Here is a 115,033-nt window from a genome sequence, read left to right on the forward strand (position 1 = left end):
TTGTAGTCGGCGATCCACAGCGGATACTCGGAGAACTCCGTCGTGTTCGCCATGTGGGACCGCCAGAACCATGCGCCCGTGTAGATCATCGGCTGACGCCCGGTCAGCGCCTGGACGGTGTCCAGGTACGAGTGCAGCCAACCGATGATGTGCTGTGCGGATTGACCGCGCGCGTCCTCCATATCGATCACCGGCGGGAGGTCGAGCGGGCCGTTCTGCCCCAGGACCACCGTCGAGTAGAAGACCGCCTGCGCGACGGGATCCGCGGTGACGTCCGCGTAGTGGTAGGTGCCGCGCGCCAGCCCGGCGGCGCGGATGCCCAGGGAATCCTGCACGAAGTACGGGTTGACGTAGGTGAGCCCCTCGGTGGCCTTGACCATCGCGAACTGCTGTCCGCTGCCGCGCACGGAGAACCAGTTGACGCCCTGGCCTCCCGGGTGCTGCCAGGACGAGACGTCGACGCCCTGTTCTGCGGCCGCGGTCCCGGGGGCGAGCGCCAGCAGCATCGCCGCTGCGGACAGCGGAACCATCGAGCGGCGCAACAGGTTCTTCAGCATGCCGATGATCGTAGATAACGAATCGGTCACTTGCCAAGGGAAGCGCGAAATCGACGGAGGAGTAAAGCGAGGACGATCCCGCACGCGATCCCCACCGCATCGGCGAGGACGTCGCGAAGGTCGCCGTTGCGGTGGATGGGCAGGACGTCCTGCAGCACCTCCGACACGGCAGCGTAGGCGAGGAGGGCGGCCGCAGCGGTCCGCCATCCTGCACCGGCGACGAGGGACGCGACCGCCAGCGCGGCGAAAAGGCCCGCATGCACCAGCTTGTCGGAGTTCGGCGGCCCACTCGGGACCGTCGAGCCGGGGGAGAAGAGCATGACGACACTGACGGGGATCAGAACCGCCAACGGTAGGAAGCGCATGCGGCCGCCCGTTCCGGACGACGGCGGTCTCATCGGTCGGCGGGGAGGCCGGGGTCGGGGTGCCCGGCGTCAGGGTGGCCCGCGTCGGGGTCCGCGGCCGCGATGCCGGGAGCCCGCCGGCGCAGCGTCCGGAATCGATAGCGCAGGCCCGACCGCTCGGACACGTGCCACTCGGAGGGTGCGGCGTCGAACCAGTCCGTACCGAGCACGGGCGCGAGGGTGTCGCCCGCGACGTCGACGTCGATCTCCGTCACTGCGCAGAGTTCCGCGTGGGGGAGCAGCGCCGAATAGATCTGGGCTCCGCCCGTGACCCAGACCTCGCGCGAGGGCGCCGGACTCGCTTCCGCCAGCGCGTCCGCCGTCGAGTGGACCGCGGTGGCGCCGTCGGCGTGCCAGCCACGATCGCGGGTGACCACGATGTTGCGGCGCCCGGGCAGAGGCCGGAAACGCGGCGGGAGCGAATCCCACGTGGCCCGCCCCATGATCACCGGATGCCCGGCGGTGACCGCCTTGAAGTGGGCCAGGTCTTCGGGCAGGTGCCACGGCATCGTGCCGCTCGCGCCGATCACGCCGCCGCGCGCCTGCGCCCAGATCATCCCCAGCATGGTCAGACCGCCACGGGGGCGGAGATCCGCGGATGGTGGCGGTAGTCGACCAGCTCGACGTCCTCGTAGGTGTATTCGGAGATCGTGGGGCGCTGCGTCAGGCGCAGGGTGGGGGACGGGTACGGCTCGCGCTCCAGCTGCGTGCGCACCTGCTCGACATGGTTGTCGTAGATGTGGCAGTCGCCGCCGGTCCAGATGAACTCCCCGGGCTCCAAGCCCGCCTGCTGCGCCACCATGTGGGTCAGCAGCGCGTAGCTGGCGATGTTGAAGGGGACGCCCAGGAACAGGTCCGCGCTGCGCTGGTACAACTGGCAGGAAAGACGGCCGTCGGCGGCATAGAACTGGAAGAACGCGTGGCACGGGGGCAAGGCCATCCGCGGGATCTCCCCGACGTTCCACGCGGAGACGAGCATGCGGCGCGAATCGGGGTCGGACCTGAGCGTCTCGATGACCTGCGCGATCTGATCCACGTGCTCCCCGGACGGTGTGGGCCAGGAACGCCACTGCACGCCGTAGATGGGGCCCAGCGAACCGTCCGGCCGGGCCCACTCGTCCCAGATCCGCACGCCGTGGTCGCGCAGATACTGCACGTTGGAGTCGCCCCGCAGGAACCACAGGAGCTCGTAGACGATGGACTTGAGATGCACGCGCTTGGTGGTGACCAGGGGGAACCCGGCCTGAAGGTCGAAACGCATCTGATGGCCGAACACCGAACGCGTGCCGGTGCCGGTGCGGTCGGACTTGGGGGTGCCGTGCTCGAGGACGTGCTGCAGCAGGTCCTCGTACGCCGTCGTGATCGCCACGCCGACGAGTCTAACCGTGCCCGGCCAGGCGCCGGCGCGGCCGCGTGCCCGCGCGCCGACGCGCCGTTCTGCCGCATCTGCTGCGCGGCGGCGGCCACGCAGGCACACTCGTGGCATGCCCGAACTTCCCGAGATCGAGGCGCTGGCGCATTTTCTGCGCGAGCACGCTGTGGGACGCACGGTGGAGCGGGTGGACGTCGCCGCCCTCAGCGTGGTCAAGACGTTCGAGCCGCCGATCTCCGCGCTGCAGGGGCGTGCGATCAGGCGGGTGGGGCGCGCGGGGAAATACCTGATGCTCGACTGCGACGGACTGTTCCTGGTCCTGCACTTCTCCCGAGCCGGGTGGCTGCGGTGGTCCGATGAGCTGTCGCCGCGGCCCGTGCGGCCGGGGCGTGGACCGCTGGCGCTGCGCGTGCACCTGGGCGCCGGGGAGGCGGACGATGGCGCTGCGGACGGTGGCGCCGAGGCGACGGCGGGCTTCGACGTCACCGAGGCCGGCACCCGCAAGTCGCTGGCGGCCTGGGTGGTAGCCGATCCGCTGGACGTCCCCGGGGTCGCGCGGCTCGGCCCCGATGCGGCGGCCGTCGGGCATGAGGAGCTGGCGGAGATCATCGGCGATGCCGGGGGCCGGCAGGTGCGCACCGTCCTCACGGACCAGCAGGCGCTGGCGGGCGTCGGCGGCGCCTACGCGGACGAGATCCTGCACCGGGCGCGCCTGTCGCCGTTCGCCCCTGCGGAGGGGCTGAGTACGCAGCAGGTGGCGGCGCTGCACGCGGCGATCGGAGACGTGCTGGGCGCGGCGCTGCGCGAGTGCGTCGACGCCGACGCTGCGCGCGTGAAATCGCACAAGCGCGCCGGGCTCGCGGTGCACGGGCGCGCCGGCGAGCAGTGCCCGGTGTGCGGGGATGTGATCCGGCAGGTGGTTTTCGAGGAACGCTCGTTCCAGTACTGCCCCGCCTGTCAGACGGGCGGCAGGGTCCTCGCCGACCGGCGGCTTTCGCGGTTGCTCAAGTAGCCGACGGCCTCGGGACCGACTCCGCGGACGCCCGCCGCGTTCCCTCAGCGTCCCCGCCCGGCGCGGTAGCGCCGGACCAGCGCGGTGGTGGACGAATCGCCGAGGTCGACGGGTGAGTCCGGGCCCGTCAGCGCCGGCATCAGTTCGATCGCCTGCTGCTTCCCCAGCTCGACGCCCCACTGGTCGAACGAGTCGATGCCCCAGATGACGCCCTGGACGAACACGGTGTGCTCGTACAACGCGATCAGCTGACCGAGCACCGACGGTGTGAGGCGGGGCGCGAGGATCGTGGTGGACGGCCTGTTGCCGGGCATCACCTTGTGGGGGACCAGCGCCTCGTCCGTGCCTTCCGCCCGGATCTCGTCGGCGGTCTTGCCGAAGGCGAGCACCTTGGACTGCGCGAACAGATTCGACATGAGGAGGTCGTGCATCTTCTCCGTGCCGTCGGCGGTCGGCAGGTCCTCGTTGGGCTCGACGAATCCGATGAAGTCTGCGGGGATGAGCCGGGTGCCCTGGTGCAGAAGCTGGTAGAAGGCGTGCTGGCCGTTGGTCCCCGGCTCGCCCCAGTAGATCTCTCCGGTGGACGAGCGAACCGGGGTGCCGTCGGCGCGCACCGACTTGCCGTTGGACTCCATGGTGAGTTGCTGCAGGTAGGCGGGAAACCGCTTCAGGTCGTTGGAGTAGGGCAGGACGGCCTTGGATTCGCTGCCGAAGAAGTTGGTGTACCAGACTCCCAGCAGCGCGGCGATCACCGGCGCGTTGCGGCGCAGCGGCGCCGTCGCGAAGTGTTCATCGACGGCGCGGAACCCTGCGAGGAATTGGTGGAAGCCTTCCGACCCGATCGCGAGCATGAGCGAAAGGCCCACCGCCGAGTCCACCGAGTAGCGACCGCCCACCCAATCCCAGAAGCCGAACATGTTGGCCGGGTCGATGCCGAAATCACGGACACGGTCTTCGTGGGTGGACACCGCGGCGAAGTGCTTGGACACCGCGGCCGCCGCCTCGTCGGTCAACTGCTCGGCGTCGGCGAACCCCAGGCCCTCCAGCAGCCACCGTCGCGCCGCGGTGGCGTTGGTGAGCGTCTCGATCGTCGAGAACGTCTTGGAGACGACGATGACCAGCGTGGTCTCGGGGTCCAGGCCGTGCAGGCGTGCGACCGCGTCAGCCGGGTCCGCGTTGGAGATGAATCGGACATCGACGGTGTCGGCATGGCTCCGCAGTGCCCGGTATGTCATCACGGGGCCCAGATCGGAGCCGCCGATACCGATGTTGACCACGGCTTCGATGCGTTTGCCGGTGTGGCCGCGCCGGTCGCCCGCGCGGACCTCCTCGGCGAACCGGCCCATCGATCGGAGGACTCGGTGCACCTCGGGAACGACATCGACGCCGTCGACGACGAGCGACGAACCCTCAGGCAGGCGCAGCGCGGTGTGCAGGACCGATCGGTCCTCGCTGGAGTTGATGCGGTCTCCGCGCAGCATGGCGTCGCGGTGCTGCGCGACGCCACGTTCCTCGGCCAAGGACGCCAGCAGATCGAGGGTCTCCTCGTCGACCCGGTGTTTGCTGTAGTCCAGGTGCAGGTCGGCCGCGTCCACCGTCAACCGTCCGCCGCGCTCCGGATCATCGGCGAACAGCGTCCGCAGGTGCACGTCCCGGATGACGTCGTAGTGGTTACGCAGGGCCGCCCAGGCCGGCGTTTCGTCGGTGACGTGCGGTTGTCCGTTGGTCATGGGCGACTGCCACTCCTCTGCCGGGTCCGGTGCTGCATCCGTGCCCACCCTAGCCGGGTGGTGACATGTCGCACGATTGAAATCCCGGCGGCCGCGGACGTGCGTCCGCGGCCGCCGGGAACTCGGCATTACCTTGCCGACCGGAGGCTCAGTTGCCCTGCTCGGGCGGCGCCTGCGGCGCGGGCGCCTGCTGCGCCGGGCCCTGATCGGCGGGCGCCTGCTCGGGCGGTGCGAGGGACGGGCAGACCTTCCACGCGTCGCCCTCCTTCTTGTATCCGAGGGTCAGCGTCTCCTGGTCGGGCTTGCCGTCGCCGGTCTTGGCCGACGCCGTCACCTTCGCGGTAGCGGTGGAGCCGTCGATGCTCACACCGTCGACGTTCTCCACGGTGATCGGGTTGCTGCTGCCCTGGCCGTCCTGGAGGCCGTCCAGCTGTCCGGCGTCGTCCGAGCAGATCGACCCCTTGAGATCGGCGACCTTCTGGGAGTTGAACGCGTTGACGTAGTCCGTGGTGGCGGCTTCGATGTCGGCGTCGTCCGAGGAGTTGAACGGCGCCGACCCTGTGCCGTAGAGCACGGCGAAGACCACTGCCACCACTACTGCGACGGCCGCGACGCCACCGCCGACGAAGAGCCCGGTGCGCTTGCGGGGCGCGTTCGCCGCCGCTTCGTCTGCGTCGGGGCCGCCGTATACGTCGGAGCCCGGTGCTGCGTCGAAACCCTGGCCCGAAGGCTCGGAGCCCGGGGCGCCGCGGGGGTCGTCGTCGGGCTCGGGGGTCTTGGGATCGTCGGGGGTGCTCATCGGTCGGCAACTCCTTGAAGTCGATGTGGTCGGTATGCGACCGCCCGGCATGGGTTCACGCGCCGGACGGCTGTTCGGTAGCGGCTACGGATACTCGATCGGGACCACGGGTCACTTCGGCGCTTGCGCGGTGCCCGCGGACTGGCAGACCTTCCAGGTGCCTGCTTCGTCCTTGTAGCCCAACTGGAAATCCTGCGTCTGCTTGTTTCCGCCTGCGCCCACGGATGCCGTCAGCGTCGCGGTCGCGGTGGCGCCGGAGACCACCACGTCGTGCACGGAGTCGACGCGCACAGGCTCCGAGACTGGGGGCTTGTCCTGCGTACTCGCGAACTTCGCCTGGTCGCCGGCGCACACGGATGCACGCATCTGTTCGACGTTCTGGGAGTTCATGGCCTCCACCCAGGTCTGCGTCGCCGCCGCGATGGCCCCGTCGGGTGCTTGCCCGGCGTCGTCGAACGGGGCGGTGCCGGTCTCGTAGAGCGCGCCGAACACGGCGGCGACGACGATTCCGGCCCCCGCGAACGCCCCGCCGAGCTTCAAGGCAAGGCGGTGTCGTCCCGTCTGCGCCCCGGGTGACGGCGCCGCGACGCCCGTTGCGGCCGCGCCGGAGTCGGGGTCGACGGACCGCCCGGAGGGGCGGTCCGTGCCGCGGTCGGGCTCTGTCATGCGGTCTCCTCGTCGATGGCGCAGCCGGACACGGTCGGTACGCAGTGCGGCGCGTCCGGCGTCAGGACTCTACCTGTACACGCCGGTAGGGTGTCGGAATCGCAGCTCAGTAGGTATTCCGGTTGTGACGGAGCGGGGCGGAACCGGTCACGGGACCTGGCAGAGCAGCCACCCGTCGATGTTCCGGTAATGGACGGTCTCCGTGTTGTCATCGGCGCCCTCGCGGCTCACCGTGACGGAGGCCGTGGCGGAGTCGCCGTCGACGGCGATATCGGTGATCGCAGTGGGGGTGACGGGGCTGTCGAGCGGCTCGCGGTCGGTGATCTTGCCGAATGCCTTGGCCATTTCCGGGCAGATCGTCGTCGTGAAGGTGGCCGCATCGCCGCTGTTGAGGGCGTCGAAGTAGCTGTGCGTGACCGCCGTGATGTCGGACTGCTGCTGCGCGTCGGCCGGGTGCGGCCCGTCGTCGTCGAACGGCGGCGCACCGGTGGCGGCGAGGATCGCGAAGACGATACCGACCACGGCGGCGACGGAGACGAGCACCGCCAGCGGCAACACCCACGCGGGGCGATCCCGGCCGACGGTGTTCTCTCCGGTGCGGGATCCGGGCATGCTCGGCGTTCCTTTCGTCGGGTCGCGTCGGTGCGATCGTGCGGGGGACTGTCAGTGGCCGAGGCGCCCGCGCCCCAGGCGCAGGAGGAGCATCGCGAGGGTGTGGCCCTCCTGGCCGAGCTCGCTGTAGCGCTCGATGACCGCCATTTCACGGTTGTGGACGAGGCGCGTGCCGCCCTCCGCCATGCGCGTGCGACCGATGATCTTCGAGACCTCGGCGCGGCGCTTGACGGCAGCGAGGATCTCGGCGTCCAGCCGGTCGATCTCCTTGCGGAGCTCGTCGATGCCGGTCCGGCCGCCCCCGGGGGACTCCTGGCCTTCGCCGCTGGACGATTCGCCGCCTGCCATCGTCGCCACCCGCCTTCTCGCCGCTGGGATTCGGTCGTCGCCGACACTTGTTCATCGTCGGCACCGTCATCGGTGCCCGGTCATACGTGCTCTGTCATACGTGCTCTGTCATACGTGCCCGGTCATACGCGCTCTGGCATACGCGCTCTGGCATCGGTGCCCGTTCGTCGTCCGCCGGGCGGAGTGTCGCGAGCACAGCACATATTGCCACGCCGGTCGCCCGCGCCGGATTCCGCGCCGCCGGACCGTCGCGACGGAGGTGATCGCGACTGCGGCACGGGCTCCGCGTCCGCGCCGGAGTAGTCGGTCCCGGCCGGTACGGTTGACATGCGATGAATACGATCTCCTCACCCCCAGATTCTCCGTCCGGACAGGCTGATTCTCCGTCCGGACAGGCTGCTTTCCCGTCCGGACAGGCTGCTTTCCCGTCCGGACAGGCTGCTTTCCCGTCCGGACAAGCTGATACTCCATCCGGGCGGGCCGTTCCCCGCTCCAGGAAGGCACCCGCCCACCACGACCCGGTCGAGCAACTCCTGGACGGCCTCAACCAGCCGCAACGCCAAGCCGTCGTGCATGAGGGCGGACCACTGCTCATCGTGGCCGGCGCGGGTTCGGGGAAGACCACCGTGCTCACGCGGCGTATCGCCTACCTCCTTGCGGAGCGCGGAGTGCTGCCGGGACAGGTGCTGGCGATCACCTTCACCAACAAGGCCGCCGCGGAGATGCGCGAACGCGTTGCGTCGCTGGTGGGTCCGCGCGCCGCCGCGATGTGGGTGGCCACCTTCCATTCGACGTGCGTGCGGATCCTGCGCAGCCAGGCGCAGTTGGTGGACGGGGTCAACACGAACTTCTCCATCTACGACGCCGACGACTCGCGCCGTCTCGTGACGATGATCGCCAAGGACCTCGACATCGACGTCAAGAAGCACTCTCCGCGGGCATTGACGGCGGCGATCTCCGCGTTGAAGAACGAGCTGGTGGGGCCCGAGCAGGCGGCGGCCGATGCCGAAACGTCGGGCGGGCCCGGACGGGCGGGCTTCGCGGGCCTCGTGGCCCAGGTCTACGCGGCCTACCAGCGGCGCCTCCGGGCGGCCAACGCGCTCGATTTCGATGATCTGATCGGTGAGACCGTTGCGATGTTCCGCAATCATCCGCAGGTCGCGGAGTACTACCGCCGACGGTTCCGCCACGTGCTCGTGGACGAGTACCAGGACACCAACCACGCCCAGTACGTGCTGGTGCGTGAGCTCGTCGGGACGCGGCCCGAAGGCGACGGCGACGCGGCGGACCCGGCCGCGCCGGCCCCGTCGGAACTGTGCGTCGTGGGCGATGCGGACCAGTCCATCTACGCGTTCCGCGGCGCCACCATCCGCAACATCGTCGAGTTCGAGCGGGACTATCCCGATGCGCGCACGATCCTGCTGGAGCAGAACTACCGCTCCACGCAGAACATCCTCTCGGCGGCCAACGCCCTGATCTCCCGCAACACCGGGCGTCGCGAGAAGAGCCTCTGGACGGACGAGGGCGACGGCGAGCGCATCGTCGGGTATGTGGCGGACAACGAACACGACGAGGCCTCCTTCATCGCCACCGAGATCGACAGCCTCGTCGACGCGGGCCAGGCCCGCTACAGCGACGTGGCGGTGTTCTACCGCACCAACAACGCGTCGAGGGCCATCGAAGAGGTGTTCATCCGCCTGGGGGTTCCGTATCGGGTGGTCGGCGGTGTGCGCTTCTACGAGCGCAAAGAGATCCGCGACATCGTGGCCTACCTGCGCGTGCTCGTCAACGGGGAGGACGCGGTGAGCCTGCGCCGCATCCTCAACACGCCGCGGCGGGGGATCGGCGACCGCGCGGAGGCCTGCGTGTCCGTGCACGCGGAATCGGCCGGGGTGGGCTTCGGCGGTGCCCTCCGCGACGCCGCGGCCGGCGAAGTCGCATTCCTCAACACCCGTGCCCGGAATGCGATCTCCGGCTTCGTCGACCTCCTCGACGGGCTGCGCGCCTTCGCGTCGGGCGCACAGGACGACGGCTCGGATGCGGAGCCTCCGACGGTGGGCGACATCGTCGAGGCGGTGCTGGACCGCACGGGATACCGGTCGGAACTCGAGTCGAGCAGCGATCCCCAGGACGGCGCGCGCCTGGACAACCTCAACGAGCTCGTCAGCGTCGCGCACGAGTTCAGCGTGGATGCGGCCAACGCGGCCGCCGCCGCCGACGAGCCCGCCTCCATCGGGTCCGGCACGGCGGTGGACGAGGACGACGGTCCTGAGCAGTCCGGAGGCGACGACGGTCTGCCCGCGCCCGGCTCGCTGGAGGCGTTCCTCGAGCGGGTGTCGCTGGTGGCCGATGCCGACCAGATTCCGGACTCGGACGACGGCATGGTCACGTTGATGACGCTGCACACCGCGAAGGGGCTCGAGTTTCCGGTCGCATTCCTGACCGGCTGGGAGGACGGGCAGTTCCCGCATATGCGGGCGCTGGGCGACCCCAAGGAACTCGCCGAGGAGCGGCGGCTCGCCTACGTGGGCATCACCCGTGCGCGTCGGCGGCTCTATTTGAGCCGGGCGGTGCTGCGTTCGGCATGGGGGCAGCCGATCACCAACCCGGAATCACGTTTCGTCCAGGAGATTCCTGTGGAGCTGCTCGAATGGCGCCGCGAAGATCCCGGAACGGGCGGGTCGGGCGGCTTCGGCTCCGGGACCGGTACGCGCGGGGGGTCGATGGGGGACAGGCTGCGCGGGGGGCGCGCCATCGGCGACGGTCGACGGACTGAAGGGTTCGGCAGTGCGCGCCCGCGCAACACCGACCTCGTGCTGGCGGTGGGGGACCGCGTCAATCACGACAAGTACGGCCTGGGGACGGTCATCGCCAGCGACGGGGTCGGCAATCGCGCCACCGCGACGATCGATTTCGGCAGCGCCGGCAAGGTGCGGTTGATGCTCATCGGCGGGGTTCCGATGACGAAGCTGTGAGAGAGCGCGGCGGGCGGCGGATTTCGGCACGGTGCTTTCCGTGCCGGGAACCTCTGCCCGTCGTGTGATCGTCCGCCCGATGCGGAACGTGAGCCGGGAAAGCGGTGCGGTCAGCCCGCCACCGAGATGCCGCGCTGCGCCAGCCACGGCTGCGGATCGATCCGCTGCGTGCCGTTCTCCCACACCTCGAAGTGCAGGTGGGGGCCGGTGGAGAAGCCGCGATTGCCCATCTTCGCGATCTCGTCGCCGGCCATCACGCGCTGGCCTTCGCTGACCTCGATGGTCTCGATGTGGCCGTAGACGGTGACGGTGCCGTCATCGGCCCGCACCCGGATCCACTGGCCGAACCCGCTGGCCGGGCCGGCGTCGATCACCTCGCCGTCAGTGGCGGCGAAGATGGGGGTGCCGATGGAATTGGCGATGTCGATCCCGCCGTGGATGGTGCCCCAGCGGGTGCCGTAATGGGAGGTCAGCTGCCCTGATGCCGGCTTGACGTACATGGGGCGGCGCGCCATCGCCTCCGCGGCGGCGCGCTCTGCGGCGTACCGCGCGCCGGCGGCCAGCTGGCGTGCGGTCTCCGCCGCCTGCTCGACCTGCTCGGGCATCGCGAGCACCTGTGCGCTGCCGCCGACGCTTCCGGGCCCGGCGCTCGCGGGTACTGCGGCGCCCTCCAGCGCGGTGGCCGCGTCATCGGCGGCCTGCGCGGCGCCCGTCGCGACATCCGAGAGGATCATGCTCGACCCGGAGGCGAGGGCGATCGCATCCGACGAATCGGCCGGTTGGGCGCCTGCCGCGCCATCGGTCATCGTCTGGCCGGCGGCGACCACTGCGCCGGCGGCCACGGCCACTACGGCTGCTCGGCCCTTGATGGCGTGCGGCGGCTGCGGGACCCGGTGCGCTCCGCCGCGCGGGGAACGGGAACCGGACAGGGTGCGTAGATCGCGGAATGCGGGGACTTCGGCTGCGTCTGCGGCGGGGAAGTCGCCTGCGGAGTTCTCGCGATTCACGGTCAAGAGTCAGGTCCTCGTATGTGGCGGATCGGTTCGATCGAGGGCTCGGTCTGCGGCGTTACACACCGTCACAACTCGTGACCTGATCGTGATATTTACCTGGCTGACCGTAACGAAACGGTCGCAGGCGGGCAAGCGCCTCGCCGGAATCGGTGACTGGACGATTGTTCCAGTACCTGCGTCACCTGGCGAGACGCCGGACACATGAGTGGATAATGTGTCCGTTGTCACACTGAAGCAGTGAAGTTCCAGCTTGTGGCAGGTGCGAGGCCCGCCTGCGATCGGCCAGGTCGGGCCGGAACGGCCGACGGTCGATCGCCGGAGGTAACACTAACGGCAGCGGGTCGATACGCGCGAAGCCCCCTCCAGGGCGCGTGTCCCCGGCCCCGTCGACGGCCGTTCGGTCCGGCGCGGCGGCTCCTGGTGGCGGGGATCTCAGTCCGCGTGGTGGTCACCGCACGCGAAGCCGCGCGGGCTCTCGCATAAGGTGGGTGGGCCCATGTTCGCGGCGTTGTGCGGCCTGTGATCGGCTGCACAAACCGTCAGGGCATGAGATCGACCACGCTGAATCGGCCGATATTGTCCCGAACACACCCGCTCGGACCCATGGGCGGGGCTCCAAACGTAGACGAGACGGTGAACACATGGATCTCTTCGAATACCAGGCGAAGGAACTCTTCGCCAAGCACGAAGTGCCGACGTCGCCCGGGCGTGTGACCGACACCCCCGCCGATGCGCGCACGATTGCCGAGGAAGTCGGCAAGCCGGTCATGGTCAAGGCGCAGGTGAAGGTCGGCGGCCGTGGCAAGGCGGGCGGCGTCAAGTACGCGGCCACGCCGGATGACGCGCAGAAGTACGCGCAGGACATCCTCGGAATGGACATCAAGGGCCACACCGTCAAGCGCCTGCTGGTCGCCGAGGCCAGCGATATCGCGGAGGAGTACTACATCTCCTTCCTGCTCGATCGCGCGAACCGCACCTACCTGGCCATGTGCTCGGTCGAGGGCGGCGTGGAGATCGAAGAGGTCGCCGCCACCAAGCCGGATCGGCTCGCCAAGGTGCCCGTCGACGCGGTGAAGGGCGTCGACGTCGCGTTCGCGCGCAGCATCGCCGAGCAGGGCCACCTGCCCGCCGAGGTGCTCGACGCCGCAGCCGTGACGATCCAGAAGCTGTGGGAGGTCTTCATCAACGAGGACGCCACGCTGGTCGAGGTCAACCCGCTGGTGCGCACCCCGGACGACCAGATCCTGGCGCTCGACGGCAAGGTCACGCTGGACGCCAACGCCGACTTCCGCCAGCCCGGCCACGCGGAGTTCGAGGACACCGCCGCAGCCGACCCGCTGGAGCTCAAGGCGAAGGAGAACGACCTCAACTACGTCAAGCTCGACGGCCAGGTCGGCGTCATCGGCAACGGCGCCGGGCTGGTCATGTCCACGCTGGACGTCGTCGCCTACGCGGGTGAGAAGCACGGCGGCGTCAAGCCGGCCAACTTCCTCGACATCGGCGGCGGCGCGTCCGCCACGATCATGGCCGCCGGGCTCGACGTCATCCTGGGCGACGACCAGGTCAAGAGCGTGTTCGTCAACGTCTTCGGCGGCATCACCTCGTGCGTCGCCGTCGCCGAGGGCATCATCGAGGCCCTCAAGACCCTGGGCGATGCGGCGAACAAGCCGCTGGTCGTCCGCCTCGACGGCAACAGCGTCGAGGACGGCCGTCGCATCCTGGCCGAGGCGAACCACCCGCTCGTCACGGTCGTCGGAACCATGGACGAGGCGGCCGACAAGGCCGCCGAGCTCGCCGCAAAGTAAGGGACGTATACATGTCAATCTTCCTGAACAAGGACTCCAAGGTCATCGTCCAGGGCATCACCGGCGGCGAGGGCACCAAGCACACCGCACTGATGCTCAAGGCGGGCACCAACATCGTCGGCGGTGTCAACGCCCGCAAGGCCGGCACCACGGTGGCCCACAAGGCCGCCGACGGTGCGGACGTCGAGCTTCCGGTGTTCGGTTCGGTCTCCGAGGCGATGGAGAAGACCGGCGCCGACGTGTCCGTCGTCTTCGTCCCGCCGAAGTTCGCCAAGGACGCGATCATCGAGGCGATCGACGCCGAGATCGGCCTGCTGGTCGTCATCACCGAGGGCATCCCCGTGCAGGACAGCGCATTCGCGTGGGCCTACAACGTGGAGAAGGGCGAGAAGACCCGCATCGTCGGGCCGAACTGCCCCGGCATCATCACCCCGGGCGAGGCGCTGGCGGGCATCACCCCGGCGAACATCACGGGCAAGGGGCCGATCGGCCTGGTCTCGAAGTCCGGGACGCTGACCTACCAGCTCATGAACGAGCTCAACGACCTGGGCTTCTCCACCGCCATCGGAATCGGCGGCGACCCGGTCATCGGCACCACCCACATCGACGCCATCAAGGCGTTCGAGGAGGATCCGGAGACCAAGCTCATCGTCATGATCGGCGAGATCGGCGGCGACGCCGAGGAGCGCGCCGCGGAGTACGTCAAGGCCAACGTCACCAAGCCGGTCGTCGGCTACGTGGCCGGGTTCACCGCGCCGGAGGGCAAGACGATGGGCCACGCCGGCGCCATCGTGTCCGGCTCGTCGGGCACCGCGCAGGCCAAGAAGGAGGCCCTCGAGGCCGCCGGGGTCAAGGTCGGCAAGACGCCGTCCGAGACCGCCGAGCTCGCTCGCGAGCTCTACAAGGCGCTCTGACCGAGCGCCCGCGGGCATCGCGCCCGTTCACGATCGGCCGTGCACGGCGACGATCGTTGCTCGACGCCCCGCCCCGGTACGCATGCGTGCCGGGGCGGGGCCGTTTCCGCATGCGGCCCGTATCGTGCAGTGTGAGGCAGCCTGCAAGCACAGCCGAGTGAGGGGAAGCGATGACGTATCCGCAGCAAGGAGGCTACGGCGCGCCGCAGCCGGGCCCGCAGGGGGCGCAGCCGGGCCCGCAGGATCGGCAGGCGGATCCGGCGCAGTCGGATCCGCGGAGCCGGCCTGGTGGTGCGCCGGACCGGCCGGGGCCGTTCGGCGGCGGGTTCGGGCCGCCGGGACAGGCCCCCTTCGGCGGTCGCGGTCAACGGGGCGGCGGCCGCGATGCGATTGCGCGTGCGGTCGCGGCCGCACCGGCGACGGTGGCCCTCCTGGGCGTCGCGGGCTTCTTCTTCGGCTTCGGCCCGTATCTGGGCACCGACGACGGATACGCGCCGAACTTCTTCGGTTCGATGTTCGGCAATCCGATGGTGGTGGCGCTGGTGCTCATCGCGGGGCTGATCTCCGCGCTGGGCATGCTGCCGAAGCAGAAGCCGAATCCGGGGCTCGCCGCGGTCGCAAGCGCCACCGCGGTCCTCGTTCTCCTATGCTCGCTGGGGTTCTCCGACATCAACAACTTCTTCGGCGGGATCAGCAGGAACATCGATCCCGGAGTGGGAGCCGGCTGGGCGTTCTGGGCGGTCCTCGGTATCGCGGTGGTGCAGACGGCGTTCTCCGCGATCGCGGTGCTCGTCGACGCGGGAATCCTGCACGCCGGTGCCGCTCGGCCGTCCGGGGCCTGGGGGCAGGGAGCGCCGGACTACCAGTACGGCGGGCCGGCGCCCTACGGGTACGGTCGGCCGCCGCAGGGGTACGCGGCGGCTCCCGGGCCGGATCCGCGCTACGCGCAGCAGCCGATGCAGCCGCAGTACGGGCCGCAGTTCGGGCAGGGCGGCCCTCCGGCGCAGCCGTACGGCCCGGGGTACGGCCAGGGGTACGGTCCGCAGCCGGGCTACGCCGGCCCCCCTCCGGGCGGAGCAGCCCCGGGTCCCCGGTACGGCTACCCCCAGAGCGGTCCCCAGGGCTACTCCCAGGGCGGCCCCGAGTGGGGGACCGGGCAGGCTTACGGCGGGCGACCGGACCCTGCGGGCCCCGTGCAATCGGGCGGCGCATACGTGCAGGGCGCCCCGCCACCGGAGGGGGACGAGGACCCGACCCACATGTTCCGTGCCGCTTCCGCGGGGGGCGCTCCGGCAGGCGATGCCCCGGACACGGACCGGACCGGCGGGGGCGTCGCCGGAAACGACACGCGCGACGACCCGACCGACTGACCGCGTCCACGGGACTATTCGCGGTCGCCCCGGTCACATCGCGGCGCGCCTGAGACCGCATCGCGCCGGCGGATGCGAGGCTGGCCGGTGATGAACACGTTGCTCAGGCGCCGCGTGCCCCGGCGGGACGACACCCGCCACGGCGGCGCGTTCCCCGATGACGGCGCGGAAGTCGGCCGCGCGCGTTCCCTCGTGCTCGTCGCGTTCGTTCCCGGGGGGCTGGCCGCGGTCGGCGCCCTCGCGGTGGCGCTGCTGGTCCTCCTCACCGCGGGCGGGGGACTGGGAGGGCTGCCCGGAGCGGTCGGCGCGATGTGGCTGGTGCTGCACCAGGCCCCGGTCTACATCGGCGACCTGCAGTTGGGGGCACTTCCCCTGCTGCCGACGGCGCTGATGGTCGTGGCCGTGGCCGTCTACGCGCGCCGCAGCATCACCGCCGAGGACCCGCCGCTGCGGCACCTCGCCATCATCGGCGCCGCGGCGGGCGGACCGGCGGTGATCACGGTCGTCGCGGTCCTGCTCATCGACGACGCCACCGCCGCGTTGCCCGTCACCACCATCGGCGCCGTGCCGTCCGTGCTCATCGTCGCCGCGGTGCATGCGGTCGCGGCCGCGGTGGGTGTGGGGCTGGGCGCCGCGCGCCGCTACGCCGACGAGTGGGCACTGCCGGCGCTGGTATGGCCCGTGCTGCGATCGGGGGCGGTGGCGCTGGGCGCACTGCTCGCGGCCGGTGCGGTGCTGGTGGTCCTCGGCCTCCTCCTCGGCTGGGGCCGGGTGCAGGACGGGTTCGCCGCGGAGCCGTCGGTCGTGGGCAAGCTCGGTCTACTGGTGCTGTCCGTCCTGTATCTCCCCAACCTCGCGATCGGCGGCGCCGCGGTGCTGGTGGGGACCGCGGCGCACGTGGGCGCGGCCGACTTCAGCCTGTTCGCCGTGGCGCCGGGGCCCGCGCCCGCGGTGCCGGTGCTCGGCGTGCTGCCCACCTCGCCGATCAGCCCGGTGTGGGCGGCGGCGCTGCTCGTGCCCGCCGTGATCGCCCTCGGGTGCGCGGCGGTGAACGGCGTCCGGGGGCGGACGCTCGCCGACCAGGCGCGGTACGTCGTGTCGGTCGCCGCCGTGGCGGCCGCGGGCGCCCTGCTGCTCGGTTACCTGGCCGGCGGGACGGTGGGGATATTCGATTCGATCGGTGTCGAAGCGCCCATGTTCGCGCTCGCGGTACTGGGGTGGAATGCGGCCGCGGGCGCGGTCGTGGTGCTCGTGGGGGACCGGATGCCGGTGCCGGCGTGGCCCGCCGCCCGCGCGCCCCGATGGCTGCGGCGGTCCGGTGACGACGGTGCGGAGCCGGCGGATCCGGACGGTGAGCGGGCGGCCGAAGACGGGGAGGGGGAGGACGATCTCCTGCCCTCCCTGACGGATGGCGACGGCAAGGGCTTATCCTGAACGCGGCCTGAAGCGCGCCGTCAATCCGTCGAGAGCACCCCCGGGAGTCGAGTCCTGAATACCTCCGCTGACCCGGTACGGATGCGCGCCCGCGTCGTGGTGCTGGCATCCGGTTCCGGCACTCTGCTCCAATCACTGCTCGACGCTGCCGCCGATCCGGCGTTTCCCGCGCGGGTTGCGGCGGTGGTCACGGACCGGGATTGTGCTGCGCTGGAGCGCGCCGCCCGGGGCGGCGTCCTTTCGGCGTCGGTGCCGCTGGGCGATTTCCCCGAGCGCGGTCTCTGGGATGCCGCCCTGAGGGATGCTGTCGCGGAGCATCGCCCCGATCTCGTCGTGTCGGCGGGCTTCATGAAGATCCTGGGGCCGGAGTTCATCGCCCGGTTCGACGGAAGGATCGTCAACACGCATCCGGCGTTGCTGCCGTCGTTCCCGGGGGCGCATGCGGTGCGCGATGCCCTGGCGTACGGCGTGAAGGTCACCGGTTCCACCGTCCACCTCGTCGACGCGGGCGTGGACACGGGTCCTGTCCTCGCCCAGGAGCCGGTGCCGGTCGAGGCCGACGACGACGAGGCCACCCTGCACGAGCGCATCAAGACCGTGGAGCGGCGGTTGCTGGTCGAGGTCGTCTCGGCCATCGCCGCACGCGGTGTCACCATCGACGGACGGAAGGCCGTGATCTTGTGAGTGAGGTTCCAGTGGGCGGGCGCAGCGACGCGGGCCGCCGGCCGATCAGGCGTGCGCTGGTCAGCGTCTACGACAAGACCGGACTGGAAGACCTCGCCCGGGTTCTGCAGGGGGCGGGCGTGGAGATCGTCTCCACCGGCTCGACCGCGCAGACGATCGCCGGCGCCGGAGTCCCGGTCACCAAGGTCGAGGAACTCACCGGCTTCCCCGAGGTGCTCGAGGGGCGGGTGAAGACCCTGCACCCCCGCGTGCACGCGGGCATCCTCGCCGACACCCGCAAGGACGACCACCTCGGCCAGATCGCGGACCTGGGGGTGGCGGCATTCGAACTGGTGGTGGTGAACCTCTACCCGTTCGCGGACACCGTGGCGTCCGGCGCCTCCGAGGCCGACTGCATCGAGAAGATCGACATCGGCGGGCCGTCGATGGTGCGCGCCGCCGCCAAGAACCATCCGTCGGTGGCCGTGGTGGTGGACCCCGGCCGCTACGGCGACGTCGGCGCCGCAGTGCGGGCGGGCGGGTTCACGCTGGCCGAGCGCACTGCGCTCGCGGCGGCGGCGTTCCGGCACACCGCCGACTACGACGTGGCCGTGGCGGAATGGATGACGGAACTGACCGAGCCGGAGAGCTCCGCGGGGCTCCCCTCCTGGCAGGGGGCGACCTGGCGTCGTGCCGCGTCGCTGCGTTACGGCGAGAACCCGCACCAGAAGGCCGCGCTGTACGTGGGCCAGGGAGGCCCGGTAGGGCTGGCGCAGGCGGAGCAGCTGCACGGCAAGGAGATGTCCTACAACAATTACACGGACTCCGACGCCGCCTGGCGGTCGGCGTTCGACCATGCGCAGCCGTGCGTGGCGGTGATCAAGCACGCCAACCCGTGCGGTATCGCCATCGCGACAGGGGACGGTCCGGGTGCCATCGCCGAAGCGCACCGCAAGGCGCACGCGTGCGACCCGGTCAGCGCGTTCGGCGGTGTGATCGCCGCCAACCGCGAGGTCACCGTGGAGATGGCGGAGCAGGTCGCGGAGATCTTCACCGAGGTCATCATCGCCCCCTCGTACGCGGACGGCGCCGTGGAGGTGCTCGCCCGGAAGAAGAACATCCGCGTGCTGGTGGCCCCGGCTCCGGCGGTGGCCGGGCTGGAGATGAAGCCGATCGGCGGGGGGCTGCTGGTGCAGGAGCGCGACGTGCTCACCGCCGCCGGCGACGATCCGTCCGGGTGGACGCTGGCCACCGGCGAGCCGGCGGATGACGCCACGCTCGTCGACCTCGCTTTCGCGTGGCGGACCTGCCGCGCGGTCAAGTCCAACGCGATCCTGCTGGCGCACGACGGCGCCACCGTCGGCGTCGGGATGGGGCAGGTGAATCGGGTGGACTCCTCGCGGCTCGCGGTGAGCAGGGCCGGCGAGCGCGCGCGGGGGGCTGTGGCCGCCTCGGATGCGTTCTTCCCGTTCCCGGACGGCCTCGAGGTGCTCACCGAGGCCGGCGTGCGCGCGGTCGTCCAGCCGGGCGGCTCGGTCCGCGATGAGCTGGTGGTCGAGGCCGCGAAGGCCGCCGGGGTGACCATGTACATGACCGGCGCCCGCCACTTCGCGCACTGACGAGGCCGGATCGGCGCGGGCGCTCCTGTTGTCCGGGCAGGGCCCCGATTCCGGCGCCGTAGCGGCCGTGCGGCACGGCACCGCGGGTTACGGTCGTGGGCGTGGAGCCCCGCGGTCCGGAACCGGCGCGTCGCCGCCGACGTGTGCTGCTGCCCGCGTTGGCCCTGCTCGTCTGGGTGGCGCTGGCGGGGGTCGGCGGCAGCACGATCGGGGCGCTGTCGGGCCTGCAACAGAACAACAGTGCGGCCTGGCTGCCGGAGGACGCGGAATCGGCGCATGTCCTGCGGGCCGTGGAGCAGATCCGGGGGTCGGACACCGCATCCGTGGCCGTGGTGGCCGAACGCGGCTCGGGCATCACGCCGCAGGACCGGGCTTTTCTCTCTCAGGTTCTGCGGTCGGCGGCGGGCACCGGCGGGTTCGGCGACGACGTGCTGGGCCCGCTGCGGTCGGCCGACGGCGCGGCGATCGTCGGCGGGCTGGGCGTGGTGCCGGACGACACGATGCCGAGCGAGGTGGCGCGTCTGCGCGTCGCGCTCGATTCCGGCGCGCCCCCCGGCCTCTCGGTCCACATCGGCGGCGAGGCGGGGGTGGTCGCGGATTTCACCAGCGCGATAGCCGGCATCGACGGGATGCTCCTGGTGGTGGCCGGGTGCGTGGTGATGGTGATCCTCGTGGTCGTCTACCGCAGCCCGCTGCTGCCCTTGGCGGTGCTGCTTTCCGCGGTGGGGGCCCTGGCGTCGTCGTCGCTCGTGGTCTACTGGCTCGCGGACAACGGGATCGTGACGATCGACGCGCAGAGCCAGGGGATCATGTTCATCCTGGTGTTCGGCGCCGCCACGGACTACGCCCTGCTGCTGGTGGCACGTTATCGCGAGGAGCTCGCGCTGACGCCGGACGGGTTCAGGGCCATGCGCCGGGCCTGGCGGGCCACCATCGCACCGGTCGCCGCTTCCGGGGGCACGGTGATCCTGGGCCTGCTGTGCATGCTGCTGTCCCAGCTCCAGTCCAACCGAAGCCTGGGCCCCATCGCGGCGATCGGGATAGTGGGGTCGCTTCTGGCCACGATGACGTTCCTACCCGCGATGCTGCTGCCGCTGGGCCGCCGCGTGTTCTGGCCGCGCGTGCCGCAGGTGCTGCCCGGGCCCGCGGCGCCGAGCGTGCCCGGCGCCGCGGGCGAGATCGTGGCGGCGGAGCATCCGCGCTGGTGGCGTTTGGCGCGGAGCGTGCGCGACCACCCGAGGCGCTATACCGCGGGGGCGCTGATCGTGCTGTTCGCGCTCGCCGCCTTCGCTCCCCAGTTCCGCGCGGGCGGGGTTCCGCAGTCGGAGGTGTTCCTGCGCGAAGTCGACTCGAAGGCCGCACAGCGGATCATCGGCGATCACTTCCCCGCGGGCGCGGCCGCCCCCGCGATCATCATCACCGATGACGACGAGGTGCCGGAGACGACGGCGGCGGCGCGGCGGGTCGACGGGGTGGCGGCGGTGCGGACCGTGGCGACCGCGGGCGGGCAGACCGAGATCGACGCGGTGCTCGCCGACCCGCCCGACTCCGATTCCGCGCTGGACACGGTGGGGCGGTTGCGCGATGCGGTGCACGCGGTCCCGGGGGCGGACGCCGCGGTGGGCGGAATGTCGGCGGTACAGGTGGATGTGCGGGCGACGTCGGTCCGGGACCGGACGGTGATCATCCCGGTGGTACTCGCCGTGGTGCTGCTGGTGCTCATACTGCTGCTGCGGTCGCTGGCGGCGCCGGTGATGCTGATCCTCACCGTGGTGCTGTCGTTCGCGTCGGCGCTGGGCGCGTCGGCGCTGGTGTTCAATCATCTGCTCGACTTCCCCGGGTCGGATCCGGCGATGCCGCTGTTCGGGTTCGTCTTCCTCGTGGCGCTCGGGATCGACTACAACATCTTCCTGATGACGCGCGTGCGCGAGGAATCGGCCCGCGACGGCACGGTGGCCGGGGTTCCGCGAGCTCTGGCGGTGACCGGCGGGGTGATCACCTCCGCCGGGGTGGTGCTGGCGGCCACGTTCGCCTCGCTGTCGGTGATCCCGCTGCTGTTCCTGGCGCAGATCTCGTTCATCGTGGCCTTCGGCGTGCTGCTGGACACCATCGTCGTGCGTTCGCTGCTCGTTCCCGCCCTGGCATTGCAGATCGGCGACCGGATCTGGTGGCCGGGAGCGCCGGGGCGGCGCCCGAAAGGCACGACGGTGGGCATTCGCGGCCCGGGCTCGTAGCCTGGGACACGTGACGGCGATCCCACCTCCTGCATCCACCGGTTCCACGCCCCCCGCACCCACCACCGTCGGACGGCTGCGCGCCTCAGGCCACCGCATGGAAAGCGTCACCGCGGAGATGCGGCGCAACCTGCTCGCCGCGCTGCGCGACGGGCGGGACCCCGCGCCCGGGCTGCTCGGGTTCACCGACACCGTGCTGCCGCAGCTCGAGCGGGCCCTGCTGGCCGGTCACGACATCGTCCTGCTGGGCGAGCGGGGCCAGGGCAAGTCGCGCCTGCTGCGGACCCTGCCGCTGCTGCTGGACGAGTGGACCCCGGTCATCGGCGGCGCGGAACTGGGCGAGCACCCGTACGCCCCCATCACCCCGGAATCGCGGCGCCGTGCCGCGGAGCTGGGCGACGAACTGCCCGTCGCGTGGCGTCACCGGGACGAACGGTACTTGGAGAAGCTCGCCACGCCCGATACGTCGGTGGGCGATCTCGTCGGCGACGTCGACCCGGTGAAGGTGGCCGAGGGGCGCAGCCTGGGCGACCCGGAGACCATCCACTTCGGCCTGGTGCCCCGCGCGCACCGCGGGATCATGGCGGTCAACGAGCTGCCGGACCTGGCGGAGCGCATTCAGGTGGCGCTGCTCAACGTCATGGAGGAGCGCGACATCCAGGTGCGCGGCCACTCGTTGCGGCTGCCGCTGGACGTGCTGCTGGTGGCCAGTTCCAACCCCGAGGACTACACCAACCGCGGCCGGATCATCACGCCGCTCAAGGATCGCTTCGGCGCCGAGATCCGCACGCACTATCCGCTCGAGCTGGACGACGAGGTCGCCGTGATCCGCCAGGAGTCGCAGCTGGTGGCGGAGGTGCCGGAGCACCTGCTGGAGGTGCTGGCCCGGTTCAGCCGGCTGCTGCGCGAGTCCACGTCGATCGACCAGAGTTCGGGAGTGTCCGCGCGCTTCTCGATCGCGGCGGCGGAGACCGTGGCCGCCGCGGCGCTGCGGCGTTCCGCCATCCTGCACGAGACAGGGGAGCGGTCATGGGACTCCGGCGGCACCGCCGGCGGGGACGACGCGGAGTTCGCCGAGCGGGGTGTGGCGCGGCCGGTGGATCTCGACGCGGTGATTCCGGTGCTGCGCGGCAAGCTCGAGTTCGAGTCCGGCGAGGAGGGCCGCGAGGACGCGGTCCTCGAGCACCTGCTCCGCCGGGCCACCGCCGACACGGTGCGCGGGCGGCTGGGCGGGATCGATCTCGGCCCGCTGGTGTCGATGATCGACCAGGGGACGCAGGTGGTCACCGGCGACGACGTGTCCGCGGCGGAGCTGCTGGGTTCGCTCGCCGACGCGGAGACCGTCGCCCCGGTGATCGAACGGCTCGGTGCGCGGTCCGCGGGCGAACGGGCATCGGCGGTGGAGCTGGCGCTGGAGGGGTTGTTCCTGGCGCGCCGGGTGGCGAAGGACACCGGCGACGACGGCGGCAGGACGGTGTACGGCTGATGACCGCGCCTGACCCGGGTCGTCGACGCAGGCGAGGGGACGGCCGCGAACACGGCGGTCCGCACGCAGACCTGCGCCACGCCCGCTACGGCCGGTACCGGGGCGGGCCGGATCCGCTCGCGCCGCCGGTGGACCTGCGCGAGGCGCTCGCCGATATCGGCGAGCAGGTCATGTCGGGCACGTCGCCGCGTCGCGCGATACGGGAGATGCTGCGCCGCGGCATGCGCGGCACTGCGGGGCTCGACGAGCTGCGCAGACGTGCGAGCCGACGCCGGCGCGAGCTGCTCGACCGGGGCAACCTTTCCGGGACCCTGGAAGAGGCCCGCAAGCTGCTGGACGAGGCCGTGCTGGAGGAACGTAAGGCGCTGGCGCATGCGCTCGACGACGACGCGCGATTCCAGGAGATGCAGCTGGCCGAGCTTCCGCCGTCCACCGCCAAAGCCGTCGAGGAGCTTGGCGGCTACCCGTGGCGGAGCGTCGAGGCGCGGGAGAAGTACGAGCAGATCAAGGACCTGTTGGGCCGAGAGCTGCTCGATCAGCGGTTCGCCGGGATGAAGCAGGCGCTCGAGAACGCCACCGACGAGGATCGCGCGCGCGTCGAGGACATGCTGCAGGCGCTTTCCGAGTTGCTGGACGCGCACAACCGGGGGGAGGACACGACCGGGCTGTTCGAGAAGTTCATGGCCGAGTTCGGCGACTTCTTCCCGGAGGGGCCTGCGAGCGTCGACGAGCTGATCGACTCGCTCGCGGCGCGCGCGGCGGCCGCCCAGCGGCTGCGCAATTCGCTGTCGGAAGACCAGCGCGCGGAGCTCGACGCGCTCGCCCGGCAGGCGTTCGGGAGCCCGGGCGTCGCCGAGCAGCTCGCCCGCCTCGACGAACAACTGCAGGCGGCGCGGCCGGGCGCCGGATGGACCGGCGACGAGGATTTCGGCGGGTCCGAGGGCATGGGCCTGGGAGAAGGGACCTCTGCGATCCAGGAGATCGGAGACCTCGACGCGCTGTCGGAAGCGCTGTCGCAGCAGTACGCGGGCGCGACGATGGACGACGTCGACCTCGACGAGCTGGCCCGGCTGCTGGGGGACGACGCCGCTGTGGACGCGCGCACTCTGACCGAGCTGGAGCGCGCGCTGCACGAGCAGGGACTGGTGGACAGGGGGCCCGACGGTGATCTGCGCCTGTCGCCCGCCGCGATGCGCAAGCTCGGCCAGGCGGCGCTGCGGGACGTCGCACGGAGCCTCTCGTCGCGGACCGGCGGCCGGGACACGCACCGCGCCGGTGCGGCGGGCGAACCGACGGGCGCCGCACGGCCCTGGCAGTTCGGCGACACGGAACCGTGGGACACCACGCGGACGGTCGTCAACGCGGTTCTGCGCACGGCGGGAACCGGCTCGGGCCCGCCGGTGCGATTGAGCGTGGACGACGTCGAAGTGGTCGAGACCGAGCAGCGCACCCGCGCGGCGGTGGCCCTGCTGGTGGACATCTCGTTCTCGATGGTGATGGACGGCCGGTGGGTGCCCATGAAGCGCACGGCGTTGGCGCTCGAACACCTCGTGCGTACGCGGTTCCGCGGGGACCACCTGCAGATCATCGCGTTCGGCCGGCACGCCCGCACCATGACCGTGCCGGAGCTCGCCGGTCTGGACGAGATCTTCGAACAGGGCACCAACCTGCACCACGGGCTGTTGCTGGCGGGGCGGCACGTGCGCCGGTACCCGGACGCACAGCCGGTGGTGCTGGTGGTGACCGACGGCGAACCCACGGCGCACCTGCAGCCGGGCGGTGACGCGTTCTTCGACTACCCGCCGCACCCCGTGACACTGGCGCACACCGTCGAGGAGCTCGATGCCCTGGGCAGGCTCGGCGCGCAGGTGACGTTCTTCCGGCTGGGCGAGGACCCCGGGCTCGGGCGGTTCGTCGACACGATGGCGCGGCGCGTGTCCGGCCGCGTCGTCGCCCCCGACGCCGACGGGCTGGGTGCCGCCGTGGTGGGCGACTACCTCAGGGCACGGCGACGCAGGCGGTGAGCCCCGGCTCGCGCCCTCAGGCCCACTTGTTGGCGGTGACGGCGAAGCTGGGCAGGTCCTCCAGCTTGACCACGTACTCGTAGGTGCGCTCGTACCCGGTGCGGGTGATGCGCCACCGGCCGTCCTCGCCGCGCGCGTAGTCGTCGTCGTACACGGCCGCGCCGCGCAGCATCACGCCCTGCGAGGGGATGAGGACGGTGTCGCTGAGATGCCAGTATCCGTGGGCGGTGTCGCCGTCGACGGTGACCTCGGGGTGCGCGGCGAAGTGCTCCGTCAGCATCTCCTTGCGGCCCATGTGCTTGCGCATGAACGCCACGAGCGCGTCGCGGTCGTCGAAGGTGTACTTGCCGTACTTGGCGGTGATCGCCGGCGCGAGGGTCTCGGAGAACGGCTCCCAGTCCTTGCCGTCGAGGCAGCGCAGATAGCGGTGCTTGAGTCGCTTGATCTCCTCGATGGCGACGAGGTTGGCCAGGGCCGGGTCGGCCGGGGCTGCGTTGGTCACGTGCTGCTCCTGTGGCGAGGTGTCGGTTCGGCGGTTCCACCGCACGGCCTGGCCCGCGCGGGGGGCCATGCGAGTAGCGGGACCCGGCCGGTGGGACGCGAAGAGCCGGGCAGGACGAACGCTACGTCCTGCCCGGCTCCCGCCGGAAAAGTGTTCCCGATCACCGGGCCGGACGACTCAGCGCGTCCGGCCGTCGGCGGTCAGTGCGTGGTGTACGGCAGCAGTGCCATCTCGCGTGCGTTCTTGACCGCGGTGGCGACCTGCCGCTGCTGCTGCGGGCTCAGCCCGGTGACGCGGCGCGAACGGATCTTGCCGCGGTCCGAGATGAACGTGCGCAGCAGGTTGACGTCCTTGTAGTCGACCGTGGCGATGCCCGCGGCGGTCAACGGGTTCTTCTTGGGCTTGCGGGGCGCGTCGTTGCGGTTCTTGCGCGACGACGACGACGACGAGTTCCTCTTGCCAGCCATCTTGTGCGGCCTCCTTGCGGCGTTTCGGTGCGGCGCGACGATGCGACGCCGTGGTTGGGTGTGACACAGCTGACGGGCAGCTCTACCCGTGGGGAGGCCCGGCGGGCACACCCGTGACCAGATAAACCTACGCGAGTGCCCGTCCCGCGGTCCACTCAGGGTGGCGCAGCCCCCGGCCGCGGAACGCGGCCGGGCATAATCTCCGTGGCCCGGGACTCGGGCCGTTCCCCGTCCACAGACTCCGCCGGTCCGGACAGCCCGCCCACAGGCGCCGCCCGTACGGACCGCCCGCCCACGACTCGATCGCGCCCGACGAAGGAGGCCGCCGCCGTGCTCACCACGCTCGACCTCATCGGCACGGCGGCGTTCGCGGCTTCGGGCGCGTCCATCGGCGTGTACAAGCGCCTGGACCTGTTCGGCGTCTGCGTCGTCGGCGTCACGACGGGCATCGGCGGCGGCATCACCAGGGACCTCCTGCTGGGTGTGCATCCGCCCACCGCGTTGGACCGGTGGCCGAACTTCGTCGTCGCACTGGCTTTCTCGCTGGCGGTGTTCTTGCTGCACCCGCTGATGGGGCACGTGCAGTCCGTGGTCCTGTGGCTCGACGCTCTGGGGATGGGGGTGTTCGCAACCACCGGCGCGGCCACGGCGCTGCACCACGACGCGGAATGGTGGGCCGCGATACTCATCGGCGCGATCACGGCGATCGGCGGGGGAGTGCTGCGCGACGTGCTGGTCAACGAGATGCCGCTGCTGCTGCACCGTGACCTGTACGCGACGCCGGCGCTGCTCGGGGCGCTGATCGTGGTGGCGTTCGAGCTGTGGTCGGTGCCGTATCCGTGGGGGCTGGTCGCGGGCACGGTCATCGCCACCGCGCTGCGTATGGCTGCGCTGACGCGCGGCTGGAACCTGCCGTCGCCGCCGCAGTGGGGGCGGACCTCGTAGGCTTTGCGTGTGGCGGTGAACATTCTGGTGGTCGACGACGACCGTGCGGTGCGCGATTCGCTGCGCCGGTCTCTGACGTTCAACGGGTACACGGTCGAGACCGCGCACGACGGCCTGGACGCGTTGGAGAAGATAGACGCGGCACGGCCGGACGCGGTGGTGCTGGACGTGATGATGCCGCGGGTCGACGGGCTCGAGGTGTGCCGGCGCCTGCGCGGCACGGGCGACGACCTGCCGGTGCTGATGCTCACGGCGCGCGATTCCGTTTCGGAACGCGTGGCGGGACTCGACGTCGGGGCGGACGATTACCTCCCGAAGCCGTTCGCCATGGAGGAGCTCCTGGCCCGGCTGCGCGCCCTGCTGCGCCGCGCCAATCCGGAGGAGGACGTGGACGGCGAGCCCGCGGAGGTGCTCGCGTTCGCCGATCTCACCCTGGACCAGGGCAGCCGCGAGATCATGCGCGGCGATCGCCCCATCAGCCTCACCCGCACGGAGTTCTCGCTGCTGGAGATGCTGTTGGCCAATCCCAAGCGGGTGCTCACGCGGGGCCGCATCCTCGAGGAGGTGTGGGGCTACGACTTCCCCACGTCGGGCAACGCGCTGGAGGTGTACATCGGGTACCTGCGCCGCAAGACCGAGGCCGGCGGTGAGGCCCGACTGATCCACACCGTCCGTGGCGTGGGCTACGTGCTGCGGGAAAGCCCCCCGTGACCCATCTGCGTCCGCACCCGCGCGCGTGGCTCGCGCACCTGCGCCGCGTCTCGTTGCGCGGGCGTGTCACGGCGCTGGCGACGACGGTCGCGGTGGTGCTGGTGGCGGCGATGGCGTTCTCGACCTACTTCGTGGTCCGCTCCGCCCTCTACACCTCGGTGGACACCCAGCTGCGCGCGCGTGCTGCGACGTTCGTGGACAGTTCGGCGCTGGCGCTGGACCCCAGTTTCGTCCTGACCCTCGCGCGGGCGTTCACCTCGGACATCAGCGTGGCGTTGATCTATCCGGACGGCTCCGTCTACGCGCCCGGGCCGCGCATCCCCATCGGCGGGCCGGAGGTCGACGTGGCGAGCGGGCAGGACCAGTCGTCCCTGCGCACCGCGGGCGGCCAGCGCATACTCGCGGAACGCTCCAAGTCCGGCGTCACCCTCGTGCTCTCGCAGCGGCTGGCGCCCACCCAGCGGGTCCTCGACAGATTGGCGCTGGTGCTCGGCATCGTCGGCGGCATCGGCGTCGTCGTCGCCGCGGCGGCCGGAACCGCCGTCGGCAGGACCGGTCTGCGTCCGGTCAGCCGGCTCACCGCGGCGGCCGAGCGCGTCGCCCGCACCGACGACCTCACCCCGATCCCCGTCACCGGCAATGACGAACTGGCGCGGCTCACCATGAGCTTCAACGCGATGCTCCGCGCCCTTGCGGACTCGCGTGAACGGCAGAGCCGGCTCGTCGCCGACGCCGGCCACGAGCTCAAGACGCCGCTCACGTCGCTGCGCACCAACGCCGAACTGCTGATCGCGGCCGGGCGCCCCGGTGCTCCGGCGCTGCCGCCAGGCGAGACCGAGGCGATACGCGACGACGTGCTGGCGCAGATCGAGGAGTTGTCGACGCTGGTGGCGGACCTGGTGGACCTGGCGCGGGAGGACAGCCCGGAGACCGTGCGGCAGCGCATCGACCTGCGCGACGTGCTCGACGGGGCGCTCGACCGCGTGCAGCGGCGCCGCTCGGACGTGCAGTTCGAGGTGTGGGCGGCGTCCTGGTTCGTCTACGGCGACGCGGGAGGCTTCGGGCGGGCCGTGCTGAACATCCTCGACAACGCGGCCAAGTGGAGCCCGCCGGGGGAGAAGGTGCACGTGGCACTGCGCCAGGTGGGGCCGAATGTCGCGGAGCTCACGGTCGCGGACGCCGGACCGGGGATCCCGGAACATGACAGGCAATTGGTGTTCGAGCGCTTCTACCGGTCCGACACCGCCCGTTCGATGCCCGGTTCCGGCCTGGGCCTGGCGATCGTGCGGCAGGTGGTGGTCAAGCACGGCGGCGTCATCACGGCGGACGTGTCCGAGCGCGGTGGCGCGCTGATCCGCATCGCACTCCCCGGCGAACCGGCGCCCGCACCGGACGGCGGACCGTTCGTGGAGGGCTGAACCGCCGGCGCGGGGACGGCGAATTCGTTCCACGGGTAATCACCAGTGTGTTCTCAGTGGGCTCTCAGCAACGTGCACCACGCTGAATATCAGAGGCCGCCGCCACGCATCGGCGTGGCGTGCGGCGAAGGGCGGCCCCGCCGGATTCGTTCTCCGGCGCCGAGGCCGGCCCGGAGAACGGGGCGGCGGGGCGCCGCCAGGGAGAGAGGCCGAGAATGGACGACAAGCGCAACCCCGACGACGGGCACGACGGCGCGGAGCAGGCTCCCGGGCCGCACGACCAAGGGGTGCAGGGCGGGCCGCCCCGGTACGATCCGCACGGAGGTGCACCGGGCGGCCCGCACTCCACCGAGGAGCTGCACGGGTTGGGGACGCCGCCGGCCGCGAACCCTCCGGGGCCCGGCCCCTACCAGGCGCCCGGCCGGTATCCGCCGCAGGGCGCCTATCAAGGCGCGTATCCGGGACCGGGACCCGCGCACTATCCGGGCCCACAGCACACCGGTCCCGCAGCCCCGCCGCAGCAGGCGGCCGCACCCCCGCGCAGAAGGCCGGGCGCCGCCGTGCTCGTCGCCGGCGCTCTGGCGTTCGCGCTCGTGGGCGGGGCCGTCGGCGGCGTGACCGGCGCCTACTTCGCGACCAACGATGATTCCGGCTCCTCGTCGGTCGTGCAGGCCCTCAACGACTCGACCGCCAAGGCGCAGCCCACCGCAGCCGCACCCAGCGGATCCGTGCAGCAGGTGGCGCAGAAGGTGCTTCCGAGCGTCGTCGAGATCAAGGTGGCCACGCGCGGCGGGGGCGGAGAAGGTTCCGGCATCATCCTGTCGCAGGACGGCATGATCCTGACCAATAACCACGTCGCCACCGCGGAGACCTCCGGGCCGGTGCAGATCCAGGTGACGTTCGCGGACGGGTCCACCAGCCCGGCGAAGATCGTCGCGTCCGACCCGGTCACCGATATCGCAGTGATCAAGGCCGACAAGACCGGCCTTACGCCGATCGAACTGGGCTCGTCGTCCAACCTTCAGGTGGGCCAGCAGGTGGTCGCTATCGGATCGCCACTGGGGCTGTCCGGCACCGTCACCTCGGGGATCATCAGCGCGCTCAACCGCCCGGTGTCCACCAGCGGCAACAGTGGCGACCAGGCCACGGTGATCGACGCGATCCAGACCGACGCCGCGATCAATCCGGGCAACTCCGGCGGCGCCCTGGTGAATATGAAGGGCCAGCTGGTCGGCATGAACACCGCCATCGCCTCGCTCGGCGAGGGGATGGGGCAGCAGTCCGGTTCGATCGGCCTGGGCTTCGCCATCCCGGTCGAGCAGGTCAAGCAGATCTCCCAGGATCTGATCACCACCGGACACGCCAAGCACGCGCAGATCGGGATCACCGTCCCGGTGCGCTCCAACGCTCCGGGCGCGCTGGTGATGTCGGTGCTGCCGGGCGGTCCGGCGGATCAGGCGGGCATCAAGAAGGGGCAGATCGTCACCAAGGTCGGCGATCGTGTTGTGAGCGGCGGCGACGGCCTGATCGCGGCGGTCCGCTCCCACGCTCCCGGCGACAAGGTCACCATCACGGTCACCGACCAGGACGGCGGTAACGCGCACACGGTCGACGTGACGTTGGGCGAGGCGCAGGACTGACCCGAAGGCCGCAGAACACCACACGCAACAGGAGGACGTCGCCTTGATCATGATCGACAACGACACCGAGACCAACGGTTTCCGCCTCACCGACGATGGAATCGCCGCGGCAGCGCTGCTGGGCACTACGGTGGACCGTATGGACAGACTGAACACACTCGCGGGACGGGCGTTGATCGTCGTCGTCGACGACCGCACGGCGCACGGCGACGTCGAGGACGAGTCCGGCCCGCTGGTGGGCGAGCTGCTGCAGGAAGACGGTTTCCTCGTCGACGGGACCGTGGTGGTCTCGTCCGACGAGGTGGAGATCCGCAAGGCGCTCAACACCGCCGTGATCGGCGGCGTGGACCTGGTCGTGTCCGTCGGCGGCACCGGAGTGTCGCCGCGGGACGTCACCCCCGAGGTCACCATCGAGATCCTCGACCGCGAGATCCCCGGGATCGCCGAGGCGCTGCGCTCCTCGGCGCTGGCCGCGGGCTCCATCGAGGGCGGCCTGTCGCGCGGGGTGGCGGGAATCTCCGGCAGCACGCTCGTGGTCAACCTGGCGGGCACCCGCGAGTCGGTCCGTGACGGCATGGCCACCCTGGCCCGTTTGGCCCGGCATGTGATCGGCGACCTGTCGCGTGTCGATGAGTGACGATCGTGTGCGCAGCACCCCGGACGTCCAGTCTCCGGACGCCCCGCCCCTGGACGACGGCCCGGCGGGGGAGGCGGAACGGGCGCGGAGGCGTGCGGCGCAGCGCGCCAGGATCGCCAGCATTTTCGGGGAGAACCTGCCCGATGCCGGCGGTGACGAGATCGCGAGGAACAGCGCGCGCGAACGGGGCCGCGGCGGCGGCGATGAATGGCTCCGCAGCAACGTGCCCCCGCACCACGGCTGAAGCGCACGCACGGCGTCGGTCCGTGCGCCGGGTGGCGTCTCAGTGCATGGTGACGGTCATCGCGCGGGTCATCGACGCGGACGCCACGCGCGCGGCCTCCGGCGCGGGAAGCGCCACCAGAAGGATCCGTCCGCGGCGCGAGCGTGATTCCGGCGCCGGCGGTACGAGCACGACCGGGGCTGCGGTCGCCATCGTCAACGGCGAACCGTCGGCCGGGGAGCCGTCGGGTCCGGGCGGCGCGATGCGGGCCGCGGAATCGGCCGCGTCCACCGGACCGGCGTCGGCGGCGCCAGCTGAATCGCCATCGTCGTAGTCCACGCCGGGGGCCCGGTCCACGCCGGGGGCCGTGGTCGGCGCGCGCTCCTGATCGTCCGCGGGAGCGGCGATGATGTCGACGAGGTCGCCGGCACGGACCACGTCGGCCAGGGCCGGATCGGCCAGACGGATCGTGACGAGACGCGCGTTGTGCACCCCCGCCGCGGCCTGCGCCAGCGGCTCGCCCAGCAACCGCACGTCGGTCAGCACCTCTCCGGCCCGCACAGGGGCGGCGATGGTGCGGCCCAACGCGGCCTCGGCGGCGGACAGCGCGCCGCGGGGCACCGACCGCGCCGCGCGCCGCACGACGGTCACACCCTCGGCGGTGACCTCGGAACCGGGCGGCAGGTCCTGCGCCGCGACGACGACGTCGACCTCGTCGGAGGCGGGATCACCGCGTAAAGCGAGCAGAACCGCCGTCACCGCCAGCACCGCGGCGGCGCAGCGGCGCAATGCGACGGTGCGCGGCCAGCCGGGCGCCCACGCCGCCCGAGCCCTCTGGAACGGCCCCGCACGCAGGTCCCGCGTCCTGTGCCCCGAATCCGATGATCCGCGGCCGAATCCCCCCGCCATGTGCAACCCCCGCCATGTGCAACCCCGTCGTCCCCCGCCGCGCGTCGGTACCCGGCGGAGACCACGCTACGGGCCCGCCGGCGGCAGGACGAACGAAAGCCGGCGCGGTTGTGGATAACCGCGCCGGCCACGTGCCGGGGAAAGCCGCCTGCCCGCGGCGGGTCAGCTCGCGGCGGATCCGGAGGCCGCGGGCGCCGGGCTGGACTTGGCATCCGAGCCGGACTTGGCGCCGTCGCCGGATTTCGCCGAACCCGACGAATCCGAGGACGATGAGCCTGAGGACGAGGATTCAGCGGACGACCCGGCGGGAACGGCGCCCGAACGGCTGTCGGTGCGGTAGAACCCGCTGCCCTTGAACACGATGCCCACCGAGTTGAACAATTTCCGCAGCCGGCCCCCGCAGTCCGAGCACACCGTGAGCGCATCGTCGCTGAACTTCTGGACGATGTCGAAGCTGTTGCCGCATTCGGTGCAGGCGTACGAATAGGTGGGCACGGGCGGACCTCCCGGGGTGGGCCGCGCGGAACGCGGCGGGCTGGTTTCGCGGCGGAGCGCGCATGCGGCTCGGGCCGGGCCGCATGCGCTGCGCCGGGCGGGGCTGCTGCCCCGCTGCGCCGGCGTTCCGGCCGTTTGAGCACTCCGACTACACGAGTGCCAACGCCTCCATGGTAGAGGTTGTTCCCCGCGTCGTCAGTGCCGGTCTATGCGGACCACTCCACGACGGGGCGTGAGGACCGTTCCGACGCGGACGTCGTGCGGGTCCTCGGGGAGCTCGTCGACGAGTTCCCCGTCGCCCACCACACAGACCATCGCCGCCCCCGGGGCGGCGAGCGGGAGCGTCCTGTCGTAGTAGCCGCCGCCGCGCCCCAGGCGCACGCCGCGCAGGTCCACGGCCACCGCGGGCACCAGGATGAGCGTGGCCCCGGCGATGGCCGAGGGGGCCAGAACCGGCCCCGGAGGCTCGAGCAGCCCGTACCGGGCGGGGCGCAGGGAGCCGCTTCCCGTGTACTGCGCCCAGGACAGCGGGCCCGGCGCGCCGGTGACCGGGACGAGCACCCGCAATCCGGCGGCCAGGGCGTCGTCGAGCATCCGCACTCCGCCCGGTTCGGTCTCGGTGGGGACGTACGCGCAGACGGTCGCACCTCGTGGCAGCGTGGTGAGGATCTCGGTGCGCCACGTCGCCGCCAGGGACTCGCTCTCGGCACGAAGGTCTTCCTGCGCCGCGGCGGCCCGTCGCGCGCGGAAGCGCACGCGCCAGCCATGTTTGTCTCCGGCGGCGGGAAGGGTGTGCGGGGACGCCCCGCCGTCTTCCCCGCCGCGGTCGGAGCGCGCCGGCCGCGTCTCGCGGCCCGGATCCTTGCTGGACATCCGTGTTGAACCTCTTTCGCCATGCGATCCGCGCGCTGCGGCCCGGGACGGCGCATTCCTCGGGATTGCGCCGTTTTTCCCGCGTGCTGAACTCGGCATCGCGCCGCTCGATCGCCGTATCGGGTCGATCAATCGTTAGGGTAGGGCCATGACATCTCGGAGTGCGGCGGACGAGCCGGCGGAATCGTCGCAGTGCGGCAAGGGGCCGTTCCGCACGGCGATCGTTCCCGCGGCGGGGCTGGGGACGCGTTTCCTGCCCGCCACCAAGACGGTGCCGAAGGAACTGCTGCCGGTCGTGGACACGCCGGGGATCGAGCTGGTGGCGGGCGAGGCCGCCGAGGCCGGCGCGCGCCGGCTGGTGATCATCACCAACGAAGGCAAGGACGGCGTGGTCGCGCACTTCCGGTCGGATCCGGACCTCGAGGCCACGCTGGCCGAGCGTGGCAAGAAGGATCTGCTGGCCAAGGTGCGCCGGGCCCCGGAGCTGATCGACGTGGAGGCGGTCGTGCAGCCCTCGCCGCATGGCCTCGGCCACGCCATCGGCTGCGCGGAGCCCGCACTGGCCGACGACGAGGGGGCCGTGGCCGTGCTCCTGCCGGACGACCTCGTCCTGCCCACCGGGGTGCTGGCGCAGATGGCGGCTGTGCGCAGTGAGTACGGCGGATCGGTGCTGTGCGCGTTCGAGGTGCCGGAGGACCAGGTCAGCTCGTACGGGGTGTTCTCCGTCGAGTCCGCCGGCGAGGCGGGCGACGACGTGCTCCGCGTGACCGGCATGGTGGAGAAGCCCGCGCCTGAGGACGCGCCGTCGACGCTCGCCGCGGCGGGACGGTACATCCTCGACCGCGCGGTGTTCGACGCGCTGCGGCGGATCGAACCCGGTGCCGGCGGGGAGCTGCAGCTCACCGATGCCATCGCGCTGCTGATCGACGAGGGGCATCCCGTGCACGTGGTGGTGCACCGGGGCCGCCGCCACGACCTCGGCAATCCCGGCGGGTATGTGCGTGCCGCCGTCGACTTCGCGCTGGAGTCGGACGAGTACGGGGCGGAGCTGCGTTCCTGGCTCCTCGAGCACCTCGGCGTGCCGCAGGACACCGCGCGCGCGTGAGCGCGCTGCGCGATCGGATCGCCCGTCGGTGCCGACGGCGCGTGCGACCATGACCCTCGGGTCGGCAGGCATGGAAGGGGACAGCCGCTTGCGTTCGGTGGAAGAGCAGCTCAGTCGCGTGACGGCATCGGCCGTGGCGCCGCGGCCTGTCCGCGTCGCGATCTCCGAGGCGCAGGGGCTGCTGTGCGCGGAGGAGGTCGTGGCCACGCGCCCGCTTCCCGGCTTCGACCAGGCGGCCATCGACGGTTACGCGGTGCGCAGTGTGGACGTGCGGGACGCGGGTTCCTCGTCCGCCGGGCCGGGCGGGGGACCGGACGAGCTCACGTTGCCCGTGGTCGGCGAAGTCGCAGCGGGATCGCGCCGGCCCACGCGACTGCAGCCGGGGCAGGTGGTGCGGGTCCGCACCGGCGCCCCGCTTCCCACGTTGGCGGACGCGGTGCTGCCCACCGGCTGGACCAACGGCGGGCATGCGCGGGTGGCGGTGTATCAGCCGGTGCTCTCCGGCGCCTACGTGCGGCGAGCCGGCGACGACGTGCAGCCGGGCGACGTGGCCGTCAAGGCGGGGACGATCATCGGGCCCGCGCAGGTGGGGCTGCTGGCCGCCGTCGGCCGGGACAAGGTGCTCGTCCACCCTCGGCCGCGCGTCGCCGTCATCTCCGTGGGCGGTGAGCTCGTCGACATCGACCGCAACCCGGGCACGGGCCAGGTGTTCGACGTCAACTCGTATGCGCTGGCCGCCGCCGCGCGTGACGCCGGTGCCGAAGTGTCGCGCGTCGGCATCGCCGGGTCCGAGCCCGGGGAGTTCCGTGAGGCGGTGGAGAGCTATCTGATGCGCTCGGAGATCATCGTGATCGCCGGCGCCGCCGGCGGCATAGCCTCCGAGCGGTACCACGACGTGCTCGCCGAGCTCGGATCGCTCGAGGTCTCGCGCGTGGCGATGCACCCGGGGTCGGTGCAGGGCTACGGGCTGCTGGGGGCGGAGAGCGTGCCCACGTTCCTGCTGCCGGCCAACCCGGTGAGCGCGCTCGTCGTGTTCGAGGTGATGGTGCGGCCGCTCATCCGCATCGCTTTGGGACGCCGCCGGCCCATGCGTCGGAAGGTCCGGGCCCGCACGGTCGCCCCGATCAGCTCCATCGAGGGGCGCACGGCCTACCTGCGCGGCCAGCTGATGCGCGACGAAACGACGAACGAGTATCTGGTGCAGGCGCTCGGCGGGGCCGCAGGTTCGTCGTCGCACCTGCTCGCCACTCTTGCGGAAGCGAATTGCCTGGTCACGATCCCCCCGGAGGTCAGCTGGGTGGAAACGGGAGAAGATGTCGAGGTCGTCTTCCTGGCGCAGCAGGGTTAGGCCGCACAGTGTCGGCGACGGGGCGTCGGCCGGGCGCCGGTGAACGTTCTGAGCATCCCGGCTGGCCGGCGCGCATCGGCGCGTTGCAGGTGCCGGCCGGCGTGGTGACGCTGCGGCCGGTGCGGATGCGGGACGCGAAGCAGTGGAGCAGGGCGCGCGTCCGGGACGAGGATCATCTGCGGCCCTGGGAGCCGACGGGATCGGAGCCGTGGGTCATCCGCCACCGGGCCGCGGCCTGGCCCGCGATCTGCGTGCGGCTGCGGATGGCGGCACGTCACGGCGTCATCATCCCGATGGTCATCGAGGTCGACGGAAAGTACGCGGGCCAGCTGACCATCGGCAACATCGTGCGCGGTCCGTTGCGGTCGGCGTGGATCGGGTACTGGGTGTCCACCGAGTTCAGCGGCAGGAGGGTGGCGTCCGCCGCGGTCGCGCTCGCCGTGGACCACTGCCTGTCCCGCGTGGGGCTGCACCGGTTGGAGGCCACTGTGCGCCCGGAGAACCTCCCCAGCCGGTCGGTACTGCGCAGGGCGGGGTTCCGCGAGGAGGGGCTGCTGCGCAACTACATGGACGTCGACGGAGCGTGGCGTGACCACATCCTCGTCGGGATGACCACGGAGGACTTCCCGGACACCGCCGCGGCGCGGATGGTGCGCGCGGGCCGTGCCCGATGGCATTGACCCGCACGGCATGCCGTCGCCCTGTGATCCGGTGCCCGCACGGCGTGGCACGTTCAGATGAGCCCGGTATGCCTTTAGCCTGATATGCACGGCTACCCGTCCGGGTGTCGTCGGATGAACAGTGGAGGGGGTCGCCGCGTGCCGAACTCGCTTGTATGGATCGGGTTGGTCGTCGTGTGGATCTTCGTGCTGTTCCCCATGGTCGCAGGCCGTCGGAAGCCGGTGCGGCGCACGGGCGAAGCGACTCTCGCCACGCGTGTACTGCATCGGGGCGGAATGGCGCGGCCGGTGCGCCGGGGGCCCGCGTCCGGCCATGCCGGGGACCCTGATTGGGAGCCCACGGAGGAGCAGGAGCGGGCGCGTCACCGGCAGTTCGAAGACCCGGACACCACGCGAGCGGAGGCTCAGATGGACAGTGGCACAACCCGCCCTGGCGGCTCGGACGTCGACGGCGAGGTCCTCGATGCCGAGGTGGTGGAGGAGGACGCACCCGCCCGCGGGCAGCGGCGGTCGGCCGCAGCGGAGAGCGATTCCGACGCCGCACCGGGCCACCCGGACGCAGGGGACGCGGATGAGGACGAGCGCGAAATGACGGCGGCGGCGCGCGCGGATTCCGCCGGCCAGGACACGGCCGATCCTGAGCATGCCGCCCCCGATCATGCCGCCCCGGAACCGGCGGTCTCCACGGCACTGGACACGGTCGAGGGCGGCGCGGCGCCCTACCGCAAGGGCCGCGGCGGCTTCGATCCCAAGGCGGACGCGATCGCCAGCGCCGAGCGGTACCGGACGCGGCAGCGGGTGGTCATGTCGATGGCCGGCGGCATCGTCGTCACCGCCGTCTTCGCGTTGGCGTTCATGCCGTTGTTCTGGTGGGGCACCGCTGCCTTCGCCGCCGCGGTGGTGCTGTATCTGGGGTATCTGCGCAGGCAGGTGCACCTGGAGGAGCAGATCCGGCATCGGCGCATGGCGCGGCTGCAGAAGGCGCGGAAGCAGGAACAGGTGGACCGGCGTGCCCGTGCCACGGTGCCGGGGCCGCCGCAGCGCCGCGGCGTGGTGGTGCTCGAATCGGACGACGGCGACCCGGACTTCGAGCACCTGCCCCCGTTCGAGCACGCCGCGCAGCAGAACTTGCGGCACGCATCGGGTCAGTGAAAATGGCTGGTCAGAACCCGATTTCGTGTGCAAGTCCGAACCTGCTATTGTTTTTCCCAGCGGTCCACAAGACCGCTTCGGGGCTGTGGCGCAGTTGGTAGCGCGACTCGTTCGCATCGAGTAGGTCAGGGGTTCGATTCCCCTCAGCTCCACCCCGCTGAATGCCGGAGTACCCGTTGAGGTGCTCCGGCATTTTTCGTTTCTTCCCCGCTCGTGGCGCATTCTGGTGCGCGTCGTCGGCCCGCCGCACCCGTGTTGCGCGGGCCGCTCGTCTCTTTGCCTGCGATCGCGTGGAACCGGGTCTTGGACCGGCCCGTGTGCGGGTGGCGCGGAATCCCTACGACTACCGTGGGAGACGCGGCGAAGCCGCTGGCTACTATGGCGGCATGCGCTCTCAGAAGGGGACTTTCCGGGCCCTCATCGCGATCTTCGTCGCAGCGGTCTTCCTCGCCGGATGTTCGTCTGCCGGGTCCACGAAGTCCGCCGACGGCAGGGGTGCCGCGGGCGATCCGGCCGTCTGGATGGCGGCCTATGGGCTCGACGGCCTGGGCGGCCGGGAGATCATCGACACCCTCGACAGGCTGCCTGTCGCCGAACGCCCGGACGATCTGCTCGCATCGGTGCGCGCGGATCAGGTGGTGCTCTCGCGCGCGGACGGCGGCGAGGTCTCCGTGCCGTTGCCCGCGGACGAGTTCTACGTGTCCGTCGCCCCCTACACGGACGAGACGCACGAGTGCTTCTACCACAGCCTGACCACCTGCCTGGGCGAGCTGCGGAACGCCGACGTGCGCGTGACGGCGACCGACGCCGACGGGACGCAGGTGATCGCCGCCGAGGACCTGCGAACGTTCGACAACGGTTTCGTGGGGATGTGGCTGCCGCGGGGGTTCGGCGGCACCCTCACCATCGAGCGTGACGGGCGTACCGCCACGGTCCCCGTCGCGACTGGTGCCGACGATCCCACCTGTCTGACCACCGCACGGCTGACGTAGTCGCGTCAGCCGTCGACGCCGTGGTCGGCGGCGAATTCGGCGACCGCCTGCGCGATCACGTCGGGCGAGTGGAACGGCAGCCAGTGGCCGGTGGCCAGATCGGTGCGTGAAAGCTCCGTCACCCACTGCTCGGCGTCCGAGTAGATCGCCGGCCGCAGAGCGATATCGCGGCGGTTGACGAGGAGACGCACCGGGACCGTCGTCGTGCGCGGGTCGGGCCGGCGCAGCCGGGGAACGATGTTGGCCGTGTAGATGCGCAGCCCGCTGATCATGTCGCGCTGGAGCGAGGGTGCCAGGTGGATCCGGTCGGGCGGAGTTCCGTCGATGACGCGCAGGAACCGGCGCCAGAGCGCGGGCCGTCCGGCGGCTCGGAAGAACAGCCGCGGCAGCACCGGAGTCATGAAGAACCCCGTGTACGCGGACGACGCCAGCTGGCCGAGCGCCTGGCCGACGCCGCGCGCAGTGGGGCGGCGCAGGCGCGCCCGCACCCACACGGCCAGGTGGTCCAGGCTGGGGCCGGAGATCGACGTGAACGTGGCGATCCGCTCATCGGCGTCCGTGCGGCACACGGCCTCCCAGCCCTGCACCGAGCCCCAATCGTGGCCGACGAGGTGTACCTTGCGGTCGGGGCTGACGGCGTCGATGACGGCGTACAGGTCGTCGGCGAACTCGTGCAGGCCGAACCCCGACACCGCTCCGGGGACAGTCGACTCGCCGTGGCCGCGGGTGTCGTAGGTGACGACGCGATGGTGCTCGGCCAGTGCGGGCACCACGCCGTCCCAGAGGCGGTGGGTGTCCGGCCAGCCGTGCACGAGCAGCACCGTGGGCCCGTCGGGGTCGCCGTGCTCGAACACCGCCAGGCTGATGTGGCCCCGGGTGACGGTTCTGCGGCGGGTGACCGGACGGGTCATGGCGGTGCTCCTCGGGTGGTCCTGCGTGTCGAGGGCGCGGATTCACGGCTTCCGGCACTCGCTATTGCCCTATTGTCTAACAGTGGGCGTGACGGATTGCACATCCGAGGCCGTGGCCGGGCCGTGGACGCTCCGCGGACGGACGGGTCGGATGCGGCCGAAGGTCCGAGGTCAGGCGTCGGCCAGCAGCGCGATGCAGTCGATCTCGACGGTGGCCCCGTAGGGCAGAGCGCTGACCTCCAGGAAGGTCCGTGCCGGACGCGGGTGGGAGAAAACCTGCTCGAACTGGCGGTTGGCCTCGTCCCGCAACGTCACGTCGGTGACGAAGTAGGTCAGTTTCACCACGTGCTCGAGCCGGCCGCCGACGGTGGCGAGTCGCTCCGTCATGCGCGCGATGGCGGCTTCGAGCGCTTCGACGCGGCCGGGAACCGCCGTGCCCTCGGGATCCACGGACAATGCGCCGGAGACGAAGGCGAATCCGCCGGCTGCGAATGCCGGGCTGTAGGGGTGCGGGTCGGGAGTGCGGCCGCCCGGGCCGTCATGCGGAGTCAATGGGGCTCCCTCATCGTCGGAGCGCCCGCGGCAGTGCCTGTCGACCGGGGGTGTCCGAGCCGGCGGCCGCCCGCGGGCAGTGGAGTCGAGTCGTGCCGGACCTTACCGACGCGGAGCCGGCGCCGCCGCTGGTTCGGTCATCACCGCCCTCCGAACCGCCCTCCGGACAGCGCTGGGGCTCTATCCTCGGCTCATGGGCGAGAGCACCTGGACCCGGGAGGGCATCGACGCGGCCGTGCGAGAGGCGGCCGAAGGCCTCGGCGAGGGCGGCGTGCCGGTCGGCGCGGCGCTGGAGGTCGGCGGCGTGCTGGTCGCGACCGGGCGGAATCTGCGGGTGCAGGCCGGCGACCCGACGGCGCACGGGGAGATCGCGTGCCTGCGTGCGGCGGGGCGCCGAGCCTCGTACCGTGATGCCGTCCTCTACACCACGCTCGCGCCGTGCGCGATGTGCGCGGGGGCGATCATCCAGTTCGGCATTCCGCTGGTGGTGGTCGGGGAGGAGCGCACCTTCGCAGGCGAGGCCGGGCTGTTGCGTAGCCGTGGAGTGGAGGTGGAGGTGCTGGACGACCGTCGCTGCGTCGACCTGATGTCCCGGTTCCAGCGCGAGCACCCCGGTGTCTGGGCGGAGGACATCGGCGAGGCGCCTCCGCGTCCGTGACTCTGCATCGCGGCCCGCACCGACGGTAGAATGGGGCTTACGGTACGGGGGAACTGCAGGGGCGCAGCGGAAAAGGGGGTCTGTAGTGGTTGCGCGCACGGTCGACACCGTCTTCGCGGACGTCTCCGGATACCAGCGGCCCGTCGACGACGGCTACCCGCACCGCGTTCTGTCGATCAAGTCCAATGACGGCACCATCCGCGACCCGAACTTCCCCGGGAACTACCGGTGGATGCGCGGCGCCCTCGACGACGGTCGCCTGGAGTTCGGCATCGTGTACTTCTACTGGCGGCCCAACTGGCGCACGTGCGTGTCGGTGCAGCAGTCGATGATCGAGGCCGCCGGCGGGCTGCACCCGCGGATCGCCTGCATGATCGACGTCGAATCCGACAGATCCCAGTACGGGGACCACTCCGCGGGGATCAACGGCGCGTTCGGCCTGCTGGCGCGGTGGCTGGGCGATCGCCGCCGCGTCATCGGCTACGCGAATGCGGGCGACTTCCGCTCGATGTGGCCGGACCGCCCCGCAGGCCTCCGCATGATCGGTGCGGGCTACCCGGTCGATCCCCGCCTGCCCGGCGAGATCGCGCACCAGTACACCGACGGCACTTTGGGCGGCATCCCCGGCTACCCGACGGGGGCACCGCCGTTCGGGCCCTGCGACATGAACCTCGCCGCCGGTGTCGACGCCGCTGCGCTGGCCGCCGAGTGCGGAATCGCGCCTCGGGGCAGGCAGGCGCCCGCACTCGATGCCCGCGCCGTCGAGCAGCACACCGGGAAAGCGGCCGAGTAGCCGCGCGCCGCCTCAGAGGCCGAAGCGCTCCACCACCTGCTCCCGGCTCAGCCCGAAGTCCTCGAGCGAGTACCTGTGCACGGGTTTGCGGGCGCCGGAACGGCTCTCAGCGTGCATGGCCTCCATCGCGCGCTGCGCCCCGGCGCTCAGCGTGATCCCGAACCTGTCATACACCGCGCCGACGGTGCCGAGCGGATCGGCCACGAAGTCCGAGTACTCGACGTCCACGAACTGCGCGGGATCGTACTGGGCCCGTGCCGCGTCGAACGTGTCGATTCCGCGTGCCCACAGCTCGAGCTGGCCCGGGCCGATGTTCTCGCCGCGGAACACCTCCGACCACCCGTCGGTGGCGTGCGAGGAGAGGCTGCACGCCGAGGCCATCGCCGTCACCGGGTCGCGGTGCGTCTGGATGATCAGCGCGTCCGGGTACACCGCCATGATCTCGTCGAGCGCGAACAGGTGGCTGGGATTCTTGAGCACCCAGCGCTTGCCGGCGTCGTTGAGCCCGATCAGCTGCAGGTTCCGCTTGTGCCGTGCGTAGGCGCCGGTCCAGTCCTGGCCGGCCAGCCACGATGAGTAGGAAGGCAGGTTGCCCAGGCATTCGTAGGATACGGATCTGAACGTCTGGCGCAGCAGCTGCCAGCATTCCTCCACCTCGGCGGCCGACATGTAGTGCACGCCCATGAACTCGGGGTTCTCCACGTGGTGCTTCCGGAAGCCCTCCTCGATGGCGTGGAACACCGGGTTGGACTCCCACGTGTCCCGCGGCGGTCGCGGCTGCGGCATGTCGGCCAGCCACATCTCCAGTCCCTGGTGGCCGGGATCGGCGTTGAGGAGCCGATGCAGCGCCGTGGTGCCGGTGCGCGGCAGGCCGGTGACGAAGATCGGGCGCTCGATGGCGACGTCCGCGTGCCCCGGGTGCTGCTTCCACGCCGCCTCGGACAGCAGGCGCGCGACGAGGGCGCCGCGGAGGAACACGCGCGACATCTTGCTGCCCAGGGGAGTGAGCGACTCGTCGCGGGCGTAGGAGTCCAGCAGCACGCCCAGCGCTTCGGTGTAATCGTCCTCGCCGAAGTCGTCCAGGCCGGTCTTGGCGGTCGCGGATGCGTGCAGGTCGTCGATGGTTCCGACGGTGGTGCGGTCGGTGGAGGTCATCGTGCGCCTTCCATGGGTTCGTGGGCCGGGGCCCGTCAGTGGTGGTACTCGCCGCAGTTGACGTCGATGCATTGTCCGGTGATGGCGGCCGCCATCGGTGAGGCCAGGAAGACGACGGCGTCGGAGATCTGGTCCGGTTCCGGCAGCCGCCGCAAGTCGGAGTTCGCCGCGGTGTGGGCGTAGATCTCCTCGACGGTGGTGCCGTACTTGTCCGCCTGGTGCGCGAAGTACCCCTGGAGAGTGGGGCCCCAGATGAAGCCGGGGGCGACGGAGTTGACGCGGATGCCCTGCGGCCCCAGCTCGGTGGCGAGGGACTGCGACATCGACAGCAGCGCGGTCTTGGCGAGCTTGTAGCTGCCGTAGCGCTCCTGCGAGTGGCGCAGCACCATCGAGTTGATGTTGACGACCGCGCCCGCGGACTCGGCCAGCGCGTCGGTGAAGAGCTGCGTCAACCGCAGCGCACCGAACACAGTGAGCTCGATCGCCTCGTGGATGTGCGCGAAGTCGGTCTGGGAGAACGGTTTGCGTGACGGGATCTTGAAGGCGTTGTTGACGAGGGTGTCGACCCGTCCGAACTCGGCCATGGCGGCGTCGCAGAGTGCGGCGGCGGAATCGGCGTCGGTGATGTCGGTGGGCACGACGAGCGCGCGCCGGCCGAGCGCCCGCACCTGCTCGGCGACCTCGTCGAGACGGTCCTTGGTGCGCGCCGCGAGCACGAGGTCGGCGCCCTGCCCTGCGCAGCGCAGGGCGATCGCCTGTCCCAGCCCGGGGCCCACGCCGGAGACGACGACGACGTTCCCGTCGAGCAGACCCGCGCCCGCGTTCGGCTGTGTGCTCATCCGAGCATCCTTTCGGCGAACTGCGCCTGGCGCAGGGCGATCCGCCCGGCTTGCGCGTCGGCGGTGATGGTGTTCTGCGAGTAGTAGGGAAGGTGCGCAGCGACCTCGTCGAACGGCACCACCTCCAGCGTCGGGCCGTCGTCGGGCGTGTACTCGCGGGAGGTGCGTTGCCAGCGGAACTGCATGTACCCCCGCGTGTGCCCGAGGGTCGCCACGTGGTTGACGATGCCCGGGTCGCGTTCGGAGACCACGATCCGGATCATCCCGTCGGGATCCACTTGCGCCTGAGCGTTGTTCAGCGACGTCTGGTGGTTGACGTAGTCGAGCGAGATGTACCACATGCTGCCCAGCTGGAATCCCTGGTAGGGCGCGTCCGAGCGGGGCACGGTGATGACCATCGCCTGGTCGCCGGTCAACTCGTAGTGCCCCACCGACGAATACTGCGTGGCAAGTCCGCCCGGGGTCAGGCGCGGCTCGGACATCGTGTTCACCGGCAGGTTGAGGTAGAACCACTCGGGGAACTGCAGCCACGTGCGTACGCGCTGCACCAGGGCGCGTCCGGCGCGCTCATAGCGTTTGTGCGCGTCGGCGAGCGTGAACTGTGCGGGCGCGGTGCCGGCGGTGTCCGCCCGGCGCACGCGCACCGACAACGGGGAGCGCGCCTGGTCCCAATCGCTGTAGACCTCGCGGATCACCAGCTGTCGCGATCCGTCCGGCAGGGCGAAGTAGTTGCGCTCCGCCGCCGCGCGATCAGCGTCGGGCCCGAAGTACACCTCGAAGGCGCCGTCGGGGTCGATGTCCAGTTCACGGTCGTCGAAGGCGAGTGAGCTCGGCGGCACCTCGGAGTCGGTGTAGGCCCCGCCGATGACCTGGAAGCTGATGTCGGCGGCGTCGCCGCGTCGGCCGGTGACGACGTACTCGCGCCCGGCCTCGACGGCGCATCCGTAGTAGAGCGTGTCCGGATTGTCCAGGCCCATCTTGGTGTAGGGCCCGGTGCCCTGCATGAGGACGGGATGCGTGCGCACCGGCGCCCACGCGCCGTGCAGTGTGGAGGCGACGCAGCCGGCGAGGTACTGCATGCCCTCCACCAGGTCCTGGTCGGTGCGCACGTGCGGCGCGCCGGCGACCAGGCGTTCCGCCTCGGCGACGGCATCGGTGAACGGTCGCGTGAACCGTCCGGCGTCCGGTGCCGCGTGCGCGGCCGCGTCGTCGCCGCGTTCCTCGGTGGCTGTCACGTGGTCTCCTCGTCGGATCGGGGAAGGCCCGGACCGGATGGTCTCGAGCAGGGTGCGCGTCGCACGTGCTCCGCGCAGCTGGTACAAATACGTACCGAGCCGGTAGCTTTTGCAACGCGATCCTGTCACCGGGGCGCGGGGAAGGTCAATGGGTGGTACCGATGGCGGACGCACAGCCGGGGGAGGGGGCCCGTGCGGATCGTGGCGAACGGCGGTCCCCGCCGGCCCGGCGCGTGATCAGGATCCTCGATCACTTCGTGCAGCACCCGGACCGGCGCTATGGGCTCTCCGACCTGGCCCGTCGCCTGGAGATCAGCAAGCCCACCTGCCTCGGAATCCTGACGGAGCTCTGCGCATCCGGCTACCTGGTGCGCGACGACGCGGATACCACCTACGGGCTGGGACCCTCGCTCATCGCCGCGGGCCGCGCGGCCAGCACGGGCCTGCCCATGGGGGTCGTGGCACGCCGCCACCTGGAACTCCTCGCCGCCGAGTTCCGCTCCGCCTGCACCGCATCCGCGGTGGCGGGTGGCAGGATCGTGGTGCTCGAATCCGTCGGCCCGCTGCCGGAGGGAGGACGGTCGGCCACGGGCAAGACCTACCCGTTCGCGCCGCCGGTGGGCCTGATGTATGCGCTGTGGGAACCGGACGAGGTGTTCGAACAGTGGCTGTCGCGCGAGCCCACGGCGCCCGTCCGCCTCGACCGCGATCGGCTGCGCAGCGTGGTGGCGCAATGCCGCGCGCGCGGGTACCTGGTGGACAGGCTGACCCCGGCGGGGCAGCGCCTGTATCGCCTGATGGCCGGGTTCGACACCGCGGACCTGCCGGAGGAGGTGCGCGGGCTGGTGGGCGAGATGGTCACCAGTCTGGGCGAACGCGTGTACCTCCCCGACGCGGACGACGTGGACGTGGCGGCCGACGGGCGGCACCGGGTCAACGTCATCGCGGCGCCGGTGTTCGACGCTGCCGGGCGTCAAGCGATGGTGGTGACCCTGCACGTCGGCGACGAAATCTCGCGCGATGAGATCGAGCGGAGGGCCGCTGCGCTGCGCGGTACCGCGGCCGCGGTGACGGCGGAGCTGCACGGCTCCGACCCTTTCGCGTGAGCGGCGCAGTCCGGTCGTGCGCTGTTTGGCGCGGCGGCTCCGCGGGTACTCCTGCCGTGACGGCTCTTCCGACCCAAGGAGGTCGACATGCGTACCCGGGATTCCGCGGACGACCGTGAGGGTTTTCTGACGATGCCGCGCAGCCGCGGCGCGATCAGCGGTGTGCTGCTGATACTTCTGGGCGTGTGGGGCGCGATCATCCCCTTCGTCGGCCCATTGTTCGGATTCTCGTTCACCCCGGACACGGCGTGGGAATGGACGGCGGCGCGCGGATGGCTCGAGGTGCTGCCGGGCGCGGCGGCCATCCTCGGCGGCCTGATCCTCATCGGGAGCGGCAGCCGCGCATCCGCGCTGCTCGGCGCCTGGCTCGCCGCCGCGGCGGGAGCCTGGTTCGTCATCGGCAGGACGCTCGCCGATCCGTGGGGGATCGGCGACGTCGGCGTGCCGACCGGGACGGGCAGCGGGATGCGCGCCCTCGAGGAGCTGGCGTTCTTCAGCCTGCTGGGCGTCGTGATCGTCTTCCTCGCGGCCGCCGCGCAGGGCCGCGTGTCGGTGCGCGGCCGTCGGCCGGTCGGAGCAGCGCCGGCGGGCGGGCCGCACACGCACGTGCCGATGGGCGGCGTAGGTGCGGAGCATCCGGACGAGGTGCAGCAGCGCCCGGGCGCGCACGAGTACGGGCCCGCGCAGGGCCAGCAGGGGCCCGGGCGCTGAGGTGCCGATGAGGCGGCGGCCCGCGGGTACCGTTCATGGTGGCGCGTCGCCCCGGAACTCCCGGTGCGGGCCCGGATCCGAACGGGGGCCGCAGGTCCGGTTGCGGCACGCCTGTCCGAGCCGAGGAAGGGGACCGATGGGCTTTGTCATGAAGAACCAGAAGACGGGGCTGGACCAGGTGCGCTCCGACGGCGCCCGCAGCGCGCCCGACATCTCGGCGGTGGGCGGTGCGGCGTCCATCGCGGTGACGGTGTCCTATCCGCACGCGACGGACGGAGACGAGTGCCGTGTCGCTTTCTATCCGCGCGGCGCGGATGCTCCGCTGCAGGCCTTCGTACGCCCCGCGCCCATCGACGAGGCCGCGGTGACTCTGACGTCCGATCATCCGTCCGCCACCCACGGCTTCGAGGATGTCGCCGCGGGCGATTACGACGTCTATTACCACCTGCGCACCAGCCGCGGCGACGCCACCGTGTGGACCAATATCGCTCCGGACCGTCTCGAGGACACGCCGGCGCCGATCCGCGTGACCGTCGGCAGCGTCACGCAGCAGGGCATCGCAGACGCCGGGGGGTTCTTCGGCAGTGCCGGCGGTGGCGTCACGCTGGGGCTCTAGGCCTCGCGGCGCATTGCGCGACGCCCGCGACGGCGCAGACGGAATCCTGCGGGACCGGGCGGCCGGCACTCCCGGTGCGTGAGAACGGGTCCGCGTCCCGCGTGGAGTTGCTGTTGTCATCGGAAGCAGTGACCGGTCGGACGCCCTGACCGGCGGACGGGACGGAGGACGGATGACCGCGGATGCACCTGGGCTGCCCGGCGGCGCGACGGCCACGGCGCAGGAAGCGGCCGCCGGTGTGGACTGCACCGGAGTCACGGCGCTCGTGACCGGTGCGGGCGGCGGGCTCGGGGAGCAGACCTCGCGGGCGCTGGCCCTCGCGGGAGCAAGGGTCATCGTCACCGCCCGGCGAAGCGGGTCCGCGGAGGCGGCAGCGCAGCGCATCCGGGATGCGGTCCCGGGTGCCGGCGTCGAGACGCTGACGCTGGACCTCGCCGATCTGCGCAGCGTCGCCGGTGCGGCGGCCACCGTGTCAGCGCGGTCCGGAGGGCTGGATCTGCTGATCAACAACGCGGGGGTGATGTACGCGCCGCTGTCGCGCACGGCCGACGGGTTCGAGTTGCAGTTCGGCACCAACCACCTCGGCCACTTCCTGCTGACGACGATGCTGCTGCCCGCGCTGCACGGGGCCGCGGAGCGTTCCGGGACGCCGTCGCGCGTCGTCACCGTCTCCTCGGATGGGCACCGCGGCTATCCGGCGGACCTCGACGACCCGAACTTCCACGCGCGCGACTACGACAAGTTCGCCGCGTACGGGCAGTCGAAATCCGCGAATGCCCTGATGACCGTCGAACTCGAATCGCGCTGCGGCGATGCCGGGGTGCACGGCTTCGCGGTGCACCCCGGGGTGTGCGGCACGGACCTGGCGCGGCACATGGACCGCGCCGATTTCGCGCGGATGCGGCAACTGGTCGCAGACAGCGGTTCGTCCGCGCTCGACACGCTCAAATCGCCCGCGCAGGGCGCCGCGACCTCGGTGTGGGCCGCGACGGCGCCCAGCCTCGACCAGTATGGCGGCGCCTACCTGTCTGACTGCGCGATCGGGCAGGCCGCCGCGCACGCCCGTGACCCGCAGACCGCGGAGAGACTGTGGGAGCTGTCCGAGCGTCTGGTGGCCGCAGCGCGCTGAGATATTCCCGACGGGGTGGGCCGGACTGCACCGGGGCCGAACGCTCAGCCGCCGACGTCGACCAGGTGGTGCTCGAGATCATGGACGAGGTATGCCGCCAGCGAGAGGGTGGTGAACCGTGCGCCGTCGCCCCGGGCGCCCTCCCGGCCCCATGCGTCGCCGTGCACCGCGGCGAAGCCGTCCGCCAGCGCGGCTGCGGCCGCGGCGTACTCCCGGGCCACCGTGTCCGGGTCCTGCGCGTTGTAGCGGCCCGTCACCTGCGCGGCATTCTGGTCCCAGTCCGGGAAGCGGGCGGGATGCGCGCCCGCCGAGGTGCGGACGATCAGGTCGAGACGTTCTGTGAAGGTGCGGCAGACGTCGCGCACGTGGCACGCGTACTCGAGGGGCGACCACACGTCCGGCGCGGGGCGTGCGGTGCTGCCGGGGCGGGTCGGCACCGCGGCCCACGGCCGAATGGTGGCGCGGATGCGATCGGCCGCGGTCGCTGGCGTCACGGTGGACGGGTCGAATCCGCATGCGGCGCAGGGCTCGCGGGTGATCGTCGTCCAGTCGCGGGTTTCCGGCGGGACGGGATCGGTGGGATCGGGAACATTCGGCATGACACCATCATCGTCCCCTCGCGGACATCCCGTTGTGTCCCGGCGCCCGGCCGGGTCACGCGAGCGCCGTGTCCACCAACGCGCGGATCGTGTGGTCGTCGAACCCCAGACCTCGTGCTGTGCGGACGAACTCCACCGCGGCGCGCTGCGCGTCGCGCCGCGTCACGTCTCCGGTACCGGCGATGAAGGTGCCGTTCCGGCCGCGCGTCTCGATGACGCCGGCGGACTCCAGCTCCCGGTAGGCCCGCGCGGCGGTGTTGGCGGCGATTCCGAGTGCGGTGGCAAGGGCGCGGACGGTGGGAAGCTTCTGGCCGGAGATGAGGTCCCCGTCGCGGACCAGGGTCATGACCTGCAGACGGACCTGATCGAATGGCGGAGTGGGCGAGTCGTGGTCGATTGTGATCGCCTCGATGCCGGTCATATGAGCTCCTTCGGTGCGGTCCATTGAGGCGGGGCGCCGGCCCCCGAGCGGCACGCGGGGCGGGCGGGTCACCGCCAACTGGGCAGCCACAGTTCCATCTGCCAGTGTGCGTCGGAGATGACGCGGCCGGTGAGGATCGGCCACAGCCACACGTAGTTCGCGATGACGAGGGCGACATAGCCGCAGACGATGATCAGGCCGAGCCGCCGGCGTTCGCCCGGACGGTACGCGCGCGGATGCGCGCCGGCGAGCGCGCGCGGGTTCCCGTCCCGGCCCGGCGGACCCGCCCCGTGCGGCGTGGGCCGAGGGTTCCGCACGCCGAGGATCTCCCCGAGCACGAGCGTGATCGCCAGGATGAGGAACGGGGCGAGGCCCACGGAGTAGAAAAAGTACATCTGCCGGTCGAGGTTGAGGAACCACGGCAGATAGCCGGCCGCATAGCCGACGAGGATCCACGTGTATCGCCAGTCGTGCCGCGTGATGATCCGCCATACCGCCCACGCCGCGACCGGCAGCGACAGCCACCACAACGCCGGGGTTCCCACGATCATCATCGCGCTCACGCACTTGTCCGCGCCGCAACCGTCCACTTTGTCGCCGTCGGCGAAGTAGTACAGAAGGGGGCGCAGGCTCATCGGCCAGGTCCACGGCTTGGACTCCCACGGGTGCCGATTGCCCGCGGAGTTGGTGAGATGCTCATGGAACTCGAGCACGTGGGCGCTGTAGTACCAGAGGCTGCGGAGGGCATCGGGAACGAAGGAGAAATCGCCGCCGGCCCCGACCTTCCAGCCGACGGCGTGCCGGTCCACGCCCACCTCGCTGGCGAACCACGCCCACCAGGAACCCAGGTACGTCAGCAGGGGCACCAGCACCAGGCTGGCGAGCGCGGCCGGCGTGTCGCGGACGAGGGTGCCGACCCACGGGCGCCGCACGCCGAACCGCCGGCGCGCCGCGACGTCCGACATCACGCAGAGCAGCCCGAAGAACGCGACGTAGTACAGCCCGCCCCACTTCGCGGCGCAGGAGAGCCCCAGCAGGACGCCGGCGCCGAACCGCCACCAGCGGAAGCCCAGCCGCGGCCCGAAGGCCGAGTCGTGGATGCGCCCCTCCACGGCCACCAGCGACAGGCGGTCGAGGACCTGCTGCCGGTCGCACAGCAGGCACGCGAAGGCCGCGACCATGAACACGGTCAGGAAGATGTCCAGCAGCGCGGTCCGCGACGACACGGTGAGCACCCCGTCCGCAGTGGCCAGCAATCCCGCCACCGCCCCGAGCAACGTCGATCCGGTCATCCGCCGCGCGATCCGGATGATCAGCAGCACCAGCACGGTGCCCGCCACCGCGGAGGCGAAGCGCCAGCCGAAGCCGTCGTATCCGAACATCCACTGCCCCAGCGCCATCAGCTGCTTGGCGAGCGGCGGATGCACCACCAGCTCGTAGCCGGGGTTGTCCTCGATCCACCCGCCGCCGATCATCTGCCAGGCCTGCGGCGCGTAATGCTTCTCGTCGAATACAGGCGTGCCGGCGTCCGTGGGGTTGCCCAGCGTGACGAACCTGGTCACACCCGCGATCGCGGTGATGACGATGGTGGTGATCCATCCGCGGAGCCGGTCGGTCGCAGCGGCGGCGCCCGGGGGCTGTCGACTGTCGGGGCCTCCGCGGCCGTGCGGGCCCGTCCCCGGCGGGGCCGTGGCGCGCCTGCCGAACGCCCGGTGCGACGGCGCCGACGGGAGTTCGGCCGCCGCCGATGCGTCACCCGCGGCGTCGGTCCTGCGGGCGGTGGTCATCGGCGGCACACGACGATGGTAGGCGTTCCGACGCACACAGTGGATGTCCGTAGGCTCAGCTTCCATGGAAGAACGCGACGCCCCGACGGAAGAACGCGACGCCCCGACGGAAGAACGCGACGCCCCGACGGATGTTCGCGGCGCTGTCAGTGCACAGTCCGCCGGCGGCGGGCCGGCGGACGGGCGCGGCCGTCTGATCCTGGCGGCCACCCCGCTGGGCGAGATCGGTGACGCGTCACCGCGACTGCGCGCTGCCATCGCGGAGTCCGACGTTGTGGCGGCCGAGGACACGCGGCGGACGCGGGCGCTCGCCGCAGCGCTGGGCGTGACCATCGGTGGGCGGGTGGTCAGCTTTTACGACCAGGTCGAGTCGGCACGGATTCCCGCGCTGGTGGAGGCGGTCGCGGCCGGGGAGTCGGTGTTGCTGGTGACGGACGCGGGAATGCCGTCGGTGAGCGACCCGGGCTACAGCCTCGTCGACGCCTGCATCGCCGCGGGCCACAGGGTCACCTGCCTTCCCGGACCGTCCGCGGTGACGACGGCCCTGGCCCTGTCGGGACTGCCCGTCGACCGTTTCTGCTTCGAAGGGTTCGCCCCGCGCAAGCCGGGAAAGCGCCGGGACTTCTTCGCGACGCTCCACGACGAGCCGCGGGCGAGCGTCTTCTTCGAGTCACCACACCGGCTCGCGGCGTGCCTGGCGGATGCCGTCGAGGTGTTGGGTGCCGAGCGGCGGGCGGCGGTGTGCCGTGAGATGACGAAGACGTACGAGGAGGTGCGTCGCGGAACGCTGGGGGAGCTGGCAGCCTGGGCCGCGGAGGGGGTGCGCGGCGAGATATCCGTGGTGCTCGCCGGTGCGGTGCCCCGCCGTCGTTCGGTGACGGACCTGGTGGGGGAGGTGGAACGACGCGTGAGCGGCGGGATTCGCCTCAAGGACGCCTGCGCGCAGGTGGGTGATGAGGAGGGACTGTCCAAGAGGGAGCTCTACCAGGCTGTTCTCTCGGCGCGGGAGTGACGGCGCCGCTGCCGTCCGCCCTGGATGAGGGGACCAGGCCGATGATGCTGGCGGCCTTGTCCAGGCATTCCTGCCATTCTGCCGCGGGATCCGAGTCGGAGGTGATCCCTCCGCCCACGCCCAGAACCGCCGAGCCGTCGTGCCGGAATTCGACGGTCCGGATGGCGACATTGAGCTCGAGCCCGGCGACCGGTGAGAACATGCCGACCGTGCCGCAGTAGACGCCGCGGGGGACGCCCTCCCACCCGTCGAGGAGGTCGCGTGCCCGGGCCTTGGGGGTACCGGTGACCGAGGCCGGGGGGAACGTCGCCGCGATCAGCCCGGCGTCGGCCGTCCCCGTCGGCAGCGTGGCGGACACCGTGGAGACCAGGTGCCACACGCCGGGGGCCCTACGGACCTCCAGCAGTCGGCGCGCGCGCACCGAGCCGACGGCCGCCACACGCCCCAGATCGTTGCGCACGAGGTCGACGATCATGATGTTCTCGGCCACGTCCTTGACGGAACGGCGGAGCGCGCCGGGCGGCGAGGTCGACGGTGCCGTCCCCTTGATGGGGCTCGACTCGACGCGGTCTCCGTCGCGCGTGAGGAACGTCTCCGGCGACAGCGACGCGACCGCGCCCCCGGGGCCGTCGATGTATGCGGCGCGCCGGGGCGTGGTCGCGGCCGTGGCGTCGGCGAAGAAGCCCAGCGGCGATCCGGCGTACCGTCCGGTGAAGGCCGTGCACACGCATGCCTGGTAGATCTCTCCGGCGCCGATGGCCGCAAGACACGCTTCGACACCGCGGCGATGCTGCGCCGGGTCGGGGCCGGTCCAGTCGACCGACCAGTGCAGCGCGGGCCCGGTGCGGGCGGCGCTGCGCGGCCCGTCGGCAGGATCGGCGCTGTGCCCGCCGCCGGCGGGGTCGACGAGGGCGGCGATGTCGCGCGGACAGGTCTCGCCCGTCAACGACTCCCACCACCAGCATCCGGCGTCGTCGAGGACGAGCACGCTGTCCGTCCAGGCCCCGGCGGCGGCGGGCAGCCGCCCGTGCCCGGTCGCGGTGCGGGTTCCATCCGGGTACGACAGGTAGCCGATCCACCCGCCGCCGATGGCGCGGTGGCCTCGCGCGTGGGCGCGACGTGACGGTGCCGCAGCGTGATCCGCGGGCGCGGTGAATGCGTGCCGGGGCTCGACGGGTAGGGCCCGGCACTCGGGCGCGATCACCGCGGCGGCGCCGAACCACCGCCCGGTCAGGGCGGCCGGCCCGGCCGTGTACCGGTGCGCGGAACGTGTCCCGAGGCCCCGGAGCACCGCAGAGGCGGACGCTCCGGGGCCCAGTCGCTGTTGCAGCATCGCATCAGGGTGCCATGGGCCCCGACCGGGAGCGAACAGGACCGGACCGGGTGTGAATGGTCCCGGCCCGGCCGGCGGGCCCGGTCCCGGCCGGTGTCATGCGCGGGGCAGGGGGCGGCGCCCTGGCAGACGCCGGCCGCCTGCGGTGATGGTCGCGGTCTCGGCCGCGTCCGTTCCCGCGCACCAGCCGACGGGGTCCACCTTGCCCGCGCGTGTGGGACGTGAGTGCGGGAACAGCCGCTGGGCCTCCCGCCGGACGGCGTCGTCCTGCGCGCGCAGGACCGGGACGAGTGCTCTGTCGTGTACGCCCGCGTCCGCGGCCGCGTCGCGGGTGGCCTGGCGTTGCGCCTCTGCCAGCCGCTGCCCGATCCGGGTGGCGAATCCGACGAGGAACGACCGGCGGAACGCCGCGGTGTGGCCGGGCGCGCTGAAACGCGGCGACCGGAGCTGCATGGCCCGGGTGCATTGCACCAGCAGCGAGGTGAAGAGCAGTTCCACCTGCTCCAGCGCATCGGCGGGTCCGACGACGGTCGCGATGGCCAGCCGCTTGGACCAGACTGTGCGCACCGCGTTCACCTTTCCAATGGCGGAGAGCAGGGTCACCTTCTCCCGCAAGTACGGGTTGTCCAGGTGGATGCGCCGCGCGGACACGGTGAATCCGTTCGCCGGGGCGGACCGGTGGAGCATCGCCGTGTCCACCGAGTGGCGGGTGATCAGTTCCTGGGCTTTCGCCGTCAGAGCCTCGGCCTCGTGCGGGTAGTCGGTGGATTCCGCCTTGGCGAGCAGGGCGCGGATGCGGGCCGGCACCTTGGGATCGACCGTGCCCGGGCTTCCGTCGGCGGCGAGCCGATCACCCGCAGTCGCGGACGACGCGGTGTGCGGACCCCACTGCGACGGCGGCGGGCACAGGTGGGGCCAGTCGGGAAGCGAATCCCACAGGAGCACAAGCCCGTGCGCGGTGCAGTCTCCGATGTAGGATCCGATGCCGGGCAGCTCGGGCGTGCCCGCTGCGGCAACGCGGCCCGCGGAGCAGTGGCCGGACAGGTCCCGCTGCGCCGTCGCGGCGGCTCCCGCGTAGCGGAGCGCCGCGCTGTCCGCGGCGGGCTCGGCAAGCGCCATCGCGCGGATCTGATCCGACCACGACGCGGGGGCGCAGGCCAGGCTGGTGACCCGGTAGGCGTGGACGAGGAGCAACGTCGCGATCAGCCCCGCCTTGACGTCGGAGAAGTGCCGGCCGGTGACATGCAGGACGTCCTGGGGCTGCCAGCCGCGCTCGTAGACGTCGGTGAGGGCGCCTAGCACGAGAGCGGCCACGGACGCTGCGGTACCGCAGGGCCCGTGTTCCCCCTCGCAACTTCCCCCGCCCCTGCCCTCACGACTGTGCTCGCAGCAGCCTGCGGTGCGGCCGTCGTGATCGCGGAACTGCGTGCCGGATGCGGATCCGGTGGCGCCTCGGTACATGATCGTGCTCCCCCTCATGCTCGATGTTCGCGTGCGCGTGCGACGACGATGCGGAACGGTCCGACGGATCCCCGGCCGCGGGTCGGCGCCGAGGATGCCGTGCATCCGTGAATCCCGTGCATCCGTGAAGCCCGTGCATCCGTGAAGCCCGGGGTTTCACGAAGCCCGGGGTTCCGAAGGGATCGGGCATTCGTTCTATCGATCACACGTTCGCCATCGTGCATGAACCCACCGACAAGTTCCGCCCGTCGTACGCAATAGGCTGTGAGCATGTCTTCCTCTGTGCTCACCGCCGTCGCGTGGCCCTATGCGAACGGGCCCCGCCACATCGGCCACGTGTCCGGTTTCGGGGTGCCCTCCGACGTCTTCTCGCGCTATCAGCGGATGATCGGCAACCGGGTCCTGATGGTTTCGGGCACGGACGAGCACGGCACGCCGATCCTGGTGCAGGCGGACGCGGAGGGCATCGCGCCGATGGACCTGGCGGACCGGTACAACCGTGTGATCGTGGACGATCTGCAGGGGCTCGGTCTGAGCTACGACCTGTTCACCCGCACCACCACGCGCAATCACTACGCGGTGGTCCAGGAGCTGTTCCGCACGCTGCACAAGAACGGCTACCTGGTGCCGAAGACCACCACCGGCGCGATCAGCCCCTCCACGGGCCGTACGCTTCCGGACCGGTTCGTCGAAGGCACCTGCCCGATCTGCGGGTACGACGGCGCCCGCGGCGACCAGTGCGACAATTGCGGAAACCAGCTCGACCCGGCGGATCTGATCAATCCGCGCAGCAAGATCAACGGGGAGACCCCGAAGTTCGTCGAGTCCGAGCACTGGTTCCTCGATCTGCCCGCGCTCGCGGACTCGCTCGGCGACTGGCTCAAGGGCCGCTCCGGCTGGCGGCCGAATGTCCTGCGCTTCAGCCTCAACCTCATCGACGACATGCGCCCGCGCGCCATGAGCCGCGACATCGACTGGGGCATTCCGATCCCGCTCGAGGGGTGGCAGGACCGCGGCGACAAGAAGCTCTACGTCTGGTTCGACGCCGTCATCGGATACTTGTCCGCGTCGATGGAATGGGCTGCGCGCTCCGGGGAACCGGAGGCGTGGCGCGAGTGGTGGACGGACCCGAACGCGGTCAGCAACTACTTCATGGGCAAGGACAACATCACCTTCCACTCGCAGATCTGGCCGTCGGAGCTGCTGGGCTACCGGGGCGAGGGCGCGAAGGGCGGCGAGCCCGGGCCGCTCGGCGCGCTCAACCTGCCCACCGAGGTGGTGTCCTCGGAGTTCCTCACGATGAGCGGGTCGAAGTTCTCGACCTCCCGCGGCACCGTCATCTACGTGCGGGATTTTCTGCGCGACTTCGGCCCCGACGCGCTGCGCTACTTCATCTCCGTCGCCGGCCCGGAGACTCAGGACACGGACTTCACCTGGGAGGAGTTCGTCCGGCGGACCAACTTCGAGCTGGCCAACGAATGGGGCAACCTGGTCAACCGCTCGGTGTCCATGGCGTTCAAGAACTTCGGCGCCATCCCGCGTCCGGGCACCGTGACCGACGCGGACGCGGAGCTGCTGCGCACCGCGCACGCGGCGTTCGACACGGTCGGCGCGGATCTGGCGCGCAGCAGGTTCCGTTCGGCCGCCGGTGAGGCGATGCGGGTGGTCTCGGCCGCCAACAAGTACATCTCCGACACCGAGCCGTGGAAGCTCGCCAAGGACCCGGCGCAGGCCGACAGGCTCGCCACCGTGCTGCACACCTCCCTGCAGGTGGTCTCGGACGCCAACGCGCTGCTCACGCCGTTCCTTCCGCACTCCGCGCAGAGCGTGCACGAACTGCTCGGCGGCGGCGGGGTGTGGGCGGCGCAGCCGGAGGTCCGCGAGGTCGACGACCTGGTTTCGCCGTCGCTGCCCGAGGGGCCGGTGGGCGTCGGGCTGCCCGCGGAGGGGCGCAGTTACCCGGTGCTCATGGGCGACTACGCCGCGGAGAAGGCGGTGTGGCGGCGCACCGAGGTGCAGCCGGGCACCCCGTTGTCCAAGCCGACCCCGCTGTTCCGCAAGCTGGCCCCGGAGCTGGGGGAGGCCGGTCCGGAGTGGGCCCCGGTGGACAAGTGAAACGCGAGCGCCCGGCGCCGCCGGTTCCGGAGCCGGCGGGCGAGCTCATCGACGCCCATACCCACCTCGACGCGTGCGGCGTGCACGACGAGGCCTCGCTGGCCGCCGTGCTCGACCGCGCCGGGCGTGCGGGGGTGGGGCGAGTCGTGACGATCGCCGACGACCTCGACGCGGCCCGCTTCGCGGTGCGGGCCGCGCACTGGGACCAGCGTGTCCACGCCGCGGTGGCGCTGCATCCCACCCGGGCGAACGTCCTGGACGACGAGGCGCGGACGGAGCTCGAGGCGCTCGCGGCGGACGACCGGGTCGTGGCAGTGGGCGAGACCGGCCTGGACTGGTACTGGCCGGGCAAGATGGACGGTTGCGCGGAACGCGGCGACCAGCTCGAGGCCTTCGTATGGCACATCGACCTCGCCAAGCGCACCGGTCTGCCGCTGATGATCCACAACCGCGAGGCCGACGACGACGTGCTGGCCGTGCTTGCGTCGGAGGGCGCCCCGGAAACCGTGATCTTCCACTGCTTCTCGTCGGGGCCGGAGACCGCGCGCAAATGCGTGGACGCGGGATACATGCTGAGCTTCTCGGGGACGGTCAGCTTCCGCAACGCCAAGGAGCTGCACGCGGCGGCGGCGATCCCGCCGGACGACGGTTTCCTGCTGGAGACCGATGCGCCGTTCCTGACTCCGCACCCGTACCGGGGGGCGCCCAACGAGCCGTACTGCCTGCCCTACACCGCCCGGGCGCTCGCCCACCTGAGAGGCGAGAGCGTGGAGACGGTCGCCGCCTTGGCGACGGGCAACGCCGAGCGCGTGTACGGCATCGGCAGCCGCGACCTGCACCTGTAGTTCGGGTCGAGGGTGCGGCGCGCGGAGCCGTAAGGCGACACGCCCGCGCAGTGGTCCGGTGTGATACTTCACAAACGCGCCATCGTGCCTGATGGGGGTGCCGCCAAGCGGGATCGGTGCGGAATTGCGGCCATGGTGGATTGCAGTACCGATACCGGTTCGTTACCGTCCTGTGATCGTGATAGCCGGGATGGGGAAGTCCCGGGCGCCACGGCGGGGCTCAGGCCCGCACGCCGAAGACCGACGGCCCGCTGGGATGCGGGAATCCGGTGGTGCCCACCCCTGCCCGGAACTGCCACCACAGGAAACCGATGTCAGCCTTCGCCCGGATCAACCGCGCCCCGTCCTTCCTCCTCCGTGCCGTCCTGGGGGCGTTGCTGCTGACCCTGGTGGCCGGGGGAGCCGCGGTGGCGGCGATGCTCAAGACGGTCACGCTCGACGTCGACGGCCAGCAGATGCAGGTGCGGACCATGGCATCGTCGGTGCAGGGCGTGATCGAGGACGCCGGATACACCGTGGAGGACCGGGACGTGGTGGCTCCGGCCGCAGGCGCGGACGTCGCCTCGGGGGAGACGATCGTGCTGCGCAACGCCAAGCCGCTGACGATCACCGTCGACGGCGTGCAGCGCGAGGTGTGGACCACCGCGAGCACGGTCTCCGAGGCGCTGTCCCAGTTCGACGCCGCGGCCGCGGGCGCCAAGGTGTCCGCGTCGCGCTCGCACCGGCTGCCCCTGGATGGAATGGCACTCGACGTCACCACTCCCAAGCACGTGACGCTGGCCGATGGCGGGCAGACGATCCCGGTGAACAGCGCCGACGCGACCGTGGGCGACATGCTCGCCGCGCTCGGCACCCCGCTGGACGGCGACGACGTCGTCGAGCCCGCGGCGTCGACCCCCGTGGCCGAGGGCATGACGGTCACGGTCAAGCGCATCGCCACCGACACGGAGACCGTCACGGAGTCCTTCGAGCCGCCGGCGGCGAAGACCGACGACGACTCGCTCGCCAAGGGCAAGACCGAGGTGACCGCTCCCGGCACGCCCGGCACCCGCGAAGTCACCTACAAGGTGACCACGGTCGACGGCAAGGAGACCGAGCGCGTCAAGCTGGACGAGAAGGTGCTCGAGCCGGGGGTTCCGGCCGAGGTCCGGGTCGGCACCAAGTCGGCGCCGTCGGTGCCGCACGGCGGCGTGTGGGACTCGCTGGCGCAGTGCGAGGCCACCGGGAACTGGGCGATCAACTCCGGGAACGGCTTCTACGGCGGGCTGCAGTTCACCCAGCAGACCTGGCAGGCCTTCGGCGGCGGCCAGTACGCCGCGCGCGCGGACCTGGCGACGCGGGAGCAGCAGATCGCCGTGGCGGAGAAGGTGCAGGCCGCACAGGGGTGGGGCGCGTGGCCGCTGTGCAGCAGCAAGATCGGTGCACGCTAGATTCTGAGGATGCCCGACACTTCTGACGAGGGCGGCGCGGCCACTGGCCGCGCAGCCCTTCTCGGCCCCGCCGAGGTCCGCGAGCTCGCCGAACGGCTGGGGGTCCGGCCGACGAAGACCCTCGGCCAGAACTTCGTCCACGACGCCAACACCGTCCGGCGGATCGTCGCGAAGGCGGGCGTGCGCCCGGACGACACGGTCCTGGAGGTGGGGCCCGGGCTCGGTTCGCTCACGCTGGCGTTGCTTGACACGGCAGCGTCCGTCGTGGCCGTCGAGATCGACCCCGTGCTGGCGCGGCAGCTGCCGGAGACGGCGGCCCGGCGCGCGCCGGCGGTGGCCGGGCGCCTCGCCGTCGTCGAAGGCGACGCGCTGCGGGTGCGCCGCGCCGACCTGCCCGCGGAAGCGACGGTGCTCGTGGCGAACCTCCCCTACAACGTCGCGGTCCCGGTGCTCCTGCATCTGTTCGCGGAGGTCCCCACGCTGCGCGGAGCGCTCGTGATGGTGCAGGAGGAGGTCGCCGACCGCCTTGCCGCGGCGCCGGGAAGCCGGACGTACGGGGTGCCCAGTGTGAAGGCCGGCTTCTTCGGAACCGTGCGGCGTGCAGGGGCGGTGGGAAGGTCGGTGTTCTGGCCCGTACCCAAGGTGGAATCCGGGTTGGTCCGCATCGACCGGTATGACGCCGCCCCGTGGCCGACCGACGATCGGCACCGGCGCGACGTGTTCGCCGTCGTCGATGCCGCATTCGCGCAGCGCCGTAAGACTCTGCGCGCGGCGCTGTCCGGGTGGGCGGGCGGTGCCGCCGAGGCCGAGCGGATCCTGCGCGCCGCGGGGATCGACCCGGCCGCCCGCGGCGAGCGCATCGACACGGCCGGATTCGTGCGCCTGGCCGCGGCCGGACCGTCGCGCGCGCAGAATGCCGGCGAAGCGCTCGACTAGGCTGTGGGCCGTGCTGACTGTCGTTCACGAACCCGTGGTGGTGCAGGTGCCGGCCAAGGTCAACCTGCATCTGGGCGTCGGGGATCCGCGTCCCGACGGCTACCACGAACTGGCCACCGTCTTCCAGGCGCTGTCGCTGCATGACACCGTCAGCGTCGTCCCGGCGCACGGCCTGGAGGTGCGGGTGCGGGGCGAGGGCTCGCGGTTCGTCCCCACCGACAATCGCAACCTGGCGTGGCGTGCGGCGGAGGCGCTCGCCGCGCACGTGGGCCGCGAGCCGAAGGCCCGGATCACGGTCGACAAGGGGATTCCCGTGGCGGGGGGGATGGCCGGCGGCAGCGCTGATGCCGCGGGCACGCTGGTGGCGCTCGACGCGATGTGGGGGCTGGACCTGCCGCGCGACGATCTGCGGCGGATCGCGGCGGGGTTGGGCAGCGACGTCCCGTTCATCCTGCTCGGCGGCACGGCGCTCGGCACCGGGCGCGGCGAGGACCTGACGACGGTGCTCACGCGCAACAGTTGCCACTGGGTCCTGGCCTTCGCCAAGGGCGGTCTGAGCACGCCCGACGTCTTCGCGGAGCTGGACCGGCTGCGCGCCAAGGGACTGTCCGACGGCCCCGGGGACGATGCGCAGGGTCGGCGACAGCCCGGATTGCGGCGGCTCGGCTCCGCCGACGACCTCCTGCAGGCCCTGGCTGCGGGGGACGCGTCGCGGCTCGGCCCGGTTCTGGGCAACGACCTGCAGGCGGCGGCGCTGTCGCTGCGCCCGGACCTGCGGCGCACCCTTGCGGCGGGGGAGCGGGCCGGCGCGCTGCGCGGCATCGTCTCCGGTTCGGGGCCCACGTGCGCATTCCTGTGCGCGGACGAGGACGCGGCGCTGGCGGTGAGCCTGGAACTGGCGGGCGAGGGCGTGTGCCGCACCGTGCGCGTCGCATCCGGCCCGGTGCCGGGGGCGCGCGTACTCGGCGACGACCACGACGACTACGACGACCCCGAGGATCTTGCCTGATGGCCAACCGTGTCCTGGTCAATCTCGAAACCGTGTCGAAGAGCTTCGGCATCAAGCCCCTGCTCGACGAGGTCTCGGCGGGGGTGCACGAGGGCGACCGCATCGGCGTCGTCGGGCTCAACGGCGGCGGCAAGACCACGCTGCTGGAGGTCTTGGCGGGCCTGGAGGCGCCGGACTCGGGCCGGGTCAGCCTTGCGGGCGGACTGCGTCTGGCGGTGGTCACCCAGCGCGGCGAGCTGCCGCCCGGGGCGACGGTGGGCGAGGTGGTGTTCGGCCCGCTGGGCATGGCGGAGCACGAGTGGGCGTCGGACCGGCGCATCCGCGGGATCCTCCACGGCATCGGGTTCGGCGCGGAATTGGGCGGCTCCGCCGCGGCCGGCGCGGACCCGGAAGGCCGGCGCCTGCACACGCGGGTGGACGAGCTCTCCGGCGGCGAGCGGCGCCGGGTGGCGCTGGCCGCGGCGCTGGTCCAGGACCTGGACCTGCTCGTATTGGACGAGCCGACCAACCATCTGGACGTCGAAGGTGTGCGCTGGCTGGCCGACCACCTCCTGTCGAGGAGGAGCGCGCTCGTGGTCGTCACGCACGACCGCTGGTTCCTCGACACCGTCGCCACGCGCACCTGGGAGGTCGTCGGCGGCAAGGTGGAGAGCTACGAGGGCGGCTACAACGACTGGGTCTTCGCGCGTGCCGAGCGGGCACGGCAGGCCGACGCCACTGAGGAGCGCCGGCGCAATCTGGCCCGCAAGGAGCTCGCCTGGTTGCGCCGCGGTGCTCCGGCCCGCACCTCCAAGCCGCGTTACCGGGTGGAGGCGGCCGAGGCGCTGATCGCCGACGTGCCGCCGCCGCGCGACTCCATTGCGCTGAGCTCGTTCGCGCGCCGGCGTCTGGGCAAGGTGGTGATCGAGCTCGAGGACGTCGAGCTGCGCGCCCCTGCGGCGGGCGAGGGGAAACAGGGCCGCGTGCTGGCACGGGACCTGACCTGGCGGCTTGCCCCCGGCGAGCGGGTGGGGCTCGTCGGCGTCAACGGGTCCGGCAAGACCACCCTGCTGCGCACCCTCGGCGGCGAGTGGCCGCCGGCCGCGGGCAGGCGGATCGAGGGCAAGACGGTCCGGATCGGATGGCTGCGCCAGGAGCTCGACGATCTGCCCACCGACATGCGCCTGCTCGAGGCCGTCGAGGACGTGGCGCGGGTGGTGCAACTGGGCGACCGTGAGCTGTCCGCGTCCCAACTGGCCGAACGGCTCGGCTTCAGCCCGGCGCGGCAGCGCACGCCGGTGGGCGACCTGTCGGGCGGTGAGCGGCGCCGTCTCCAGCTCACCCGCGTGCTGATGGGCGAGCCGAACGTGCTGCTGCTCGACGAACCGACCAACGACCTCGACATCGACACCCTGCAGCAGCTCGAGGACCTGCTCGACGGGTGGGCCGGGACGATGGTCGTGATCAGCCACGACCGCTACCTCATCGAGCGCATCTGCGATTCGGTGTGGGCGCTGTTCGGCGACGGCCGGCTCACACACCTGCCGCGGGGGATCGCACAGTATCTGGAGCGGCGTGAGGAGCTCGCCGCACAGACGGGGCCGACGGCACAGGCCGCGGCGCCGCAGAAGAACGACGACGACGACGGCGGCGGTTCCGGCCCCGCGGCCGCGGGGCCGTCGGCAGCGGAGCACCGCTCGATGACCAAGGAGCTCGGCAGGCTCGAACGCTCGGTGGCCAAGCTGGACACGCGGATCGCCGGCCTGCACTCCCAGCTCGCGGAGGCCGCCACCGATCCCGACCGCCTCATGGCCCTCAACGCGGAACTGGTGCAGGTGTCAGGCGAGAAGGATGCGGCGGAGGAGCGGTGGATGGAGATCGCGGCCGATATCGGGTGAGAGATGCATCACTCGCATCGGTGCCTCGTGTTCCGCTCACATCGCCCGGGCTTAGGGTGCGGAATACGACCTTCTGAGGGGAGCTGCGTTGAGTTCATATGTGGAGACCGCCATCGACGGCACGGTCGGACGGATCGTCCTCAACAGGCCGTCGGCGCTGAACGCCTTGGACACTCCCATGATCCGCGAGCTTTATGCGGTGCTGGTGGGGTGGAAGGACGACGACGCGGTGCAGACCGTGCTCGTGCGCAGCGCCTCGGACAAGGCGTTCTGCGCGGGCGGCGACATCCGCTCGGTGCGCGAGTCGGTCCTGGCCGACAAGAACGGCGAGGTCTACGGGTTCTTCTCGGAGGAGTACCGGCTCAACCAGCTCATCGCCGACTACCCCAAGCCGTACGTGTCGGTGATCGACGGCGTCAACATGGGCGGCGGGCTCGGCATCTCCGTGCACGGTGCGGTGCGCGTGGTCACCGAGCGCGCGATGTTCGCGATGCCGGAGACCGCCATCGGCTTCATCCCGGACGTGGGCGCCAGCTGGTTCCTGCCCCGCATCCCCGGGGGCGCAGGCCTGTACGCGGGGCTCACCGGGGCCCGCCTGAACGCGGGCGACGCCCTGGAACTCGGCCTCGCAACGCATTTCGTCCACTCCTCGGGGCTCGACGCGTTCGCGAAGTCCGTCGTCGGCGACGGGCTGGACGCCGCGCTGGGGGCGCTCGACGCCACGCAGGCCCCGGAGTCGACTATCGCCGCGGTGCGCCCGGAGATCGACGAGGCCTTCGCCGGATACGACCTGCCTGCGATCGTCGAGCGGGTGGCCCAGGGGGATGAGCCGTGGCGGGTCGCGGCGCGCGAGGCGCTCGCCTCGGCGTCGCCGTGGTCGATGTCGGTGAGCACCGAGCTGCTGCGCCGCGGCGGCGAGTCCGCGACGCTGGCGGAATGCCTCGGCCGCGAGCTGCGCGCCGCGGTGAAGATGACCGCCTGCCCGGACTTCGCCGAAGGTGTGCGCGCGGTGCTCGTGGACAAGGACCGGAACCCGTCCTGGACCCCGGCGACGATCGCGGAAGTCTCCGCGGACGCCGTGCGCGACGTCTTCGACTCGCCGATCTGACCGGCCTCTCCTCACCTGCTCGCGGCCGTTCACGGTCCGGGGGCGGCTCACTTCGAGGGCCGGGCCGGCCCGCGGACGAGCCCGGCCAGCAGGTCACCCTGCTCGTCGACGCGGCGCAGCACCTCGTCGAAGGTGAGCTGGCGCAGCGCGGGATCCTCGATCTCGTCCCACGTGCGCGGCGCGGCGACCGTGGGGCGGTCCCGCCCGCGCAGCGAATACGGCGCGACGGTGGTCTTGGCTCCGTTGTTCTGGCTCCAGTCGATGAACACCTTGCCGTGGCGCTCCGACTTCCGCATCGTCGTGGTGACGGTGCACGGATGGCGTCCGGCGATCTCGTCGGCGACCTGGCGGGCCGCGTCCACCGCGTCATTCGAGACCACCGGGCGGTCCAGCGCCACGTACAGGTGAATGCCTTTGCTGCCGGACGTGACGGGGTGGCAGGTGAGTCCGTTCGATTCGGTCAGGTCGCGTATCGCCGTCGCCACCCGCGCACAGTCGGCGAGTCCGGTCTGTTCTCCGGGGTCGAGGTCGAACACCAGGCGGTCGGCGAGGAACGCGCCGGGGGTGTCAGGCGCGTCCGAACCGGGGTCGGGGCGGTCGTGTCGCCACTGCGGGGCGTGCAGCTCCAGCGCCGCCTGCTGGCCGAACCACGCCAGGGCCGCCTCGGAATCGGCGAGCGGATAGGTGGTCCGGTGGGTGCGGTGGACCAGAGTGCAGCGGTCGATCCACGCGGGCGCGGAGGACGGCAGCTGCTTTTCGAAGAACGACTCCTCGCCGACGCCGCGCGGCCAGCGTTTGCGGGTGACGGGGCGTAGTTGTGCGTGGGGGAGCAGTACCTGTGCGATGCCGCGGTAATAGTCGATGACGTCCGCTTTCGTCACCGCGCCGGAACGACCGCGCGCCGGATAGAGCACGCGGTCCGGATGGGTGATCCTCACCTCGCGGTCGCCTACGGTGACCATGCCTGAGGATAACCGGGATCGGCGCCGGCAAACCTGACGATCGCCGGCGGCGTTGCAGTCGCCGTCCGCTGTGTGTCAGTCACTCGCCGCAACAAGAGGCCGCAGCGTGAGGTCCGGGTTCTCCTTCTCGATGTACTGCAGCCGCCACTTGTCGCTGAACAGCGCCAGGACGACGCCGTCGGAGCGGGTGAACACCTCGACGCCGCGTTGGCGGTCCAGCCCGGGCGCGGACGCCTTGTCGGTCTCGCGCGCCACTGTGTAGCCGAGGTTGTTCACGACGGTCTCCACGCCGAACTCGGACTGCATCCGTGCGGTGACCACCTCGAACTGCATGGGCCCCACAGCTGCCATCACCGGTGACGCGTCGCCGCGGGCGTTGTTGCGCAGCACCTGCACCACGCCCTCGGTATCGAGCTGGTCGATGGCCTTGCGGAACTGCTTGTACTTGCCGGCGCTGCGGGCGCTGATCATCGCGAAGTGCTCCGGCGCGAACGACGGGATGGGTGCGAACTCGATGCGCGGGTCGCTGTAGAGGGTGTGTCCGGGGGCCAGGGCATTGGCGTTGACGAGCCCCACGATGTCTCCGGGGTAGGCGTCGTCGACGGTGTTGCGGTCGCGGCCGAACACCGTCAGCGCGTACTTGGTGGCGAACGGGCGGCCGGTCTGCGCGTGCGTGACCACCATGCCGCGCTCGAACGTCCCGGAGACCACCCGCATGAACGCGAGCCGGTCACGGTGCGCGGTGTCCATGCCCGCCTGCACCTTGAACACCACGGCGCTGAACGGATCGGTCACGTGGCGGGGCGTCCCGTCGACGCCGTCGCGGGCGTGCGGCGGCGGCGCGTAGGTGACCAGCGTTTCGAGGATCTGCCGCACGCCAAAGTTGAGCATGGCCGACGCGAAGATCACCGGCGAGGTCTGCCCCGCGAGGTACATCTCCTGGTCGTGGTCGGCTCCGGTCTCCGAGAGCAGCTCGCTCTCCTCCACAGCCGACTCCCAGACGTCGCCCTCGCGGGCCGCGGCGGCGTCGGCGTCCAAGTGCTCCTCGGGGGCCACCGTGGCGCCGCCGGAGGTGCGTGTGAAGCGCACGAAGCCGCCGTCGCTGCGGTCCAGCAGCCCGCGGAAGTCCCCGGCGATGCCCACCGGCCAGTACAGGGGCGTGGGAATCAGGCCGATGCGCTCCTCGATCTCGTCGAGCAGCTCCAGCGGCGACCGGCCGGGGCGATCCCACTTGTTGATGACGGTGACCACCGGAATGCCGCGATGCCTGCACACCTGGAAAAGCTTGAGCGTCTGCGGCTCGAGGCCCTTGCCCGCGTCGATGAGCATCACCGCGGCGTCCACCGCGGTGAGGACCCGGTAGGTGTCCTCGGAGAAGTCGGAGTGCCCGGGTGTGTCGACCAGGTTGATCACGCAGTCGTCATAGTTGAACTGCAGCGCGGTGGAGCTGACCGAGATGCCGCGGGCCTTCTCCATTTCCATCCAGTCCGACACCGTGGACTTGCGGCCCGCCTTGCCGTGCACCGCGCCGGCCTCGGAGATCACCCGCGCGTGCAGCGCCAGGGCCTCGGTGAGCGTCGATTTGCCGGCGTCCGGGTGCGAGATCACCGCGAAGGTGCGCCGGCGCCGCGCCTCGACGCCCGCGGTGTCCCGGCCGGGGGATTGCGCCCCGCTCGCCGCCGTCGCGGGATCGGTGTTGAGGGCCGACGCGTGCTCGGTGGTCACCGGGGATCCTTCCGGGATTGCGGGTGTTCCGGCACAGGCGGTGAGGTGCTGTACGCCGTGTGCGGTGGGGGCGCGCGGCGGGGCCCTCAGCGGGGTCCGTCAGCGGAATCCCGCCATGGGGTACCGCACTCCGCCGCGCAGTCGAAGATCGAGTTTACCCGGCCCGGACGGCGAGGCGGGTCATGCCCCGTGCAGGCGGTTCTGCGCGAACCCGAGCCCGCGTTCGGCCACGAGCTCCGCGGCGTCCGCCGCCTCCTCGCAGAAGACGCCCAGATCCTTGCGCTCGGCGGCGGAGAACGGCTTGAGCACGTAGGACGCCGGGTCCATCCTGCCGGGCGGGCGGCCGATGCCCACCCGTACGCGGATGTAGTCGCGGGTACCCACCGACGAGGTCACCGAACGCAGCCCGTTGTGGCCGCCTTCGCCGCCGCCGGCTTTCGCGCGGATCGTGCCGAAGTCCAGGTCCAGCTCGTCGTGCACCACGATGAGCCGGTCGGCGGGGACGGAGAAGAACTTCGCCGCGGCCGCCACTTGCCGACCGGAGACGTTCATGAAGGCGCGGGGCTTGACCACGGTCACGGGACGCTGTGCCAGGCGGCCTTGCGCGATATGCGCGCCGCTGCGCTTGTGCACGGTGAACCGCGCGGACATGCGCTCGGCGAGCACGTCCGCGACCAGGAACCCGATGTTGTGCCGCGTGCGCTCATACTCCGGACCCGGGTTGCCGAGCCCCGCGATCACCAGCGGACGGGTATCGGAGCCGTCCTCGTCGGAAGTGTCGGTTCCCAGCGTGTTCACGGGGAGCATCATCGCATCCCCGCCGCCCGGGACCGCATCCTGATGCCGCACCGCCGGCTGCCCTCCGTCCGAGGGAGCGCAGCCGGCGGTGCGGACTCACGTGCAGGGGAGGATCACTCCGCGGCGTCGGCCGCTTCGGCCTCGCCCTCGGCGGCCTCTTCGTCCTCATCGGGTGCGGAACGCTGCTCGGCGACGTTCACCAGCAGCAGCTCCGGATCGTCCTCGAGCTCGGTGCCGGCGGGAATCTGCACCTCGCCGGCCAGGATCTGGGTGCCCACCTCGGCGCCCTCGATGGAGACCACGATCTCCTCGGGGATGGAGAGCGCGTCGGCCTGCAGCCGCAGCGTCGTGACGTCGTGGAAGACGATGGTGCCGGGAGCGGCCTCGCCGGTGACGACCAGCGGAACCTCGACCACGACCTTCTCGCCGCGCTTGACGGTGAGCAGGTCCGCGTGCTCGATGTAGTTGCGCACAGGGTGGATCCGGACCTCCTTGGTCAGGGCCATGTGCTCCTTGCCATCGATGTCCAGCGTGAGGATGGCGTTGGTGCCGTGGTTGCGGATGATCGCGGCGAACTCCAGCGAGGGGATGTTCAGGTGGATCGGATCGGCGCCGTGGCCGTAGACGACGGCCGGGACCTGACCGTCGCGGCGGGCGCGGCGGGCGGCTCCCTTGCCGAACTCGGTGCGGGGGGTGGCGGCGACGCGAAGTTTGTCGGCCATGGGTGTCTCCTCTGTAGAGTCGCGGTAGTGGGGCCTCGGTTGCGGGGCCGTATCGAGCGCCGCAGCCGTGCACCCGAACTGCTGGTGACACCGCAGGCCGCGTCGATAACGGTCCGCCCGGGCCGGTTATCGGCCGCGAGCCACCCTCGCCGAGACAACGCCGTTCAGACTACCCGGCGGGACACCGCAGTGCGTGCGCGGGCCGTCTCGCCCTCACCGCAGCGGAAACGCGGTGCCCGTCAACTCCTCGGACAACGCCCACAGGCGGACCGCAGTGGCGGCGTCGCGGGCGCGCGCTGAGCGGCCGACGGCGGTGGGCGCGCCGCGCAGCTGGAAGAGTCCCCGCGGGCCGACGTACGTGTCGCCGGGGAGGTCTTCGACCGCGGTGAAGAGGGTGGGCAATGCGCCGCCGGCTGCGCCCTGGCCCACGAACCTGCTGCCGAAGCGGAACAACTCGGTGGCCCCGGGGATCGTGAGCTGGTTTCCGAGTCCGGTCGACGAGGCCCCCGGGTGCGCTGCGACGGAACGCACAGTCGAACCCGCCCCGGCGAGTTTGCACTGCAGCTGCGCGGCGCACAGCAGGTTCGCGAGTTTGGCCTGGCCGTAGGCCCGCGCCCGTGAATAGGGGCGCCGCTGGTAGTTGAGGTCGTCCAGATCGATCCGGCCCGCCCTCTCCGCCAGAGACGCCACCGTCACCACCCTGTCGCGCACGTGCGGCAGGAGCAGGTTCGTCAGGGCGAAGTGGCCCAGGTGGTTGGTTCCCATCTGCATCTCGAACCCGTCGGCGGTGCGCTGCAGCGGCGGCGTCATCACGCCGGCGTTGTTGATCAGCACGTCGATCGGGCCGTCCCAGTCCCGCACGAACCGGTGCACGGAGGCGAGGTCGGCGAGGTCGAGGACCCGGACGGCGAGCGTGCCGGCCTCCTCCCAGGGCGCGGTGCGCGGGCGCGCACCGAGGGCGTCGGCGACGGCGCGGCCCTTCACCTCGTTGCGCACGGCAAGCGTGACGTCCGCGCCCGCCGCGTACAGCGCCGCCGCGGTCTCGAGGCCGATTCCGCTGGTGGCGCCGGTGACGACGAACGTCCTGCCGGTCAGCCGGGGGATGTCGCATGCGGACCACCCGGCGCCCCGCCGGGGGCGGGGACGGCTCCGACTCACCGCGGCAGGATCTCTTCGACGTTCTCGATGGGGCGGGCCAGCCGGACGCCCAGATCCGTCACCACGAGGGGGCGCTCGATGAGGATCGGGTGGGCGGCCATCGCGTCGAGCAGCGCCTCGTCGTCGGCGTCCGCCAGCCCCAGTTCCTTGTAGACGGCCTCCTTGCTGCGAATCGCCTGACGCGGGGTGAGGCCCGCCCGCTCGATCAGCCGGGCCAGCTCGCCGCGGGTGGGCGGCGTGTCCAGATACTTGACGATGGCCGGTTCGACGCCGTGGTCCCGCAGCAGCTGGAGGGTCTTCCGGGAGGTGCTGCAGCGAGGGTTGTGATAGATCGTCGCGGATGTCGCGTCGGACATGGAATCTCCTGGGAGGCGTGCGGGATGGCTGCGGGTGCCGTCAGGACGACCCTAGCTGGCGGCGGCGCTGATACCGGCCCGGCGGCCGAAGTAGCTGCCGTCGCCCAGGGATGCGCCGCTGGCGTAGCCCCAGGCCGCGATCCCGGACGTGCAGCGTCCCGCGGCGAAGAGCCCGGGTACTGGGTCGCCGTCCACGTGCAGCACCCGGGAGTCGGGGTCGGTGCGCAGGCCGCCCAGGGCGAAGCCCCCGGTGCGCCCGCGCAGGTCGATGACGGCGATGTTGCCCTCGATGGGGCGCAGCCACTGGGCGTTCTTCCCGAACATCGGGTCCTCACCGCGCGCCGCATGCCGGTTGTAAAGTTCCACCGTCGCCTGCAGCGCGCCGCCGGGCAGTCCCATTTCCGCCTCGACTTCGGCGACCGTCTCGCCCACCCACTTCGGGCGGAACCGCAGGAACGGCGTGGCGCTGACGGTGGTGCCGGCCTCTTCGTAGGCGCGCTCGTCGAGGATCAGGTAGGCCTGGTTGCCCTGGTGCAGCGCCATCTCCTGCCCGATGCGGCCCGGATAGGTGTCCTCGGTGACGAACCGCTGTCCGCGGCCGTTGACGAGGATCCCGCGCACCATCATCTGCGGGTCGCAGTGGATCGCCACCTCGGCGGCGTCCATGTGCGTCAGGTCGGCGCCGACGGCCTGGCCCATCCGGATGGCGCGGCCGTCGTGCTGCTCCACCGCCGAGCCGGGGCGGCCGGCGAGCAGCGGGACGTGCGCGCGCATCATCGCATCGTTGTAGGTGAAGCTGCCCGCGGCCAGCACCACGCCGCGGCGGGCCCGCACCGACAGTTCCCGGCCGAAGCGCGTGCCGAGCACCCCGACGACCCTGTCGCCATCGTCGCCGGCGGAGACCACGAGGCGGCGCGTCGTCACGTCGTACTCGCTGCGCACCCCCAGCTCGGTGATCCGCTCGGAAAGCGGGGTCATCAGCATCAGTCCCGCGCTCTGCTCACCGGCCTTCTTCGCGGACATCTGCGGCACGTGACCGCGCGGAGCCGGTTCGGCGACGGCGTTGAACGGCGCGGCGTTCTCCCCGCCCGTGTACATGAGGCCGTCGTCGGCCGGGGGCTCCCAGCCGGGCTCCCCGTAGAAGGCGGACTTGAACCGCACCCCCGCGTCCACCAGCCAGTCGTAGTGGGCGACGCTGCCCTCGCAGTAGGCGTCGATCTTGGCCCGGTCGGCACCCGGGCCCATCGCGGCCGTGAGGAAGGCCCGCATGTTCTCGACGTCGTCGTCGAAACCCAGCTCCCGCTGCAGCCCCGTGCCGCCGCCCATGTAGATGAATCCGCCGGCCAGGGCTGCGGCGCCGCCCCATCCGCCCGCGCGTTCGAGGATCACGACCTCCGCGCCGGCCCTGGCGGCCTCGATCGCCGCGCAGGCGCCCGCGATGCCGTAGCCCACCACCACGACGTCGGCTTCGATATCCCATTCGGGGGCGTCGGCGCCGGTGGGCGAGCCGATGCGCAGCGGGCGTACTGAATCGGCGGAGGGATGGCCGGTGCCGGGACGGGGATTCGATGCGGGTGCAGGCATGCCACGGGTATATACGAGCCGTCGTGCGGGTGCCGCCGGGTCCTCCCGCGTACTGAGATCGAACGGTCCGTCGGAGGGCAGGGGAGTGCCCGGGGCGTGATCGGGGTAAGCCCTGCCGATGATGCGCAGATCGTTACGTCCGGCGCCGCGGGAGGTTAATGTCGGTGAGGACCCGCGTTCGCGTGAATCGAGGCTCCCACCTGAAATGTCCCAGCCCAGAACAGCGCAGCCCAGAACAGTGCAGCCCAACGGAACGATCGATCCCGGCGGGTCGGCCATGACGGTCCGTCCGGCCGCGTCCGCCCTGCCTGCCGGGCCGGCCACGGACGACGCCCGGGTCCACGGCGACGACGGGTGGCCGCCTGTCACGGAGGAATCCGCCCGGGAGCGCGTGGCAGGGCGATGCTTCGGTCTGCGCCCCCCGCGGCTGGTCGGCGCGGAACTGGAGTGGCTCACCCGGACGCGTTCCGGCGGCAGACCTACGGCCGCGCACCTCGCCGGGGCGTTGGGTGCGCACGCGCCCGGCAGCGTCGCCCCGGGATCGCCGCACGCGGCGCTGCCCGCCGGGGGCTCCGTCTCGATCGAGCCGGGCGGGCAGGTGGAGATCTCCAGCGCGCCGCTTCGGGACGTCGACACGCTCTGCGCGGCGCTCACCGCGGATGCCGCGGCGCTGCGCGCGCTGCTGGGCGCCCGCGGCATCGAAATGATCCCGGGCGCGGTAGACGGGGTGCGGGCGCCGTCCCGCATCCTGACCGTGGCGCGTTACGCGGCCATGCAGGAGCGTTTCGATCGGAACGGCCCGCTCGGGGCGGCGATGATGTGCAACACCGCGGCGATCCACGTGAGCGTCGATTGCGGAGCCGACCCGGAGGATCTGGCCCTGCGCTGGCGGGCGCTCAACGCGGTGGGGCCCGCGCTGGTGGCGGCGTTCGCCGATGCCGGGGACGCAGTGGTCGGCGGGGACGGGCACGGCGGCATGACGCGGGCGGGCCGGTGGGCGTCGGAACGCATGCGGACCTGGCTGACCCTCGACCCGGGGCGTACGGGGCTCGACGCGGCGGCCCCCGGAGCGTCCGCGGACCCCGTCGCCGCCTACACGCGATGGGCCCTGTCCGCGCCGCTGCTGTGCGTCCAGCGCGAGGACGGTGATTGGTCCGTACCCGGCGACGTGACCTTCGCGCAGTGGATCGCCGGGGACGCCGCCGCGCCGGACCGCGCTCCCACGGCCGCAGACCTCGACTACCACCTGACCACCCTGTTTCCCCCGGTACGCCCGTGCGGGCACCTGGAGGTGCGCTACATCGACGCCCAACCGGCACCGGCGGGGGACCACGGTCAGGCGTTGCACGAGGAGGCGTGGCCGGCGCCGATCGCGGTGGTCGACGCCCTGGTCCGCACGCCGGAGACGGCGCGGCGGGCGGCGGCGATCGCGGAATCGACGCGCGGGGAATGGCGGCGGGCGGCGCAGCGTGGGCTTGCCGACGAAGAGCTGCGCGGGTCGGCGCAGGCATTGCTGGGACTGGCTGCGGAGGCCGCACCCGGCGGCGCGACGCAGGCGATCGAGTCGGTGGCCCGACGCATCGCACGCGCCGGGGGGAGCGCGGTCGGGGCCGCACGGAGCTCGTCGCCGCAGGATGATCGGGACGACGTGCGTGCGGCGTGCCGCAGCGCGCTCGAACGGGCACGGCGGCGGACCCGCGTGCTGACGGACGTGCCGGATGATCAACTGACCGCCCAGCATTCGGAGCTCATGTCGCCGCTCGTGTGGGACCTGGCGCATATCGGAAACCAGGAGGACCTGTGGCTGGTGCGCGCCGCGGGCGGACGTGCCGCGACGCCGCCCGTCACTGGCCCGCAGGACGAGCCGTGGCGATCGCACGACAGCGGGGACGCCCCTGCCCACGACGGCGCGCACGGCCTCGATGATCTTTACGACGCCTTCCGGCATCCGCGCGCCACGCGCCCGGCGCTCCCGATCCTGGGGCCCGAGGCCGCACGGGGCTACACCGCGTCCGTCCGGGCGCACGCGATGGCGGTGCTCGAGCGCTGCGGGTTCGACGGCGACCCCCTCACCGCGGGCGGCTTCGTGTTCGGCATGGTCGCCCAGCACGAGCAGCAACACGACGAGACCATGCTGGCGACGCACCAGCTGCGCACAGGCCCGCGTCTGCTGCACGCGCCGGCCGCCCCGCGCGCCCGCCGGCCCCTGGGAGGGGACGCCGGGGCGCCCGGCGCCGTCCGTTCCGATCGCGCGGCGCCCGAGGTCGTGGTGCCCGGCGGTGCGTTCACGATGGGCACCGACGGGGCCCCCGGACCCGAGTCGTGGGCGCTGGACAACGAACGCCCCGCGCATCGGGTGGAGGTCGCCGCGTTCGCGATCGAGGCCGTGCCCGTGACCAACCGCCGGTACGCGCGCTTCATCGCCGACGGCGGATACCGGCGTCGGGAACTGTGGTCCGAGCGTGGATGGCGCCACCGCCTGCAGGAGGTTCTGGAGGCCCCGCAGTTCTGGAGCCGGGCGGGCGACGGCCACTGGGTGCGCCGCCGGTTCGGGGCGACGGAGGATCTGGAGCCGGACGAGCCGGTGGTGCACGTGAGCTACTTCGAGGCGGAGGCGTTCGCGGCGTGGGCGGGTAAGCGGCTGCCCACGGAGGCCGAGTGGGAGAAGGCCGCGCGCCACCACCCGTCCGCCGGGCATTCGCGCGCCTACCCCTGGGGCGACGAAGCGCCGGCCGAGCGACACGCGAACCTGGGGCAGCGGCATCTGTCGCCCGCCGGGGTGTGGGCGTATCCCGACGGGGCCACCGCGTCCGGCATCCACCAGCTGATCGGCGACGTGTGGGAATGGACCTCCTCCGGTTTCGAGGCCTATCCGGGTTTCCGGGCGTTCCCGTACCGCGAGTACTCGGAGGTGTTCTTCGGCGGCGACTACCGGGTGCTGCGCGGCGGTTCGTTCGGCACCGACGCGGTGGCGTGCCGTGGCACGTTCCGCAACTGGGACCACCCCGTACGGCGGCAGATCTTCGCGGGCATCCGGCTCGCGCGGGACTGCGCCGACGCCGCCGGCTCTTCGTCCTCCGGCGCCGACGAGAGCGGCGATGCCTGATGTGTCGTCACCTGGTCTGCCTGGGGCCTGAGCGCACGGTGGCCTCGGCGGTGACGCAGGGCGGTCATTCGCTGGCCCGGCAGGCCTGGGCGCCGGAGCAGATGCGGGGCGGCGGCACCATCAACGCCGACGGCTTCGGCGCCTGCTGGTGGGCCGCCGGCGGCGTGCCGGGCGTGGGGCAGCACCGCACCACGCTCCCGATCTGGTCCGACCCGGCGCTGGGCCGCGCAGTGGCGGGCGACGGGGACGGTGTTGAAGCGGGGGGCGGGGGCGCCGCAGGCGACGGCACCCCGGCGGTACGCGGAACGCTCGAGCAGATCCGCGCGACGGCGATCCTCGCGGCCGTGCGGTCCGCGACGCCCGGCATGGCGGTGTCGGCGCAGGCGTGCGCGCCGTTCACCGACGGGCGGTGGGCGTTCAGCCACAACGGGGTGATCCGCGGCTGGCCGGACACCGTGGCGGGGCTGGCGGACGCGATCCCGGCTGCCGAGGTGATGCGGGGGGAGGCGGCCACCGATTCGGTGTTCCTGTGGCAGCTGTTCCGCGCGCGCATCACGGCGGGGATGGACGCGGCCGACGCGGCGGCGTCGCTCGTGCGGGATGTCGAGGAGCGTGCGCCCGGCTCGCGGCTGAACCTGCTCGCCACCGACGGCGGGCGCGTCGTCGCCACCGCGTGGCGCCACTCCCTGTGGGTCCTCGACGCGCCGGACGAGCTGTGGATCGCCTCTGAACCGATCACCGACGTGGGGTGGGCGGAAGTGGACGACGGCGTCCTCGTCGATGCGCGGGTCGGACGCGTCCAGTCGGAACCGATCCCCATTGCAGCGAACACCCGATGAAGGGAGCCCGCAACCGATGACGACGACCCTGGTGGACGTGCATCTGACCGAGGCGGACCTGGAGGCGCAGCTGCGGGCCGACGTCGTGGCCGGCCTGGCCGCGGTGCCGAAGAGCCTGCCTCCCAAATGGTTCTACGACCAGCGGGGCGGTGAGCTCTTCGACGCGATCACGCGGCTCCCCGAGTATTACCCGACGCGTACCGAGCGCGCGCTGCTCACGCGTGCCGCGCCGGAGATCGCCGCGGCGAGCAAGGCCACCACGCTGGTCGAGCTCGGCTCGGGGTCCTCGGAGAAGACGCGGCTGCTGCTCACCGCCTTCGCCGAGCACGAGGGCCTCGAGATGTATGTGCCGCAGGATGTCTCGGAGTCGTCGATCCGGTTCGCCGCGGACGCGTTGGCGATCGAGTTCCCCGACCTGCCGGTACGCGGGGTGGTCGGCGATTTCACCGATACGACGGCGACGCTGCCGCGGGCCGGGCATCGGCTGGTCGCGTTCCTCGGCGGCACCATCGGAAACCTCGAACCCGACGCCAGGGCCGCATTCCTGCACGGGGTGGCGGAGGCGCTGGACCCCGGGGAGTGCCTGCTCGTAGGGATCGGCCTGGTCACCGACCCCGCGGTGATGATCGCCGCGTACGACGACGAGGAAGGGGTCACGGCGGAGTTCAACCGCAACGTGCTGCACGTGCTCAACCGGCGGCTGGGCGCGGACTTCGACCCGCGCATGTTCGAGCACGTCGCCCTGTGGGATGCGGCGCACAGTTGGATCGAGATGCGGCTGCGCGCCCGCCGTGAGATGCAGGTGCGCATTCCCGCGGTGGGGACGGTGGTCGACTTCGCGGCGGGGGAGGAGCTGCGCACCGAGGTCTCCGCCAAGTTCATGCTCGACGGGTTCGGCGGCGAGCTCACCGCGGCGGGCTTCGACCCGGCGCACACCTGGACGGACGAAGCGTCGCGGTTCGCGCTGGTGCTGGCCCGCCGCCGGGGTTGACCGCAGGGGCGGTCAGAGCCCGTCCAGGGTGAACCCTCCCGGCGGCTCGCGCCGCGGCTCCTCTCCCTTCGGCGGTGCCGGCGGGGCGGGCGGCTCCGGCGCTCCGGGCGGCGGTCCGGTGTGCGGAGGCGGCGGAGGAGGACCTCCGGGGCCGGGCGGAGGCGGCGGAGGAGGAGGCGTGTCGGCTGTCGCGGCCGACGGCGGGGCGTCCGCGCCCTGGCCGGATTGGGCGTGCCACTGGTCGAGCCGCGCGAGCGCGTCCACCACGTCCTGGCGCGGGCCGCCGGTGCGCTGTTCGGCGTAGAAGGCCTCGCCCAGCGCGCGGTACAGATCGCCCGCCTCGCGCTGCTGCTGGTATTCGTCGAGCTTCTGCTGGCCTTGATCCAGGCCCTGCTGTGCCGCGGCCGCCGCGCGCTCGGCCGCCTCTTTGGCTTTGTCCATGAACCCCATCAGTCCATACTTCCAGAGAACAGCCCGCCGGTGAATCCCTTGCGGTCCTCGTCCGGCCCCACGTTCTTCATCAGCGCCTGCGCGATGCCGGCCGTCGTCATCGATTGGATGATCACCCGACCGTCGCCCTCCAGCGTGGCCAGGTGCACGCCCTCGCCGCCGAGCGCCATGTTCATCACGCCCTTCATGTCCAGGCCGCCCACGCGCTCCACCCCGTACCTGACGGAGCTCTCGAATGCGACGATGCAGCCGGTGTCCACCTGGATCTTTCCGCCGTAGTCGGCGGGGTTGAGGTCCACGAAGTCGCCGGCTCCGGCGATGAACGCGGTGCCGGTGCCGCCGAGCTTCTCCAGGATGAAGCCCTCGCCGCCCCATCGGCCGGTCTTGCCGCCGGAGAAGGCGATGTCGAAGTCGATCGTGGACTCGGCGGCGACGAAGGCGTCCTTCTGCGCCAACCACTGCGTGGACCCGTCGAGTTCGAGCGCGCGGACCTGGCCGGGCAGAACGCCCGCGAACGCGACCAGTCCGGAGTCCTGCTGCGCGGAGTACACCTGCACCGCGAGCGACTCGCCGGCGATCATCCGCTTGCCGACGTTCTTGGCGAGTCCCAGCAGCGACGACGCCGTGGTCTGCCCGCCGCCCTGGGGGCCGGACGGCGCACCGATGGTGGTGCGGACGTCCACGTTCGCGGTCTTCCACAAGAACTTTCCGGGTTCGCAGAAGACCGATTGACCCTGTGCCAGTTGGCAGGCGACCATCTGCATGGAGCCGCCGATGAGCTTGTGGGTGACTGTCATGGGTGCTCCTCGATCGATGTGCGCCCTGCGTCGCACTCTGTAATTCGTGCCCGTGAAGTATAGGGCGCGGCGCGGGTAGGCGGCTATCGTTCCGGCCGGTTTCCCTCGTGATCGGACGCAGTGCGGCGCGGGTCAATCGAGCAGCGCGAGAACCCGCGCGGGCCCGCCGGAGCCGCCGCGGTGCTTGAGCGGCGCCACCACCGCTGTGGCGCCCGCGGGCGGCAGTGCGCGGAGGGCGGCGAGCATCTCGACGGCGTAGCGCCCGGCGCCGAGGACGGCGTGGTGGGCGGGGAAGGCGGTGGAGGCCCCACAGTCGATGCTCGGCGCGTCGGTGCCGATGGCGACGACGGCGCGCCGCTGCACCAGGAACTCGGCGGCCTCGCGCGAGAAACCCGGCCAGTGCGCGATGCCGGCCGCGTCGGGTGTCAGGGATCGGGTCAGCGCGTGCACTTCGGCATCGTCGTGCGGTTGCGCGGGCGCCTCCGGGTTCACTTTCCCGTCGGGACGGCCACGGGCGGGCCTGGTGATGAGTGCGACGAGCGCGCCGTCGGGGATGCGGCCGTGCAGCGATTCCCAGGCGGCGAGGTCCGCGGGCGTGGCGAGGGCGTCGGGGTCGGACGCGGTGCGGTCGGCGATGTCGACGAGCACGAGCGGGGCGAGGAGGTCGTCGACCCGGATCCGGTCGACTGCGTCCCCGCCGGGCACGCAGTGCAGCGGCGCGTCGACGTGGGTGCCGGTGTGCTCGCCGAAGCAGAGCTCGTGCACGAGGAACTCCGGGGCTTCGCGGATGCGGCGCATCCGGAAGAGCGGATCGCCGGGCCACAGCGGGAAGTCCTCGTCCAACGTGTGGGTGAGGTCGACGATCCGGCGGGGGCGTGCGGCGTGCGCGGCGGTGGGGGTGTGGTGGTGCATGGGCACAGTCTGCACGCCGGCCAGGATCAGCTCCGGCGAGCACGCACAGTCACGTACCTGTCTGACAAGTGATAGTGTTCTGTTCCGTCGTGGTGGACGCCCTGAGGACGAAGGAATGGTGCATGGACGCTCTGACGCGAGTCCCCCTGTCGCAGCAGGCGGCCGACGCGTTGCTCGACGCAATTGGCAAGGGCCGTTGGGAGGTCGGAGAGCAGTTGCCGGGCGAGGTCGCGCTCGCGGGTGAGCTCGCGGTGAGTCGCTCGACGATCCGCGAGGCCATCCGCCAGCTCGCAGCACGTGGGGTGTTGACCAGTCGGCAGGGGATCGGTGTGTTCGTCACGTCGGCCACGCCCACGGACGGGTGGGACCGTCTCGCCCGGCTCGGCGCGATCGCGGAGGTGGTGCAGGTGCGGATCGCCATCGAGTCGCGTGCAGCCGCGCTGGCCGCGGCGGAGCACGACGGATCCGACGCGGAGACGATCCGGCGTGCCCTCGCCGAACGCAACACGATGGCCGACCAGGGCGACCCCGCGGAGCTCGCGCGGGCGGACATCGCCTTCCACCGCGCAGTGGTCGCCGCGGCACGCAACGAACTGCTGCTGGCCTTGTTCGACAGTCTCCGGCCGCGGCTGGAGGCGTCGATGGGGGACATGCTGGAGATCATGGACGTCACCGAGAACGATGCGCACGAGCACACCGCGATAGTCGAGGCGATCCTCGCGCGCCGTGCCGATCGCGCGGAGGCGCTGACCCGCGGGCAACTGCTGGGACTGGCCGACGCACTGCGGAGGCGGTCGTGAGCGCTGCGGCGGCGGTCGTGAGCGCCGCGCATGGCGGTGCCGTGCTGTGCGTGGACGGCGTGGCGGTGGTGCGCCAGGGGAGGGCGCTGGTCGATGCGGTCTCCGTCGAGGTGCATGCCGGCGAGCGATGGGCGCCGACCGCAGCGGACACGGCGCTGGCCGAGGAGCTGACGGCAACTCTCGGGCTCACCGCACGCACGGGAACGCGCTGGTCGGTGCTCTCACAGGGGGAACGGGGCCGTGTGCTCATCGCCCGCGCGCTGATGACGCGGCCGCGGTTGCTTCTGCTCGACGAGCCGACGACGGGCCTGGATCTCGCCGCGCGCGAGATCCTCCTCGATGTGCTCTCCGGGCTCCGCCAGGCGCATCCACTGCTGTCGTCGCTTCTCGTCACGCACCATCTGGAGGAGCTTCCGCCGTCCACGACGCACGCGCTGGTCCTCGCCGGGGGCAAAGTGCTCGCGTCCGGCCTGGCTGAGGAGGTGCTGACCTCGGCGACGATCACGGGGGCCTTCGGCTATCCCATCGCCGTCGAGCGGCGCGCCGGCAGGTGGACCGCGTCGAGTGCGGCCGCGGGGCGGCGAGAGGTCTTCGCCGGAGACGAGGCCGGGATCGTGCAGATGCCGTGATCGTGCGGGCCTACCCCGTCTGCAGACGGCGCGCCTTCTCCAGGGCGGCGAGGGTGTGCAGGACGGTGGTGCGCTGGCGCTCGAGGTCCTTGATACGGGCGCGGGCGGCGAGGCCTCCCGAAGAGGACTTCTCGGTGATCTGCGTGTCGATGGCGCTGAGCTTGTCCAGCAACGTGGTGACGCGTGATTCCAGCGTCTGCAGATCGACGTCCGTGGCCGGTCCCGAGGCCGTGCGGGCGGACCGCGCGCGACCCGACCCCGTGGAGGCCTCGGTCTTACGCGGTGCCCGGGTGCGGCTCGGCCTGGACTTGCGCGCGGCCTGCGGCTGCGCGGCCGTGTCCGCGGAGTCCACGCTGATCGACTCGACGCGCTCGACGGCGCTGCTGCCCGTGCCCGTCATGGCCTTGCGGATCTGCTCGCGGCTGGGGGGCTCGGCCAGGCGGCTGGCGTTGAGCGCCGCTCGTGCGTCGCGCGCGGCGACCCGGTGCTCGCGCTCCTCCTCGTCCTCGGAATCGAGGGAGCCGCCCAGCGGGCGCAGGCCGTACATGCCCAGGAAATCACGGGCCTCCGCGACTATGGACTCGTGCTGACGGCAAGTGGCGCAACGGTGTTCGTTCTTGTAGACCTCGATGGAATCCTCGCCGCCGCACCACACGCACAGGCCGGGGGACCAGTGCCTCGCGGGGGTGGAAAGTGCTGAGGAGCCGGATGCGGTGGAACAGTGCGTGGGGAGATCCTGAGCGAGAGTCACGAGCGGCAACACTAGGTGACTCCGCGATCGCTGTCGACACCGGGACCACCCGTGCGTTGCCGAAGTCACACGGGCTTCGGACGTTGCAAAGAGTCGTACGTCCGTCCTGCTTTGCGGGTCAGCCCACCACCTGCGTCAGCCACTCGACCAGCGGGGTGACGGCGCGCCAGGATTCGCGGACGCGGTCGAGCGCGGCGGGGGTCTGCACCCACTCGGGACAGCCGTGTTCGAGCCGTGCGGTGAGGGAACGGTGGCGTAGTAATCCGATGCGCGGATGGTCGGCGGGGTAGCCGCGCGGGTGCGTCTTGAGCCGGTCGCCGCCGATGGTGAAACCCGCGCCGGCGAGGCGCGCGACGATGTTCTCCAGCTCGACGCCGCGCACGTCGTCGTCGATGGCGGAGCGAAGCCTGGCCAGCTGGTCGGAGGTCAGCGAATAGCAGCCCCCGGCGGTGGACAGTCCCGCCGCGTCGATCGCCACGTAGTAGCCGGTGCCCGGGGCGGTGGCGGTGAACACGCCCTGGTGGGTCTTGTAGGGCGTCTTGTCCTTGCTGAACCGCACGTCCCGGTACGGGCGGAAGACCTTGGCGACGCCGAACTCGTCCTCGAGAGCGGCGGCGAGCGCGGTCATGGGTGCGCGCACGGTGTCGCGGTAGATGTCCTTGCGCGGCTGCCACCAGGCACGGGAGTTGTCGGCCTCGAGGTCCTCGTAGAAGTCCAGCGCGGCGAACGGGATGCCGGTGAAGCCCCCGCCCTCGCCGTCATCGTCGGCGGGGGCGGGCGTGCCGTCCGGTGGCATGCGTGCGGCTTCCCGGTTTCGGCGCGGGCTCAGGCGATGCCGTTGAACAGCGAGGTCACCGAGCCGTTGTCGAAGACCTCACGGATGGTGCGGGCCAGCAGCGGCGCGATCGACAGCACCGTGAGGTTGTCGAACTGCTTGTCCCCGTTGATCGGCAGCGTGTCGGTGACGATGACCTCGCGCGCGCCGCAGTTTGCCAGGCGCTCTGCGGCCGGGTCGGACAGCACACCGTGGGTGGCGGCGATGATCACGTCGCCCGCGCCGGCCTCCTTGAGCACGCGGACCGCTCCGGCGATGGTCCCGCCGGTGTCGATCATGTCGTCGATGAGCACGCAGGTGCGGCCCTCGACGTCACCGACGACCCTGTTGGACTTGACCTGGTTGGGCACCAGCGGGTCACGGGTCTTGTGGATGAACGCGAGCGGCGCGCCGTCGAACGAGTCCGCCCACTTCTCCGCAACCCGGACGCGGCCGGAATCGGGCGAGACCACGGTCATGTTGTCGGTGCCGTAGTGCTCGCGGACGTAGTCGGCCAACTGGCCCTGCGCGTGCATGTGGTCGACCGGGCCGTCGAAGAAGCCCTGGATCTGATCGGTGTGCAGGTCGACGGTGATGATGCGGTCGGCGCCCGCGGTCTTGAGCAGGTCGGCGATCAGCCGGGCGGAGATCGGCTCGCGACCGCGGTGCTTCTTGTCCTGGCGGGCGTACGGGTAGAACGGCAGGATCGCGGTGATCCGCTTGGCCGAGCCGCGCTTGAGCGCGTCGATCATGATGAGCTGTTCCATGACCCACTGGTTCAGCGGGAACGGGTGACTCTGCAGAACGAAGGCGTCGCTGCCGCGTACCGACTCCTCGAAGCGGACGAAGATCTCGCCGTTCGCGAACTCGCGGGCCGTCTGCGGGGTGAGTTCCACCCCCAGTTCCTTGGCCACCCGCTCCGCCAGCTCCGGGTGGGCGCGGCCACCGAAGAGCATCAGGTTCTTGTGGTTGTCCGCCGAAAGTGCGCTCACTGGTCTTCGCCGTCCTCGTGATCGTCCTGTTGTTTCTGCGCAAGTCGTGCGGCGTCGGCCGATGCCGTCTGCGGCCACCTCCGCTCGACCCACCCCTCGAGGTTGCGCTGCGCCCCGACCGTCATGGCCAGGGCCCCCGGGGGGACGTTCTTGCGTACGACCGTGCCGGCGGCCGTGTACGCGCCGTCGCCGATGGTCAGGGGGGCGACGAACATCGTGTCCGACCCGGCGCGCACGTGCGAGCCGACCGTCGTGTGGTGCTTCTCGAGGCCGTCGTAGTTCACGAACACGCAGGACGCGCCGATGTTGGTGTGCTCGCCGATGGTCGCGTCGCCCACGTAGGTCAGGTGCGGCACCTTGGAGGACTCGCCGATGTCGGCGTTCTTGGTCTCGCAGAATGCGCCGATCTTGCCGCCCGCGCCGAGGACTGTGCCGGGGCGCAGGTAGGCGAACGGCCCGACGGAAGCGCTCGGGGCGATCCGCGCGCCGGTGCCGTGCGTGCGGATCACCGTCGCGGCCGCGCCCACCTCGACGTCGGTCAAGGTGGTGTCGGGCCCGACGGCGGCGCCTTCGGCGATGACGGTGGTGCCGTGCAACTGCACGCCCGGGTGCACCGTCACATCCGGTGCCAGCCGCACTCCGACGTCGATGCGGGTGGTGGCGGGGTCCACCACCGTGACCCCGGCGCGCATCCAGTCCTCCACGATGCGCCGGTTGAGTTCGGCGCTCAGCGAGGCGAGCTGGACGCGATCGTTGACGCCGGCCACGAGGTGGGAGTCGTCGACGTGGGTGGCGCCCACGCCCGATCCCGCGGCGTGGGCGGCAGCCACGGTGTCGGTCAGGTAGATCTCGCCCTGCGCGTTGTCGGAATCGAGCCGGCCGAGTGCGCTGCGCAGGAACGGCGCGTCGAACGCGTACACGCCGGAGTTGATCTCGCGGATCGCGCGCTGTCCCTCGTCGGCGTCGGGCTGCTCGACGATGCCGACCACCGCGCCGTCGGCGTCGCGGATGATGCGGCCGTAGCCGGTGGGGTCGGGAAGCGTCGTGGTGAGCAACGACACCGCGGCGCCGGTGCTGCGGTGTTCGGTGATGAGCGAGCGGATGGTCGCCGAGTCGAGCATCGGCACGTCGCCCGCAGTGACGATGACCGTGCCGGTGAAGTCGGCGGGGAGCCCCTCGAGCCCGTGCGCCACGGCATGGCCGGTGCCGTCCTGGCTGGGCTGGACGACGCCCGTCACCGTGATGTCGAGCCGCGCCGCCACCCGCTGCGCCTCGGCGGAGACGGCCTCGGCCTGGTGGCCGAGCACGGTGACCAGGTGCGCGGGCGAGGCCCCGGCGGCGGCGTGCAGCGCGTGCGCGAGCATGGAACGTCCGGCGAGCGGGTGCAGGACCTTCGGGACGGCCGAACGCATGCGGGTGCCGGCTCCGGCGGCGAGGACGATCACGGCGAGCGCGCCATCAGGTGATGATGCCTGCTCAGGCATGAAGCTCCCTTGCGGATAGCGGGCTGATGCGGCGGCGGGCGCACCGAGACAGCGACGATCTTACGGAACCCGGAGAAGATCGCAGGCCCGGGGTCGTCGCGCAACCCGCTGAGTAAAAGCGGAGGTCGGCGCGCGGACGGCAAAGCTCAGGCGATCAGCTTGAGGCCGATCACGCAGCCGATGATACCCGCCAGTAACAGGATCTTGACCAGCGACGCGGCCTCGTCGCCGGTGGCCATGGCGTAGACGATCGTGGCGCACGCGCCGATGGCCACCCAGACCGCGTAGGACGTGCCGGTGGGCAGTTCCTTCATCGCGTAGGCCAGGCCGCCCATGCTCACCGCGGCGGCCGCCACGAAGATCAGCGACGGCCAGAGACGGGTGAACCCCTCGGATTTCCCCAACGCGGTCGCCCAGACGGCCTCGAAAAGTCCGGAGACGACAAGTACGAGCCAGTGCATCGTTCGCTCCTGTGAGGCCGTCTTGTCGCGCACCGGGTACGGCCCCGCTCGTCCGGGAGCCCGGACGGGCCCTGCCGGAGATCGTCGCACACGCCGTCCCCCGGACGGTCGTGGGATGCGCCGTCGCGGCGCGACGAGGCGGCTTCACTTCGGTGGCCGCGGCATGACACCATCTAGGCTGTGAGCCGCGCGCGGCGCAGCGTGGGAGGGATTCCGCTCCGCGCCGCGGCGCATTCCGCCGTGGTGTAATGGCAGCACCTCTGATTTTGGTTCAGATAGTTCAGGTTCGAGTCCTGGCGGCGGAGCAGTGCGGCGAATGGCGTCGCGGCCCTGTGGTCCGCGGCGCGCGGAGGGGCGGGACTTTGCGGGGAAGCGACCTCGCTCGCCGTCAACGGCCCGTGACTGGACGTCGTCAAGCTATTCGTCCGGAAGCGCACCCGGCAGGTTACGGAACAGCTCCCGCTCGGCCGGCCGCATCGGGGGACCCTCCGTGGTCCACGACGCGGTGACCGCACCGTTGCCGGGGTGCAGCCGCGCGTGCAGATCGTCGCCCCCGATCTCCGCCGCCAACCGGGCGTTCTCGCGGAAGTTGCCGTCGAAGAAGTACGAGCGGTGACGGTCGGCGAAGCTCGACACCGCCGCGGTGTGGAAGCCGTGCAGGCCCAGCCACCGGCCCAGCAGCGGACGGTCGAACTGGGGAGCATGGCCGGCGTCCATCCGGTATTGCGCGGCCGGGCGGCCGTGGCCGACGATGCCGTTGGTGATCCCGAACCGGCTGCTCATCAGGGCCGTCCGCGACGGCATGCACGGCGAGTCCGAGCAGAAGTAGTGGTCGAAGCGCACCGACTCGGATGCCATCTCATCGAGATGGGGCGTGATGTCGCGCGCGTACCCGTAGGGCCCGATGTGATCGGGGCGGAGTGTGTCGACGTCGACGTAGATGACCTTCATGGTCCTCATTCCCGCGGTCGATGACCTGACTCATGCCGGGGCGCACACGTTCGCTTCCGGTCGCCGAACAGTCGGCGAGGCGGTCCGTCCGTGCCCCTCCATGCAGCGTGTTCGTGCGTTTCCGAAATCCGCCCTTGCAGACTGACCTATCGATAGGTAGGTTAGCTCGAGATGTGGCGAAGAACACATACATGAGAGTCGACCGGCGCGGGCCGGCCGCCCGTTTGCAGAGGAGATCGCGACGTGCGCAGGTGGAGCAGGATGATTACCGGACTGGCCGCGGTCGCCACCGCGGCAGGGCTCGTGAGTGGGTGCGGGACAGGGAGTGCGGCGACCGATGACGGCGTCTTGAGTCTGGCGGTCCAGGTGCCCTCGTCCACGTTCGACCCGGTGATGATGGATTGCGAGTCGGGACGGCTGTACTGCCAAGCCGCCTACGACACGCTGCTGCACAGAGACCCCCACGGCGATCCTGTGCCGGGGATGGCCTCCGACTTCGAGTACGACCCGTCGCACACGAGCCTGCACCTGGTGCTGCGCGACGGCATCGCGTTCTCGGACGGGGCGCCATTCGATGCGCAGGCGGCCAAGGCCAACCTCGACGGCTTCGCGTCGCGGCAGGGCCCTAACTCGAGCCAGGCGGCGCAGATCGAGTCGGTGGAGGCCACCGCGCCGATGGAACTGGAGATCCGGCTGTCGGCCCCCGATCCCGCGCTGCTGTCCAACCTGGCCTCGAACCTCGGCATGATGGCGTCGCCGGCCGCGCTGGGCACCGATGCCCTCGCGACGGCGCCCGTCGGATCCGGCCCCTATCTGCTTGACACGGCGGGCGCGCAGAACGGCGTCGATCGCTTCGTGCGGAATCCGGACTACCGGGACCCGTCGGCGTATCCGTTCGACGAGGTCGAGGTCCATGAGATCAGCGATTCGAACACCGTCATCAACGGCCTCACAGTGGGACAGCTCGACGCCGGCGTGATCGTCTCGCCCGACATGGCGGACAGCGCCGGAATCTCCACGGTGCAGGTCGACACGGGTTGGGTCGGACTGATCCTGGCCGACCGCGACGGGCGGCTGCAGCCGGCGCTGGCCGACACACGGGTGCGGTAGGCGATCAACCTGGCGCTCGATCGCACCCTGTTCCACGAGACCATCCTCCCGGGGCAGCCGGAGGTGACCGAGCAGATCTTCGCGCGCGGCAGCGGGGCCTACGTCGACAAGCTGGACTCGACCTATCCGCACGACGTCGCGCGGGCCGAGCAGCTGATGGCGCAGGCCGGGTATCCCGACGGCTTCGCGGTCACCATGCCCGACCTCAGCCGGTTCATTGGCAATCCGTCGCTCAATGTGGCGCTGGAACAGCAGCTGGGGGCGATCGGCATCGACATCCAGTGGGACAAGCTTCCTCCGCGCGACATGTTCCGCTCGATGCAGACCGGCAAGTACCCCATGTTCTTCTTCCAGCTCGGATCGCGGACCCCATGGCAAGATCTGCAGGCCTCGGTGCTGCCCACTGCGGCGTTCAACCCGTTCCACACGGCCGATCCGGAGCTCGCGGCGCTGATCGACACGGCGCAGAACGCGGCGCCCGGAGAGGAGCAGGACACGGCCTTCCAGCAGGTCAGCGGCCGACTGGTGGACGACGCCTGGTTCGCCCCGATCGCCCAGCGGCCGCAGACGTGGGCGGTCACCGGCGGCATCCGGATCGACAAGCAGGATCAGCAGATCGACCTCGAGCGGTTCCGGCCGGAGAGCGACTGACATGCGCGTGCGGACGATCGGTCACCGGAGGGCTGCACCATGGTGATGACCCTCATCAAGCGCGTGGCGTCGGCGGTCACGCTCATGGTCTGCATGTCGGCGCTGGTCTATGCGCTCGCGAGTGTGGGCGGCGTGGATCCCGCACGCCAGCTCCTCGGCTCCGACGCGGGCGACGCCGAGGTGGCGGAGCTCAATCATTCGCTCGGCGTGGACCGGCCGCTGATGGTGCAGTTCACCGACTGGATCGCCGGGGTGGCGCGCGGTGATCTCGGCCGCTCGTACGTCGACGGCCGGCCTGTCACGGACAAACTGTCGGCGGCATTCCCGGTGACCATTTCCATGGTGCTGCTGACCCTGGTGGTGGTCATGGTGCTCAGCCTGGGCCTGGCCATGCTGGCCACGCGGGGCGGGGCCTGGGCGGATCGCATCGTGCAGTTGCTGATGCTCGCCGGGCACGTGGTTCCCGGATACCTGGCGGGCCTGCTGTTGCTGCTCCTGTTCGCGGTGCAGATCCGGATCTTCCCGGTGTTCGGCTACGTCCCGTTCGCGCAGTCGCCGGGAGGCTGGCTGACCTCGTTGGTCCTGCCGGTCACCGCGCTGGCCCTCGGCGGCATCGCCGGCGCGGCGTTGCAGGCGCGCGGCGCCCTGCTCGACGTCCTCGATGCGGATTACATCCGGACGCTGCGCTCGCGCGGCATCCCGGCACGCTCGGTGCTGTGGCGCCACGCCCTGCGCAACGCGACGCCCCCGTGGCTCACGTCGCTGTCGCTGGCCTTCGTCGCCATGATCGGCGGCGCGTTGCTGATCGAGAAGGTGTTCGCCATGCCCGGACTCGGGACGCTCGCGGTGGACGCGACGCTCTCGGGCGACCGCCCCGTCATCATGGGCCTGGTCGTGCTCACCGGCAGCCTCGTGGTGCTGGTCAACCTGCTCACCGATCTCCTCCAACTCTGGCTCGTCCCGAAGGCGCGTGCAGCATGAGCGAATCCACCGCCGGCTCCACCGGCATCACCACCGGCGCCCACCGCAGGCGCACCGTGCGCGCCATCGTGCGCAACCCGATGGCCCTGTCGGGCGTGCTCCTGCTGGTCCTGGTGCTCGTCGCGTTCTTCGCCGCCGTCGTCATCGGATGGGTGGCGCCCGAGGCCGCCTTCGATGCGGACCTGCGCAACGTCAACGCGCCGGCGGGAAGCCCGGGGCACCTCCTCGGCACCGACAGCAGCGGCCGCGACGTGCTGGTGCGGCTGGTGGTGGCCACGAAGGCGACGATGATCAGCGCGGCGATCGCGCTCGGCGTGGCTTTGGCGATCGGCATACCCGGTGGGCTCATCGCCGGGTACTACGGGAAGGGCGTGGACCGCGCGGCCAACTGGGTCTCGAACATGGTGATGTCGTTGCCGTCGATGGTCGTGCTCATGGCGATCATCTCGGGCTACGGCACCTCGATGGTGGTCACGATGACGGCTCTCGGGTGCATGATGGCGCCGGCCGTGTTCCGGCTGATCCGAGCGCAAGTCAAGGCGATCCGCAACGAGCTGTACATCGACGCCGCCAAGGTCTCCGGGCTGCGCGATCACCGCATCATCGCGCGCCACGTGCTGCAGGCGGTCCGCGGGCCGCTCGTGCTCATGGTGACGATGATGTCGGGGATCGCCATCACGGTGCAGACCGGGCTCGACTTCATCGGGCTGGGCGACGAGAACACGATCACCTGGGGCGGGATGCTCAGCGAGGGCTTCTCCGCACTGCATGTGAACAACGCTCTGCTGTTGTGGCCGGGGCTGGCGATGTCGCTGGCCGTGGCGGCCTTCTTCCTCCTCGGCAACGGCGTGCGCGACGCACTGCAACGCAGCGATCAGCCGGCGTCTTCCCGGCGGTCCGGCCGCCGGCGCGCCGGGGCGGTCGAGCCGGACGGGCACGAGAGCCTGGGCGCGGCGGGCACGCGTGACGGCGTCGCAGCTCCCGCCGAGGACGAGATCGTGGCGGTCCGCGACCTCACGGTCCGCTACGGCGCGGACGGCGACGACGCCAAGGACGTCGTCAGCGGGGTCACACTGACCCTGCGGCGGGGCAGGACCCTCGGACTCGTCGGCGAGTCCGGCTCGGGCAAGACGCAGAGCGCATTCGCGCTGCTGGACCTGCTGCCCGGCCCGGCGCGGCTGGTCTCGGGGGAGGCGTGGATCGACGGGGTCGACGTCCGCCGGCTGCCGGCGCGCGAGCGGGGACGGCGCATCCGCGACGCCGTCGCCTACGTGCCGCAGGAGCCGATGAGCAACCTCGATCCGGCCTTCACGATAGGCAGCCAGCTGATCGAACCGATGCGGCACCGCGGAATGACCCGCAAGGACGCCCGTGCCAAGGCGGCGCGTCTGCTGGGGCGGATGGGCATCGCCGACCCGCAGCGCGTGATGCGCTCCTACCCGCATCAGGTGTCCGGGGGCATGGCGCAGCGGGTGCTGATCGCCGGCGCCATCTCGTGCGAACCGCGAATCCTGGTGGCCGACGAGCCCACCACGGCCCTCGACGTGACGGTGCAGCGGGAGATCCTCGACATCCTCCGCGGACTCCGCGACGAGGCGGGGATGACGATCCTGCTGGTCACCCACGACCTGGGGGTGGTGGCCGATCTGTGCGACGACGTGGCCGTCATGCGGCAGGGGCGGGTGCTGGAGCACGCCACCGTCCACGACTTCTTCGCGCGGCCCCGGCACGAGTACTCCCGGACGCTGCTGGCCTCGGTTCCCGACGAGGAGTACGTGCGGCCCCCGTACCGCGATGACGCGGCGGCGATGACGGAAGGCGTGTGGAGATGAGCCTGCTCACGATGGAAGACCTGGTGGTCCGGTACCGGAGCGGCCGCCGGCGGTCCCACGCGGTCACGGCGGTCGACGGGGTGTCGCTGGATGTGCGGCGGCGGGAGACCGTGGGCCTGGTGGGCGAGTCCGGTTCCGGGAAATCGACGGTGGGGCGCGCGGTCCTGGGGCTGGCGCCCATCGCCGCGGGCCGGATCGCGTTCGGCGGCCAGGAGATCCAGGGGCTCGGCCGATCGCAGCGCCGGCCGCTCGCGTCCCGGCTGCAGGTGGTGTTCCAGGACCCGTACAGCTCCCTCAACCCCGCGCTGACGGTGGAGGACATCCTGTCGGAGCCGCTCCGCGCCGGCGGCGTTCCGCGGCAGGAGGCGCGGAACCGGATCGGTGCACTGCTCGACCGGGTGGGCCTCCCCTCGGACGCGGCGGGACGCTGCGCCCGCGAGTTCTCGGGAGGGCAGCGCCAGCGGGTCGCGATCGCGCGGGCATTGGCCTTGCGGCCCGAGCTGATCGTGTGCGACGAGCCGGTGTCGGCGCTGGATCTGTCCACGCAGGAGCGGATCCTGCGGCTGCTCGTCGACATCCAGGAGAGCACGGGGGTGGCGTACCTGTTCATCTCCCATGACATCTCCGTGGTGCGGCACATCAGCCACCGGGTGGCGGTGATGAAGCAGGGCAGGATCCTCGAGTTCGGGAGCTGCGAGAAGGTGACTTCCCGTCCCGCCCACCGCTTCACGGAGCAGCTGCTGCTCGCATCACCGGTCGCCGACCCCGACCGGCAGCGGGAGCGGCGCCGGCGGCACCACGAGCAATCCGCGGGGCCTGCGTGGCCCGGGCGGGAAACGGGCGCGGCTCCGGGCGCCCTCAGCGAAAGGAATCGATGACGTATGCGCGCGATCATGGTCATGTTCGACACCCTCAACAGGCGCTACCTCCCGCCCTACGGTGCCACGGGGATACACGCGCCGAACTTCGCGAGGCTGCAGGAGCGCACCGCGACCTTCGACAACTGCTACGCCGGGAGCATGCCGTGCATGCCGGCCCGCCGCGAGATGCACACGGGGCGCCACAACTTCCTGCACCGTTCCTGGGGCCCGCTCGAGCCGTTCGACGATTCGGTGCCCGCGATGCTGGGCGCGGCCGGCGTGCACAGTCACCTGGCCACCGACCACTACCACTATTGGGAGGACGGCGGGGCCACGTATCACAACCGGTACAGCACCTATGAGCTGTTCCGGGGGCAGGAGGGCGACCGCTGGAAGGGCCAGGTGGCCGACCCGGACGAGTTGACGAACCCGCGCAGCATGCGCACCGGCCCGGGCGGGATCCGGCAGGACACGATCAATCGCCGGCACATGCGCACCGAGGACCGCCATCCGCAGACGCTCACCTTCGATGCGGGACTTGAATTCATCGACACCAACAGGGACGCCGATCGGTGGTTCCTGCAGATCGAGACCTTCGATCCGCACGAGCCGTTCTTCTCGTACGACCGGCATCGGCAGCATTACCCGCACGACTACGACGGCCCGCACTTCGACTGGCCCGACTACGGCCGGGTGTCGGAGGATCGGCAGGCCGTCGAGCACCTGCGCGCGGAGTACGCGTCGCTGTTGACGATGTGCGACGCGTCGCTGGGCAGGGTGCTCGACGCGATGGACGAGCACGGCATGTGGGACGACACGATGCTGATCGTGTGCACCGACCACGGCTTCCTGCTGGGGGAGCGGGGATGGTGGGGCAAGAGCGTCCAGCCGTGGTACGACGAGACGATCCACACCCCGCTGTTCATCTGGGATCCGCGCAGCGGGGTGCGGGGCGAGCGGCGCGGCACCCTGGTGCAGACCGTCGATCTCGGTCCGACGCTTCTGGAGTTCTTCGGTGTGGAGCGGACGCCCGACATGCACGGCTCCCCTCTGGCGGACGCGGTGGGCGAGGACTCGGCGGTGCGCGACGGCGCCCTGTTCGGGATCTTCGGCGGCCACGCCAACGTCACCGACGGTCGGTATGTCTACATGCGTGCCTGCGCCGACCCGGGCAACCAGCCGTTGGACGAGTACACGCTGATGCCCACCCACATGAACGCCCCGTTCACGCCCGAGGAGCTGCGTGTGGCGACCCTGTCCCCGCCGCTGCCGTTCACCAAGGGGGTGCCCGTCCTCCGGGTTCCGGGCCAGTCGTTCGGCAATCCGTGGAGCTTCGGCACGATGCTGTTCGACCTCCACGCCGACCCGGGCCAGCGCGAGCCGCTCGTCGACGACGCGCTCGAACTCCGGATGGCGCGCCTGATGACGCGGCTGCTGCGCGAGCACGACGCGCCGCCGGGCCAGTTCGAACGCCTCGGGCTCCCGGCCGAAGGGGAGGTGGGCCCCGAGCATCTCCTCGCACGCGCGCAGTGGCCGCAGGTGGCCGCGTCGACCGCCGCGCTGCCGGAGCCGGCCGAATTCCGCAGCACCGGGCTCGGCGTGCTCAGCAGCTTCGACGAACTCCTCGACGACCCGCTCGGGCGTGAGGTGGTGACGCGGCATCTGCCGCTGATCGCGCGCGCCGACGTGCGGCCGCGCATCGGCCGGCTCTCGCCGTATCGGCTTGCCGCGATGACGCCCACCCTGTCGCCGGCGCTGCTGAAGATGATGGACGACGAACTGGCCGGTGCGGGCGCCGGCGACGGCCGAGGGGAGTGACGGGTGATGGAATGCTGCGGCGGCGTGCGCCGGGAACGCTATGCCGAGGGCGGGAAGGAGCGTGAGGCTCGCTCTGCCGAGCACGGCTGCACCGGCGGCGGGGGCGGTGGCGCCGCCGCGCACCGGATCGCGCAGGTGCGCGTAGACGGGGCGGTCTTCCGGATGGGGGACTCGCACGGCGACGGGTATCCGAGCGACGGCGAACTCCCCGTGCACGCGGTGGAGTTATCGCAGTTCGAGATCGACGCGACCACCGTCACCAACGCCGATTTCGACGCCTTCGTCCGGGCGACCGGCCACGTCACCGACGCCGAGCGCTTCGGATTCTCGGCGGTGTTCCAGCACGCTCTCGCCGCCGACCCCGCCGATGTGATGAGCGGGGCGTCGCGTACGCCGTGGTGGATCGGGGTCCGTGGAGCCGATTGGCAACACCCCGGCGGCCGGCATTCCTCGATCGAGGGGCACGGAGACCACCCGGTGGTCCACGTCAGTTGGTTCGACGCCCACGCATACTGCGAGTGGGCGGGGCGACGTCTGCCCACGGAAGCGGAGTGGGAGGCGGCCTCGCGCGGCGGGCTGGAGGGTGCGCGGTACCCGTGGGGCGATCGACTTTTGGCGGAGCCCCACGGTCCCGACGGCGAGCCGACGCCGTCCGGCGGGTGGCGGTGCAACATCTGGCAGGGGTCGTTCCCCTACCTCAACCTGCTCGACGACGGGTGGTCGACCACCGCGCCAGTGCGGGCCTTCGAACCCAATTGGTGGGGGCTGTATCAGACGGTCGGCAACGTGTGGGAATGGTGCGCGGACTGGTTCGCGCCGGACTATTACGCGCATTCTCCGCGGCGCGATCCGTGCGGGCCGACGGACGGGGATGCGAGGGTGCTGCGCGGCGGCTCGTATTTGTGCCACGAATCGTACTGCCGCCGGTATCGCAATGCGGCGCGCTCCGCGAATACGCCGGATTCCAGTACGGGAAACGCGGGATTCCGCACCGCGGATCGTCCTACGAGCGCCGCTCGCGCGGGCGCAGGGTCGTAGGCTGCAGACCATGGCGACCACAGAATCCGCTGCGCGTTCGGGCAATCTCTCTCGCGCGCGCATCCTCGAGACCGCTGCCGAACAGTTCGCGTCGCTCGGCTACAGGGGGGCCTCCCTGCGGCGGATCGCCGCCGAAGTCGGAATCTCCCAGCCCGGTCTCCTGCACCACTTCGGGAGCAAGGCGGCGCTGTTGAATGCGGTGTTGATGGATCGCGATTGGCGCGACCTCGCCGCCTCCTCCATCGACGCCGACGATCTCGAGAAGCTCGATTTCGCGGGTCTGCTCGACTTCATGGCGCAGATCGTCGAGCGCAATGTGGAACGCCGCGAACTCGTGCAGCTGGCCCACCTCACCGCCGCCGAAGCCTCCGGCGCCGATCATCCCGCGCACGAGTGGGTGGTGGGGCGGGTGAAGTACCTGAGGGGCCTGTGCGTTCAGGCGATCCGGCGGGGTGTCGACGACGGCGCGCTGCGTGCCGACGTCGATCCCGAGGTCACCGCCACACTGCTGATCGCGGCGTCGGAGGGGCTTGAGAACCAATGGCTACTGGATCCGGACACGGATATGGTCACGCCTTTCCGTGAGTTCACCGACCTGTTGTACCGATCGGTCGCCGTGTCGGAAGCTCGGTAGCGAGCCCGGCGGATCGGTGAGTGATCGAGACGTCGTCGTCGCGCACCGAATCTGGCCTACTTAGTGATAAGTAAGAATGCGGTACGAATGAGTTTCGAGGAGTGTGCATGCAGTCCGATGGGAATGCTCGAAGGAGTCGGGAGCGCATGATGGACAGGCCGAACATCGTGTGGATCGTGGGCGAGGACTGCCCGCCGAGATTCGGCTGTTACGGGGATGAGCCGGCTTCCACGCCGAACATCGACGCCCTGGCCGCGCACGCCGTGGTTTTCGAGCAGGCGTACTCGGCGGCGCCGGTCTGCGCCCCTTCGCGTTTCAGCTTGCTCACAGGAGTGGTGCCGGAGGCGCACGGGCCGGCTCACCACATGCGGGCCGAGGCGCCGCTGCCGCCGTGGATGACCACCTACCCGGAGGTGCTGCGGGCGCTGGGGTACTACTGCACCAACAACGCCAAAACCGACTACAACGCCGCGGTAGACGAGGCGCGAATCTGGGACGAATGCTCCCCGCACGGTCATTGGCGCGGCAGGGGCGGCGATCAGCCGTTCCTTGCTGTATTCAATTTCGACGACACCCACGAATCGGCTCTCTTCCGCGACTTGCCCCGCGAGGTCGACCCCGCCGCGGTGCGGGTGCCTGCCTATCTGCCCGATTGCGAGGATATCCGGCACGAATTCTCCGACTACTACTCAGTGATCCGCCGGTTCGACGGCTTCGTGGGGGATCTTGTCGCGCAGCTGGCCGAGGATGGCCTGACGGACTCGACCGTCGTGCTGCTGAGCTCGGACCATGGCGGAGTCAACCCGCGGTCGAAGCGGCACTGTTACGAGGAAGGACTGCACGTGCCTCTGATCGTGGCGGCCCCGGACGCATATGCGGGGGCGCTGCCGCACCGAGGGACCCGCGTGCCGACACCCGTGAGCACGGTGAGCATCCCCGCCACGATCATCGAGTTCGCCCGGGGCGAGGTTCCCGGCCACATGCAGGTGCCTGGCCTCACACGGCGGGAGTGCCGGGCGGAGGACATGGCGTTCAGCGCGCGTGACCGCATGGACGAGCGCTACGACATGGTCCGCACCGTCCGCGACGCACGCTTCCGGTACATCCGCAACTTCATGCCGCACCGTCCGTGCGGTCAGCACGTGTCGTTCGCCTGGCTGGGGGCCGGCTACCAGGCGTGGGAGCGCGAGTTCCTCGCCGGGCGCCTGACCGATGCGCAGCGGCGGTTCTTCCAGCCGCGCCCCGAGGCCGAGCTCTACGACCTGGTCGACGATCCCGACGAGGTCGTCAACCTGGCGGGCGATCCGCGCTACCGGGAGCACGAGGAGCGCCTGGCCCGGGCGCTGCGCGAGCACATGCTGGCCGTGGGCGACAACGGTTTCCTCCCCGAGGGGGCTGCGGCGGAGGGCTACGGGCCGAGCCGACGTCCCGGTGCCTACGACCTTGCCAGGCTGCTCGACCTGGCCGACGTGGCGACGGCCCGGCGCCCGGAGAACGCGGCCCCGCTCGCGGCGCAGCTGGACGATCCGGACCCGGTGGTGCGGAGGTGGGCGGCGCTGGGGCTGGTGATGCTGGGGCGGCAGGCCGCGCCGGCGCTGGCCGCCCTGGACGCACGGTTCGGCACCGAGACCGACGATGCGGTGCGGGTGGCCCTCGCCGAAGCGCTGGCCGCCGTCAGCCCCGATCCCGGCCCGGCGCTCGATCACCTCGTCGATGCCGCCACCGTCGGCGGCCGCCGCCCGATACGGCTCGAAGCGCTGAGCGCCCTCACCGCGCTCGACCCCCGATCACTTACCGGCCGGGTGCACGAGATCGGGGCGTCCGCAGCCGATCCGGACCCGTACATCGCGGGAGCCGCGGCCTATCTGGCCCTGCGGATCGAGGGGCGCTACACGCCCGGCACCGTCCTTCCCCCCTGGTCGGGCATCGACTTCCGGGCCGCCCGCTGAGTTCTGCGCCGGCGGCCACCCGGCGGTGCGCCGGCGACCACCGATCCACCATCACGTTGCGAGGAGAAGACATGCAGCCAGTCACCGAGGGGCGCGGCCGCCCGACGTCCCCGATGAAGCGTCCGGTCGCGGACGTCGCGGGAGAGCACGCCGGTCCAGGCTGCGAGCGCGACCTGCTCGAGCGTCTGGCGCGGCTGGACCTGCGTGCCAGAGTCCGGCTGCTCACCGGGGCGGACTTCTGGTCGCTGCGCGCGGAGCCCGCGATCGGCCTGCGGCCCATCGTGTTCTCGGACGGCCCGGCCGGGATCCGGGGCGGGACCGGCGCGGCGCACCGGCCGTCGCTCAGCCTGCCGTCGGGCAGCGCCCTCGGCGCCACGTGGGACGTCGAGGCCGCGCGCCGCTACGGCGACCTGCTGGGGCGGGAGGCGCGGGAGCGGGGCGTCGATGTGGTCCTTGGTCCCACGATCAATATGCACCGCTCGCCATACGGCGGCCGGCACTTCGAGGCGATGTCGGAGGACCCGTTGCTCACGGGCCGTCTCGCGGCGGCGTATGTCGACGGGGTGCAGGCGCACGGGGTCGCCGCATGCCCGAAGCACTTCGTGGGCAACGACTACGAGGTGGAGCGGCACACGGCGAGCTCGGAGATCGATGCCCGGGCACTGCGCGAGGTGTATCTGGCCGCGTTCGAGCCGTGCGTGGCCGAGGCCGGCGCCTGGGCGGTGATGTCCGCGTACAACGGCGTCAACGGCGTCCGGATGAGCGAGCATCCGCTGTTGTCCGATCCGCTGAAGTCGGAGTGGGGATTCGACGGCGCCGTCGTGTCGGACTGGATCGCGGTCAGGTCCACGGACGACTCGGCGCGCGCAGCGCAGGACCTCGTCATGCCGTCGCTCATGAGCCCCTGGGAGGACTCGCTCGTCGAGGCGGTCGAACAGGGGCGGGTGCCGTCGGCGCGGATCGACGAGAAGGTGCTGCGGATCCTGCGGTTGGCGGCGCGGGTCGGGGCGCTCGATCCGGTCGCGCCCCCGGCCGCCGTTCCCGTCCCCGTCGCCGGGGAGGATGCTGCGGCGGAGCTGGAGGATGCCGCGGCGGAGCTGGAGGATGCCGCGGCGGAGCTGGAGGATGCCGCGGCGGAGCTGGAGGATGCCGCGGCGGAGCTCGCCGCCGACGGCATGGTGCTGCTGCGCAACGACGCGGAGCTGCCCTGGGCGCGGGCGCCGCGGTCGATCGCGGTGATCGGCCCCCACGGGCTGGCGCCGCGCACGCAAGGCGGCGGCAGCGTCGCCGTCAGCCCGCGGCGGGTCGTGTCGCCCCTCGACGGCATCCGGCAGCGGTTCCCCGAATCCGAGGTCACCTTCCGCATGGGCGTCACGCCGCCCGACACCGTGTTCCCCTTCACCCGCGCGCAGCTGCGCGATCCGCAGACCGGCGGTGAGGGGCTCCGCGCCGTGTTCACCGCCGACGACGGCCGGGTGCTGGTCGAAGAGCTCCACGGCAGCTCGGAGCTGACCTGGCTGGGCACCCTGCCCGACGGCGCGGCCCGGCTGGTGCTGCGCACCGAATTCACGCCGGCCGAGACGGGACGCGCCGTCCTGGGCGTCGCGTGCGCCGGCCCGGTGCGCCTCGCGGTGGACGGGTCCACGGTGATCGACGCCGATGGCGCCGGGGCGGGCCTGGATCCCGATGAGCTCGCCCGGATGATCTTCGCCCCGCCGGTGCGGACGGTCGAGGTGGACCTGGTGGCCGGGCGGTCGATCGTGCTCGAGGTGCACTGCGATCTCGCGCGGGCGCCGCTGCCGCTGGTGCACTCGGTGATGTTCGGGTGGGCCCCCCACGGCGGCACCGCCGAGGAGCTGCTCGCCGAGGCGGTCGCCGCCGCCGAGTCCGCCGAGGTGGCCGTGGTGGTGGCGGGGACCGGTGCCCGCTCCGAGAGCGAGGGTTTCGACCGGTCGACCCTCGCGATGCAGGGCGGGCAGGACGCGCTCATCGCCGCGATCGCCCAGGCCAACCCGCGCACCGTCGTCGTGGTCAATGCGGGGAGCCCCGTGGCGATGCCCTGGCGCGAGACGGTGCCGGCGATCCTCCTGGGCTGGTTCGGCGGCCAGGAGGTGGGCACGGCGCTGGCGGGTGTGCTCGCTGGCGACCGCGAGCCGGGCGGGCGCCTGCCCACCACCTGGCCCGCGGACGACGGCCACGTGCTGCTCGGTCCCGACCGGCCGGTGGACGGGAAGGTGCACTACGACGAATCGATCCACGTCGGCCACCGCGGCTGGCTGCGTGCGGGGCGGACGCCCGCGTACTGCTTCGGGCATGGACTCGGATACACCGAATGGGAGTTCCAGGCGGCGGGGCATCCGGCAACAGTGCGGGTGGGGGAGACGCTGCGCCTACGGATCGGCCTGCGTAACGTCGGTACGCGGACGGGAAAGCAGGTGATCCAGGTGTACGCGGAACGCCGCAGTAGCGTCATCGATCATCCTGTGCGATGGCTGGCAGGCTTCTGCAGCGCCCGCTTCGGGCCGGGAGAACACGGCACAGCGGACGTGGACATCCACCCCCGTCAGTTCTCTGCATGGACCGATCGAGGATGGTGGCAGGAGCCGGGCGAGTTCCGGCTGCTGATCGGTACATCCGTTCAGGAAATTGCCTTGTCCTCATCGGTCGAAGTGATCGAATGACGCGGCGCGATAGGTTGATCTGAGATGGTAGCGGCCGGGCCCCGATTGGAACGCGGGCGACGGGGGCCGGCCGGTGCGGGCGATGAAGGGTGGGAGATCCATGGCACAGACAACCGGTCCGGATGCGGCACAGAACGGGGGGCAACGGCCCCGCAAGCGGATGTCCGGCACCGAACGCCGCGAACAACTCATCGCGATCGGCCGATCCCTGTTCTCCGAGCGCGGCTACGAGGCCACCGCCATCGAGGAGATCGCGCAGCGCGCCCTCGTCTCCAAGCCGGTGGTCTACGAGCACTTCGGCGGCAAGGAAGGGCTGTACGCGGTGGTCGTGGACCGCGAGATGGCCACGCTGCACAAGGCCATCACCGCGTCGTTGTCCACGCACAAGAACCTGGCCCCGCACAGCTCCCGGCTGCGGCTCGAGCGGGTGACGCTGGCCCTGCTCACCTACGTGGAGGAACACTCCGAGGGCTTCCGGATCCTGGTGCGTGACTCGCCGGTGGCCGCCGCGGACGGCACGTATTCGAGCCTGCTCAACGAGGCCATCGGCCAGGTGGAGTACCTGCTGGCCGCGGATTTCGCGCGCCGGTCGCTGGACCCGGACCTGGCGGCGCTCTATGCGCAGGCGCTGGTGGGCGTGGTGTCGTCGTCGGCCACGTGGTGGCTGGACGTGCGCCGGCCCTCCAAGGAGGCCATGGCCACCCACCTGGTCAACCTGTGCTGGAGCGGACTGGCGCATCTGTCCGCCGAGCCCACCCTGGACCCGCGCACCCTCGAGTTCGGTGCGCGCGGCGCAGGGCTCGCCCCGGCTGAGGAACGTGACTGATCACGGTCGGCCGGGCACGGCTCCCGTCGACCAAGCGGAAAATGCACAATCGGCGGCGAAAACGTGCACCAGTTGCTTGATCGACGGCCGGCGGGTGGCCGCCGTGTAGTACGCGCGGCGGGCGCGCGGCCGCCGGGGACTAGAATCGTCTGCGGCCGCGTTCCGCACCATGAGGGTCCTGCCGCATGGCAGGCAGGGCACCGCCGCCGCACCATCGACCCGCCCCCACAGCGCACACTGCGCCCATTCCGATCCCGGCCGTATCGTCGCAGCCGGCCGGTCCGACGCCGTGCCGCACAATCAAGAATCGGGCGGCCCGAGTCCGCCGTACGGCGGCCCGGGCGGCCCGCGAGGAGCCTTCGCGTTGTCCACCATCGCACCCACGTCCACCTCCGCCTCACCGATGGGCGCGCTGGCGCAGACAGCGCTCACAGACCATGCGCTGCGCGAGTTCGCGGACATGACGGGTCGGCCGGAACTGTCCGTCGTCGCCCCGTCCGCGGCACGCTCGCTGCTGGCGGCGACGCTGGGACGGCGCGCCCCGGTGCTGCTGGTGACGGCCAGTGGACGCGAGGCGGACGATCGCACCCGCGAGCTGCAGGAGATCCTCGGGGAGGCGGTCGCCCAGTTCCCGTCGTGGGAGACGCTGCCCCATGAGCGGCTGTCTCCGGGCGCGGACACCGTGGGGCGCCGGTTGTCGGTGCTGCGCCGGCTGGCGCGCCCGGACGACGCCGTCTACGGGCCGCCGTTGCAGGTGATCGTGGCCACCGTGCGTTCGCTGGTGCAGCCGATGGCCCCGGGGCTCGGCGAGATCGACCCGGTGATCGTGCGCGAGGGCGAGGAACACGACCTGGAAGGGCTCGTCGGCCGGCTTGTCGAGCTGGCGTACACGCGCGTGGACATGGTGGGCAAGCGCGGCGAGTTCGCGGTGCGCGGCGGCATCCTCGACGTCTTCCCGCCCACCTCCGACCACGCGGTGCGCGTCGAGTTCTGGGGCGACGAAGTCTCCGAGCTGCGCCCGTTCTCGGTGGCGGACCAGCGCTCCATCGCCGAGGTCGACGTGCCGGTGCTCATCGCGCCGCCGTGCCGTGAGCTGCTCCTCACCGAGGACGTGCGCGGGCGGGCGGCCGAGCTCGCGGCGGGGCACCCGGAGGACGCGGCGCTGGTCGAACTGCTCGAATCGCTGGCCCAGGGGATCCCCGCCGAGGGCATGGAGGCGCTGATCCCCGCGCTTGTCCCGGGCGGCACCGCGCTGCTCACCGACGTCCTCCCGGACGGCGCCCACGTGCTGATCGCCGACCCTGAGCGCGTGCGCACCCGCGCCACCGACCTGGTCAAGACGGGCAAGGAGTTCCTCGAGGCGTCGTGGAGCGCCGCCTCGACGGGCGGCGACGCGCCGCTGGACACGTCCCGGCTGGATCTGGGTGATACCGCGTACCGGTCGTTGCGGCAGGTGCACGAGGCGGCCGTCGAGGCGGGGGTGCCGTGGTGGACGGTGAGCCCGTTGGCCTCGGGGGATGAGGACGAGTACGTGCCGGAGCTGTCCGCGTCGCCCACGGCGCGCGGGTCGGAGGAGCAGATCGCGACGATCTTCGCGACCCTGCGTGCCCACGTGACCGGCGGCGGCCGCGCGGCGCTGATCGTCGGCGGTGCCGGCACGGTCACCCGCCTGCTGCAGCGCCTCTCGGACGCCGAGGTGCCGGCGGTGCGCGCGGAGACGGCGGACGACGTGGCCCCGGGGCGCGTCGCGGTACTGCGCGGGGCCATGCAGGACGGGTTGGTGCTGCCCGACGCGGAGCTGGTGCTCATCACCGAGGCCGACCTCACCGGCAACCGGGTCGCCGCGGTGGGCGACGGCAAGCGGATGCCGCCGAAGCGCCGCAATCAGGTGGACCCGCTGGCCCTCGCCGCCGGCGACCTGGTGGTGCACGACCAGCACGGCATCGGCAGGTTCGTCGAGATGACCTCACGCACGATCTCCGGCGCCCGCCGCGAATACCTGGTGCTCGAGTACGCGGGCAAACGCGGCCAGCCGGGCGACAGGCTCTTCGTGCCCATGGAATCGCTCGACCAGCTCTCCCGCTACGTCGGCGGCGAGTTGCCTTCGTTGAGCAAGCTCGGCGGTTCGGACTGGAAGAACACCAAGCGCAAGGCGCGCAAGGCCGTCCGCGAGATCGCAGGCGAGCTGGTGCAGCTCTACGCCAAACGGCAGGCGGCCCCCGGGCACCCGTTCGCGCAGGACACCCCGTGGCAGCGGGAGATGGAGGACACGTTCGCGTTCACCGAGACCGGCGATCAGCTCACCGCCATCGACGAGGTCAAGTCCGACATGGAGAAGGCCGTGCCGATGGACCGCGTCATCTGCGGCGACGTCGGCTATGGCAAGACCGAGATCGCCGTCCGCGCCGCGTTCAAGGCGGTGCAGGACGGCAAGCAGGTGGCGGTGCTGGTGCCCACGACGCTGCTGGCGCAGCAGCACCAGCAGACGTTCGAAGACCGCATGGCCGGTTTCCCCGTCACCATCAAGGGACTGTCGCGCTTCACCGACCCGGCCGAGTCGCGCGCCACCGTCGACCAGATGGCCACGGGGGAGGTCGACGTGGTCATCGGCACGCACCGGCTGCTGCAGACGGGCGTGCGGTGGAAGGACCTGGGACTGGTCATCGTCGACGAGGAGCAGCGCTTCGGCGTCGAACACAAGGAGCACATCAAGGCGCTGCGTAGCCACGTGGACGTGCTCACCATGTCCGCCACGCCCATCCCGCGCACCTTGGAGATGAGCCTGGCCGGTATCCGCGAGATGTCGACCATCCTCACCCCGCCGGAGGAGCGCCACCCCATCCTCACCTACGTGGGCGCGTATGCGGACAAGCAGGTGGCGGCCGCGATCCGGCGCGAGCTGCTGCGCGACGGCCAGGTGTTCTACGTGCACAACCGGGTCAGCTCCATCGACAAGGCGGCGGCGCGGCTGCGGGAGCTGGTGCCCGAGGCGCGAGTGGTCACCGCGCACGGCCAGATGAACGAGGAGATGCTCGAGCAGACGGTGCAGGGGTTCTGGAACCGCGAGTTCGACGTCCTGGTGTGTACGACGATCATCGAGACGGGCCTGGACATCTCCAATGCGAACACCCTGGTCGTGGAGCGGGCCGACGCGCTGGGCCTGGCGCAGCTGCATCAGCTGCGCGGGCGCGTGGGGCGCGGGCGCGAGCGGGGCTACGCCTACTTCCTGTATCCGCCGGAGAAGCCGCTGACGGAGACCGCCTACGACCGGCTCACCACCATCGCCCGCAACAACGAGCTGGGTGCGGGGATGGCGGTGGCCATGAAGGACCTCGAGCTGCGCGGCGCCGGCAACGTGCTGGGCGCCGAGCAGTCCGGGCACGTCGCGGGCGTCGGATTCGATCTCTACGTGCGCCTGGTGGGGGAGGCGGTGGAGGCCTACCGCGCGGTGGCCGACGGCGCCCCCGTAACCGCCGTGGAGGAGACCAAGGAGGTGCACGTGGACCTGCCGGTCGACGCGCACATCCCGCCCGACTACATCGACGGCGACCGCCTGCGCCTCGAGGCCTACCGAAAGATCGCCGCGGCGGCCGACGAGGCGGGGATCGCCGCGGTGGTCGACGAGCTGGTGGACCGCTACGGGCCCGTGCCGGAGGAGGTGCAACGCCTCGTCGCGGTGGCACGGCTGCGCCTGCTGTGCCGGCAGTACGGCGTCACGGACGTGGGCGTCAGCGGCACGCAGGTCCGGCTCTCGCCGATGCCCCTCGCCGATTCCAAGCAAATGCGGCTCAAGCGGCTCTACAAGGGTGCGACGTTCCGGGCGACCACCTCGACCGTGCAGATCCCGCTTCCGCGCACGGGCGGCCTGGGGTCGGCCCGGCTGCGTGACACCGAGCTGCTGCAGTTCGTCGTCGACTTCCTCCTGGCTCTCGACGGCAAGCCGGCCGGGATGGTCGACCTGTCGGCGGGCCTGGCCATTGCTGCGGCGGCGGCGCCGGCGTGACGGGGCCGGACGGTGCGCCGCGGGAGGGCGCCAGGCTGCTCGACGCCGTGGCGCTGATGGACAGACTGTGCACCGAGGGCGCGTGGGAGTCGCAACAGACGCACTCCAGCCTCACCGGATACCTCGTGGAGGAAACCTACGAGCTGCTCGACGCCATCGCATCCGGCGACCGCGAAGAGATGGTGGCCGAGCTGGGCGACGTACTGCTTCAGGTGCTCTTCCACGCCCGCATCGGCGCAGGATTCACCATCGACGACGTGGCGGAGTCATTCATCCGCAAGGTGTCGGCGCGCTCGGCCGGCGTGCTGGCCGGCGGCGTGGACCTGGCCACCCAGGTCGACGACTGGGAACGCGCCAAGTCCCGGGAGCGGCCGGACGCATCGGCCATGGACGGCATCCCCCCGGCTCAGCCCGCGCTGGCGCTCACCGCGAAGATCCTCGCCAGGGCGCGCGACGCCGGGGTGCCGAGTGACGCGATCCCGGCCGGGCTCACCACGGTGACGGTGGGGCCGGATGGCGGCGCGGAACAGCGGCTGCGTGCGGAAGCACTGGACTTCGCGCGGCGGATCCGGGCTGCGGAGCGCTCGATGCGGGCGGCGCAGGGGAGTGGTGCGGGCCCCGATGAGCAGAGTGACGGTGGGCGCATGCGGTTCGGCCCCGAGCAGTGGCGCGCCGCGCTGCGCTGACCCTGCCGCTGCCCCTACGCCGCCGCTGCCCCTACGCCGCCGCGTTTGGTGGACATTTGGTCGCTTTTCGGCGGATTTCCAGCCAAATGTCCACCAAACGGGTGCAGTCGGCGGGCCGTGTGCGCGGACGGCGCAGTCCCGGGTCCGTAGCATGGGCTCGCCGACGGCACACTCGGCGGCGATGCAGCGTGTTCGGACGTTCCAGGAGGTCGACGGTGGGTGGTGCCGGGCGCGTGCGCAGGCGTGGGGCTGCGGTGATCGCAGCAGTGATGCCCGCTCTGGTGATCGGCGGCGTCGTCGGTGCCGCCGTCGTGTCCTGTTCCCTGGTCGACCGCCCGAGCATCCCCGACCTCAACCCGCCGGGCGCAGGTGCGCCGTTGCCGCCGATCGATGTGGAGGCGCCGGGGCGCAGCGCCGACCAGCTCGCCGGGTGGGCGTCCGGCCTGAGCGAGCAGCTGGGCATCTCACCCGCAGCACTCGAAGCGTACGGCTATGCGCAGGCGGTGATGGCGAAGGCTCGGCCCGGCTGCCACCTGGGTTGGACCACCGTCGCGGGGATCGGGTCGGTGGAAAGCAAGCACGGCACGCACGGCGGCGCGTCGGTTTCGGCGGTCGGCCAGGTGAGTCCTCCCATCCGGGGCGTGCCTTTGGACGGAAGCCCCGGCGTGGCGAAGATCGACGACACCGACGGCGGGGACATGGACGGGGACCCGGTGCATGACCGGGCGATGGGTCCTATGCAGTTCATCCCGGAGACGTGGGAGCGCTGGGGAGTGGATGCGAACGGCGACGGGATCGCGGACCCCGACAATCTGGACGACGCGGCGCTCACCGCGGGGCGCTATCTGTGCGGCTTCGGGCGCGACCTGTCCACCGCGTCGGGATGGACGGCCGCGCTCGCGTCATACAACATGTCGGAAGCGTATGCGCGTGAAGTGCAGTTCAGGGCCAACGCCTACTCGATTGGCGTCCGGCCCTGAACTGACGGTGACACTAGACCGTTCGGCTGACATTTAAACGCGCGATTTTCGTTGTAACGGTTGCACAACATGTTCTACTCGGGGCGGTCACGTCCTGGTGGTCATGCCGGAGTGGTGATCGCGACGGTGCTGGTCATGGTTCGATCGGAACCGTCGTCCGGCGGCGGCAGGCGGATCTTGGTCGCCGAAGCCGTTAGTGATCGAACGTCCAACTCGGCTCCGGTGCGAGTTCGCGATCGAGTGAACTGGTCAATCGGTGTTAGCGTTTCAGCAGGTCTTCGAGGTCGCTGCGGCGTCGCGACGGGCGGCGCGATACGCGTGGACTCGAACTGCGGTGGCGCAATGTTGTTCGGATGCATCGCTCCCCGGCTTCCGAGGGGTGAAGCCGATGAATGCGCTGCCGTGAACCTCCGGCGGGATGCCGCCGGGTGAGACGACGTGGGAAGGATCGCGCCGGCTGCTGCTCCCGCCCGAGCGGCGCCCCGGTCCCGATCACGTCCGCGGGTGATCGTCCGCACCCGCATTCCGGGCCCGGCCCGCAGCCGTCCGCCAACGGCGCAGGCCGGGCCCGGGTCCGCTTGTCTCAGGGCTTCACGGTGGGGCCGCCCGTGGTCGCCGGCTGCGCTGGCGTGGCCGATCTGCTCGTTGAGCGAAGGTTCTTCCGAATGGACACGAATCCGGGCGCACTTCTTGGGTTTCGGGGCAACGTTTATGTCGTTCGTTCGGATGACAAGAAAAGGTCGAGTATCTATGCACCCCGGTAACGGCATTAGGAATTGTCGGTGCGGGGTCCTAATATCCGATGTGTACCGAACCACTTCAATCGGTTCGGTGCCATGATCAGCAGTAACCGGTGAGAGATACGGGCGTCGGAACAGAGTGGACCGCCCGGGGTCAAGTCCCGGGCAGTGGTGTAACTGGTTTCTGATCCTTCGTTCGGGTTCAGGCGGGTAGTTGCAGGTACGGGTCTGTGCCTACCTCCGTGGTCGTGTCGGTCTCGGTAGCGACGGTCAGCCGGCAGCGGCTGAGGACCTCGAGCCCGAGGTAGCGGCGACCTTCGGCCCATTCGTCGGTCTGCTCAGCGAGCACGGCGCCGATGAGGCGGACGATGGCGTCCCGGTTCGGGAAGATCCCCACGACATCGGTACGGCGACGGATTTCCCTGTTGAGCCGTTCGGTGGGGTTGTTCGACCAGATCTGACGCCACACATCGTCGGGGAACCCGGCGAACGCGAGCAGGTCTTCGCGGGCATCGCCGAGGTGCTCGGCGACCTTGGGCAGGCGGTCTTCGGTGTACTCGAGGAGCCGGTCGAACTGGTCATGCACCGCGGCGGCGGTGGGCTGGTCGTAAACGCTGTGGAGCATCGCTTTGACAGCCGGCCACATCGATTTCGGGCACACCGCCATCAGGTTGGCCGCGTAGTGGGTGCGGCAGCGTTGCCAGACGGCGCCGGGCAGGTTCGCCGCGATCGCCTCGACCAGCCCCGCGTGGGCGTCAGAGGTCACCAGCCGCACCCCGCCGAGTCCGCGTGCTACGAGGTCGGCGAAGAAGGTGTTCCACGAGGCCTTGGTCTCGCTGGTGGCGACCTGCATGCCGAGCACTTCGCGGTGCCCGTCGCCGTTGACGCCGGTGGCGAGCAGTACGACGGCCTTGACGACCTGCTTGTTCTCGCGGACCTTGATCGTCAGCGCATCGGCGGTGACGAAGGTGAAAGGGCCGGCTTCGTCCAGACGCCGGTGCCGGAAGGCGGCGACCTGCTCGTCGAGGTCCTCAGCCATGCGGCTGACCTGCGATTTCGACAGCGAGTCGATGCCGAGCGTCTTGACCAGCTTGTCCATGCGGCGTGTGGAGACCCCGGCGAGGTAGCAGTCGGCGACGACGGTGATCAGTGCCGACTCTGCCCGCTTGCGGCGTTCGAGCAGCCACTCGGGGAAGTAGCTGCCCGACCGCAGTTTGGGGACGGCGACGTCGACGGTGCCGACCCGGGTATCCAGCGGGCGGTGACGGTAGCCGTTGCGGCGGTTGGTCCGCTCAGCGGTGCGAGCGTTCCATTCGGCGCCGCACACGGCGTCGGCGTCCGCTGAGAGCAGCGCGTTGATCATGGTCTGCAGCAGCTCACGCATCAGATCCGGTGATGCTTCGGACAGTGCTTGGCCAAGCAGGCCGGCAGGGTCGACAATGTGGGGTGCGGTCATCGTGATGACTCCGTTCGAGGGTGCTGTGAGAGGTTCACTCGAAGGATCACACGGTGGCCGCACTGCGTCCGTCATTGACGCGGTGTCACAGACGAACTCGGCCACCGAGTTACACCACTGTATGGGGCACTACCCCGCCCGGTCTTTTTGAGATGAGTGGGAGATGAAAATGCGCGCGAAGAAGTTCGCCGGCGCCTCGGCGGCCGGTATCGCATCGGTGGCATTGGTCCTCGGGGGCACGGGCGTGGCGGGTGCCCTCCCGGGTGCCGGCAGCCTCGGTTCGCTGTCCGGTTCGATCGGTGGTGGCGACCAGTGCGGGACCACCACCGTGGTGACGCCGGAGGATCTCGTCGACCTTAATCAGGATGAGGACGAGCGGAAGGTCTCTGTAGGCACCTGGTACACCCCCGGTGACGAGAACCCCGCGACGATCGGCGAGTCGACGGACGATGCCCACGGGACCGGCGTCCTCAACTTCAAGCAGAGCGACAAAGGCACCTCGCTCTACCAGGCGTCGGACCTGAAGCTGAGCGACCTGGTTGTCGATGGCGCTCCGCTTCCGATCGAGTACACCTACACGGCCACCGATGGCGCGAGCTCGGACAGCAACACCCCTGCGTTGCAGATTCGGGTCCTGGGTGCGAGCACCATTGACAATGGCAACGGATTCGCCACCATCGTCTGGTCGCCGCAGCCCGCCGACGGCAAGTGGGGGACGGCGGCGCCCAAGGCCGATGACGGCACCTTCTGGGTCACCAAGAACATCGTCAACGCAGATGAAGAAACTGAGCTCGCCAAGGGATCGCCGGCGACGCTGGCTAAGATCGTAGAGCTGAACCCCGACGCCACGATCCTCGGCATCGGTGTGCAGCAGACGCGGGACAACGACTCCACCGCCGTCGCGGTGGACACGTTCACCCTCGGCTGCCAGACCACCGACTTCGAGGCGACCGCACCCGGCCCGTTCGGTTCGCTGGCCGGCCTGTTCGGGAGCCTGGGCCTCAGCGAGTCGTGACGCACACGCACTGAGGGCGTCGCGCAGCTGACGGCGCGCCAAGAAGAGACCGGGCCGGCCGCACCATCACGCTGATGGTGCGGCCGGCCCGGTTCCTACTGCGCAGTGCGGCGTACGTCAGCCGTGCACGCCCACCGGAACATCACCGACAATCGAGATCCGGTCCATCACGCGCTTCTGCGGGAAATAGTCGCTGGCCGCGTAGTGCTGGCATGCGCGGTTGTCCCAGAAGGCGACCGTGTCCGGGCGCCAGCGCAGGCGCACCTGGAACTCGGGGCGCTGGATGTGCCGGTAGAGGATCGACAGCAGCTCGGTCGACTCCTCCTCGCTGATGCCCAGGATGCGCGTGGTGAACACCTGGCAGGCGAACAGCACCTTGCGCCCGGTCTCCGGGATTACCCGCACCAGCGGATGCTGCACTGCGGGCAGGTGCGGCCGCAGCATGTCCACGCTCTGCTGCGGCATCGACTTGCCGAAGGCGTGCAACCAGTCGTGTTCGGCGACGAGCCCGTCGATGCGGTCCCGGATCTCCTGCGGCAGCGTGTCGTAGGCCGCCGCCGTGTCCGCCCACAGGGTGTCGCCGCCGGACTCGGGAAGCTCGACCGCGCGCAGGACGGCGCCGAACGACGGGGTGGCGCTCCAGGTGACGTCGTTGTGCCAGGAGTTCTCCACTCCCGCGCTGTCCATTCCCTTGGCGAGCGTCGCCACATCCACGTCGGTCTGCCCCGGCTGGGTGTACTTGAAGAACGGGTGCTGCTCCAGTCCGCCCCACAGCGAGGCGAACGCCCGGTGGTCGGCCCGCGAGATGTCCTGGTCGCGGAAGAAGAGCACCTTCCACTCCAGCAGCGCCTGCCGCAGTTCCGTCATGGTGTCGTCGTCGACGTCGCCGTCGAGGCGCACCCCGGCGATCTCCGCTCCGATGGTGGTGCCTGCTGGGGTGACGGTGATCCGCTGGTACGGGCGGCGCTCGAAGCCTTCCGGCAGACGCGCGGCCGTGATCGGCCCGTACATCAACAGCGGATCGGTGGGCGATTCCCCGTAGATGGTTGTGGTGGGGACCGGCGAGGCGGCGGAAGCGTTCTCGGTGGCGGTGGTCATGGGAGGGACTCCTCTGGTCGGTGGTCGGTGGGGGCGGTCGGGATCGGATCGGGGTGGCCCACGGGCGCCGTCAGCAGCCCGTGGCAGGTGTCGATGATGCGGGCGGTGATGACGCGGCCCCGGGGGCCGGTGATGTGCGGCTCGGCCGCGGCCAGGGCGGTGATCACGTGCCCCAGCAGCCCGTTCGCGCGCCAGACGGCGGTGTCGCCGTCGAGCCCCGGGGCGGCGCGTCCCGCGACGAGCACGCGGACCATGTACTGCTGCGTCTCGTTGACCGTGAACATCGTCGCCTGGCGCGCGATGATCTCCGCCAGCTCCGGGGACACCATCGACTGTGCAAGGAACCGGGCATATGCAGACCGGGGTGTCTCGAAGACGCGCCGGGCCAGCGGGTCCACCAGTGCCACCGTCAGCTCGCGGAGCAGGGGGGCCGCGGCGGCGGACGCGACGGCCCCGTCGGCGACGGCGGAGCGGAACCCGTACCGGACGTCGATCGCATCCAGCAGGGCACGCCTCTGCTCGGCGATCGGCCGCATCCGATCGTCGAGGATCGCGGCGATCAGGCCGTCGCGCGAGCCGAAGTGGTAGTTGACGGCCGATTTGTTCGATTGCCCCGCCGCCTCCTGCACCGCGCGCAGCGTCAGAGCCGGCATGCCCTGCTCGGCGACGATGCGTTCGGCGGCGTCGATCATGGCGGTGCGGGCAGGGGAGCCGCGCCGCGTGGGGGCGTTCGTCGGTGTCACACCTCACATATTAAGGAGTTGGCCTTAATCTGGCAACCTCCGGATCCCGCGGCCGCCGCGTGCCTGCGGGACGCGGCGGGGCGGTGCGGATAAGCTGACCCGAGTTGCGCGGGCCCGCGCTGTAACCGCCCCGTCGACACGCGACTTTCGACAACCAACGACACCGACAGACTGAGGAGTACGCACGTGGCCGTCATCGAACAGGTCGGAGCACGCGAGATCCTGGACTCCCGTGGCAACCCCACGGTCGAGGTCGAGGTGGCCCTCGACGACGGGACCTTCGCGCGCGCCGCCGTACCGTCGGGCGCCTCCACCGGCGAGCACGAGGCCGTGGAGCTGCGCGACGGTGGCGAACGCTACGGCGGCAAGGGCGTCACGCAGGCGGTCGAGAGCGTGCTGGGCGAGCTCGCCCCCGCGGTCATCGGCCTGCCGGCGGAGGAGCAGCGGCTGGTGGACCAGGCGCTGCTGGACGCCGACGGCACGCCGGACAAGTCCCGCCTGGGCGCCAACGCGCTGCTGGGGGTCTCGCTGGCGGTGGCCAAGGCGGGCGCCGAGTCGTCCGACCTCGAGCTGTTCCGTTACCTGGGCGGCCCCAATGGCCACGTGCTGCCGGTGCCGATGATGAACATCCTCAACGGCGGCGCGCACGCGGACACTGGAGTCGACGTCCAGGAGTTCATGGTGGCGCCCATCGGCGCGCCCAGCTTCAAGGAATCGCTGCGCTGGGGTGCCGAGGTGTACCACTCGCTCAAGGCGGTGCTGAAGAAGAAGGGCCTGTCGACCGGCCTGGGCGACGAGGGCGGCTTCGCACCGAACGTCGCCGGCACCCGCGAGGCGCTCGACGTCATCGCCGAGGCGGTCGCCGCGACCGGCCTGTCGCTGGGCGGCGACGTGGCGCTGGCGCTCGACGTCGCGGCCACCGAGTTCCACACCGAAGGCAAGGGCTACGCGTTCGAGGGTGCGGTGAAGACGGCCGGCGAGATGGCCGGGTTCTACCGCGAACTGCTGGGCGAGTACCCGCTGGTGTCGATCGAGGACCCGCTCAGCGAGGACGACTGGGACGGTTGGGCCGAACTGACCGCCGCGATCGGCGACAAGATCCAGATCGTGGGCGACGACCTGTTCGTCACCAACCCGGCGCGACTGCGCACCGGCATCGACAAGGGCGCCGCCAACGCGCTGCTCGTGAAGGTCAACCAGATCGGCACGCTCACCGAGACCAACGATGCCGTGGACCTGGCGCACCGCAGCGGCTTCCGCACGATGATGAGCCACCGCTCCGGCGAAACCGAGGACACGACCATCGCCGACCTCGCCGTGGCCCTCAACTGCGGGCAGATCAAGACGGGCGCGCCCGCGCGCAGTGAGCGTGTCGCCAAGTACAACCAGCTGCTGCGCATCGAGGAGTCGCTGGGCGACGCCGGCCGCTACGCCGGCGCCGGCGCGTTCCCGCGCTTCAGCGCGGAGGGCAGCGGAAACTGATGGCGGAGCGGGGCAGGCGGCGGCCGGAGGGCAGCCCGGGCGGCAGGGAACCGGGGCGCAGCGCGCGCACCCGGGACCCGCGCTCGCGCTCGTCCGGCCGCGCGCAGGCCCCGCAGTCGTCATCCGCCAGGCGCGCCGCCACAGCTGCGCAGGCGCGCAGGGGCTCGGCGTCGGCCGCGTCCCGGACGGGCGCGGCCGCACGGTCGGGGTCGTCGGCGCGCGCCGGATCGGGGTCGCTGATCACGCGGGCCACACGCTCATGGCAGCGGCTGTCGGAGCGGACCGAAGGCACGGGCACGGGCATGTCGCCGCGCCGGGTCGTCGTCGTCATCGTCATGGTGTGCTTCTTGGCGCTGGCGCTCGCCAATCCGGTGCGGACGTACTTCACGCAGCGTCAGGACGTGGCGGAAGCGGCGGCCCACCACGACGAGCTGGTGGCGCAGATCGCCGAGCTCGAAAAGAAGGAAAAGCTTCTCGAAGACCCCGACTACCTCCGCGCACAGGCGCGCGACAGGCTGGGCTTCGTCGAGGCCGGCCGCACCCCGTACATCGTCGAGCTTCCCGGCGACCCGGTCGAGGCGCAGGAGCAGCACGACAAGGCCGTGGCGCAGGCCCGCCCGTGGTACGGGTCGGTGTGGGATTCCGTCTCTCATGCCGCCGATGACTCCGATGTGCCGGTGCCCAATGTGATCCCCGCGCCCGCGCCCCCGCCCGGCGGATGACGGATCATCGACCGGCGCCCGGTGCGGCGCCGCAGGCCGGGCGCCCGCAGCTCAGACAACCCGCTCCCGGAGAGGTGATACACCGGTGATCGAACCAGACGACGACCCTGCCCTCGCGGCGGACCTCGCCGTTGTCGCCGAGCAGCTCGGCCGCATTCCGCGCGGCGTGCTGGCGGTCGCGTACCGCTGCCCGGACGGCGTCCCCGCTGTGGTCCGCACCGCGCCGCGACTCCCGGACGGCACGCCGTTCCCCACGCTGTACTACCTGACCGAGCCGCGGCTCACAGCGGCCGTGGGCAGGCTCGAATCCGGCGGGCTCATGCGGGAGATGAGCGACAGGCTCACGCGTGATCCCGCGCTGGCCGCCGCGTACCGGGTCGCGCACCAGGACTACTTGGCCGAGCGGAACGCGCTCGAGGACCTCGGCACCGACTTCACCGGCGGCGGCATGCCCGAGCGGGTCAAGTGCCTGCACGTGCTCGCCGCGCATGCGCTGGTGCGTGGTCCCGGCACCAATCCGCTGGGCGACGAGGCGGTCGCGATGATCGCCGACGGACCGGACGGGGGAGCGGCGCTGCGCGGCGCCGCGGTCCCTGCAGACTGGCCACGGCTGGACGAGCTTCCCTTCCAGGGAAGCGCGGGCGCCGAAGGCGCGGAAGAGGGGCGGGAATGAGCAGGGTAGCGGCGGTGGACTGCGGCACGAACTCGATCCGGCTCCTCGTGGCGGACGTCGGCGGCGACTCCGGCGGCGCGGCGGGCCCGCTCGCGGACGTCGCCCGGGAGATGCGGGTGGTGCGGCTCGGCCAGGGCGTCGACGCCACCGGCGCTTTCGTCCCGGAGGCGATCGCCCGTACCCGCGTGGCCCTCGAGGAGTACGCGGGGATCATCGCGGACACGGGGGCGACCTCCGTGCGGATGGTGGCGACGTCCGCCACCCGCGACGCCGCGAACCGCGACGAGTTCTTCGACATGACCGCCGAGGTGCTGGGTGCGGTGATCCCCGGCGCGGTCGCCGAGGTCATCAGCGGGGACGAGGAGGCCGAACTGTCGTTCGCGGGCGCCGTCGGCGAGCTCGGCGCGGACGGCGGGCCGTTCGCGGTGGTGGACCTGGGCGGCGGCTCCACGGAGATCGTGCTCGGCGATGACGCGGGGGTCCACGCGGCCCGGTCGTCGGACATCGGCTGCGTCCGGCTCACGGAGCGGTGCCTGCCCGGCGATCCGCCCGGCGCCGGCGAGGTGGCCGACGCCGAGGAATTCATCGCCGAACGGTTCGCCGCCGCGCTCGACGTGGTGCCGGTGGAGCGGGCGCGGACGTGGGTGGGGGTCGCGGGCACGATGACCACCATCGCCGCCATCGCGCTGGGCCTGGACCGCTACGACCCCGAGCGAATCCACCTGGCTCGGATCCCGTTCGACCGGTTGCGGGACGTGTGCGACCGGCTCGTCGCGATGACCCGCGAGGAGCGTGCCGCGCTCCCGGTGATGCACCCGGGCCGCGTGGACGTGATCGGCGGGGGCGCGCTGATCACGCGCGCGCTGGCGAGGGTCTTCGAAGAGCGGGCCGGCATCGGCGAACTCGTGGTGAGCGAGCACGACATCCTCGACGGGATCGCGCTGTCGATCGGATAGAGCACTCCGTCGGGTTCGCCGGCGTGCGGCGGGGAGTCGGAGCGC

At 71.3% G+C, this 115,033-nt stretch carries 102 protein-coding genes, 2 tRNA genes, 3 pseudogenes and 1 riboswitch (1 of these 108 only partly in view); of the genes and pseudogenes, 62 read left to right on the plus strand and 45 right to left on the minus strand.

The features are described 5' to 3' along the window. The 4 genes in view from FO059_RS06280 to FO059_RS06295 are tightly spaced (at most 44 nt apart) and all read right to left on the minus strand, a layout consistent with a single transcriptional unit that may run on beyond the window. Window positions 1-557, minus strand: partial view of a glycoside hydrolase family 25 protein gene (locus FO059_RS06280; protein ID WP_143907271.1) — the 5' portion only. It extends 241 nt beyond the left edge of the window; 557 of the gene's 798 nt are visible here — the first part of the coding sequence; the start codon lies at window positions 555-557; its stop codon lies beyond the left edge, outside the window. Between the two features lie 26 nt (window positions 558-583). Next, a complete protein-coding gene (locus tag FO059_RS06285; protein WP_328592907.1) occupies window positions 584-907 on the minus strand; it encodes a VanZ family protein in 324 nt (107 codons plus the stop codon). A 44-nt stretch (window positions 908-951) separates the two neighbouring features. Then, window positions 952-1,518 carry a dihydrofolate reductase gene (locus FO059_RS06290; protein ID WP_328592908.1) on the minus strand — a complete coding sequence of 189 codons (567 nt, stop codon included), beginning with the start codon at window positions 1,516-1,518 and terminating at the stop codon, window positions 952-954. An 11-nt stretch (window positions 1,519-1,529) separates the two neighbouring features. After that, the gene (locus FO059_RS06295; RefSeq protein ID WP_372497905.1) at window positions 1,530-2,324 is read right to left on the minus strand and encodes a thymidylate synthase; all 795 of its coding nucleotides are present in this window, start codon (window positions 2,322-2,324) and stop codon (window positions 1,530-1,532) included. A 121-nt stretch (window positions 2,325-2,445) separates the two neighbouring features. On the opposite strand from FO059_RS06295, the gene FO059_RS06300 reads away from it, so the two are divergent. After that, the gene (locus FO059_RS06300; RefSeq protein WP_143907279.1) at window positions 2,446-3,345 is read left to right on the plus strand and encodes a DNA-formamidopyrimidine glycosylase family protein; all 900 of its coding nucleotides are present in this window, start codon (window positions 2,446-2,448) and stop codon (window positions 3,343-3,345) included. Between the two features lie 44 nt (window positions 3,346-3,389). Here the strand turns inward: FO059_RS06300 and pgi are convergent, their stop codons facing one another. From pgi to FO059_RS06325, 5 genes are all read right to left on the minus strand, one after another. Beyond that, window positions 3,390-5,075: a glucose-6-phosphate isomerase gene (gene pgi / locus FO059_RS06305; RefSeq protein WP_143907281.1), complete on the minus strand. Its 1,686-nt coding sequence runs from the start codon at window positions 5,073-5,075 to the stop codon at window positions 3,390-3,392. Between the two features lie 148 nt (window positions 5,076-5,223). Continuing rightward, a complete protein-coding gene (locus FO059_RS06310; protein ID WP_143907283.1) occupies window positions 5,224-5,874 on the minus strand; it encodes an Rv0361 family membrane protein in 651 nt (216 codons plus the stop codon). Window positions 5,875-5,985: 111 nt separating this feature from the next. Further along, the gene (locus FO059_RS06315) at window positions 5,986-6,540 is read right to left on the minus strand and encodes an Rv0361 family membrane protein (RefSeq protein ID WP_143907285.1); all 555 of its coding nucleotides are present in this window, start codon (window positions 6,538-6,540) and stop codon (window positions 5,986-5,988) included. Between the two features lie 147 nt (window positions 6,541-6,687). After that, window positions 6,688-7,152 (minus strand): Rv0361 family membrane protein, encoded by a 465-nt coding sequence (locus FO059_RS06320; RefSeq protein WP_143907287.1) that lies wholly within the window; start codon window positions 7,150-7,152, stop codon window positions 6,688-6,690. Window positions 7,153-7,203: 51 nt separating this feature from the next. After that, window positions 7,204-7,500: a chorismate mutase gene (locus FO059_RS06325; RefSeq protein WP_143910500.1), complete on the minus strand. Its 297-nt coding sequence runs from the start codon at window positions 7,498-7,500 to the stop codon at window positions 7,204-7,206. Between the two features lie 332 nt (window positions 7,501-7,832). Here FO059_RS06325 and FO059_RS06330 point away from each other — a divergent pair, with 332 nt between their 5' ends. Further along, window positions 7,833-10,475, plus strand: coding sequence for a UvrD-helicase domain-containing protein (locus FO059_RS06330; RefSeq protein WP_143907289.1), 2,643 nt, complete (start codon window positions 7,833-7,835; stop codon window positions 10,473-10,475). 110 nt (window positions 10,476-10,585) lie between these two features. On the opposite strand, the gene FO059_RS06335 is transcribed toward FO059_RS06330, so the two are convergent. Continuing rightward, complete coding sequence (locus tag FO059_RS06335) at window positions 10,586-11,482, minus strand: M23 family metallopeptidase (RefSeq protein WP_235671141.1); 897 nt, start codon at window positions 11,480-11,482, stop codon at window positions 10,586-10,588. A 647-nt stretch (window positions 11,483-12,129) separates the two neighbouring features. Here FO059_RS06335 and sucC point away from each other — a divergent pair. The 9 genes from sucC to FO059_RS06380 all read left to right on the plus strand — a co-directional run bounded on the left by sucC (window position 12,130) and on the right by FO059_RS06380 (window position 25,037). Beyond that, window positions 12,130-13,293 carry an ADP-forming succinate--CoA ligase subunit beta gene (gene sucC / locus FO059_RS06340; protein ID WP_143907293.1) on the plus strand — a complete coding sequence of 388 codons (1,164 nt, stop codon included), beginning with the start codon at window positions 12,130-12,132 and terminating at the stop codon, window positions 13,291-13,293. Between the two features lie 11 nt (window positions 13,294-13,304). Beyond that, the gene (gene sucD / locus FO059_RS06345; protein ID WP_143907295.1) at window positions 13,305-14,207 is read left to right on the plus strand and encodes a succinate--CoA ligase subunit alpha; all 903 of its coding nucleotides are present in this window, start codon (window positions 13,305-13,307) and stop codon (window positions 14,205-14,207) included. 170 nt (window positions 14,208-14,377) lie between these two features. After that, complete coding sequence (locus FO059_RS06350) at window positions 14,378-15,577, plus strand: DUF5336 domain-containing protein (RefSeq protein ID WP_143907297.1); 1,200 nt, start codon at window positions 14,378-14,380, stop codon at window positions 15,575-15,577. Between the two features lie 90 nt (window positions 15,578-15,667). Continuing rightward, the gene (locus tag FO059_RS06355; RefSeq protein ID WP_143907299.1) at window positions 15,668-17,011 is read left to right on the plus strand and encodes a cell division protein PerM; all 1,344 of its coding nucleotides are present in this window, start codon (window positions 15,668-15,670) and stop codon (window positions 17,009-17,011) included. 81 nt (window positions 17,012-17,092) lie between these two features. Further along, window positions 17,093-17,695 carry a phosphoribosylglycinamide formyltransferase gene (purN, locus tag FO059_RS06360; protein WP_143907301.1) on the plus strand — a complete coding sequence of 201 codons (603 nt, stop codon included), beginning with the start codon at window positions 17,093-17,095 and terminating at the stop codon, window positions 17,693-17,695. Continuing rightward, window positions 17,692-19,293: a bifunctional phosphoribosylaminoimidazolecarboxamide formyltransferase/IMP cyclohydrolase gene (purH, locus tag FO059_RS06365; RefSeq protein ID WP_372497903.1), complete on the plus strand. Its 1,602-nt coding sequence runs from the start codon at window positions 17,692-17,694 to the stop codon at window positions 19,291-19,293. Before purN ends, purH begins: the two co-directional genes overlap by 4 nt. Window positions 19,294-19,394: 101 nt before the next feature. After that, entirely contained in the window at window positions 19,395-21,527 is a 2,133-nt protein-coding gene (locus tag FO059_RS06370; protein ID WP_143907303.1) for an MMPL family transporter, read from the plus strand. Window positions 21,528-21,624: 97 nt separating this feature from the next. Continuing rightward, complete coding sequence (locus tag FO059_RS06375; protein ID WP_143910502.1) at window positions 21,625-23,013, plus strand: ATP-binding protein; 1,389 nt, start codon at window positions 21,625-21,627, stop codon at window positions 23,011-23,013. Continuing rightward, complete coding sequence (locus tag FO059_RS06380; protein ID WP_233266814.1) at window positions 23,013-25,037, plus strand: vWA domain-containing protein; 2,025 nt, start codon at window positions 23,013-23,015, stop codon at window positions 25,035-25,037. Before FO059_RS06375 ends, FO059_RS06380 begins: the two co-directional genes overlap by 1 nt. A 16-nt stretch (window positions 25,038-25,053) precedes the next feature. Here FO059_RS06380 and FO059_RS06385 read toward each other — a convergent pair whose 3' ends face one another. Together FO059_RS06385 and rpsR are read right to left on the minus strand one after the other, a co-directional pair. Then, window positions 25,054-25,539, minus strand: coding sequence for a nuclear transport factor 2 family protein (locus FO059_RS06385; protein WP_233266813.1), 486 nt, complete (start codon window positions 25,537-25,539; stop codon window positions 25,054-25,056). Window positions 25,540-25,739: 200 nt separating this feature from the next. After that, window positions 25,740-26,006 carry a 30S ribosomal protein S18 gene (gene rpsR, locus FO059_RS06390; RefSeq protein ID WP_143907309.1) on the minus strand — a complete coding sequence of 89 codons (267 nt, stop codon included), beginning with the start codon at window positions 26,004-26,006 and terminating at the stop codon, window positions 25,740-25,742. A 330-nt stretch (window positions 26,007-26,336) separates the two neighbouring features. On the opposite strand from rpsR, the gene FO059_RS06395 reads away from it, so the two are divergent. The 6 genes from FO059_RS06395 (at window position 26,337) to FO059_RS06420 (ending at window position 31,601) form a co-directional block, all read left to right on the plus strand. Continuing rightward, window positions 26,337-26,951, plus strand: coding sequence for a trimeric intracellular cation channel family protein (locus FO059_RS06395; protein WP_143907313.1), 615 nt, complete (start codon window positions 26,337-26,339; stop codon window positions 26,949-26,951). A gap of 15 nt (window positions 26,952-26,966) precedes the next feature. Next, a complete protein-coding gene (locus FO059_RS06400; protein WP_143910504.1) occupies window positions 26,967-27,662 on the plus strand; it encodes a response regulator transcription factor in 696 nt (231 codons plus the stop codon). Next, complete coding sequence (locus FO059_RS06405; protein WP_233266812.1) at window positions 27,659-29,080, plus strand: HAMP domain-containing sensor histidine kinase; 1,422 nt, start codon at window positions 27,659-27,661, stop codon at window positions 29,078-29,080. The genes FO059_RS06400 and FO059_RS06405 overlap by 4 nt, the downstream gene beginning before the upstream one ends. Before the next feature lie 215 nt (window positions 29,081-29,295). Then, the gene (locus tag FO059_RS06410) at window positions 29,296-30,720 is read left to right on the plus strand and encodes a S1C family serine protease (protein WP_143907315.1); all 1,425 of its coding nucleotides are present in this window, start codon (window positions 29,296-29,298) and stop codon (window positions 30,718-30,720) included. Between the two features lie 139 nt (window positions 30,721-30,859). Next, window positions 30,860-31,357 carry a MogA/MoaB family molybdenum cofactor biosynthesis protein gene (locus tag FO059_RS06415; protein WP_143910506.1) on the plus strand — a complete coding sequence of 166 codons (498 nt, stop codon included), beginning with the start codon at window positions 30,860-30,862 and terminating at the stop codon, window positions 31,355-31,357. Next, the gene (locus tag FO059_RS06420; RefSeq protein WP_233266811.1) at window positions 31,350-31,601 is read left to right on the plus strand and encodes a hypothetical protein; all 252 of its coding nucleotides are present in this window, start codon (window positions 31,350-31,352) and stop codon (window positions 31,599-31,601) included. Before FO059_RS06415 ends, FO059_RS06420 begins: the two co-directional genes overlap by 8 nt. Before the next feature lie 39 nt (window positions 31,602-31,640). Here FO059_RS06420 and FO059_RS06425 read toward each other — a convergent pair whose 3' ends face one another. The 3 genes from FO059_RS06425 to FO059_RS06435 all read right to left on the minus strand — a co-directional run bounded on the left by FO059_RS06425 (window position 31,641) and on the right by FO059_RS06435 (window position 33,857). Then, complete coding sequence (locus FO059_RS06425; RefSeq protein ID WP_143907317.1) at window positions 31,641-32,489, minus strand: SAF domain-containing protein; 849 nt, start codon at window positions 32,487-32,489, stop codon at window positions 31,641-31,643. 162 nt (window positions 32,490-32,651) lie between these two features. Beyond that, window positions 32,652-32,984 carry an FmdB family zinc ribbon protein gene (locus FO059_RS06430; RefSeq protein ID WP_143907319.1) on the minus strand — a complete coding sequence of 111 codons (333 nt, stop codon included), beginning with the start codon at window positions 32,982-32,984 and terminating at the stop codon, window positions 32,652-32,654. A gap of 195 nt (window positions 32,985-33,179) precedes the next feature. After that, a complete protein-coding gene (locus FO059_RS06435) occupies window positions 33,180-33,857 on the minus strand; it encodes a 5-formyltetrahydrofolate cyclo-ligase (RefSeq protein WP_143907321.1) in 678 nt (225 codons plus the stop codon). A gap of 148 nt (window positions 33,858-34,005) precedes the next feature. Here FO059_RS06435 and FO059_RS06440 point away from each other — a divergent pair, with 148 nt between their 5' ends. From FO059_RS06440 to FO059_RS06465, 6 genes are all read left to right on the plus strand, one after another. Next, complete coding sequence (locus FO059_RS06440; protein WP_143907323.1) at window positions 34,006-34,962, plus strand: UTP--glucose-1-phosphate uridylyltransferase; 957 nt, start codon at window positions 34,006-34,008, stop codon at window positions 34,960-34,962. 88 nt (window positions 34,963-35,050) lie between these two features. After that, window positions 35,051-36,310 (plus strand): molybdotransferase-like divisome protein Glp, encoded by a 1,260-nt coding sequence (gene glp / locus FO059_RS06445; protein ID WP_143907325.1) that lies wholly within the window; start codon window positions 35,051-35,053, stop codon window positions 36,308-36,310. A gap of 8 nt (window positions 36,311-36,318) precedes the next feature. After that, complete coding sequence (locus tag FO059_RS06450) at window positions 36,319-36,990, plus strand: GNAT family N-acetyltransferase (RefSeq protein ID WP_233266810.1); 672 nt, start codon at window positions 36,319-36,321, stop codon at window positions 36,988-36,990. A gap of 138 nt (window positions 36,991-37,128) precedes the next feature. After that, the gene (gene sepX, locus FO059_RS06455; protein ID WP_143907327.1) at window positions 37,129-38,142 is read left to right on the plus strand and encodes a divisome protein SepX/GlpR; all 1,014 of its coding nucleotides are present in this window, start codon (window positions 37,129-37,131) and stop codon (window positions 38,140-38,142) included. Window positions 38,143-38,221: 79 nt separating this feature from the next. Next, window positions 38,222-38,294: transfer RNA gene (locus FO059_RS06460), tRNA-Ala, on the plus strand. A 234-nt stretch (window positions 38,295-38,528) separates the two neighbouring features. Continuing rightward, complete coding sequence (locus FO059_RS06465; RefSeq protein ID WP_143907329.1) at window positions 38,529-39,134, plus strand: CueP family metal-binding protein; 606 nt, start codon at window positions 38,529-38,531, stop codon at window positions 39,132-39,134. Between the two features lie 5 nt (window positions 39,135-39,139). Here the strand turns inward: FO059_RS06465 and FO059_RS06470 are convergent, their stop codons facing one another. Further along, complete coding sequence (locus tag FO059_RS06470) at window positions 39,140-40,045, minus strand: alpha/beta fold hydrolase (protein WP_143907331.1); 906 nt, start codon at window positions 40,043-40,045, stop codon at window positions 39,140-39,142. Window positions 40,046-40,216: 171 nt separating this feature from the next. Then, complete coding sequence (locus tag FO059_RS06475; protein WP_143907333.1) at window positions 40,217-40,597, minus strand: RidA family protein; 381 nt, start codon at window positions 40,595-40,597, stop codon at window positions 40,217-40,219. A 193-nt stretch (window positions 40,598-40,790) separates the two neighbouring features. On the opposite strand from FO059_RS06475, the gene FO059_RS06480 reads away from it, so the two are divergent. Both FO059_RS06480 and FO059_RS06485 read left to right on the plus strand, forming a co-directional pair. Continuing rightward, window positions 40,791-41,255 (plus strand): nucleoside deaminase, encoded by a 465-nt coding sequence (locus tag FO059_RS06480; protein ID WP_143907335.1) that lies wholly within the window; start codon window positions 40,791-40,793, stop codon window positions 41,253-41,255. 85 nt (window positions 41,256-41,340) lie between these two features. After that, window positions 41,341-42,048 (plus strand): hypothetical protein, encoded by a 708-nt coding sequence (locus tag FO059_RS06485; RefSeq protein WP_143907337.1) that lies wholly within the window; start codon window positions 41,341-41,343, stop codon window positions 42,046-42,048. 12 nt (window positions 42,049-42,060) lie between these two features. Here the strand turns inward: FO059_RS06485 and FO059_RS06490 are convergent, their stop codons facing one another. Genes FO059_RS06490 through FO059_RS06500 form a run of 3 tightly spaced genes read right to left on the minus strand, consistent with a single transcriptional unit; the run spans window position 42,061 to window position 45,172 of the window. Beyond that, window positions 42,061-43,203, minus strand: coding sequence for a sulfotransferase family protein (locus FO059_RS06490; RefSeq protein ID WP_143907339.1), 1,143 nt, complete (start codon window positions 43,201-43,203; stop codon window positions 42,061-42,063). Window positions 43,204-43,238: 35 nt separating this feature from the next. Further along, window positions 43,239-44,042 (minus strand): SDR family oxidoreductase, encoded by an 804-nt coding sequence (locus tag FO059_RS06495; RefSeq protein WP_143907341.1) that lies wholly within the window; start codon window positions 44,040-44,042, stop codon window positions 43,239-43,241. After that, window positions 44,039-45,172, minus strand: a complete 1,134-nt coding sequence (locus FO059_RS06500) for a hypothetical protein (RefSeq protein ID WP_143910509.1) — start codon at window positions 45,170-45,172, stop codon at window positions 44,039-44,041. The genes FO059_RS06495 and FO059_RS06500 overlap by 4 nt, the downstream gene beginning before the upstream one ends. 266 nt (window positions 45,173-45,438) lie before the next feature. On the opposite strand from FO059_RS06500, the gene FO059_RS06505 reads away from it, so the two are divergent. The 4 genes from FO059_RS06505 (at window position 45,439) to FO059_RS06520 (ending at window position 48,839) form a co-directional block, all read left to right on the plus strand. Beyond that, window positions 45,439-46,383, plus strand: a complete 945-nt coding sequence (locus FO059_RS06505) for an IclR family transcriptional regulator (RefSeq protein WP_143907343.1) — start codon at window positions 45,439-45,441, stop codon at window positions 46,381-46,383. 87 nt (window positions 46,384-46,470) lie between these two features. Continuing rightward, window positions 46,471-47,094 carry a hypothetical protein gene (locus FO059_RS06510; RefSeq protein WP_143907345.1) on the plus strand — a complete coding sequence of 208 codons (624 nt, stop codon included), beginning with the start codon at window positions 46,471-46,473 and terminating at the stop codon, window positions 47,092-47,094. Between the two features lie 136 nt (window positions 47,095-47,230). Further along, window positions 47,231-47,710, plus strand: coding sequence for a hypothetical protein (locus tag FO059_RS06515; protein WP_143907347.1), 480 nt, complete (start codon window positions 47,231-47,233; stop codon window positions 47,708-47,710). 172 nt (window positions 47,711-47,882) lie between these two features. Next, a complete protein-coding gene (locus tag FO059_RS06520; protein WP_143907349.1) occupies window positions 47,883-48,839 on the plus strand; it encodes an SDR family NAD(P)-dependent oxidoreductase in 957 nt (318 codons plus the stop codon). 44 nt (window positions 48,840-48,883) lie between these two features. On the opposite strand, the gene FO059_RS06525 is transcribed toward FO059_RS06520, so the two are convergent. The 3 genes from FO059_RS06525 to FO059_RS06535 form a co-directional block, all read right to left on the minus strand. After that, a complete protein-coding gene (locus FO059_RS06525; protein WP_143907351.1) occupies window positions 48,884-49,438 on the minus strand; it encodes a DinB family protein in 555 nt (184 codons plus the stop codon). A gap of 55 nt (window positions 49,439-49,493) precedes the next feature. After that, entirely contained in the window at window positions 49,494-49,859 is a 366-nt protein-coding gene (locus tag FO059_RS06530) for a GntR family transcriptional regulator (RefSeq protein ID WP_282451475.1), read from the minus strand. A 68-nt stretch (window positions 49,860-49,927) separates the two neighbouring features. Next, the gene (locus FO059_RS06535) at window positions 49,928-51,646 is read right to left on the minus strand and encodes a dolichyl-phosphate-mannose--protein mannosyltransferase (RefSeq protein ID WP_143910511.1); all 1,719 of its coding nucleotides are present in this window, start codon (window positions 51,644-51,646) and stop codon (window positions 49,928-49,930) included. 64 nt (window positions 51,647-51,710) lie between these two features. Between FO059_RS06535 and rsmI the strand changes: the two genes are divergently transcribed. Next, complete coding sequence (gene rsmI, locus FO059_RS06540) at window positions 51,711-52,658, plus strand: 16S rRNA (cytidine(1402)-2'-O)-methyltransferase (RefSeq protein ID WP_143907353.1); 948 nt, start codon at window positions 51,711-51,713, stop codon at window positions 52,656-52,658. On the opposite strand, the gene FO059_RS06545 is transcribed toward rsmI, so the two are convergent. After that, window positions 52,573-53,991 (minus strand): aminodeoxychorismate synthase component I, encoded by a 1,419-nt coding sequence (locus FO059_RS06545; RefSeq protein WP_143907355.1) that lies wholly within the window; start codon window positions 53,989-53,991, stop codon window positions 52,573-52,575. The two genes, rsmI and FO059_RS06545, sit on opposite strands and share 86 nt — an antisense overlap. Before the next feature lie 96 nt (window positions 53,992-54,087). Next, on the minus strand, window positions 54,088-55,305 hold the full coding sequence (locus FO059_RS06550) for a DUF2786 domain-containing protein (protein WP_143907358.1): 1,218 nt from the start codon (window positions 55,303-55,305) through the stop codon (window positions 54,088-54,090). Window positions 55,306-55,722: 417 nt separating this feature from the next. On the opposite strand from FO059_RS06550, the gene metG reads away from it, so the two are divergent. The 7 genes from metG to FO059_RS06585 all read left to right on the plus strand — a co-directional run bounded on the left by metG (window position 55,723) and on the right by FO059_RS06585 (window position 64,772). After that, the gene (metG, locus tag FO059_RS06555; protein WP_143907361.1) at window positions 55,723-57,567 is read left to right on the plus strand and encodes a methionine--tRNA ligase; all 1,845 of its coding nucleotides are present in this window, start codon (window positions 55,723-55,725) and stop codon (window positions 57,565-57,567) included. Continuing rightward, a complete protein-coding gene (locus FO059_RS06560) occupies window positions 57,564-58,412 on the plus strand; it encodes a TatD family hydrolase (RefSeq protein ID WP_143907363.1) in 849 nt (282 codons plus the stop codon). Before metG ends, FO059_RS06560 begins: the two co-directional genes overlap by 4 nt. A gap of 311 nt (window positions 58,413-58,723) precedes the next feature. After that, window positions 58,724-59,842: a resuscitation-promoting factor gene (locus tag FO059_RS06565; protein WP_143907365.1), complete on the plus strand. Its 1,119-nt coding sequence runs from the start codon at window positions 58,724-58,726 to the stop codon at window positions 59,840-59,842. A 9-nt stretch (window positions 59,843-59,851) separates the two neighbouring features. Further along, entirely contained in the window at window positions 59,852-60,778 is a 927-nt protein-coding gene (gene rsmA / locus FO059_RS06570) for a 16S rRNA (adenine(1518)-N(6)/adenine(1519)-N(6))-dimethyltransferase RsmA (protein WP_143907367.1), read from the plus strand. Between the two features lie 10 nt (window positions 60,779-60,788). Next, on the plus strand, window positions 60,789-61,787 hold the full coding sequence (locus FO059_RS06575) for a 4-(cytidine 5'-diphospho)-2-C-methyl-D-erythritol kinase (protein WP_143907370.1): 999 nt from the start codon (window positions 60,789-60,791) through the stop codon (window positions 61,785-61,787). Continuing rightward, window positions 61,787-63,664: an ABC-F family ATP-binding cassette domain-containing protein gene (locus FO059_RS06580; protein WP_143907372.1), complete on the plus strand. Its 1,878-nt coding sequence runs from the start codon at window positions 61,787-61,789 to the stop codon at window positions 63,662-63,664. The genes FO059_RS06575 and FO059_RS06580 overlap by 1 nt, the downstream gene beginning before the upstream one ends. Window positions 63,665-63,752: 88 nt before the next feature. Continuing rightward, entirely contained in the window at window positions 63,753-64,772 is a 1,020-nt protein-coding gene (locus tag FO059_RS06585) for an enoyl-CoA hydratase/isomerase family protein (RefSeq protein ID WP_143907373.1), read from the plus strand. 77 nt (window positions 64,773-64,849) lie between these two features. On the opposite strand, the pseudogene ligD reads toward FO059_RS06585, so the two are convergent. The 7 genes and pseudogenes from ligD to FO059_RS06620 all read right to left on the minus strand — a co-directional run. Then, window positions 64,850-65,734: pseudogene (ligD, locus tag FO059_RS06590) on the minus strand (non-homologous end-joining DNA ligase); the annotation flags it as partial. 75 nt (window positions 65,735-65,809) lie between these two features. Further along, the gene (locus FO059_RS06595; protein ID WP_143907378.1) at window positions 65,810-67,459 is read right to left on the minus strand and encodes a peptide chain release factor 3; all 1,650 of its coding nucleotides are present in this window, start codon (window positions 67,457-67,459) and stop codon (window positions 65,810-65,812) included. Between the two features lie 180 nt (window positions 67,460-67,639). Continuing rightward, on the minus strand, window positions 67,640-68,248 hold the full coding sequence (pth, locus tag FO059_RS06600) for an aminoacyl-tRNA hydrolase (protein ID WP_282451490.1): 609 nt from the start codon (window positions 68,246-68,248) through the stop codon (window positions 67,640-67,642). 122 nt (window positions 68,249-68,370) lie between these two features. Further along, complete coding sequence (locus tag FO059_RS06605; protein WP_143907380.1) at window positions 68,371-68,979, minus strand: 50S ribosomal protein L25/general stress protein Ctc; 609 nt, start codon at window positions 68,977-68,979, stop codon at window positions 68,371-68,373. A 213-nt stretch (window positions 68,980-69,192) separates the two neighbouring features. Continuing rightward, window positions 69,193-70,137, minus strand: a complete 945-nt coding sequence (locus FO059_RS06610; protein ID WP_143907382.1) for an oxidoreductase — start codon at window positions 70,135-70,137, stop codon at window positions 69,193-69,195. Then, window positions 70,134-70,493 (minus strand): arsenate reductase (glutaredoxin), encoded by a 360-nt coding sequence (arsC, locus tag FO059_RS06615; protein ID WP_143907384.1) that lies wholly within the window; start codon window positions 70,491-70,493, stop codon window positions 70,134-70,136. The genes FO059_RS06610 and arsC overlap by 4 nt, the downstream gene beginning before the upstream one ends. Before the next feature lie 51 nt (window positions 70,494-70,544). After that, window positions 70,545-72,077, minus strand: a complete 1,533-nt coding sequence (locus tag FO059_RS06620) for an FAD-dependent oxidoreductase (protein WP_143907386.1) — start codon at window positions 72,075-72,077, stop codon at window positions 70,545-70,547. Window positions 72,078-72,354: 277 nt separating this feature from the next. On the opposite strand from FO059_RS06620, the pseudogene FO059_RS18675 reads away from it, so the two are divergent. The 4 genes and pseudogenes from FO059_RS18675 to egtD form a co-directional block, all read left to right on the plus strand. Further along, window positions 72,355-73,419 (plus strand): annotated as a pseudogene (locus FO059_RS18675) (glutamate-cysteine ligase family protein); the annotation flags it as partial. 306 nt (window positions 73,420-73,725) lie between these two features. Next, window positions 73,726-75,183, plus strand: a complete 1,458-nt coding sequence (gene egtB, locus FO059_RS18680; RefSeq protein ID WP_233266823.1) for an ergothioneine biosynthesis protein EgtB — start codon at window positions 73,726-73,728, stop codon at window positions 75,181-75,183. After that, window positions 75,183-76,022 carry a class II glutamine amidotransferase domain-containing protein gene (locus FO059_RS06630; RefSeq protein WP_143907390.1) on the plus strand — a complete coding sequence of 280 codons (840 nt, stop codon included), beginning with the start codon at window positions 75,183-75,185 and terminating at the stop codon, window positions 76,020-76,022. The genes egtB and FO059_RS06630 overlap by 1 nt, the downstream gene beginning before the upstream one ends. 16 nt (window positions 76,023-76,038) lie before the next feature. After that, on the plus strand, window positions 76,039-77,013 hold the full coding sequence (gene egtD / locus FO059_RS06635; RefSeq protein ID WP_143907393.1) for an L-histidine N(alpha)-methyltransferase: 975 nt from the start codon (window positions 76,039-76,041) through the stop codon (window positions 77,011-77,013). A gap of 12 nt (window positions 77,014-77,025) precedes the next feature. Here the strand turns inward: egtD and FO059_RS18540 are convergent, their stop codons facing one another. The 3 genes from FO059_RS18540 to FO059_RS06655 all read right to left on the minus strand — a co-directional run bounded on the left by FO059_RS18540 (window position 77,026) and on the right by FO059_RS06655 (window position 79,187). Beyond that, window positions 77,026-77,463 carry a hypothetical protein gene (locus FO059_RS18540; RefSeq protein WP_199257033.1) on the minus strand — a complete coding sequence of 146 codons (438 nt, stop codon included), beginning with the start codon at window positions 77,461-77,463 and terminating at the stop codon, window positions 77,026-77,028. Beyond that, window positions 77,463-78,260, minus strand: coding sequence for an AIM24 family protein (locus FO059_RS06650; RefSeq protein WP_143907395.1), 798 nt, complete (start codon window positions 78,258-78,260; stop codon window positions 77,463-77,465). Before FO059_RS06650 ends, FO059_RS18540 begins: the two co-directional genes overlap by 1 nt. Window positions 78,261-78,392: 132 nt before the next feature. Next, window positions 78,393-79,187: a cyclase family protein gene (locus FO059_RS06655; protein ID WP_233266808.1), complete on the minus strand. Its 795-nt coding sequence runs from the start codon at window positions 79,185-79,187 to the stop codon at window positions 78,393-78,395. A 107-nt stretch (window positions 79,188-79,294) separates the two neighbouring features. On the opposite strand from FO059_RS06655, the gene FO059_RS06660 reads away from it, so the two are divergent. Next, window positions 79,295-79,972 (plus strand): FadR/GntR family transcriptional regulator, encoded by a 678-nt coding sequence (locus FO059_RS06660; RefSeq protein ID WP_143907397.1) that lies wholly within the window; start codon window positions 79,295-79,297, stop codon window positions 79,970-79,972. After that, entirely contained in the window at window positions 79,969-80,601 is a 633-nt protein-coding gene (locus tag FO059_RS06665; protein WP_143907399.1) for an ATP-binding cassette domain-containing protein, read from the plus strand. Before FO059_RS06660 ends, FO059_RS06665 begins: the two co-directional genes overlap by 4 nt. 10 nt (window positions 80,602-80,611) lie before the next feature. Here FO059_RS06665 and FO059_RS06670 read toward each other — a convergent pair whose 3' ends face one another. The 5 genes from FO059_RS06670 to FO059_RS06690 form a co-directional block, all read right to left on the minus strand. After that, a complete protein-coding gene (locus FO059_RS06670) occupies window positions 80,612-81,352 on the minus strand; it encodes a hypothetical protein (protein WP_233266807.1) in 741 nt (246 codons plus the stop codon). Between the two features lie 118 nt (window positions 81,353-81,470). Next, the gene (locus FO059_RS06675) at window positions 81,471-82,148 is read right to left on the minus strand and encodes a DUF2461 domain-containing protein (RefSeq protein ID WP_143907401.1); all 678 of its coding nucleotides are present in this window, start codon (window positions 82,146-82,148) and stop codon (window positions 81,471-81,473) included. A gap of 29 nt (window positions 82,149-82,177) precedes the next feature. Continuing rightward, window positions 82,178-83,158 carry a ribose-phosphate diphosphokinase gene (locus FO059_RS06680; protein ID WP_143907403.1) on the minus strand — a complete coding sequence of 327 codons (981 nt, stop codon included), beginning with the start codon at window positions 83,156-83,158 and terminating at the stop codon, window positions 82,178-82,180. Next, entirely contained in the window at window positions 83,155-84,642 is a 1,488-nt protein-coding gene (glmU, locus tag FO059_RS06685) for a bifunctional UDP-N-acetylglucosamine diphosphorylase/glucosamine-1-phosphate N-acetyltransferase GlmU (RefSeq protein ID WP_143907405.1), read from the minus strand. Before glmU ends, FO059_RS06680 begins: the two co-directional genes overlap by 4 nt. A gap of 146 nt (window positions 84,643-84,788) precedes the next feature. Next, on the minus strand, window positions 84,789-85,103 hold the full coding sequence (locus tag FO059_RS06690; protein ID WP_143907408.1) for a DMT family transporter: 315 nt from the start codon (window positions 85,101-85,103) through the stop codon (window positions 84,789-84,791). Window positions 85,104-85,114: 11 nt separating this feature from the next. Beyond that, window positions 85,115-85,178: riboswitch (guanidine-III (ykkC-III) riboswitch) on the minus strand. Between the two features lie 159 nt (window positions 85,179-85,337). On the opposite strand from FO059_RS06690, the gene FO059_RS06695 reads away from it, so the two are divergent. Then, window positions 85,338-85,408: transfer RNA gene (locus FO059_RS06695), tRNA-Gln, on the plus strand. A gap of 112 nt (window positions 85,409-85,520) precedes the next feature. Here the strand turns inward: FO059_RS06695 and FO059_RS06700 are convergent. After that, a complete protein-coding gene (locus FO059_RS06700) occupies window positions 85,521-86,054 on the minus strand; it encodes a sulfatase-like hydrolase/transferase (RefSeq protein ID WP_143907410.1) in 534 nt (177 codons plus the stop codon). A gap of 483 nt (window positions 86,055-86,537) precedes the next feature. On the opposite strand from FO059_RS06700, the pseudogene FO059_RS18685 reads away from it, so the two are divergent. The 13 genes and pseudogenes from FO059_RS18685 to FO059_RS06770 all read left to right on the plus strand — a co-directional run bounded on the left by FO059_RS18685 (window position 86,538) and on the right by FO059_RS06770 (window position 106,103). After that, window positions 86,538-87,815 (plus strand): annotated as a pseudogene (locus FO059_RS18685) (ABC transporter substrate-binding protein). A 45-nt stretch (window positions 87,816-87,860) separates the two neighbouring features. After that, a complete protein-coding gene (locus FO059_RS06715; protein WP_158726546.1) occupies window positions 87,861-88,796 on the plus strand; it encodes an ABC transporter permease in 936 nt (311 codons plus the stop codon). Further along, window positions 88,793-90,628, plus strand: coding sequence for a dipeptide/oligopeptide/nickel ABC transporter permease/ATP-binding protein (locus tag FO059_RS06720; protein ID WP_199257032.1), 1,836 nt, complete (start codon window positions 88,793-88,795; stop codon window positions 90,626-90,628). The genes FO059_RS06715 and FO059_RS06720 overlap by 4 nt, the downstream gene beginning before the upstream one ends. Then, on the plus strand, window positions 90,625-91,506 hold the full coding sequence (locus FO059_RS06725) for an ATP-binding cassette domain-containing protein (RefSeq protein ID WP_143907417.1): 882 nt from the start codon (window positions 90,625-90,627) through the stop codon (window positions 91,504-91,506). The genes FO059_RS06720 and FO059_RS06725 overlap by 4 nt, the downstream gene beginning before the upstream one ends. A 3-nt stretch (window positions 91,507-91,509) precedes the next feature. Then, window positions 91,510-93,306 carry a sulfatase gene (locus FO059_RS06730; protein ID WP_143907419.1) on the plus strand — a complete coding sequence of 599 codons (1,797 nt, stop codon included), beginning with the start codon at window positions 91,510-91,512 and terminating at the stop codon, window positions 93,304-93,306. 6 nt (window positions 93,307-93,312) lie between these two features. Further along, window positions 93,313-94,344, plus strand: coding sequence for a formylglycine-generating enzyme family protein (locus FO059_RS06735; RefSeq protein ID WP_143910516.1), 1,032 nt, complete (start codon window positions 93,313-93,315; stop codon window positions 94,342-94,344). A 10-nt stretch (window positions 94,345-94,354) separates the two neighbouring features. Further along, window positions 94,355-94,978, plus strand: a complete 624-nt coding sequence (locus FO059_RS06740) for a TetR/AcrR family transcriptional regulator (protein ID WP_143907421.1) — start codon at window positions 94,355-94,357, stop codon at window positions 94,976-94,978. Between the two features lie 146 nt (window positions 94,979-95,124). Then, window positions 95,125-96,927 (plus strand): sulfatase family protein, encoded by a 1,803-nt coding sequence (locus FO059_RS06745; protein WP_158726545.1) that lies wholly within the window; start codon window positions 95,125-95,127, stop codon window positions 96,925-96,927. Window positions 96,928-96,998: 71 nt separating this feature from the next. Then, complete coding sequence (locus FO059_RS06750) at window positions 96,999-99,608, plus strand: beta-glucosidase family protein (RefSeq protein ID WP_210416607.1); 2,610 nt, start codon at window positions 96,999-97,001, stop codon at window positions 99,606-99,608. Between the two features lie 100 nt (window positions 99,609-99,708). Beyond that, window positions 99,709-100,434, plus strand: coding sequence for a TetR/AcrR family transcriptional regulator (locus FO059_RS06755; RefSeq protein WP_233266805.1), 726 nt, complete (start codon window positions 99,709-99,711; stop codon window positions 100,432-100,434). Window positions 100,435-100,837: 403 nt separating this feature from the next. Beyond that, complete coding sequence (mfd, locus tag FO059_RS06760) at window positions 100,838-104,437, plus strand: transcription-repair coupling factor (protein WP_143910519.1); 3,600 nt, start codon at window positions 100,838-100,840, stop codon at window positions 104,435-104,437. Next, window positions 104,434-105,123 carry a MazG family protein gene (locus tag FO059_RS06765; RefSeq protein WP_143907425.1) on the plus strand — a complete coding sequence of 230 codons (690 nt, stop codon included), beginning with the start codon at window positions 104,434-104,436 and terminating at the stop codon, window positions 105,121-105,123. The genes mfd and FO059_RS06765 overlap by 4 nt, the downstream gene beginning before the upstream one ends. A 269-nt stretch (window positions 105,124-105,392) precedes the next feature. Beyond that, window positions 105,393-106,103, plus strand: coding sequence for a lytic transglycosylase domain-containing protein (locus FO059_RS06770; RefSeq protein WP_143910520.1), 711 nt, complete (start codon window positions 105,393-105,395; stop codon window positions 106,101-106,103). Between the two features lie 942 nt (window positions 106,104-107,045). On the opposite strand, the gene FO059_RS06775 is transcribed toward FO059_RS06770, so the two are convergent. Next, entirely contained in the window at window positions 107,046-108,299 is a 1,254-nt protein-coding gene (locus FO059_RS06775; RefSeq protein ID WP_143907428.1) for an IS256 family transposase, read from the minus strand. Between the two features lie 169 nt (window positions 108,300-108,468). On the opposite strand from FO059_RS06775, the gene FO059_RS06780 reads away from it, so the two are divergent. Continuing rightward, the gene (locus tag FO059_RS06780; protein ID WP_143907430.1) at window positions 108,469-109,314 is read left to right on the plus strand and encodes a hypothetical protein; all 846 of its coding nucleotides are present in this window, start codon (window positions 108,469-108,471) and stop codon (window positions 109,312-109,314) included. Between the two features lie 117 nt (window positions 109,315-109,431). Here the strand turns inward: FO059_RS06780 and FO059_RS06785 are convergent, their stop codons facing one another. Together FO059_RS06785 and FO059_RS06790 are read right to left on the minus strand one after the other, a co-directional pair. Next, complete coding sequence (locus FO059_RS06785; RefSeq protein ID WP_143907432.1) at window positions 109,432-110,412, minus strand: TauD/TfdA dioxygenase family protein; 981 nt, start codon at window positions 110,410-110,412, stop codon at window positions 109,432-109,434. Then, a complete protein-coding gene (locus tag FO059_RS06790; RefSeq protein WP_143907434.1) occupies window positions 110,409-111,155 on the minus strand; it encodes a TetR/AcrR family transcriptional regulator in 747 nt (248 codons plus the stop codon). Before FO059_RS06790 ends, FO059_RS06785 begins: the two co-directional genes overlap by 4 nt. Window positions 111,156-111,341: 186 nt before the next feature. Here FO059_RS06790 and eno point away from each other — a divergent pair, with 186 nt between their 5' ends. After that, the gene (gene eno, locus FO059_RS06795; RefSeq protein ID WP_143907436.1) at window positions 111,342-112,637 is read left to right on the plus strand and encodes a phosphopyruvate hydratase; all 1,296 of its coding nucleotides are present in this window, start codon (window positions 111,342-111,344) and stop codon (window positions 112,635-112,637) included. Here eno and FO059_RS06800 read toward each other — a convergent pair. Next, complete coding sequence (locus FO059_RS06800; RefSeq protein ID WP_143907438.1) at window positions 112,612-112,968, minus strand: hypothetical protein; 357 nt, start codon at window positions 112,966-112,968, stop codon at window positions 112,612-112,614. The two genes, eno and FO059_RS06800, sit on opposite strands and share 26 nt — an antisense overlap. Between FO059_RS06800 and FO059_RS06805 the strand changes: the two genes are divergently transcribed. From FO059_RS06805 to FO059_RS06815, 3 genes are all read left to right on the plus strand, one after another. After that, the gene (locus tag FO059_RS06805; RefSeq protein ID WP_143907440.1) at window positions 112,940-113,359 is read left to right on the plus strand and encodes an FtsB family cell division protein; all 420 of its coding nucleotides are present in this window, start codon (window positions 112,940-112,942) and stop codon (window positions 113,357-113,359) included. The genes FO059_RS06800 and FO059_RS06805 overlap by 29 nt on opposite strands. A gap of 85 nt (window positions 113,360-113,444) precedes the next feature. Beyond that, a complete protein-coding gene (locus tag FO059_RS06810) occupies window positions 113,445-114,032 on the plus strand; it encodes a DUF501 domain-containing protein (protein WP_143907442.1) in 588 nt (195 codons plus the stop codon). After that, a complete protein-coding gene (locus FO059_RS06815) occupies window positions 114,029-114,988 on the plus strand; it encodes a Ppx/GppA phosphatase family protein (RefSeq protein WP_143907444.1) in 960 nt (319 codons plus the stop codon). Before FO059_RS06810 ends, FO059_RS06815 begins: the two co-directional genes overlap by 4 nt. The last annotated feature ends 45 nt before the right edge of the window (window positions 114,989-115,033 follow it).

The sequence above is a fragment of the Tomitella fengzijianii genome (assembly GCF_007559025.1).
GTDB classification, from domain to species: Bacteria; Actinomycetota; Actinomycetes; order Mycobacteriales; family Mycobacteriaceae; genus Tomitella; species Tomitella fengzijianii.

Coding starts and splice junctions, on each gene's coding strand:
- FO059_RS06290 (WP_328592908.1), bottom strand. CDS start 1,518: ATGATCTGGGCGCAGGCGCGCGGCGGCGTGATCGGCGCGAGCGGCACG.
- FO059_RS06300 (WP_143907279.1), top strand. CDS start 2,446: ATGCCCGAACTTCCCGAGATCGAGGCGCTGGCGCATTTTCTGCGCGAG.
- pgi (WP_143907281.1), bottom strand. CDS start 5,075: ATGACCAACGGACAACCGCACGTCACCGACGAAACGCCGGCCTGGGCG.
- FO059_RS06310 (WP_143907283.1), bottom strand. CDS start 5,874: ATGAGCACCCCCGACGATCCCAAGACCCCCGAGCCCGACGACGACCCC.
- FO059_RS06315 (WP_143907285.1), bottom strand. CDS start 6,540: ATGACAGAGCCCGACCGCGGCACGGACCGCCCCTCCGGGCGGTCCGTC.
- FO059_RS06320 (WP_143907287.1), bottom strand. CDS start 7,152: ATGCCCGGATCCCGCACCGGAGAGAACACCGTCGGCCGGGATCGCCCC.
- FO059_RS06325 (WP_143910500.1), bottom strand. CDS start 7,500: ATGGCAGGCGGCGAATCGTCCAGCGGCGAAGGCCAGGAGTCCCCCGGG.
- FO059_RS06330 (WP_143907289.1), top strand. CDS start 7,833: ATGAATACGATCTCCTCACCCCCAGATTCTCCGTCCGGACAGGCTGAT.
- sucC (WP_143907293.1), top strand. CDS start 12,130: ATGGATCTCTTCGAATACCAGGCGAAGGAACTCTTCGCCAAGCACGAA.
- sucD (WP_143907295.1), top strand. CDS start 13,305: ATGTCAATCTTCCTGAACAAGGACTCCAAGGTCATCGTCCAGGGCATC.
- FO059_RS06350 (WP_143907297.1), top strand. CDS start 14,378: ATGACGTATCCGCAGCAAGGAGGCTACGGCGCGCCGCAGCCGGGCCCG.
- FO059_RS06355 (WP_143907299.1), top strand. CDS start 15,668: ATGAACACGTTGCTCAGGCGCCGCGTGCCCCGGCGGGACGACACCCGC.
- purN (WP_143907301.1), top strand. CDS start 17,093: ATGCGCGCCCGCGTCGTGGTGCTGGCATCCGGTTCCGGCACTCTGCTC.
- FO059_RS06375 (WP_143910502.1), top strand. CDS start 21,625: ATGGAAAGCGTCACCGCGGAGATGCGGCGCAACCTGCTCGCCGCGCTG.
- FO059_RS06380 (WP_233266814.1), top strand. CDS start 23,013: ATGACCGCGCCTGACCCGGGTCGTCGACGCAGGCGAGGGGACGGCCGC.
- rpsR (WP_143907309.1), bottom strand. CDS start 26,006: ATGGCTGGCAAGAGGAACTCGTCGTCGTCGTCGTCGCGCAAGAACCGC.
- FO059_RS06410 (WP_143907315.1), top strand. CDS start 29,296: ATGGACGACAAGCGCAACCCCGACGACGGGCACGACGGCGCGGAGCAG.
- FO059_RS06415 (WP_143910506.1), top strand. CDS start 30,860: ATGGACAGACTGAACACACTCGCGGGACGGGCGTTGATCGTCGTCGTC.
- FO059_RS06420 (WP_233266811.1), top strand. CDS start 31,350: ATGAGTGACGATCGTGTGCGCAGCACCCCGGACGTCCAGTCTCCGGAC.
- FO059_RS06425 (WP_143907317.1), bottom strand. CDS start 32,489: ATGGCGGGGGGATTCGGCCGCGGATCATCGGATTCGGGGCACAGGACG.
- FO059_RS06435 (WP_143907321.1), bottom strand. CDS start 33,857: ATGTCCAGCAAGGATCCGGGCCGCGAGACGCGGCCGGCGCGCTCCGAC.
- FO059_RS06440 (WP_143907323.1), top strand. CDS start 34,006: ATGACATCTCGGAGTGCGGCGGACGAGCCGGCGGAATCGTCGCAGTGC.
- FO059_RS06465 (WP_143907329.1), top strand. CDS start 38,529: ATGCGCTCTCAGAAGGGGACTTTCCGGGCCCTCATCGCGATCTTCGTC.
- FO059_RS06470 (WP_143907331.1), bottom strand. CDS start 40,045: ATGACCCGTCCGGTCACCCGCCGCAGAACCGTCACCCGGGGCCACATC.
- FO059_RS06480 (WP_143907335.1), top strand. CDS start 40,791: ATGGGCGAGAGCACCTGGACCCGGGAGGGCATCGACGCGGCCGTGCGA.
- FO059_RS06490 (WP_143907339.1), bottom strand. CDS start 43,203: ATGACCTCCACCGACCGCACCACCGTCGGAACCATCGACGACCTGCAC.
- FO059_RS06495 (WP_143907341.1), bottom strand. CDS start 44,042: ATGAGCACACAGCCGAACGCGGGCGCGGGTCTGCTCGACGGGAACGTC.
- FO059_RS06505 (WP_143907343.1), top strand. CDS start 45,439: ATGGCGGACGCACAGCCGGGGGAGGGGGCCCGTGCGGATCGTGGCGAA.
- FO059_RS06510 (WP_143907345.1), top strand. CDS start 46,471: ATGCGTACCCGGGATTCCGCGGACGACCGTGAGGGTTTTCTGACGATG.
- FO059_RS06515 (WP_143907347.1), top strand. CDS start 47,231: ATGGGCTTTGTCATGAAGAACCAGAAGACGGGGCTGGACCAGGTGCGC.
- FO059_RS06520 (WP_143907349.1), top strand. CDS start 47,883: ATGACCGCGGATGCACCTGGGCTGCCCGGCGGCGCGACGGCCACGGCG.
- FO059_RS06525 (WP_143907351.1), bottom strand. CDS start 49,438: ATGCCGAATGTTCCCGATCCCACCGATCCCGTCCCGCCGGAAACCCGC.
- FO059_RS06530 (WP_282451475.1), bottom strand. CDS start 49,859: ATGACCGGCATCGAGGCGATCACAATCGACCACGACTCGCCCACTCCG.
- FO059_RS06535 (WP_143910511.1), bottom strand. CDS start 51,646: ATGACCACCGCCCGCAGGACCGACGCCGCGGGTGACGCATCGGCGGCG.
- rsmI (WP_143907353.1), top strand. CDS start 51,711: ATGGAAGAACGCGACGCCCCGACGGAAGAACGCGACGCCCCGACGGAA.
- FO059_RS06545 (WP_143907355.1), bottom strand. CDS start 53,991: ATGCTGCAACAGCGACTGGGCCCCGGAGCGTCCGCCTCTGCGGTGCTC.
- metG (WP_143907361.1), top strand. CDS start 55,723: ATGTCTTCCTCTGTGCTCACCGCCGTCGCGTGGCCCTATGCGAACGGG.
- FO059_RS06565 (WP_143907365.1), top strand. CDS start 58,724: ATGTCAGCCTTCGCCCGGATCAACCGCGCCCCGTCCTTCCTCCTCCGT.
- rsmA (WP_143907367.1), top strand. CDS start 59,852: ATGCCCGACACTTCTGACGAGGGCGGCGCGGCCACTGGCCGCGCAGCC.
- FO059_RS06580 (WP_143907372.1), top strand. CDS start 61,787: ATGGCCAACCGTGTCCTGGTCAATCTCGAAACCGTGTCGAAGAGCTTC.
- FO059_RS06605 (WP_143907380.1), bottom strand. CDS start 68,979: ATGGCCGACAAACTTCGCGTCGCCGCCACCCCCCGCACCGAGTTCGGC.
- arsC (WP_143907384.1), bottom strand. CDS start 70,493: ATGTCCGACGCGACATCCGCGACGATCTATCACAACCCTCGCTGCAGC.
- FO059_RS06620 (WP_143907386.1), bottom strand. CDS start 72,077: ATGCCTGCACCCGCATCGAATCCCCGTCCCGGCACCGGCCATCCCTCC.
- FO059_RS06630 (WP_143907390.1), top strand. CDS start 75,183: ATGTGTCGTCACCTGGTCTGCCTGGGGCCTGAGCGCACGGTGGCCTCG.
- egtD (WP_143907393.1), top strand. CDS start 76,039: ATGACGACGACCCTGGTGGACGTGCATCTGACCGAGGCGGACCTGGAG.
- FO059_RS18540 (WP_199257033.1), bottom strand. CDS start 77,463: ATGGGGTTCATGGACAAAGCCAAAGAGGCGGCCGAGCGCGCGGCGGCC.
- FO059_RS06650 (WP_143907395.1), bottom strand. CDS start 78,260: ATGACAGTCACCCACAAGCTCATCGGCGGCTCCATGCAGATGGTCGCC.
- FO059_RS06660 (WP_143907397.1), top strand. CDS start 79,295: ATGGACGCTCTGACGCGAGTCCCCCTGTCGCAGCAGGCGGCCGACGCG.
- FO059_RS06675 (WP_143907401.1), bottom strand. CDS start 82,148: ATGCCACCGGACGGCACGCCCGCCCCCGCCGACGATGACGGCGAGGGC.
- glmU (WP_143907405.1), bottom strand. CDS start 84,642: ATGCCTGAGCAGGCATCATCACCTGATGGCGCGCTCGCCGTGATCGTC.
- FO059_RS06690 (WP_143907408.1), bottom strand. CDS start 85,103: ATGCACTGGCTCGTACTTGTCGTCTCCGGACTTTTCGAGGCCGTCTGG.
- FO059_RS06700 (WP_143907410.1), bottom strand. CDS start 86,054: ATGAAGGTCATCTACGTCGACGTCGACACACTCCGCCCCGATCACATC.
- FO059_RS06715 (WP_158726546.1), top strand. CDS start 87,861: ATGACCCTCATCAAGCGCGTGGCGTCGGCGGTCACGCTCATGGTCTGC.
- FO059_RS06720 (WP_199257032.1), top strand. CDS start 88,793: ATGAGCGAATCCACCGCCGGCTCCACCGGCATCACCACCGGCGCCCAC.
- FO059_RS06725 (WP_143907417.1), top strand. CDS start 90,625: ATGAGCCTGCTCACGATGGAAGACCTGGTGGTCCGGTACCGGAGCGGC.
- FO059_RS06730 (WP_143907419.1), top strand. CDS start 91,510: ATGCGCGCGATCATGGTCATGTTCGACACCCTCAACAGGCGCTACCTC.
- FO059_RS06735 (WP_143910516.1), top strand. CDS start 93,313: ATGGAATGCTGCGGCGGCGTGCGCCGGGAACGCTATGCCGAGGGCGGG.
- FO059_RS06740 (WP_143907421.1), top strand. CDS start 94,355: ATGGCGACCACAGAATCCGCTGCGCGTTCGGGCAATCTCTCTCGCGCG.
- FO059_RS06745 (WP_158726545.1), top strand. CDS start 95,125: ATGATGGACAGGCCGAACATCGTGTGGATCGTGGGCGAGGACTGCCCG.
- FO059_RS06750 (WP_210416607.1), top strand. CDS start 96,999: ATGCAGCCAGTCACCGAGGGGCGCGGCCGCCCGACGTCCCCGATGAAG.
- FO059_RS06755 (WP_233266805.1), top strand. CDS start 99,709: ATGGCACAGACAACCGGTCCGGATGCGGCACAGAACGGGGGGCAACGG.
- mfd (WP_143910519.1), top strand. CDS start 100,838: ATGGGCGCGCTGGCGCAGACAGCGCTCACAGACCATGCGCTGCGCGAG.
- FO059_RS06770 (WP_143910520.1), top strand. CDS start 105,393: ATGCCCGCTCTGGTGATCGGCGGCGTCGTCGGTGCCGCCGTCGTGTCC.
- FO059_RS06775 (WP_143907428.1), bottom strand. CDS start 108,299: ATGACCGCACCCCACATTGTCGACCCTGCCGGCCTGCTTGGCCAAGCA.
- FO059_RS06780 (WP_143907430.1), top strand. CDS start 108,469: ATGCGCGCGAAGAAGTTCGCCGGCGCCTCGGCGGCCGGTATCGCATCG.
- FO059_RS06785 (WP_143907432.1), bottom strand. CDS start 110,412: ATGACCACCGCCACCGAGAACGCTTCCGCCGCCTCGCCGGTCCCCACC.
- FO059_RS06805 (WP_143907440.1), top strand. CDS start 112,940: ATGTCGCCGCGCCGGGTCGTCGTCGTCATCGTCATGGTGTGCTTCTTG.
- FO059_RS06800 (WP_143907438.1), bottom strand. CDS start 112,968: ATGACGACGACGACCCGGCGCGGCGACATGCCCGTGCCCGTGCCTTCG.
- FO059_RS06815 (WP_143907444.1), top strand. CDS start 114,029: ATGAGCAGGGTAGCGGCGGTGGACTGCGGCACGAACTCGATCCGGCTC.